The sequence below is a fragment of the Staphylococcus caprae genome, from assembly GCF_003966625.1.
Taxonomy (GTDB): domain Bacteria; phylum Bacillota; class Bacilli; order Staphylococcales; family Staphylococcaceae; genus Staphylococcus; species Staphylococcus caprae.
In genome coordinates, this window is sequence record NZ_AP018587.1 from 1,326,444 (window position 1) to 1,441,786 (window position 115,343).

Sequence of the window (115,343 nt, forward strand, 5' to 3'; positions counted from 1 at the left end):
TAGGTTTATCTAATACGTTATTAATTACTGAAGCTGAAGCAGTTGGTTTAAAAGTGGCTTCAGAAGTTTTCGCAGATAGACGTTACGAAGATGACGGACAACTTGTAAGTCGAAAAGAGCCAGATGCAACGATTAGTAATACAGATGAAGCACTACAACAAGTATTAAAAATGGTAACCGAAAACAAAGTCATTAGTAAAAATGGCAAAGAGATAGACTTAAAAGCAGATACCATTTGTGTACACGGTGATGGCGAACACGCACTAGAGTTTGTAACTCAAATTAGAAAAAAATTAACGAAAGAAGGCATTGATATTCAATCCTTATAGGGGGTACCAGCGATGGGAGAAAATTTAAAACAAAGTACTAAGCAAGACACGAATCAGACAAAAAAAGAATTCAAATTTAATAAAAGTCATAGACGTTTATTATACGGTTCAGTATTTTTAATGGCCACTTCAGCAATCGGCCCTGCTTTCCTTACCCAAACAGCCGTATTTACTGCAGAATTTTATGCGAGTTTCGCATTTGCAATTTTAATTTCAATATTAATTGATATAGGGGCTCAAATTAATATTTGGCGCGTACTTGTAGTTACTGGGTTACGCGGACAGGAAGTTTCAAATAAAGTTGTTCCAGGTCTAGGAACCATTATTTCCATTTTAATTGCATTTGGTGGATTAGCATTTAATATAGGTAATATTGCAGGTGCAGGTCTAGGTCTAAACGCAATGTTTGGCTTGGATATCAAATGGGGCGCAGCGATTACTGCTATTTTCTCAATTTTAATTTTTATAAGTAAAAGTGGTCAAAAGATTATGGACGTTGTATCTATGATTTTAGGGGTCGTGATGATTTTAGTCGTTGCGTATGTTATGGTTGTTTCTAACCCTCCGTATGGTGATGCATTAGTTCATACTTTTGCTCCAGAACATCCTATTAAATTAATTTTACCAATTATTACTTTAGTAGGTGGAACTGTAGGTGGTTATATAACATTTGCAGGTGCACACAGACTACTCGATTCAGGCATGAAAGGGAAAGAATTTTTACCATTCGTCAATCGTTCTGCTATTGCTGGAATTTTGACAACTGGTATTATGAGAACTTTACTTTTCTTAGCAGTGTTAGGTGTAGTCGTGACTGGTGTGACATTAAGTTCAGATAATCCACCAGCATCAGTATTTGAACATGCAATAGGACCAATTGGTAAGAATATTTTCGGTGTAGTTATTTTTGCTGCCGCAATGTCTTCAGTGATTGGTTCAGCGTACACAAGTGCAACATTTTTAAAGACACTACATAAGTCTTTATTCAATAAAAATAATTTAATTGTAATTGTATTTATCGTCATTTCAACATTGATTTTCTTATTTATCGGTAAGCCTGTTAGCTTATTAATTATTGCAGGCGCAATTAACGGTTGGATTTTACCAATTACTTTAGGTGCCATTTTAATCGCAAGTCGTAAGAAATCAATCGTTGGTGATTATAAACATCCAACTTGGATGCTTGTGTTTGGTATCGTTGCAGTTATCGTAACAATTATTACAGGAATTTTTTCACTACAAGATTTAGCTAGCCTTTGGAAAGGTTAATAATATACATACTTCACATCTTTATGGTGTGGAGTATTTTTTTATGAATAATGAAGAGACTGGGAACTTTATATTTTATGCACTGGGAAACCGATTAACGGCGTCCCAAAAGCAGGATTTTCGGCAGTAACACTCACAATTCGACAAAATTTGAGAAACAATTTTGCTCATCGTTCGGTTCTGCTCAAATCCTAAACACTTTTATCCCTACATCCTATTTGAGAAATGATTTATCTCTATCGTGATGACTTTTAAAATGTGATAAAATACCAATGCTAGGACTTTATAAAAGAGGTGTAAAAAGAAATGATAGGTATTATCGGAGCAATGGAAGAAGAAGTGACAATTCTTAAAGATAAAATTGTTGACTTAAGTGAAATTAACGTCGCTCATGTAAAATTTTATACAGGAACGCTTAACAATAAAGACATAGTATTAACTCAAAGTGGGATTGGCAAAGTAAATGCTTCTATCTCTACTACTTTATTAATAGAAAAATTTAATCCAGACCTTATCATAAATACTGGATCGGCCGGTGCATTAGACGAAAGCTTATCGGTAGGAGATGTACTTGTAAGTGATACGGTAACCTATCATGATGCAGACGCAACTGCATTCGGCTATGATTATGGACAAATTCCTCAAATGCCTAAGCATTACGAATCTAGTACTAAGTTATTAGATAAGACGATATCCATACTTAAACAACAAGATTTAAATGGCAAAGTAGGTTTAATTGTTAGTGGTGATAGTTTTATCGGAAGTGTTGAACAACGCCGTAAAATTAAATCTCAATTTCCAAAAGCAATGGCAGTTGAGATGGAAGCTACTGCCATCGCTCAAACATGTTATCAATTTAAAGTGCCATTTATTGTGACACGAGCAGTATCAGATTTAGCTAATGGAGAAGCAGAAATCTCTTTTGAAGAATTCTTAGGAAAAGCTGCAGTTTCATCTAGTGAAACTGTTGAATTATTAGTTAAATCATTATAAAAAGTAAAGGTGAAAATATAAAATGGGAATTGTTAAAAATTTATTTATGCCCAATGCATATGTACAATCTGTGTTTGAAATAGATATTGAGAAATTAGCTAGTAATGGAGTCAAAGGTATTATAACTGATTTGGATAACACACTTGTGGGTTGGGATGTCAAAGAACCCACCGAAAGAATTAAAGAATGGTTTGCAAAAGCTCGAAAATTAGGTATCACTGTAACGATTGTTTCAAATAATAATGAAGAACGTGTATCTAGTTTTTCTAAAGATTTAGAAGTAGATTTCATTTTCAAGGCGCGAAAACCTATGGGCAAAGCATTTAAAAAAGCCATCAAACAAATGAATATTCAAGCAAAAGAGACAGTAGTCATAGGAGATCAAATGTTGACTGATGTTTTTGGTGGTAATCGTAATGGACTTTATACTATCATGGTCGTTCCAGTTAAACGAACAGATGGATTTATAACGAAATTCAATCGTCTCATCGAAAGACGTTTGTTGAATCATTTCAGAAAAAAAGGTTATATCAAATGGGAGGAAAATTGATTGAGTGAAACACTAAAATGTATTGGTTGTGGTGCACCGCTACAATCTGAAGATAAAAACGCACCAGGATATGTACCTGAACATAATATGTTTCGTGAAGATGTCATTTGCCAAAGATGCTTTAGGTTAAAGAATTACAACGAAGTGCAAGACGTTGGAATGGATAGTGAAGACTTCTTAAATTTATTAACAGGATTGTCAGATCAAAAAGGTATCGTTGTTAATGTCGTCGATGTATTTGATTTCGAGGGATCATTCATTAACGCGATTAAGCGAATTGTTGGAAATAAAAAAATTATTTTAGCAGCAAACAAACTTGATCTTCTTCCTAAACAAATTAATAAACGTCGTGTGAAAGAATGGTTGAAGAAATCTGCTCGAAAGTATGGCCTTGAAGCCGAAGATGTAGTGCTCATCTCTGCAGACAAAGGTTGGGGCATCGAAGAATTATTACAATCGATTAATCAATATAGAAACAATGAAGATGTCTATATAGTAGGAACAACGAATGTAGGTAAATCAACCTTAATTAATAAATTGATCGAAATAAGTGTTGGTGAAAAGGACGTCGTAACAACTTCACGTTTCCCAGGTACAACATTAGATATGATTGATATTCCACTAGATGAAACAACATTTATGTATGATACACCAGGAATTATTCAAGAACATCAAATGAAACATTATGTTTCTGAAAAAGAATTAAAAACCATTATGCCTAAAAAGGAAATTAAACAACGTGTGTATCAATTAAATGAAGGTCAAACACTATTCTTTGGTGGTTTAGCGAGAATTGATTATGTTTCTGGAGGTAAAAGACCTTTAATATGTTTCTTCTCTAATGATTTAAATATTCATAGAACTAAAACCGAAAAGGCAAATGAGCTTTGGAAATCACAATTAGGTTCAGTTTTAACGCCACCGCATAACGCTGAGAACTTTGATTTAAATAATGTAAAGGCCGTTAGACTTGAAACAGGAAAAGCAAAACGTGACGTTATGATTTCAGGATTAGGTTTCATTACAATTGATGAAGGTGCAAAAGTGATTGTACGCGTCCCTAAAAATGTTGATGTAATATTAAGAAATTCTATTTTATAAAAGGAGTGAGAAGAATGAAATTTGCTGTAATTGGACATCCTATATCTCATTCTTTATCTCCTGTAATGCATAATGCTAACTTTTCTAAGTTAGGATTAGATTACACTTATGAAGCATTAGATATACCTATTGAAGATTTTCATTTGATTAAAGAAATCATTACAGAAAAAGGGCTCAATGGATTTAATATCACAATTCCACATAAAGAACGAATCCTACCATATTTGGATGAAATAGATGAACAATCCAAAACTGTTGGAGCCGTTAACACTGTTTTAATCAAAGACGGTAAATGGATAGGGTACAATACTGATGGCATAGGTTATGTCACAGGTTTAAGACAAGTATATGATGATTTAGAAAGTGCTTATATATTGATATTAGGCGCAGGCGGAGCAAGTAAGGGTATTGCAAATGAATTAGTAAAATTTGTGAATCCTAAATTAACTGTTGCTAATCGTACTATGTCACGTTTTAACGATTGGAACCTTGATATTAATGCAATTTCCTTAGAGGACGCAGAAAGCTATTTAGATGCATTTGATATTATTATTAATACAACACCTGCGGGTATGGTTGAAAATAAAGAAAGTGTTTTAAATTTGAAAAATCTAAATACAAATGCACTTGTTAGTGATATTGTCTATATTCCATATAAGACTCCTATTTTAGAAGAAGCTGAAAATAAAGGCAATCCTATATATAATGGTTTAGATATGTTCGTATATCAAGGTGCTGAAAGTTTTAAAATATGGACGAATCAAATGCCTGATATCCAAACGATGAAACAGACAGTTCTAGATAAATTGAAAGGAGATAGATCATGTTAACTGGAAAACAGAAAAGATATTTACGTAGTTTAGCGCATAATACAGATCCAACTTTCCAAATAGGAAAAGGTGGAATTAATGAAAATATGATTAATCAAATTGATGAAACGTTAGAGAATAGAGAACTCATTAAAATTCATGTGCTTCAAAATAATTTTGACGATAAAAATGAATTAGCTAGAGCGCTAAGTGAAGCGACTAAAAGTGAATTAGTACAAGTAATCGGGTCAATGATTGTACTGTATAGAGAATCTGAAGAAAATAAAGAAATTACGTTACCTTAATGGCTAAAATTGTGTTGTACGGCGGTCAATTTAACCCGATTCATACCGCTCATATGGTAGTAGCTAGTGAGATATATCATCAATTGCAGCCAGATGCGTTCTACTTTTTACCGAGCTATATGGCACCTTTGAAAGAACATGATGATTTTCTAGATTCATCCTATCGAATGAAAATGATTGAGCTTGTAATAGAAGATTTAGGCTTTGGTAATATTTGTACGGCTGAGTTAGAAAGAAAAGGCCAAAGTTACACATATGATACTTTAGCAGAATTAAAGCAATCACAGCCTAATGATGAATTCTACTTTGTCATTGGTACAGACCAATATGAGCAATTAGATCAGTGGTATAATATTGAAAAGTTAAAGAAAATGATTACCTTTGTGATTGTAAATCGTGATAAGGCATATCAAGAAGTAGAAAATGGTATGATATCAATTAAAATTCCCCGTATAGATATAAGTTCATCTATGGTACGAAATCGTATTAAAAATAAGCAAACGATACAAGTTTTAGTCCCTAAAAAGGTAGAAAAGTATATACAGGAGGAAGGATTTTATGGATATAAATGAAGCTAAAGCACTCGTTAAAGATAAGCTACCAGAAAAGCGCTATAATCATTCTTTAAGAGTAGCAGAAACAGCAGTGAAATTAGCAGAGATTTATGACGGTGATAAAGAGAAAGCTGAATTGGCTGGTGTACTGCATGATTATTGCAAATATGATGATTTAAGTAAAATGTATCAGATTGTTAGACAATGCGAGTTAGAGAGTGATTTACTTAGTTACGGAAATGAAATCCTCCATGGTCCAGTGTGTGCTGCAATAATGGAACATGACTATCATATCAAGGACGAAGAAGTCTTATTAGCTATTAAATATCACACAACTGGTCGTCAACAAATGACTAAAACTGAGAAGTTAATTTTTATTGCAGATTATATTGAACCCGGCAGAAAGACCCCCGGAGTTGAAGAAATTAGAGATATGGCATACAATCAAGGTAGCTTAGATAAAACAATTTATGAAATTTCTAAGCGTACAGTTTTATTTTTAATTGGTAAAGATATTACGGTATATGGCACTACGATTGCATGCTTGAATTATTATAATTATAGTGACGAAAGAATAAAGGATGATTAAATGAGTTCAGAAGAATTATTAAATATTGCTGTCGAAGCGACAGAAAACAAAAAAGCTGAAGATGTAATTTCTCTTAACATGCAAGGTATCAGTGATATGACTGACTACTTTGTTGTGTGTCATGGTAATAATGAACGTCAAGTTCAATCTATTGCTAGAGCTGTTAAAGAAGCTGTTCATGAGCAAAATATTGATGTAAAGCGTATGGAAGGATATAACGATGCAAGATGGGTACTTATTGATTTAGCCAATGTTGTAGTTCATATTTTCCACAAAGACGAAAGAAATTATTACAATATCGAGAAATTATATCAAGATGCTCCAGTTGAATCATATGGTCAGGCTGTCTTTTAAAGATGTCTCAGTATGAAGATATGAGTTTGGTATATGACCAACTCACACAGGACCAACCGTATGATGAATGGTTCAATATTGTTGAATCCTTTTCAAAGCAACAAATTAATGAAATTCTAGATTTAGGTTGTGGCACCGGTAGTTTAACACATCGATTAGTCACATTAGGACATATAACTGGAATGGATTTAAGTATTGATATGTTGACGATTGCTAACGAGAAATCTAACAATGTTAGATGGTTAGAAGGAGATATGACAGATTTTAATTTGAACCAAAAGTTTAATGTTATTACAATATTTTGTGATTCACTGAATTATTTATCTACAATTGATGATGTCAGAAATACATTCAAATCAGTATACCAGCATTTAACTAATGATGGTGTGTTTCTTTTTGATGTGCATACGGTTCACAAGATGAATACATTGTTTAATAATCAAAGCTATATTGATGAAACTGATGATGTTTTCTTAGGATGGGAAGCTATTCGTGGTGATGAACCATTGAGTGTTTATCATGAAATGTCATTCTTTATTCTTGAGAAAGATGGTAGTTATCGACGTTTCGATGAATCGCATTACCAAAGAACCTATGAAGAAGAAACTTATAAATCACTATTAAAAGAGATAGGTTTTACAAAAATTGAAACTTTCACAGATTTCAATCTAGAGAAACATGAAGAAGATGCTGATCGATTATTTTTCGTTGTTAAAAAATAAATATTAACATTAAGAAGTAAAATCACTCGTTCGTACGTTGATAAGTATGAAGGAGTGATTTTTTGTTTAATATAGATAAAAAGTATATCGACTTTATTTTAAGATGGAAAAGATATTTTATATTAGGGGTTGTCGGAATCATTATCGCGATTCTTACTTTGACTAACAAAGATGAATCTCATAATGAGAATAATGAAATGAATGAGTTTCCAAAAGATCATCATCTAGATTCAAATGAGATTAAAAACAATCAATCTCATACTAAAGCTAATACAAATAATAAGAATATGAGTAATAAAGAAAACAGTATGGAAAAAGTTTATGTTGATATTAAAGGGGCTGTCGAGCATCCTAATGTATATCAAATGCTATCGACTGAACGAGTCATTGACGCTTTGAATAAGGCAAAACTTTCTAAAAATGCAGACGTTTCCCAAATTAATCTATCAGAAAAATTAATAGACCAAAAGTTAATATATGTGCCCACAAAAGGAGAGCCACCTCATACTATTAGAAATAATAATTCTCCAATAACTTCGAATCAAAATAGTGAAAATAAACAAGTCAATCTTAATAATGCGACTGAATCAGAACTTAAAGGAGTCCCAGGTATTGGACCAACAAAAGCTAAAGAAATTATAAACTATCGAGAACAAAACGGTAGATTTGATAAAATAGATGATTTAAAAAAGATTAAAGGGTTTGGCGAGAAAACGTTCGAAAAATTAAAAGAATACTTTACTATTTAGCTTTGATTCATTATTGCATTTATTGCCTTAAATGATTAAGCTATAAATATTAATTGTTTTTCTACATAAGGAGGCAACTACACATGGAAAGAATTAAATGGGAAGAATATTTTATGGCTCAAAGTCATTTATTAGCTTTGAGATCAACATGTCAAAGACTCTCTGTTGGAGCTACAATTGTCAAAGATAATAGAATTATTGCTGGTGGTTACAACGGATCAGTAGCAGGGGAAGTTCATTGCATTGATGAAGGTTGCCTTATTGAAGATGGTCATTGTATTAGAACAATACATGCAGAAATGAATGCACTACTACAATGCGCTAAACAAGGTGTTTCAACAGAAGGCGCTACAATTTACGTGACTCATTTCCCTTGTTTAAATTGCACAAAGTCAATTATACAAGCTGGCATTAAGACGATATATTATGCAGAAGATTATCACAATCATGACTACGCTATTAAACTACTTCAACAATCAGGTATTGAATATAAAAGAATACCATTCTCTCCAGAATACGTAGCACAATACCTTACGCAAGGTTAATCAATGATATACATAGCACTTTCATTTTTAGTAGGGATACTTTGGATGAATTTCAAAGTTATCTCTACCTCACTATTTCTATTGGCGTTCATACTTGCGACGATTAAGAACTTCAAACTCCCTCTTATTATATTAATGTTTGCTTCTTCCATACTTTCATATTTTATTATTTATTCTTATACTCAAAAGGAAACCAAATCGCAAAATTATCTTAGAAACCATCCTATGGTTCGAAATGACGTAACTTTTAAATCATTAGAAAATAAACAAAAGTATACTACTGGCTATCTTATATATAAGAATGAAAACTATAAATTTTTCTTTAAGACTAAAATGTCTAAAACTTACGCATCTTTAAAAAATAAGACGTGCTACATAAAAGGGGATTTTAAATTTGATAATGAGCATCCTTCTATAACGATTTCATCTATCAACTTGAATTCTTGTAAAACTAATGGTCATTTTCAATGGATTTATAATCATCAAGAATACATTTCGAATAAGATATACCATTCAGGAGTGAAATATCCTAATAGAATCCTTGCATTAATTACTGGCAATACGACATTAATCAATCCAGATTATAAGGAAAAAGTAAAAGAGATAGGAATATATCATTTATTAGCTATAAGCGGCACACATATAGCCACAATTATTTTAATTATCCATCAATCTCTCGTAAGATTTAATACACCTTTATTAGTCATAAAGATCTTAACCATATGCGTATTAGTTATTTACGCTATTTATACTGATTTTGTTCCTAGCGCTGTGAGAGCAATATCAATAGCTATTTTAGTAATATTACTCCCCAAATCTCTTAGAAAATCTTCTCTCAATTTACTTTCATTAATTTTTATAATTATGTACATTGTTTATCCAGGGTATATTTATAACATAGGTTTTCAATTTTCATTTTTAATTTGCTTCTTCATTCTAATGGCTCAACCATTTCTTAAAAATTTAACACCTATAAAAAGTCTCTTAGCAATAACATGTATAGCACAATTTGGTTCTATCATAATTAGCGTCTATCATTTTAATCAATTTCAGTGGATTGGTTTCCTATCGAACTTACTTTTTGTTCCATTTTATAGCTTCTTACTTTTTCCATCTATTATCTTATTTTTCATCACGAGTCATTTAATTTCTCATTTCGAAATCATGAATCGCTATATGGCATTTTTGTATAATGTTCATGATCTACTACTAAATTTATTCTATAAACTGTCCCATTATAAATGGTATATCCCTGATTTAAGTGAAAAGCAATTACTGCTATTCATATTATCAATATTTATCGTTTACTATTTATTCGTACATCAAAAGGTATTTATTTCCTTATCAGTATTTATAATCATATTATCTCTACTCACATTTACTAATAAACCAAGTTATGCTGAATTAACTCTGTTTGATGTCGGACAAGGTGATAGTATACTTTTCAAAACTGGAAACAATAAAACGATTATGATAGATACTGGAGGTAAAGGAGATGAAAACAAATCTAAAAGTATTAGTCATCATAATATAGCTAAGTTTAAAATTCTTCCGAGTCTTAAAAGAAAAGGAATTTCTACGATTGATTATCTAATCTTAACGCATCCACATGCAGATCATATGGGAGAATTACCATATCTATTTGAACACTTAAAAATTAAAAACATTATATTGAATAGTGATGGTTTTCCAAATGATTTATTAAAATATATTATAAAGGAAGGCAAGATGAAGAATATTAAAATACATGAGGTTAAAAATATTTCTCAAATTAATTTTGAAGTAACTAAATTAAAATTTTTCAATACATTTATACCCGCCAGTTCAGATAAAAATGAACAATCCATTATCATACTCATCCAATACCGTAATAAAAATATTCTATTAATGGGGGATGCGACTAAGAACAATGAATCAATTCTTTTACAAAATTACAAATTGCCAAAAATAGATATATTAAAAGTAGGACATCACGGTAGTAGAACAAGCAGTTCTGAAGAATTTGTTAAAAACATACAACCCAAAATAAGTTTAATTTCAAGTGGCAAGCATAATAAATATCATCTTCCCAATGATGATGTTATATCTCGTTTAAAAGAGAATGGAAGCGAAGTTTATGATACACAGGATAATGGGGAACTAAGTATTAATTTAGATGACATAAAAACGAAGATTCAACGTATATATCAACGTCAATCAACTAATGCTAGAGAAGTAACGCAATAAAATGATATAATTTACAGGTATGAGAAATAGAGGAAGGGTGTACTTATGAGCGATAATATTGTGGCTATATACGGTGAAGTGCCTGAACTTGTCGAGAAGAAAAGTTCTGAAATAGTCAATCAATATCTTGGACAAGACAAAGATGATTTCAACTTTGTGAAATTTAATATGTATGAAAACGACTTGACGCCTATAATAGAAGAAACATTAACGATGCCCTTTTTCTCAGATAAAAAGGCTATTGTAGTAAAAAATGCCTATGTGTTTACTGGCGAAAAAGTAACTAAAGAACTCAATCATAGTGCTGAACAACTCATGGAGTTTATTGAAAAGTATGATGGCGAAAACTTAATTATCTTTGAAGTTTATCAAAATAAATTAGATGAACGTAAAAAACTAACGAAATCGCTTAAAAAATATGCTCAATTAAAAAAAGTAGAACAGATGTCTGAAGAAGAAATAAAAAAATGGATTCAGCGCAAATTAAATGAGAATTATAAAGATATAAAACAAGATGCATTAAATCTCTTTATTGAGCTCACTGGCATTAATTTTAATATTGTCTCTCAAGAACTTGAAAAATTAATGCTCTTCTTAGGGGATAGACCTACAATAAATAAAGATGATGTCAATCAAATTATTAATAGAAGCTTAGAACAAAATGTGTTTTTATTAACTGAATTTATTCAAAAAGGCAGAAAAAATAAAGCAGTACAGTTAGTGAATGATTTAATAACAATGAAAGAAGAACCTATTAAACTTTTAGCATTAATAACAAGCAACTACAGATTGTATTATCAATGTAAAATATTGGGTCAAAAGGGATACAGTGGTCAGCAAATAGCTAAAACAGTTAATGCGCATCCTTATAGGGTGAAATTAGCTTTAAATCAAGCTCGGAATTATCAATTAAATGATTTATTAAATATTATTGATTCATGTGCAGAAACTGATTATAAATTAAAATCTTCATACATGGATAAGCAGCTTATTTTAGAACTATTTATCTTGTCTCTTTAAAATAAAAAAGATCAAGCTCAGCGCTTGATCTTTTTAATAAGTAGAATTATTTATTAGCTGTCATAAGTTTTGATTTAATACGATCAGCTTTGTTTGAGTGGATTAAGTTGCTTTGAGCAGCTTTATCAACTTGTTTAATCGCAAAATTTAATAATTCATTTTTGTTTTCAGCATCAGTTGAGATAGCTGTTTTCGCGCGTTTAACTGCTGTACGCATAGCATTCTTTTTAGAGATATTACGTGCTTCAGCTGTTTCAGTTGTTCTCACACGTTTAACTGCAGATTTAATGTTTGGCATTTCTGTCACCTCCTAAAAGTGAACTTAACTTATCAAAATTTATTTGATTACAACAAGAAATATTTTATCAAATGTCTAATCTTTGTGCAATCATTTATTTATCAGTATTGTGAATATAGTTTAAAGTCTTTAACTATTGGAAAGTGACCATTAACTCTATATAATTAAAATTGTTAGAACTCAAATGATACTGGAATAAAGGGGTTTATTCTGGATAGAAACCATTGTAATGACATAGAATGAAGTTTTCTTAGGAATAATGAAAATGTTATTAATGTCTCAACCTCAATAACTTCCTTTAAGTTCATTTGCATTTAAACTTTAAAAACGTTATCATATCAAAGATGTATACATAAATCGGGTTATTTTTATGAAAGTGAGTAGGATAAGATGGATAAGCAAGAACGCTATAATAGAAGAGAAAATATAAGAAATTTCTCTATCATCGCACATATTGACCACGGGAAATCGACATTAGCTGATAGAATCTTAGAAAATACTAAATCAGTCGAAACACGCGAAATGCAAGATCAATTACTTGATTCTATGGATTTAGAGAGAGAACGTGGAATAACAATTAAATTGAATGCTGTTCGTTTAAAATACGACGCTAAAGATGGTCAAACTTATACTTTCCATCTTATTGATACACCAGGACATGTAGATTTTACATATGAAGTGTCACGTTCTTTGGCAGCATGTGAAGGTGCTATTCTTGTCGTCGATGCGGCTCAAGGAATCGAAGCACAAACCTTAGCTAATGTTTATTTAGCGTTAGATAATGATTTAGAATTATTACCTGTGGTGAATAAAATTGATTTACCAGCAGCAGAACCTGAAAGAGTAAAACAAGAATTAGAAGATGTTATCGGCTTAGATCAAGACGATGTTGTTTTAGCTAGTGCCAAATCAAATATTGGTATTGAAGATATATTAGAAAAAATAGTCGAAGTCGTACCAGCTCCAGATGGAGATCCAGAAGCACCATTAAAAGCCCTCATATTTGATTCAGAGTATGATCCATATAGAGGCGTTATATCTTCTATCAGAATTATAGATGGTGTAGTCAAAGCTGGAGATAAAATTAAAATGATGGCGACTGGTAAAGAATTCGAAGTAACTGAAGTGGGTATCAATACACCTAAACAGTTACCTGTTGATGAATTAACAGTAGGTGATGTTGGTTATATTATCGCCAGCATTAAAAATGTAGATGATTCACGTGTTGGTGATACAATCACATTAGCTCATCGACCAGCTGACAAGCCACTTAAAGGCTATAAAAAGATGAATCCAATGGTTTATTGCGGATTATTCCCAATAGATAATAAAGATTATAATGATTTAAGAGAAGCATTGGAAAAACTTCAACTTAATGATGCATCATTAGAATTTGAACCTGAATCTTCACAAGCTCTTGGTTTTGGCTATAGAACTGGATTCTTAGGTATGTTACACATGGAAATTATTCAAGAAAGAATTGAAAGAGAATTCGGAATTGAATTAATTGCGACTGCACCATCAGTAATTTACCAATGTATTTTAAAAGACGGCTCAGAAGTTACTGTAGATAATCCAGCCCAAATGCCTGAAAGAGATAAAATCGAACATATTTACGAACCTTTCGTTAGAGCTACAATGATGGTTCCTAATGATTACGTCGGTGCTGTTATGGAATTATGTCAACGTAAACGTGGTCAATTTGTGAATATGGACTTTCTGGATGATATACGAGTAAATATTGTGTATGAAATTCCATTATCAGAAGTCGTATTTGATTTCTTTGATCAACTAAAATCTAATACTAAAGGATATGCTTCTTTCGATTATGAATTCATTGAGAATAAAGAAAGTAACTTAGTTAAGATGGATATTCTACTTAATGGTGATAAAGTTGATGCGTTAAGTTTCATAGTTCATAGAGACTTTGCTTATGAAAGAGGTAAAGCACTCGTAGAAAAATTAAAAACACTTATCCCAAGACAGCAATTCGAAGTACCAGTGCAAGCAGCCATCGGTCAAAAAATTATTGCTCGTACAAATATTAAATCGATGGGTAAAAATGTCTTATCAAAATGTTATGGTGGCGATATTAGCCGTAAACGTAAATTACTAGAAAAACAAAAAGCCGGTAAAGCTAAAATGAAAGCTGTAGGTAATGTTGAAATTCCTCAAGATGCTTTCTTAGCAGTGCTTAAAATGGATGATGAATAAAACTTTAATTCAAAGGTTGAGACATAAACACATGAGTCTCAGCCTTTAAAACGTATTGAAAGTGCCTAAAAATGAGATAATCGAATAAACCCGATTTTTCTTTTATCCACTAGTTCAGCACTAATCATCCTTGCCGAAGCGGAGCGATGAAATCATTTTAACTACAAGATTTCGCTTCCGCTCTTTTTTATGTTCAGTATTGGGGGGATAATTTTGACAGTTACAAGCGCATATATTCATATTCCTTTCTGTGTACGAATTTGTACTTATTGTGATTTCAATAAGTATTTTATAGATAAACAGCCAGTAGATGAATACTTAGATGCTCTTATTAAAGAAATGCAGGTTAATAATAATAGACAACTTCAAACGATGTATGTAGGCGGAGGAACGCCTACTGCTTTAAATTTAACGCAACTTGAAAAATTACTTAAAGCGATTAATAATACGTTTACGATAAGTGGCGAATATTCATTTGAAGCTAATCCAGATGAGTTAACTTATGAAAAGGTAGCACTCTTAAAAAGGTATGGCGTCAATAGAATTTCAATGGGTGTGCAAACATTTAAACCAGAATTATTAGAAATACTTGGCAGAACTCATAAAACAGAAGACATATACAAAGCTGTTGATAATGCACGCAAAGTTGGAATTGAATCAATTAGTCTTGATTTGATGTACCACCTACCACAACAAACTTTGGATGATTTCAAACAAAGTTTGGAATTGGCTCTAAAGATGGATATTGATCATATATCTAGTTATGGACTTATACTAGAACCTAAAACTCAATTTTATAATATGTATAGAAAGGGACATCTTAAACTTCCAAATGAAGATTTAGGTGCTGAAATGTACCAATATTTAATGCAAAGATTAGAACAATCAAATCTAAAGCAGTATGAGATATCCAATTTTGGAAAAATAGGACACGAATCCACTCATAATAAAGTTTATTGGCTAAATGAGGAATATTATGGATTTGGTGCAGGTGCAAGTGGTTACGTAGACGGGGTAAGATATACCAACTTAAATCCTGTTCGTCATTATATTGATGCTATTAATAAAAATGAACAACCTATACTTACTCAAACAGAACCAACTTTTGAAGAAAAAATGGAAGAAGAAATGTTTCTTGGTTTAAGAATGAACCAAGGCGTTAATACTGAAAGATTTAAATACAAATTCGGATTACCGATTGAAAGTGTTTTTGGTCAAACAATTGAAAATTTATTAGGAAGAAATCTATTACAAAAACAACAACAAAACATTTCATTAACTGAACGTGGTAAAGTGATTGGTAATGAGGTTTTCGAGGCATTTTTACTTAACCTCTAAAAATTTCGATATTTTAATGCTTTAACATTGACTTACTTTGACCTTTTTGATAAATTATAATTAGCACTTGAGATAAAAGAGTGCTAATGAGGTGAAAACATGATTACAAATAGACAATTAAGCATCCTTAATGCAATTGTTGAAGATTATGTTGATTTTGGACAACCGATTGGTTCTAAAACTTTAATTCATCGACATAATTTAGATGTTAGTCCTGCTACCATTAGAAATGAAATGAAACAACTTGAAGATATGAACTTCATTGAGAAGACACATACCTCTTCAGGTAGGACACCATCCGAATTAGGTTTTAGATATTATGTCAATCGTTTATTAGAACAAACATCTCATCAAAATCAAAACAAAATTCAACGTTTAAATCAGTTATTGATTGAGAATCATTATGATATTTCTACCGCATTGACTTATTTTGCAAATGAATTATCAATGCAATCTCAATATGCAACGTTGGTTGTACGTCCAAATCACAATCAAGATATTATTAGTAATATTCATTTGATTCAAGCTAACAATCATTTGGTTATTTTAATTATGGTATTTTCATCAGGTCATGTTGAGAACATTCATGTTGTAACTCATGTAGAACTGAATCGTCTTAACTTAAATAAAATAGCTAACTTTTTGACTACACATTTTAATGAGAATCATAAAAATTTATCTCGTGATATTCATATGGTTGTAAATTCAGATGAAGAGAAAAAGTTAGTAAGCGAAATGATTGATTTGATGGAACAACATATTAATAATCAAAGTAATAGCATTTATATGGGAGGAAAGGTTAAACTTATTGATGCGTTGAATGAAACAAACGTGTCATCTATACAACCAATTCTTCAATATATCGAATCAAATCGAATCACTGAATTATTAGATGAAATATCAACATCTCAAATCAATGTTCGTATTGGCAAAGAAATTGATGGAAGTTTAAGTGATATTTCTATCGTGACAAGTCAGTATCATTTTGACGAGTCACTAAAAGGTCAAATTGCGGTCATAGGACCAACTGCTATGCATTATCAAAATGTAATTCAATTACTTAACCAAATATGGTAGTAATGAGAGTTGTATTGGAGGTCAGACAATGACAGAAAAAGATCATACAGTGAATCAAACTGAGGAAGAAGTTAATTCAAAAGAAAGCGAAGATAATCAAACTTTTGAAAATAACGAGGAATCAGTAGATCACACTGATAAGAATGAAGTTAAAGATAATCAATTGCAAGATGATTCTGAAGAAACAGATCAACAAGAAGATGTTGATCCAAAAGATGAAAAAATTCAAGAATTAGAAAAATTAGCAAATGATAATGAAGAAAAATATTTAAGATTATATGCTGAATTCGAAAATTATAAGCGTCGAATTCAAAATGAAAATCAAATTAATAAAACTTATCAAGCTCAAGGTGTTTTAACTGATATTCTTCCGTCAATAGATAATATTGAACGCGCACTTCAAATTGAAGGTGATGATGAATCTTTTAAATCACTTCAAAAAGGTGTGCAAATGGTACACGAAAGTTTACTAAGAGCTTTAAAAGATAATGGTCTTGAAGAAATTCAAGCCGAAGGGCAAGAATTTGATCCTAATTTACATCAAGCAGTGGTTCAAGATGATAATCCTGATTTCAAATCAGGTGAAGTCACTCAAGAATTACAAAAAGGATATAAACTTAAGGATCGTGTATTAAGACCATCAATGGTTAAAGTAAATCAATAAGTTGATTGAAAAAACATTGTAAATTTAAAACATATTAAATTGGAGGAATTTTATTATGAGTAAAGTAATCGGAATCGACTTAGGTACTACAAACTCTTGTGTTGCTGTATTAGAAGGCGACGAACCAAAAGTAATTCAAAATCCAGAAGGTGCACGTACAACTCCTTCAGTAGTTGCGTTTAAAAATGGAGAAACTCAAGTAGGTGAAGTTGCTAAACGTCAAGCAATTACAAATCCTAACACTGTTCAATCTATTAAACGTCATATGGGTACAGATTATAAAGTAGATATCGAAGGTAAATCATATACACCTCAAGAAATCTCAGCTATGATTTTACAAAACTTAAAAAGTACTGCAGAAAGCTATTTAGGTGATACTGTAGATAAAGCAGTTATCACAGTGCCAGCTTACTTTAACGACGCTGAACGTCAAGCTACTAAAGATGCTGGTAAAATTGCAGGTTTAGAAGTGGAACGTATTATTAATGAACCAACAGCTGCTGCATTAGCTTATGGTTTAGACAAAACTGATAAAGATCAAAAAGTTCTTGTATTCGACTTAGGTGGCGGTACTTTTGACGTATCTATCCTTGAATTAGGCGATGGCGTATTCGAAGTACTATCTACTGCAGGAGATAACAAACTTGGTGGTGACGACTTTGACCAAGTTATCATTGACTATTTAGTTTCTGAATTCAAAAAAGAAAATGGCGTAGATTTATCTCAAGACAAAATGGCATTACAAAGATTAAAAGATGCTGCTGAAAAAGCTAAAAAAGATTTATCTGGCGTATCTCAAACTCAAATTTCACTACCATTCATCTCAGCTGGTGAAAGTGGTCCATTACACTTAGAAATGAGCCTAAGCCGTTCTAAATTTGAAGAATTAGCAGATTCATTAATCAGAAAAACAATGGAACCAACTCGTCAAGCATTAAAAGATGCTGGTCTATCAACTTCAGAAATCGATGAAGTAATCCTTGTTGGTGGTTCAACTCGTATTCCAGCTGTACAAGAAGCAGTTAAAAAAGAAGTAGGAAAAGATCCTCATAAAGGTGTGAACCCAGATGAAGTAGTAGCAATGGGTGCAGCTATCCAAGGCGGCGTTATCACTGGTGATGTTAAAGACGTAGTATTATTAGACGTTACACCATTATCACTTGGTATCGAAATTATGGGTGGACGTATGAATACGTTAATCGAACGTAATACTACTATTCCAACATCTAAATCACAAGTTTATTCAACAGCTGCAGATAATCAACCAGCAGTTGATATCCACGTATTACAAGGTGAACGTCCAATGGCATCTGACAACAAAACATTAGGTCGTTTCCAATTAACTGATATTCCACCAGCTCCACGTGGTGTACCTCAAATCGAAGTAACATTCGATATCGATAAAAACGGTATTGTTAATGTAACCGCTAAAGATTTAGGTACAAACAAAGAACAAAATATCACTATCCAATCAAGCTCAGCTTTATCTGATGAAGAAATTGACCGTATGGTGAAAGACGCTGAAGAAAATGCTGAAGCAGATAAAAAACGTCGTGAAGAAGTTGACTTACGCAATGAAGCTGATAGCTTAGTATTCCAAGTTGAAAAAACTATCAGCGATTTAGGCGACAATATTGGCGAAGATGATAAGAAAAATGCTGAAGAGAAAAAAGATGCACTTAAATCTGCGCTTGAAGGCGAAGATATCGAAGACATCAAATCTAAAAAAGAAGAACTTGAAAAAGTTGTTCAAGAGTTATCAGCTAAAGTATACGAGCAAGCGCAACAAGCACAACAACAGGCTCAAGGAGAACAAGGTTCTCAAGATAGCACTGTAGAAGATGCTGATTTCAAAGAAGTTAAAGACGACGAAGATAAAAAATAATTCTGAGATGAGTTAGTAAATGAATTTAATTCATAACTAAGCCAAAAAAGTCAAAGTCAATTGAACATTGGCTTTGGCTTTTTATTTGGATAGTTAGAGTGAATTAGATAAACTAATCTTGTTAAACGTATAAAAGGAGAGATAGTTGTGGCCAAAAGAGACTATTATGAGGTCTTAGGCGTAAGTAAAAGCGCTTCTAAGGACGAAATCAAAAAAGCTTACCGTAAATTATCCAAAAAATATCATCCTGACATCAATAAAGAAGAAGGCGCAGATGAAAAATTTAAAGAAATCTCCGAAGCTTATGAAGTCTTAAGTGATGATAATAAACGTGCAAACTATGACCAATTTGGTCACGAAGGCCCTCAAGGTGGATTTGGCAGTCAAGGCTTCGGCGGTGCAGACTTTGGCGGATTTAGCGGAGGTGGATTCGAAGATATCTTCAGTTCATTCTTCGGTGGTGGTTCAAGACAAAGAGATCCAAATGCACCTCGTAAAGGTGATGATTTACAATATACAATGACCGTTACGTTCGAAGAGGCCGTGTTTGGTACTAAAAAAGAAATATCTATACGTAAAGACGTTACATGTCATACATGTGATGGTGAAGGTGCTAAACCAGGTACAAGCAAGAAAACTTGTAGTTACTGTAACGGCGCAGGACACGTATCTGTGGAACAAAATACTATCCTAGGTAGAGTGCGCACAGAACAAGTTTGTCCTAAATGTGAAGGTAGTGGACAAGAATTTGAAGAACCATGTCCTACATGTCATGGTAAAGGAACTGAAAATAAAACAGTTAAATTAGAAGTAACTGTACCTGAAGGTGTGGATACAGAACAACAAATTCGATTAGCTGGAGAAGGTTCACCTGGAATTAACGGTGGTCCTCATGGTGATTTATATGTTGTGTTTAGAGTTCAACCTTCTGATACGTTTGAACGTGATGGAGACGACATATACTATAATTTAAACGTAAGTTTCCCTCAAGCTGCTTTAGGCGACGAAATCAAAATACCTACATTAAAAAGTAATGTTGTTCTTACAATCCCTTCAGGAACACAAACAGGCAAACAATTCCGTCTTAAAGATAAAGGTATTAAAAACGTTCATGGCTATGGTCACGGTGACTTATTTGTAAATATTAAAGTAGTTACTCCAACTAAAATGAATGACAGACAAAAAGAAATCATGAAAGAATTTGCTGAAATTAATGGTGAAGAAGTGAATGAACAGCCATCTAATTTTAAAGATAGAGCAAAACGATTCTTCAAAGGAGAATAAGTAATGAATTGGACGGAACTCTCAATTGTAGTCAATCACGAAGTAGAATATGATGTAACAGACATACTTGAAAGTCATGGTTCTAATGGCGTTGTGATAGAAGACTCCAAAGATTTAGTGAATCAACCTGCTGATAAATTTGGAGAAATTTATGAATTAAACCCTGATGACTATCCTGATCAAGGCGTCAGATTAAAAGCGTATTTCAATGAACTCACTTTTGATGACACGCTTAGAACTAATATTAAAAACGCAGTTCTGAATCTTCCAGAATTAGATAAAAATATAGTTACGTTTTCGGAAAAAGAAATCGCTGAAGTAGATTGGGCTAATGAATGGAAGAACTATTTTCATCCATTTAAAGCTTCAGAACGATTTACAATAGTTCCAAGTTGGGAAACATATGAAAAAGAAAGTAATAATGAATTATGTATTGAACTAGATCCAGGCATGGCGTTTGGTACTGGAGATCATCCTACGACAAGCATGTGTCTGAAAGCCATTGAAAAATATGTCAAGCCTACAGATTCTGTGATAGATGTTGGAACAGGCTCTGGAATATTAAGTATCGCAAGTCATTTAATTGGTGTAAAACGAATTAAAGCATTAGATATTGATGAAATGGCTGTAAATGTTGCAAAAGAAAATTTCAAGAAGAATCACTGTGAAAACGCAATTGAAGCAGTTCCAGGTAATTTATTACAAGATGAAGATAAAAAATTTAACATTGTTATAGCAAATATTCTTGCTCACATTATTGAAGAAATGATTGAAGATGCTTATAATACTTTAGTTGAAGAAGGTTATTTCATAACTTCTGGTATTATAGAAGAAAAATATGAAGAAATAGAATCTCAAATGAAGCGTGTTGGCTTTAATATCATTTCTGTTGAACATGACAACGGTTGGGTATGTATAGTTGGTCAGAAAGTGAGTGATTAATTTGCAAAGGTATTTTATTAATCAAAACGCTGATGAAAATCAGCGTTTTTTTATTGAAGATAGGGAAGATGTACATCACATTACTCATGTAATGCGTTATAAAGAAGGTAATCATATCATTATTACCTTTTCAGATAAAAAGGTGTATAAATGCGAAATTATCTCTATCAACGACAATAATATCGAACTACGATTAGATGAAAAACAAGATATTAATACTGAATTACCTCAGCATATTACTATTTGTAGCGGTTTGATTAAAGCAGATAAATATGAATGGATGATCCAGAAAGCTACTGAAATGGGTGCAAGCGAGTTTATCGCCGTGGGAATGGATCGCTCAGTCGTAAAATTAAATGAATCTAAAGTAGCTAAAAAAATAGATAGATGGCAAAAGATTATTAAAGAAGCAGCCGAACAAAGTTATAGATTAACTATTCCCAATATCTATTTTAAGTCGAATTTAAAAGCAATTTATGATATGATAAATCATTATGACTACGTTCTAATTGCATACGAAGAACAAGCGAAGCATGGAGATTTAAGTCATTTTAAACATATTTTAAAACAATTTGAATCACAAGATCGTGTTTTAATGATATTTGGGCCTGAAGGTGGACTATCAGATAAAGAAGTGTCGTTATTCCAAGAGCATAGTACACTTGTTGGTTTAGGCCCACGCATTTTACGGGCAGAAACTGCGCCTCTATATGCTTTAAGTGCAGTTAGTTTTGAAAAAGAATTATTGGGGTGAAGACTATGTCAACAGTTGCATTTCATACATTAGGTTGTAAAGTAAACCACTATGAAACTGAAGCAATTTGGCAATTATTTAAAGAAGCAGATTATGATAGAGTAGATTTTGAAACAAATGCGGATGTATTTGTAATCAATACTTGTACAGTAACCAATACTGGTGATAAGAAAAGTAGACAAATTATTCGTCGTGCAATTAGACAAAATCCAGAAGCTGTTGTCTGTGTGACAGGTTGTTACGCACAAACTTCTTCAGCTGAAATTATGGAAATTCCTGGCGTTGATGTCGTTGTAGGAACACAAGACCGTCATAAATTACTTGATTATATAGATCAATTTCAACAAGAAAGACAACCTATCAATGGTGTAGGTAATATTATGAAGAACCGTACATACGAAGAACTTGAAGTTCCTTATTTTACAGATAGAACTAGAGCTTCATTAAAGATTCAAGAAGGATGCAATAATTTCTGTACGTTCTGTATTATTCCATGGGCTCGTGGTTTAATGCGCTCAAGAGATCCTGAAAAGGTTGTCGAACAAGCTTCACAACTTGTGAACTCAGGCTACAAAGAAATTGTCTTAACAGGTATTCACACTGGCGGATATGGTCAAGATTTAAAAAACTATAATCTCGCTCAATTATTAAGAGATTTAGACGAAATTGATGGCCTAGAACGAATTCGTATTTCATCTATTGAAGCAAGTCAATTAACTGATGAAGTGATAGAAGTCATTGGAAATTCAAATAAAGTAGTAAGACATTTACACGTACCGTTACAATCAGGTTCTGACAGTGTATTAAAACGTATGAGACGTAAATATACGATGGAACACTTTTCAGAAAGATTAACTGAATTACACAAGGCTTTACCAGATTTAGCTGTTACTAGTGATGTAATTGTAGGTTTCCCTGGTGAGACTGAAGAAGAATTCCAAGAAACTTACGACTTCATCGTCAAACATCAATTTTCTGAATTACACGTATTCCCTTATTCTCCGAGAATTGGTACGCCCGCAGCTCGAATGGATGACCAAATTGATGAAGGAATTAAAAATGAACGCGTGCATAAATTAATTACACTTAGCAATCAACTTGCTAAAGAGTATGCCTCTAAATTTGAAAATGAGGTTCTTGAAGTGATACCAGAAGAACAAGGGGAAAAACCTAACACATTAGTTGGATATGCAGATAATTATATGAAAGTTCAATTTGAAGGTGACGAATCATTAATTGGACAAATTGTTAAAGTAAAAATACTTAAAGCAGATTATCCACTAAATGACGGTAAAGCTATCCGCGTGGTTGAACATGCAACGAATAAATCAGAAGAAGAAGTACTTGTCTAAATATTTAAAAAATGTAAATTTTACTAATTGACCACCAATTTGAGTTATATTATACTAATAGTTGCATAGTTTTTACTGTGCATCGACTATAAAGTTCCGTTGATATTTGGAGGGAGGGAAATACAGATGTCTAAAACAGTAGTACGTAAAAACGAATCACTAGAAGATGCTTTACGTAGATTTAAACGTTCAGTATCAAAAAGTGGAACAATTCAAGAAGTACGTAAACGTGAATTTTACGAAAAACCAAGCGTTAAACGTAAAAAGAAATCAGAAGCTGCACGTAAACGTAAATTCAAATAATTAATAGCTCTGTTGACTCCCTCAACACGAATGTTAATTATAAATATCGCCCTAGTTTTTATAACTAGGGTTTTTTTATAAACTTTTTTCCTATTTCGATGTTACTTTTTATAAAACTCTTCAATAGACAGCTCCCAATTCTTATACTTTTTATTTTTCAGAAAATTAATCAAATATTATTAAACTACTTCAAATTAAATTACTTTTCTACAATTTACCAATTTATATATTAGTGAAATGCTATATAATGTGGGCGTTTTCATGTATAATCATAATGAGGGTGAGGTGAAATAGTGAATTACTCCAATCTAATACATACGTTGCTTTTAACGAAACTTACTAGTGGAAATAATTGGGTTGATCATATTGCGCATTTGATAACTCAACCTTTCGTTTCGCTAATACTTACATGTATTATCTTCCTAGGTTTTCTATACCAATTATATTCAAAACGTATTAATATCATAGGAATCATTGCTTCATTAGCATTATTATTACTATTTTTAGGATTCCTTATTAATGGGGATGTCAACGTATTATCTGTACTCTTATTTACAATAGGCGTAATACTAGTTATTATAGAGCTGTTTATTATTGGTGCAGTCATTGGCATTATTGGTATGACACTTATTACATTAAGTATTATTATGCTAGGTGATAATATTATACTCATGCTTGGTAATGTTGTGGTTGCATTAATATTATCAATTATAGAGTGGGTGTTATTAGTGAAAATCTTCAAAAGAAAAATTCCATTTCTAGATAAAGTAATCTTAAAAGATTCAACAAATTCTGAGGCTGGTTATCGTTCACATGAAGACCGCTCTCATCTCGTGGGTAAAACCGCTCGAACAGTTACCGATCTTAGACCTGCAGGAATTATCACTTGTGACGATGAAAGAATAGATGCTGTATCAGATGGCACGTTTATTTTACGTAATAGACAAGTAAAAATTCTTGAGGTAGAAGGTACACGTGTAGTTGTTAGAGAAATAGAATAATATTAAGGAGCGATTCAATGTTTGGTATTGGTTTTATAATCATTGCTGTAATTATCGTAGTTGCATTATTAATCCTATTTTCATTTGTACCAGTAGGATTATGGATTTCTGCATTAGCAGCTGGTGTTCATGTTGGTATTGGCACACTTGTAGGTATGCGACTAAGAAGAGTATCACCAAGAAAGGTCATAGCGCCTTTAATTAAAGCACATAAAGCAGGCTTAAAGTTAACTACAAATCAATTAGAATCACATTATTTAGCTGGTGGTAACGTTGATAGAGTAGTAGATGCAAATATTGCAGCACAACGAGCAGATATAGATTTACCATTTGAACGTGGTGCCGCTATCGATTTAGCAGGTCGTGACGTGCTTGAAGCTGTTCAAATGTCTGTTAATCCTAAAGTGATTGAAACACCATTTATCGCAGGTGTGGCAATGAATGGTATCGAAGTTAAAGCTAAAGCCCGTATCACGGTACGTGCTAACATTGCTAGATTAGTCGGTGGTGCTGGTGAAGAAACAATTATCGCCCGTGTTGGTGAAGGTATCGTTTCTACTATTGGTTCAAGTGAACATCATACTGAAGTTCTTGAAAATCCGGACAACATCTCTAAAACTGTATTAAGTAAAGGGTTAGACTCTGGAACTGCATTTGAAATATTATCTATCGATATTGCAGATGTTGATATTAGTAAAAATATTGGTGCTGATTTACAAACTGAACAAGCACTTGCAGATAAGAATATCGCACAGGCTAAAGCCGAAGAACGTCGTGCTATGGCTGTAGCATCTGAACAAGAAATGAAAGCTAGAGTACAAGAAATGAGAGCTAAAGTTGTTGAAGCAGAATCAGAAGTACCATTAGCTATGGCTGAAGCATTAAGATCAGGTAATATCGGAGTTAAAGATTATTATAATCTGAAGAATATCGAAGCAGATACTGGCATGAGAAATGCGATTAACAAACGTACTGATCAAAATGATGATGAATCACCAGAACAATAATATAATGAGGTGATTAGATGAGTATCGGTATTATAATATTTATAATATCAATAATTGTTACAGCCATTAGTGCGATTCGTGATAAGAGTCACGAAGACAGACAAAATCAGAGACCACCTCAAAAATCACAAGGCGAACAACAACCTAAAAAGGGTGGTTTCTTTGAAGAATTTGAGAAAACTTTTAAAGAACTTAATGATGAATTAAATGGTGAAACTGAAAAGAAACAGCGTAAAGACTTTGAAGAAACACTTCCTCCTATAAATAAAGATTTAGATGAGGAAGAAGATAGACCATATAAAGAAACAACCACGTCGTCACAAACTCATACACATCCTAAACCAGATCCCACACCATATAACAATGAGAACAACAGTCCTCAACCTGTTGCCACAACATCAAGAGACGAAAGTGCTGAAAAACTAAGAAAAGAACTTGAAGCTAGTTTAACTGAGGATTTAAAAAACGTTCGTAGTGAGATTGATAGAGAAAAAGAAAAGCAACTAGAAATGATTGAGAAAAAAGCGAGAGATATTATTAAAGATAAATATTTATCAGAAAGAACAAAACGTTATCGCTTAAAACAGCTACTGAATTCTCAAAATGTTGAACGAAGTATGTCTCATTCAGCTTTCAAATTTGACAACGATGAGGTCATCAACGGTTTAATATGGTCAGAAATTCTAAGTAAACCGAAACAACTTTAAATGACGCATTTAATTTAATAACATCATTATTTAATTATAAGTTAAAACTACGAGAGTAAGATTTGTATTCAATTTTTCCAAATGAGTACAGTTTTACTCTCTTTTTAGTTTGTCTAAATTGTAGGAGTTTAGTAAAATTTTTAATGAGATAGATGTTATATCAAACGTTATAAATTTCAACTTTGATTTAAAGCATAATCACATTAATTAGTAGAACAAGCGTGATATAATGAATATGGAATTCAACACATTTAAATATATTACGTAATCAATAATATTAACTATCGTAACTTGAAAAGGAGCGCGTTTATGCCAGGAATAATTCAAATTGACGACATTAATCAATCACAAGCTTTAATGGGGAATAATGATGAGCATCTTAAAACTATTGAAGACAACTTTGATGTCGTCATACATGCTAGAGGACAAGAAATTGCCGTTAAAGGTGAAAAGTTAGAGCATGTAGAAAAAGCAGAATTAGTTCTTACCAATTTATTAAAAGTTATAGAATTGGGAAATACAATTACACTTAAAGATGTAGAAGCTGCTATTAAAATGGCAGATAATAACACGATTCAGCACCTTTTAGATTTATACGATGAAGAAATTACAAAAGATGCATTCGGTAAAACGATTCGTGCCAAAACAATGGGTCAACGAATGTATATCAATGCTATGAAAAGAAATGACTTAGTATTTGGTATAGGACCAGCAGGTACCGGTAAGACATTTTTAGCAGTTGTTTACGCTGCCAAGCAATTACGTAAAGGTACCGTTAAACGTATCGTTCTAACAAGACCAGCAGTTGAAGCTGGAGAATCTCTTGGTTTCCTACCAGGTGATTTAAAAGAAAAAGTAGATCCTTATTTACGTCCGCTTTATGATGGATTAAATACTGTATTAGGAAGAGAACAAACAGAAAGATTTATAGAAAGAGGAATTATTGAAATTGCGCCACTTGCTTACATGAGAGGAAGAACGCTTGATGATGCGTTTGTCATCTTAGATGAAGCACAAAATACAACGCACGCTCAAATGAAAATGTTCTTAACACGTTTAGGTTTCGGTTCTAAAATGGTTGTTACTGGGGATCAAACTCAAATTGACTTACCTAAAGGCGTGAAGAGTGGCTTGAAAGAAGCAATTAAAAAACTGTACGGTGTCAATGGTATAAGTATTATGAAATTAGACCAAAGTGACGTAGTGAGACATCCGCTAGTAAGTAAAATTATTGATCGTTACGAAGGAGTTGATTAAATGTTTACTATAGATTTTAGCGACCACACTGATTTAGTCAAAGATGAATGGTATGAACAAATTGATTCTTTATTAACCTTTGCTAAAAAACAGGAAAATATAGAAAGTGACGCAGAACTATCAGTTACCTTCGTAGATAAAGATGAAATTCAAAACATCAATAAAGTCTATAGAGATAAAGATAAAGTGACTGATGTCATTTCATTTGCTTTAGAAGAAGATGAACCTGATATAGATATGAATGACTTAGAAATTCCACGCGTACTTGGAGACATAATTATTTGCACTGATGTTGCGCAAGAACAAGCAGAAAGTTATGGCCATTCTTTTGAACGTGAATTAGGATTTTTAGCGTTACATGGATTCTTACATTTATTAGGGTATGATCATATGACAGAAGATGACGAAAAAGAAATGTTTGGTCGACAAGATGCAATTCTAAATTCTTACGGATTGACTAGAGACTAGTAATGAGACGTTTCAAATATGCTTACGATGGTTTTACAGCCATTTTAAAAAAAGACCAAAATTTCTTACTCCATATATTAGCTGGAATTATTGCTATCATAATGGGATTTATATTTCATATTAATCGTTCAGAGTGGATGTTTGTATTACTTGCTATTGCTTTAGTATTGAGTTTAGAAGCCATTAACACTTCAATCGAGTTTGTGGTCGATTTAGTTACTACTGAATATCATGAATATGCTAAACATGCCAAAGATATCGCAGCGTTTAGTGTAGTAATTGTATCCGTTTTAGCCATGTGTATTGGATTAATCGTTTTCGTACCACATATTTTAAGTTTATTTTAGGGGGAAAATAAATGAGCTATCAATCGCATTATTTTAAAGAAGTTAGGGAGGCACAAAATAATGCATATGCGCCTTATAGTCATTTTAAAGTTGGGGCTTATTTAAGAACCAAAGATGGACGCACGTTTCACGGTGCAAATGTCGAGAATGCGGCATACTCCTTAGGCATTTGTGCAGAACGTTCTAGCTTAGTCGCAGCTATTTCAGAAGGTTATAGACCTGGAGATTTCGAATCTATTACAGTGACGGTTGACGCAGATCAACCATCCTCTCCTTGTGGTGCTTGTAGACAAGTATTGAAAGAACTTTGCGATGACGATATGCCAGTATATATGACTAATCACAAAGGCGAAATGATAGAATCGACTGTAAGCGAACTATTACCATTAGGATTTTCAAGAAAGGATTTAAATTAATGACAGAAGAACATAAATCAGGATTTGTTTCAATCATTGGTAGACCTAATGTTGGTAAATCTACCTTTGTAAATAGAGTGATAGGACATAAAATTGCAATCATGTCTGATAAAGCTCAAACTACGCGCAATAAAATTCAGGGTGTGATGACAAGAGATGATGCTCAAATTATCTTTATAGACACACCTGGTATTCACAAACCAAAACATAAACTTGGTGACTATATGATGAGAGTGGCTAAAAATACACTTTCCGAAATTGATGCCATTATGTTCATGGTCAATGTAAATGAAGATATTGGCCGTGGTGATGAATATATCATGGAAATGTTAAAGAATGTTAAAACACCCATCTTTTTAGTATTAAATAAAATAGACCTTGTGCATCCAGATGCTTTAATGCCAAAGATTGAACAATACAAAGAATACATGGACTTTACAGATATTATTCCAATTTCAGCACTTGAAGGGTTAAATGTTGATCACTTTATCGATGTGCTAAAATCGTATCTACCTGAAGGACCAAAATATTATCCAGATGACCAAATTTCTGATCATCCAGAACAGTTTGTAGTGAGTGAAATTATTCGTGAAAAGATTTTACATTTAACAAGCGAAGAGATTCCGCACGCAATTGGCGTTAATGTTGATCGAATGATAAAAGAAGACGAAGACAGAGTCAGAATCGAAGCGACAATATATGTTGAGCGTGATTCTCAAAAAGGTATTGTCATTGGTAAAGGCGGTAAAAAACTTAAAGAAGTTGGAAAACGTGCACGACACGATATAGAAATGTTACTTGGTTCTAAAGTTTATTTAGAATTATGGGTTAAAGTGCAACGTGATTGGAGAAATAAAGTAAACTTTATCCGCCAGATTGGTTATATTGAAGATCAAGATTGATCATTAGAGAGTCGGTGAATGTATCATGTTAATGAAACAAAAGGGCATCATTATTAAATCGGTTGATTATGGTGAGTCTGATAAAATCATTACAATTTTAAATGAGTATGGTGCGAAAATACCTTTAATGGCTCGACGTGCGAAAAAAGTTAAATCTGGTTTACAAGCTCATACACAAATGTTTGTGTATGGCTTATTTATTTATAATAAATGGCGTGGTATGGGAACTTTAAATTCTGTCGATGTCATTAACCAGCACTATGAATTACAATTAGATTTGTATGAAAGTAGTTATGCTTCTTTATGTGCAGAAACAATTGAAAGATCAATGGAAGAAAATGAGGTATCTAAATATAATTACGAGCTTCTTCATTTTGTACTTACGAAAATAAGCGAAGGCACGTCAGCTCAGTTGATGTCTATCGTAGTTCTATTGAAATGTATGGCAAAATTTGGTTTTACTGCCTCTTTTAATCGTTGCGTCATAACAGGTAATGATGACCAATCCAAATTAATGGGCTATAGTTTCAAATTTGATGGAGCTATTTCTCAAGAAGTAGCATATCAAGACCCACACGCCTTGAAATTAACAAATCGCTCGCTTTATCTATTAGATATACTGCAAAAATTACCTATCAATAAGATGAATTCTCTGAGTATTCATCAAGAAATTTTAGACGAAATGTCAGAACTCATTATTATGCTTTACAGAGAATATGCCGGCATGTTTTTTAAAAGCCAGAAGTTAATTAACCAACTTAAAAGACTAGAAAACAATCCACACTAAACCGTTTTATTTAGAAAAGCGGCACAGTGTGGATTTTTCATGCTTAAAAAACTCTCTTATCTGCAACACAAAAGATGTGCTCGATAAGAGAGTAAATACAAAGAATGATTTATCTTTGAAATATTATTTAATTCTAAAATTTAATTTTTTCAGCTAAGAATGTTTCTAATTCTGAAATTGGCATACGTACTTGTTCCATTGAATCTCTATCACGTACAGTGACTTGATTATCTTCTAGTGAATCGAAATCAAATGTAATACAATATGGCGTACCAATTTCATCTTGACGACGATAACGTTTACCAATTGATTGTGATTCATCGAAATCAATAGAGAAGTTTTGGCTCAATTGTTCGAATATTTTAATTGCTTCACTTGATAATTTCTTACTTAAAGGTAATACTGCAGCTTTATATGGTGCTAAAGCAGGGTGGAAGTGCATAACCGTACGTGCATCTTTACTTCCTTCAACACCTTCTTCTTCATATGCATCACATAAGAAAGCTAATGTTACACGATCCGCACCTAATGAAGGCTCGATACAATATGGAACATATTTCTCGTTTGTTTCTGGATCATGATATTTGAAGTCTTCGCCTGAATGTTCACTATGTTTTTGTAAGTCGAAGTCCGTACGACTTGCGATACCCCATAGTTCTCCCCAACCAAATGGGAATCTGTATTCAATATCAGTTGTCGCATTAGAGTAGTGAGATAATTCATCTTCATCATGGTCTCTTAAACGCATATTTTCTTCATTAATATTTAAATCTTTTAACCATTGACTTGCAAATGTTTTCCAGAAGTTTTGCCATTCAATTTCTTCACCAGGTTTACAGAAGAATTCAAGTTCCATTTGTTCGAATTCTCTTGTTCTGAAAATGAAGTTACCAGGTGTAATCTCATTACGGAATGATTTACCAATTTGGCCAATACCAAAAGGCAATTTCTTACGCATTGAACGTTGAACATTTTTATAGTTAACGAAGATACCCTGTGCTGTCTCAGGACGTAAGAATAATTCATTTGTAGAATCTTCAGTAACACCTTGGAATGTTTTGAACATTAAGTTGAATTGACGAATATCAGTCCAATTCGCTGTACCACTTACTGGACAAACAATTCCTTCATCATCAATGATTTTCTTCATTTCATCAAAACTTAATCCATCAGCAATGAAATTTTCGTCGCCTTTTTCTTTTTGCATGTAATCTTCAATTAATTTATCTGCACGATAACGAATTTTACTGTCTTTATTATCAATCATCGGATCATTAAAGTTACCTAAGTGACCTGATGCCTCCCAAGTTTTAGGATTCATTAAGATAGCAGCGTCAATACCCACATTATAAGGTGATTGAGTAATAAATTTTTGCCACCATGCTTTTTTAATATTATTTTTAAGTTCCACACCTAGAGGACCGTAATCCCAAGTATTTGATAAACCACCATAGATGTCACTTCCTGGGAAGACAAAACCTCTATGTTTCGCTAGTTGAACAATTGTTTCCATATCTTTTACCATAAAAACTCTCCTTACACATAAAAACGCCCCAAGACAATATACATATCAAATATGTCATATTATCTTGGGACGAGTTTAAAAGTATTTTTAGTCATTTGTACATGATATACAAATGTTTACTTACATTTAACCCGCGGTTCCACCCAAATTAGTGTAGACACTCGCTTTTATTTCATTCATTTAGTCATGCGCCAATTTATCAATGTTAAGCTCACACCATCCTTAACTCGCTTCAACATTATTCTAATTGAAAGATTTTTTAATAGCAAGTATTTCTATGTATTTGTAGCAATTTATAATAAAAGTTATAATAAGAAGTATTCAAGAGGGGTGAGGACCTATAGAACTTAGTAAAAGACAGGAACAAATTATTGATATCGTCAAAACCAAAGGACCTATCACGGGTGAACAGATTGCTGAAAAGCTCAATCTCACTCGCGCTACTTTACGTCCTGACTTAGCAATACTGACAATGTCAGGTTTTATTGAAGCAAGACCTAGAGTCGGTTATTACTATTCGGGCAAATCTAAAAATAAAATTATTAATGAACAACTAAGACAATACGTGGTTAAAGATTATATGTCTCAACCTGTAATTTTAAAAGAGGAAATGTCTGTTTATGATGCAATTTGTACAATCTTTTTAGAAGATGCAGGTACATTATTTATCACAAATAAAGACAATGATTTCATTGGCGTTTGTTCAAGAAAGGATTTACTCAGGGCATCAATGATTGGCGAAGATATACATACAATGCCGATAAGCGTAAATATGACTCGAATGCCTCATATTACATTTCTTGAAGAAAGCGAGCTCGTCATTTATGCTGCCAATCAAATGATTGAAAAAGAAATTGACGCACTCCCCATTGTTAGAAAAAAAGACAATGACAAATATGAAGTCACTGGTCGAATTTCTAAAACAACGATAACTAAATTATTCGTATCATTATTTAAAGAATAGGTGGTAAATACATGGATAATATAAAGATAATTGTAGCCTCAGATTCGATAGGAGAAACAGCAGAATTAGTTGCTAGAGCAGGTGTTTCCCAGTTTAATCCTAAACAATGTAAACATGAATTCCTTCGCTATCCTTACATTGAATCTTTTGAGAATGTTGATGAGGTGATTCAAGTTGCGCGTGATACAGGCGCTATCATTGTTTACACATTAGTTAAACCAGAAATAAAGAAATATATGCTTGCCAAAGTAGAAGAATTTTCTTTGAAATCAGTTGATATCATGGGACCATTAATGGATTTATTATCAGAGTCAATTGATGAAACGCCTTATTACGAACCAGGTATCGTACATCGACTAGATGACGCTTACTTTAAGAAGATTGACGCAATTGAGTTTGCAGTTAAATATGATGACGGTAAAGATCCTAAAGGTTTACCTAAGGCAGATATTGTACTGTTAGGTATTTCAAGAACTTCTAAAACACCGCTATCTCAATATTTGGCACATAAAAGTTATAAAGTGATGAACATTCCAATTGTTCCTGAAGTCACACCTCCAGATGCGTTATTTGAAATAGATACATCTAAATGTATTGCTTTAAAAATTAGTGAAGAAAAGCTTAATCGTATCCGTAAAGAAAGATTAAAACAACTAGGTTTAGGAGATACTGCTAGATATGCGACAGAAGCACGTATTCAAGAAGAATTAGATTACTTTGATGAGCTCGTTTCTAAAGTAGGTTGCCCTGTGATTGATGTCACAGATAAAGCTATTGAAGAAACAGCAAATGATATTATATATTTAATTGAAGAAAGTAAATCGAAATGATTTCATTTTCCTAGTAAAAAAGATATAATGATATGACTAATACTTAATAGGTGATTCCCTTTGCGTATAGATCAATCGGTCATTAATGAAATTAAAGATAAGACAGACATTTTAGATTTAGTAAGTGAATATGTAAAACTTGAAAAAAGAGGGCGCAATTACATTGGTTTGTGTCCTTTTCATGATGAAAAGACACCTTCTTTCACAGTTTCTGAGGATAAACAAATATGTCATTGCTTCGGTTGTAAAAAGGGTGGCAATGTTTTCCAATTTACGCAAGAAATTAAAGATATACCATTTGTAGAAGCAGTTAAAGAGTTGGGTGAACGTGTCAATATACAAGTTGATATTGGCAACACACAACAGAATCAAGAATCTCAAATGGCCTCAGATGATCTGAAAATGATTGAGATGCATGAGCTTATTCAAGAATATTACCATTATGCTCTAATGAAGACTGTAGAAGGCGAAGAAGCATTAAATTATTTAAGAGAACGTGGGTTTACTGATGAATTAATTAAAGAAAGAGAGATTGGGTTCGCTCCAGATAACTCACACTTTTGTCATGACTTTCTAGAGAAAAAGGGTTATGATATAGAACTTGCTTATGAAGCTGGTTTGTTATCTCGTAACGAAGAGAATTTCAGTTATTATGATAGATTCAGAAATAGAATCATGTTCCCTTTAAAAAATGCCCAAGGACGAATTGTTGGTTATTCAGGAAGAACATATACTGGACAAGAACCTAAATATTTAAATAGTCCAGAAACGCCTATCTTTCAAAAACGAAGACTCTTATATAATTTAGATAAAGCCCGTAAATCAATACGAAAAAATGATGAAATTATTCTACTCGAAGGATTTATGGATGTTATTAAGTCAGATTATGCCGGTTTAAAACAAGTTGTAGCAAGCATGGGGACACAATTGTCTCAAGAACATGTTACATTTCTTAAGAAATTAACACATAATATCACATTAATGTTTGATGGAGATTTCGCCGGTAAAGAGGCTACTTTGAAAACTGGACAAACGCTTTTACAACAAGGTTTAAATGTGTATGTCGTTCAATTACCTTCTGGAATGGATCCAGATGAATATATTGGAAAATATGGTAATGACACATTTTTAAATTTTGTTCAAAAAGATAAAAAATCATTCGTTTTATTTAAAGTTCAAACACATCAAGATGAAATCAATAATAATGACTTAGCTTACGAAAGATATTTTAAAGAAACGACGAATGACATTTCACTTGTCCAATCAACAATACTTCGAAATAAACTCATACACGATGTGGCTGACATTTTCAAAATAAATCCAGAAACCATTCAACATGAAGTAGGCGTAAATGCAACGCCACAAGCACCACCAGCGGATTACGGTACTTATGGTCCTTCATCACAGGCACATACTCAATTATTTAATCGTTTATCGAAGCATGAGAAAGCAGAAAGGGCACTGCTTAAACATTTTATGAAAGATAAAGATACATTCTTAAATTACTATCAAAAGATTAGTAGTGATGACTTTACAAATAAATATTTTAAGAGTATATTTAATATTTTGCATGACTATTTTTCAGAACAAGATTATTATAGTATAAGTGACGTAATGCAATATATTGAATCTAATGATTTAAGAGAGGCTTTCATTGAACTAGAACAATATAATCTTAATGATGAACCTTATGAAAATGAAATAGAGGACTACATTCACATTATTAATAGCAATAGTGGCGAAGAGTCAATTGAAGCATTGAATCATAAATTAAGAGAAGCATCTCGTATAGGTGATGTAGAATTGCAAAAATACTATTTACAACTTATCGTAAATAAGAATAAAAGTAGAATGTAAATATAGTGAAATTGAAAAGCGTAATAATATAAAAGCGATACAATAATGAAAACATTCACACATTCTAAACAATGGTTACTAATAAGGTTGAGTGGGTAGTAAAACTATGTCACAATTTTTAAATGTATGATTGATTTTTAATTAAAATCTTGATGAAGTGCCTATATAAAATATTAAAATGGCTTAATTGAAAGTGATTAATTCAATATTTACAATATACAAATCATATTTAATTGATATAATATATAGTTATTGAAAGATTATCAGTATTTATTAAAATCGGGAGGCCTTTTCATGTCTGATAACCAAGTGAAAATTAAAAAACAAACAATTGATCCGACTTTAACATTAGAAGATGTTAAAAAACAATTAATTGATAAGGGTAAAAAAGAAGGTCATTTAAGCCATGAAGAAATTGCTGAAAAACTACAGAATTTCGAAATGGATTCTGATCAAATGGATGATTTCTTCGATCAACTTAATGATAATGATATTACTCTTGTTAATGAAAAAGATAGCTCCGATACAGATGAAAAATTAAACCCCAATGATTTAAGTGCCCCTCCTGGTGTCAAAATTAATGACCCAGTCCGTATGTACCTTAAAGAGATTGGTAGAGTCAATCTGTTAAGTGCTCAAGAAGAAATTGAATTAGCTAAGAAAATTGAACAAGGTGATGAAATCGCAAAATCACGATTAGCTGAAGCCAACCTACGTCTAGTTGTTAGTATTGCTAAAAGATATGTAGGTAGAGGTATGTTATTCCTAGATTTAATCCAAGAGGGTAACATGGGCTTAATTAAAGCTGTTGAAAAATTCGACTTTAGTAAAGGGTTTAAATTTTCAACATATGCAACTTGGTGGATTAGACAGGCAATTACAAGAGCGATTGCTGACCAAGCACGTACAATCCGTATTCCTGTCCATATGGTTGAAACGATTAATAAATTAATACGTGTTCAACGTCAATTATTACAAGATTTAGGTCGTGACCCTGCACCAGAAGAAATTGGTGAAGAAATGGATTTACCACCTGAAAAAGTACGTGAAATCTTAAAAATTGCGCAAGAACCAGTTTCTCTTGAAACACCTATTGGCGAAGAAGATGACAGCCACTTAGGAGATTTCATTGAAGACCAAGAAGCACAAAGTCCTTCAGACCATGCCGCATATGAATTATTAAAAGAACAACTTGAAGATGTGCTTGATACGTTAACTGATAGAGAAGAAAACGTGTTGCGTTTAAGATTTGGCTTAGACGATGGACGTACAAGAACACTTGAAGAGGTTGGTAAGGTATTTGGTGTTACACGTGAACGTATTCGTCAAATTGAAGCTAAAGCTTTAAGAAAACTAAGACATCCTAGTCGTAGTAAGAGACTTAAAGATTTCATGGATTAAAATAATAAAGTTGGGCAAGTGTCTATGAATGAATAAACATCGTTTTCTACCTCGCCCAATCGAATCATCACACTTGAAAGGGTGGGATAATGAATTCAATTTTCAGTATACTGAATTCAATCCCACTCTTTTTTAATACATATGAGGAGTTTAAACATGATTAATTTAAATCAACGATTATTGCGTGTGTGCTCATTTTTAAAGCAAGGAACACTAGCTGATATTGGTTCAGATCACGCTTATTTACCTATCTATGCAATACAAAACAAGATATGTACAAGTGCAATTGCTGGTGAGGTCATTAAAGGACCGTATAAGGCTGCGGTGAATAATGTCGCTGAAAATGACTTAAATGAATCAATCGACGTCCGCTTAGGTGACGGTTTAGCCGTTATCAATCATGCTGATAACATTGATAATATAACGATTTGCGGCATGGGTGGACCTCTTATTGCTTCAATTTTAAAAGAAGGGCAAGAAAAATTAACATATCATCCAAGGCTTATCTTACAAAGTAATATTCAAACACAAGTCTTGAGAAATGTCTTAACGTCACTGAATTATGAAATTATAGATGAGGTCATTCTTGAGGAAAAAGGGCATATTTATGAAATTGTAGTAGCAGAATTTAATCAATCTTTGAAACCACTCTCTATAAAAGAATCAAAATTCGGCCCATATTTATTAAAGGAAAAGAATGATTATTTCTATAAAAAGTGGAATAGAGAACTCGAAGCACTCTATCATATTAAGTCACAATTGAATTCATCAACACATCATGAGAGACTTAAAGAAATTGAAAGTGAAATTAATCTCATACAAGAGGTGTTAGATAATGAAATTGAGTAAACTCATATCTATTTTAGATACACATGTACCATTTTCCACAGCGGAATCATGGGATAATGTCGGATTACTAATCGGCGATGAAAACCAACAAGTCAATGGTATATTAACCGCCTTAGATTGTACTGAAGACGTCGTCAATCAAGCGATAGACAAAAATATAAATACCATCATTGCACATCATCCACTTATCTTCAAAGGGATTAAAAATATCGTTCAAACTGGTTACGGCAAGATTATACGCAAACTAATTCAAAACGATATTAACCTTATCGCAATGCATACAAATTTAGATGTAAATCCAAATGGCGTAAATAAGATGCTAGCAGACACGCTTGGTTTAAATAATATTAAACTAATTAACCAACAAAATACGACGTATTATAAGGTTCAAACTTTTATCCCTAAAGAAAATGTCGAAAACTTTAAAGACCAACTCAATCAACTCGGCTTAGCTAAAGAAGGAAACTATGAATACTGTTTCTTTGAAAGCGCAGGAAAGGGACAATTTAAACCTGTTGGAGAAGCCAATCCTTATCTCGGTCAACTCGATAGTATAGAATATGTAGATGAGATTAAACTCGAATTTATGATTTCTGAAAATGAAAAACAAATCACCGAACAGGCAATTATAAATTATCATCCTTATGAAACGCCCGTATATGATTTTATTAAACTGCAGAAACGAAGCGATTATGGTTTAGGTATCATAGGTGAACTTCCACATACGATGACTTTAGATGAGTTTTCTAGTTACACTAAAGAGCAATTAAATATTAATAGTTTAAGATATACGGGTCATCCTGATGCAGTCATTAACAAAGTTGCCATGATAGGCGGTTCAGGAATTGGTTTTGAATATGAAGCGCAAAAATTGGGTGCTGATGTATTTGTAACTGGAGATATTAAACATCACGACGCATTAGATGCTAAAATACAAGGTGTTAATTTATTAGATATTAACCACTATAGCGAATTTGTAATGAAGCAAGGCTTAAAATCGTTGCTAGAAGACTGGCTATTTGAGTATAAAGATGAGTTACCTATCGAAGCCTCAGATATTAACACCGATCCATTCACTTATAAATAATATATTGCTTATTAGACTTTAAAGGAGGCCATATCATGGCAAAACATCCATTTGAGCATTTTAATTTAGACGAAAGTTTAATTAAAGCGGTTCAAGACCTTAATTTTGAAAAACCTACAGAAATACAAAATAGAATAATCCCTAGAATATTGAAAGGTACTAACTTGATTGGTCAATCACAAACAGGTACAGGAAAGTCACATTCTTTCTTATTACCTTTAATGCAAAAGATTGATGTAGATGTTCAAGAACCACAAGCCATTGTCGTTGCACCAACACGAGAACTCGCTCAACAATTATTTCAAGCGGCTAGTCATCTGAGTCAATTCAAACAAGATGTAAGTGTTAAATTGTTTATCGGCGGTACTGATATCGAAAAAGATAAACAACGTTGTAATAGACAACCCCAATTAATTATTGGTACACCTACACGTATTAATGATCTTGCACAAGGCGGATATCTTCATGCGCACCTTGCCAGCAATTTAATTGTGGACGAAGCTGACTTAATGATTGATTTAGGTTTAATTGAAGATGTAGATTATATCGCAGCAAGATTAGATGACGAGGCTCACATTGCAGTATTTAGTGCAACTATTCCTAAATCATTGCAACCATTTTTAAATAAATATTTAAGTCAACCTGAATTCGTTGAGGTTGATAGTAAGTCTCAAAATAAGAAAAACATTGAATTTTATCTTATACCTACAAAAGGTACTGCCAAAATCGATAAAACGTTAAGTCTTATCGATATGTTAAATCCGTATTTATGTATCATTTTCTGTAATAGTAGAGAAAATGCAAACGAACTTGCAAATTCTTTAAATAATGAAGGTATTAAAGTTGGTATGATTCACGGGGGCTTAACACCTAGAGAACGTAAACAACAAATGAAGCGTATTAGAAACTTAGACTTCCAATACGTGATTGCAAGTGATCTTGCTTCAAGAGGTATCGATATCGAAGGCGTGAGTCACGTAATTAACTTTGATGTACCAAATGATATTGATTTCTTTACACATCGTGTAGGACGAACAGGACGGGGTAATTATAAAGGAGTAGCAATTACGCTTTATAGTCCTGATGAAGAGCATAATATTTCATTAATCGAAGATAAAGGCTATCATTTTGAAAATGTAGACATTAAAAATGGCGAACTAAAACCGATTAAAGCACATGATACAAGACGAACAAGACAACGCAAAGATGACCATCTAACAAACGAAGTTAAACATAAAGTTCGAAGTAAATCGAAAAGAAAAGTTAAACCAGGTTATAAGAAAAAGTTTAAGCAAGAAGTAGAAAAAATGAAACGTCAAGAGAGAAAACTTTATAGTAAAAGACAAAATAGACAAAAACGTAAAAATAATAAAGGATAGGTGAATGACATGTTATTAGGTTCTCATGTTTCAATGAGTGGTAAAAAGATGTTACAAGGCTCTGCGGAAGAAGCCCATAAATTCGGTGAATCTACATTTATGATATATACTGGAGCTCCTCAGAATACGAGAAGAAAAAGCATCGAAGATTTAAATATAGAAAAAGGACATGAGGCCATGAAAGAATATGGTTTATCTAATATTATTGTTCATGCACCCTATATTATTAACATCGCTAATACGACGAAACCTGAAGTATTCAACTTAGGTGTAGATTTTTTACAGAATGAAATTGAACGTACGCAAGCGATTGGTGCAAAAGATATTGTACTACATCCTGGCTCTCATGTAGGCGCTGGTGCAGACGTAGGTATTAAAAAGATTATCGAAGGTCTTAATGAAGTCTTAACACACGATAATGATGTGCGAATTGCACTTGAGACAATGGCCGGTAAAGGCTCAGAAGTAGGTCGCTCATTCGAGGAAATCGCTCAAATAATTGATGGCGTGACACATAATGATCGTTTATCAATTTGTTTTGACACATGCCATACACATGATGCTGGTTATAATGTCAAAGAAGACTTCGATGGTGTATTGAATGAATTTGATAAAATCATAGGCGTAGACCGTATTAAAGTTGTACATGTGAATGACAGTAAAAATGAAATAGGCGCACATAAAGACCGTCATGAAAATATTGGCTTTGGTCATATTGGCTTCGACGCTTTAAACTATGTTGTCCACCATGATGCATTTAAAGATATTCCTAAAATTTTAGAAACACCTTATGTTGGTGAAGATAAGAAAAATAAAAAACCACCTTATAAATTTGAAATCGAAATGTTAAAAGCACAAAAATTTGATTCAGATCTTAAAAATAAAATTTTAAATCAATAAATAGCTTTTTCCTAATACAGGAAACACCCGACGGAGCGAGATAATGAAATCATACCATTTGATAAATGATTTCAATCTCGCTTCTTTTATTTAGTCGTAAACATTACTATTTACATAACATTTGCAAAGCTGTATAGTTATATGCGAGGTGAAAACATGACGACGCCAGTTTTCGAATTACGAAATATAGATTATTATTTCGACAATAAGCATGTATTAGAAAATATAAATATTAAAATTAACAAAGGAGAATTTCTTGCCATCGTTGGTCCAAATGGTGCTGGAAAGTCAACTTTACTTAAAATCATTTTAGGGCTGTTACCTTTACAAAAAGGAGAAATATTTGTTGAGGGTCATTTGTATAAAGGCAACAAATCATCTTTAAAAATTAGTTATGTTTCCCAAAAAGCAACAGCATTTAATGCAGGTTTTCCAGCAAGTGTAAAAGAAGTTGTATTAAGTGGTTTAACTAAGACAAAGAAACTTTTCCAGAAATTTAATAAAAGTGATAATAAAAAAGTGGAAGATGTATTAAAACGATTAAACATTTCTCACTTAATCAATAAAAATATTGCCGAATTATCAGGAGGCCAACAGCAACGTGTATTAATTGCTAGGGCACTGATTTCAAATCCGAGTGTATTAGTTTTAGACGAGCCAACCAATGGTATTGATGCGAAACATGTGAACGAGTTTTACGAAACATTAGATAGGCTCAAAAAAGAAGGTATCACGATTATTCTGGTGACACATGATATTGGAGTAGTTGCAGATACAGCTACGGAGGTTGCATGTCTGAACAAACATCTTCATTTTCATGGCACAACAGAAGATTTTAAATCATTAGATGAAGTAGAAATATCTAAAATCTATGGTCATCCAATTCAATTCGTTGATCATCAACATAACAGAGCGTGTTGCAATAACGATGAGGAAAAAAGCTCATGAAATTAAATATTAAGGAGTGTAACTTGTGATAGACGCGTTATTAAATTTTGATTTTATGAGGTACTCTCTGATTAGCGGCATTTTAATAGGGTTTATCGCACCTTTAATAGGTGCTTTTATAGTTGTAAGAAGGTTATCACTTATAGCTGATGCTCTCAGTCATGTCACTTTAGGGGGTATTTCATTTGGAATGTTTATACTCACAGTAATACCAGCTTTGTCTCTCATTAACCCAATGTGGTTCGGGATACTTTTTGCGGTTATTGGAGCACTTTTAATTGAAAAGTTAAGAACATCGTTTTCAAATTATCAAGAAATAGCGATTCCTATTATAATGAGTGCCGGTATTGCGCTAAGTGCGATCTTTATTTCATTAGCAGATGGTTTCAATCAAGAGATAGTGGGACTTCTATTTGGCTCTATTAGTGCTGTTAATTTAAGTGATTTAACTACAATAATCGTTATTACAATCATCGTCGTGCTATTTATTACATTATTTTATAAAGAGTTGTTCATACTATCATTTGATGAAGAATATAGTAAGGTTATTGGTATACCTAAATGGATTCAATTCTTATTTATTATTATTGTAGCTATGGTGATTTCAGCTTCAATGAGAGTTGTAGGGATATTGTTAGTAAGTGCATTGATTACACTTCCGATTGCCATCTCTATGCGTTTAACTAAAGGGTTTAAACAGCTCATTGCACTCAGTGTTGTCCTTGGTGAATCAGCAGTCATATTAGGTTTAGTTTTAGCATTTTATATGAACATTTCACCTGGTGGTGTTATTGTAGTATTATTAGTAATTATGCTGATGATAACAATGATTTACCAAAAGTTAAAAGTTAAGTTCAAAAAGGGAGCAATTTCAAATGAATACAAATGATGCTATTAAAATTTTAAAAGATAATGGACTTAAATATACAGATAAGCGTAAAGATATGTTGGATATATTTGTAGAAGAAGACAAATATCTAAATGCCAAACATATTCAACAAAAAATGGATAAAGACTATCCAGGCATTTCTTTCGATACAGTTTATCGAAACCTCCACCTATTTAAAGATTTAGGTATTATCGAAAGTACTGAATTAGAAGGTGAAATGAAATTTAGAATTGCTTGTACCAATCACCACCATCATCACTTTATTTGTGAACAGTGTGGAGACACAAAGGTGATAGACTTTTGTCCAATTGAGCAAATCAAACAATTTTTACCTAACGTTGCGATACACACACATAAATTAGAAGTTTATGGTGTATGCGAAACATGTCAACGTAAAGCATAATTTCTAACCATCAACTATTTAAGTTGATGGTTTTATTTTTAAAAGATTACATCATCAAAACATAGGCCGATAGTCTGAATTATTAATAAAAGATTAATTTTTAAGTATTTCTATGTTTAAATTTCACAGATTTGAGATATATTAAAGATGTAATAAAAATAATTGGTAGTTAGAATTGAATGTGTTGTAAGCATATTCATTGTTGCTATAAAAGCTACTTGTTATGATTATTGTACAGACAATTTAGGAGGATGATTATTTATGGCTTTTGAATTACCAAAATTACCTTATGCATATGATGCATTAGAACCACACATCGATAAACAAACTATGGAGATTCATCACGACAAACACCATAACACATATGTAACTAAATTAAACTCAGCAGTTGAAGGAACAGATTTAGAAGCTAAATCAATCGAAGAAATTGTTGCAAATTTAGATAGCGTACCTTCTGATATTCAAACAGCAGTACGTAACAATGGTGGCGGTCACTTAAACCACTCATTATTCTGGGAATTATTATCACCTAATTCTGAAGAAAAAGGTGAAGTTGTAGACAAAATCAAAGAACAATGGGGCTCTTTAGATGAATTCAAAAAAGAATTCGCTGACAAAGCAGCAGCTCGTTTCGGTTCAGGTTGGGCTTGGTTAGTAGTAAACAACGGTCAATTAGAAATCGTAACTACACCAAACCAAGATAACCCATTAACTGAAGGTAAAACACCAATCTTAGGTTTAGATGTTTGGGAACACGCTTATTACCTTAAATATCAAAACAAACGTCCAGATTATATCAGTGCATTCTGGAATGTTGTTAACTGGGAAAAAGTTGACGAATTATATAAAGCAGCAAAATAATTTTGCTACAAGATTGACGGTCTCAATTGAGAGACCGTTATTTTTTTGTCAAAATGATAGAAAAATAATCTAATATCATATATCATTTGTATGAGACACGTTGAATAGAGGTAGGTTGTTTTGCTGAAAAGATTAAAAGAAAAATCAAATGATGAAAAAACCAGAAACACCATGAACAAGAGGATTAATTTTGTATTTGGATTTATAGTATTAATCTTCGCAATTCTAGTGTTACGGTTAGGTTATTTGCAAATAGCACAAGGATCACATTACAAACAATTAATTAAGAACGATGAAAACATAACAGTTAACGAATCAGTACCAAGAGGGCGCATTTTAGATAGAAATGGTAAAGTCCTTGTTGATAATGCTTCAAAGATGTCAATTACATATACACGAAACAGAAAGACAACACAACAAGAAATGCTTGATACAGCTAAAAAATTATCTGGTCTCATTAAGATGGACACGGATAAAATTACAGAGCGCGACAAAAAAGATTTCTGGGTTCAAATCCATCCGGAACAAGCAAAACGTTTAATGAAAAAAGAGCAGTCATTATTAGAGAATGGTAGCATTACTCAAGAACAATATGACAATCAACAAAGAGATAAAATTGGTAAAAAACAATTAGATGAATTAAGTAAAAAAGATTTACAAATTCTAGCTATTTATCGTGAGATGAATGCTGGTTCTACGTTAGATCCTCAAACCATTAAAAATGATGGGGTAACTGAAAAAGAATACGCTGCTGTATCTCAACAACTTTCAAAGTTACCTGGAGTAAACACATCTATGGACTGGGATAGAAAATATCCATACGGAGATACTTTAAGAGGTATATTCGGAGGCGTTTCAACTTCTTCAGAAGGTATTCCAAAAGAATTGACAGAACAATATCTTTCTAAAGGCTATTCAAGAAACGACAGAGTAGGTAAATCTTATTTAGAATATCAATATGAAGATGTTCTTAAAGGCACTAAAAAACAAATGAAATATACTACGGATAAATCTGGTAAAGTCATCAACTCTGAAGTCGTCAACCCAGGAAAAAGGGGTCATGATTTACAATTAACCATTGATATTGACTTACAGAAGAAAGTTGAATCTCTATTGGAAAAAGAAATTTCCACGTTGAGAAGTCAAGGCGCCAAAGATATGGATAATGCGCTCATAGTAGTACAAAATCCTAAAAACGGTGACATTCTTGCGATAGCTGGTAAGCAAATTGACAAGCAAGGTAAACTTAAAGACTTTGATATTGGAAACTTCACTGCACAATATGCAGTTGGTTCATCTGTCAAAGGTGGCACGCTATTAGCTGGTTACCAAAATCATGCCATTAAAGTAGGAGAAACAATGGTCGATGAACCATTACACTTCCAAGGCGGTCTAACTAAACGATCTTACTTTAACAAAGATGGTCGAGTGACAATTAATGATAAGCAAGCACTTATGCATTCTTCTAACGTCTTTATGTTTAAGACAGCATTAAAATTAGCAGGTGACCCTTATTATTCTGGTATGCCATTACCTAATGACATTGCAACGGCAGGTCAAAAGTTACGAAAAGGACTAAATCAAGTTGGTCTCGGAGTTAAAACAGGTGTAGATTTACCAAATGAAACACCAGGTCAAATCGAACCACTAACAAATAATCCTGGTAACTACTTAGATTTATCTATCGGACAATATGATACGTATACACCATTGCAGTTGTCACAATACGTTTCAACAATTGCAAATAATGGTTATAGAATCCAACCGCACATAGGTTTAGCGATTCACGAATCAACGAATAAGGATGAATTAGGTCCTTTAAAACGTAAAATTAAAGGCAATGTTCTTAATAGAGTGAATAACTCTGAAAATGAAATCAAAGAAGTTCAAGATGGATTCAAAATGGCGTTTAATGAAAAAGATGGTACAGGATATGCCAGCTTTAGAAATACTGTCGTACCATCAGCAGGTAAAACGGGTACAGCTGAGGTATTCCAAAATGGTGAACCAAGAGTTAACTCTACTTATATTGGTTACGCACCTATTAATGATCCAAAACTTTCATTCTCAATCGTCTATACCAATCAACCCGTCCCACCACCTTGGTTAAATGGTGGAGATTTAGGAAGAGACGTTATTAACTATTACTTTAGGGATAGAGAGAAAAAAGATAACAACGATTCCAATAAATCATCGCAAACTAAAAGCGATCAACAAAATAATGATTCAGACTCAGATAGTAATTCTGACGATGATGAGGAATAAGTTTATACGTAATATCAAAAAATTATTCTTTGCAATTACATTTGTAATTGGTATAATGATAAGGTCGTATTTAGAAAAGGTAAGGAGGAATAATCATGCGCGTAAACGTTACATTAGCTTGTACTGAATGTGGAGATAGAAACTATATCTCAACTAAAAACAAACGAAACAATCCTGAACGTATTGAAATGAAAAAATACTGTGCACGTGATAATAAACAAACTTTACACCGTGAAACTAAATAATTAATTTAGCTAACTACCCACAAAATCTTCATTTTGTGGGTAGTTTTTATATACTCGAATACATAGCAACTTAATGACATCATTATGGATAAACGTTATAATATGAATTGAACAAAGTGGGTGAAAATGTTGGGTAAAAAACATATACGTCAAGCAACAATTGAAAAACTAAAAAGTTTTAACAAAGATAAAAAAGCTGTTGCAGACCTATGGTTAGCAAATGAGTTATTTAATACGAAAGCTTATCAAGATGCTGAAAGCATAGGATTTGTTTTATCGATGACTCACGAGGTCGATACCTATCAAATAATCGAAACGGCTATTAAACAAAATAAAAAAGTTTACGTTCCAGAAACAAATTATAAAGAGGGATTGATGACTTTTAAACGTCTATTATCTCTAAATGAAATCGAAAAAGATGATAAAGGTATTTATCATTCTATTTCAGATTCTGAACTTACTAACTATATGGATTTATTAGTAGTACCTGGTGTAGCTTTTGAAAAAAGTGGATATCGAATTGGCTATGGTGGGGGCTATTACGATAAATTTTTAAACCAATACAAAACGCAAACTGTTAGCTTGCTATATGATTTTCAACTTACTACATTTGACAAAGAATCATTCGATCAACCTGTAGATCAATTAATTATTTATAACAATGATGTAGTGGAGGAATAAATGAATATTGAGAAACTTTATTGGAAGACCTTATATTACTGGATTAGATATCTAAACTACGATGTAATAAGTCGAGATAAAGATGATGCAGAAATTTGGTTGGTACATAAACGCAAACAATCAGTAGTTATTTTTAGAAAAGATGTAAGTACGACTCAAGAAGTTAGATTTGATAAATCTAGGATTCTAGACCATCAAGATGATTTAGCGCAAAAGATTGGGTTTAAACCAAGTTCTTACAATTTTTATTACTTTACTGATAGGGAATTTTCTGAAGAAAAAATAAGCGAAAATGATCCTATAAAACTCAACTTCTTTATAATCAAAAATGAAGAAGATATAAAACAAATCACTCCAAATTTCGTCATCCATAAAATGCTTATCAATAACAATGATAAAAAGACTTATTCTCACTATAGACGAAAAGTATTAACAAATAATCCTTTAGATAAACACATGCATAGATTCACACCTGCAACTTACCTTTTGATTATTATAAATGTTGTTATCTGGCTATGTATGATTTTATATCTTAATAGATTTTCTGATGTTAAATTATTAGATGTTGGTGGACTTGTACATTTTAATGTCGTTCATGGAGAATGGTATCGTTTAATCACTTCCATGTTTTTACATTTTAATTTTGAACATATTTTAATGAATATGCTTTCTCTATTTATTTTTGGGAAAATTGTTGAATCCATTGTGGGTTCATGGAGAATGTTAATCATTTACTTTATTTCAGGGTTGTTTGGTAATTTTGTATCACTTTCTTTTAACACATCAACAATTTCCGTTGGTGCTAGTGGTGCAATTTTTGGATTAATTGGAGCTATTTTTGCAATAATGTATTTAAGTAAAACCTTCGATAAAAAAGTTATTGGTCAATTACTCATTGCATTGGTTATCCTAGTTGGTCTGTCGCTTTTCATGTCTAATATCAATATTATGGCTCATTTAGGCGGCTTTATCGGTGGATTATTAATCACACTGATTGGATATTATTTTAAAAATAATCGTCAGTTGTTTTGGATATTTTTAATAATTTTATTAACTATTTTTGTTGCTTTGCAAATTAGGATATTTACGATTAAAGAAGATAATATTTATGACAAACTCATAAAAGATCAAATGTTAGCTGGCAACTATAGCGAAGCTAAAAGTGTGGTTACTCAAACTTTAAATAAAAAATATGCTGACGATGAAACATATTATTTAAGCGGACTAATCACAGCGACTGAAAGTTCACAATCAGAAGCGATAGCAGAATGGGAAAGAGGTTTAAAAAGTTATCCCAATTCAGGCATACTCAATTATGAATTAGCAATAGCTAATCGCTCTCTTAGTGATAATAAGAAAGCATTAAAATATGTGAAAAAGGCAGTAAAAAGCGACCCTAGTAATACTAACTACAAAAACTTACAAAAAGAGTTGAGTGAATCTAGTGACTCGAAAGATAAATAATTTTTATGATGTTTTACAGTTACTTAAGAAATATGGTTTCATCATTTATTTTAAAGATCCTGAGGATATGCATGAAATGATGTTACAAGAAATAAAGTCTTTATATAACTATCAGTTATTATCTAAAGATGAATATCTAAAATGTATTTTGATAATTAATCAGAGAAGGAATGAACATAAATGACAAATATTATTTTAGCGGCCGACATCGGTGGTACTACTTGTAAATTGGGAATTTTCGATACACAACTAGAACAATTACATAAATGGTCAATTCATACAGATACTAGCGATCATACTGGTGAATTATTATTAAAAAACATTTATGATTCTTTTGTTCAAAAAGTACAAGAGTTTAATTTCAATTTTGAAGATGTTCAGGGTGTAGGAATTGGTGTACCTGGACCTGTTAACTTTGAAACCGGTGTTGTAAATGGTGCTGTAAATTTACATTGGCCTGGAAATGTAAATGTGAGAGAGGTTTTCCAAAAATATGTAGACTGCCCCGTTTATGTGGATAATGATGCAAATGTTGCCGCTTTAGGTGAAAAGCATAAAGGTGCCGGCGAGGGTGCTGATGATGTTGTTGCAATTACTTTAGGAACTGGTCTTGGTGGTGGTATCATATCTAATGGAGAGATTGTTCACGGTCATAATGGATCAGGCGCTGAAATCGGTCATATGAGAGCAGACTTCGATCAACGCTTTAAATGTAATTGTGGAAAATCGGGATGTATTGAAACAGTAGCTTCTGCAACTGGTGTCGTTAATTTAGTGAATTTCTATTATCCTAAACTTACTTTTAAATCATCAATTTTACAATTAATTAAGGATAATAATGTTACTGCTAAAGCTGTTTTTGATGCCGCTAAAGCAGGAGATCAATTCTGTATATTTATCACTGAAAAGGTAGCTAATTACATTGGTTATTTATGCAGTATTATTAGTGTTACAAGCAATCCTAAATACATTGTCTTAGGTGGTGGCATGTCTACTGCAGGACCGATTTTAATTGAAAATATCAAAACAGAATATAACAATCTAACATTTACTCCAGCTCAATTTGAAACCGAAATCGTTCAAGCAAAACTCGGAAATGATGCAGGTATCACTGGAGCTGCGGGGTTAATTAAGACTTATGTTCTAGATAAAGAAGGTGTAAAATAATGGCAATCGTAGACGTTGTAGTTATTCCAGTCGGCACAGAAGGACCAAGTGTAAGTAAATACATCGCAGAAATACAAACTAAACTGAAAGAATTTAAAGAACAAGGTAAAATTGATTATCAACTTACACCAATGAACACGCTTATAGAAGGTGACTTAAAAGATTTATTCGAAGTCATTCAAGCAATTCATGAATTACCTTTTGATAAAGGTTTAGACAGAGTTTGTACGAATATACGTATCGACGACCGTCGTGATAAATCTAGAAAAATGAATGATAAACTTAAATCTGTTCAAAAACATTTAGATAATAGTGGTGAATAAATAATGAGAATTTCCAATTTAACTCTTGGTTTAGTGGATACAAATACGTATTTCATTGAAAATGATGATAGCGTTATTTTAATAGATCCTTCAAGTGAAAGTGATAAAATTATTAAAAAATTAAACCAGATAAATAAACCTTTAAAGGCTGTGCTACTTACACATGCACATTATGATCATATCGGTGCATTGGACGATATAGTTACAAAATATGATGTACCTGTATATATGCATGAAGACGAGTTTGATTTTTTACAGGATCCGGAGAAAAACGGTGCTTCTAAATTCAAACAATATGGTATGCCACAAGTAGTTAGCAATGCGAAACCTTTAAGTATTAATGAAGGGCCTGCCGAAATTAAAGGTTTTAAATTTAATGTATTGCACACACCAGGACATTCACCAGGAAGTTTATCATATGTGTTTGATGAATTTGCTGTAGTAGGCGACACTTTATTTAATAATGGTATTGGACGCACAGATCTTTATAAAGGAGATTACGAAACTTTAGTCGACTCTATTAAAGATAAATTATTTGAATTAGAAGGCGACCTCCCATTATTCCCAGGTCATGGTCCTTATACTACAGTGGATGACGAACAATTAAATCCATTTTTAAATGGATAAATCAATAAAGTAATTTTTACACCTCCTACGTTGTTATATGTAGGAGGTGTTTTTATGAAAATGTTATTTCAAGAAATTGTAAATCATGCCATCAATAACAATGTCAGTGATATTCATTTTATTCCAAGTGAGCATCATACACTCATCAAACTTAGAATCAACGATCAATTGATTAATTATGATACGTTAGCTCATCCTATCTATAGTAAATTACTTATCTATATGAAGTTTAAATCAGGATTAGATGTCTCTAGCCAACAAGTTGCTCAAAGCGGAAGATATATTTATAAATTAAAGAATATATATTATCTTAGGATTTCTACGCTTCCGCTATCATTAGGAAATGAAAGTTGTGTCATCAGAATCGTTCCTCAATATTTTCAACAAAAAAGAGAGTCTTACGAATTCAATGATTTTAAACACTTAATGAATAAAAAACAAGGATTGTTGCTATTCAGTGGACCCACAGGTTCAGGAAAGAGTACATTGATGTATCAAATGGTCATGCATGCACATAAAAATCTGAATTTAAATGTTATTTCTATTGAAGACCCGGTTGAGCAATTACTAGATGGTATCACTCAAATATCAGTTAACGAAAAAGCAGGTATTAATTATGCTAATTCATTTAAAGCTATATTAAGATGTGATCCTGATGTCATTTTAATAGGAGAAATTAGAGATGCATACGTAGCAAAGTGCGTCATTCAAGCTAGTTTAAGTGGTCACTTAGTATTAACTACATTACATGCAAATGATTGTAAAGGAGCCTTACTCAGACTGCTAGAGATGGGAGCAACTGTACAAGAGTTATGTCAATCTATTAGTTTAATATCTAATCAAAGGTTAATTACAACGACTGCAAAGTCACGACAATTAGTATGTGAAGTGATGCACCAAAATCAAGTCAATTATTTCTTTGAACATAACCACGCATTACCTAAGACTTTCACAAATTTGTCCACACATCTAAGTAATATGTCTAAGGAAGGTATTATCTGTGAAGAGATTGTCGACAAATATATTTAAATTTAAAAAGCGAAAAAATCTTACCGAGCCTCAGTTAATTGAATTACTTCAACGACTTAATCAATTATTACAAAATGGCTTTACTTTATTTGAAAGTTTCAGCTTTCTAAATTTACACTTCCCTTATAAAAATAAAACGATAGGTCAAAATATCATTGAATCATTACAAACAGGCGCAACATGTTATGAAATTTTAAAAATAATAGGCTATCCTGAAATTATTCTTAATCAAATTAAATTCGCAGAACAATATGGAAAACTTGAGAATGTGATAACAGATTCAATTGATTATATGAAGAGGAATTATAAAGCTAAAAAAGCACTCATTAAAACCATACAATATCCCATAGTATTAATTAGCATCTTCCTAGTGATGCTTATCGTTTTGAATATGACAGTTATTCCACAGTTCCAACAATTATATTCTACGATGAATGTAGAATTATCTACCTTTCAAAATATACTTACTTTTATCATAACGAAACTTCCAAATTTTTTATTTCTATTTCTAATGTTATCAATGATCATTTACTTTTCATTCATCACACTTTTAAATAAATTACCCATTGATAAAAAAATAGATTACATCCTCAAAATTCCAATTTTAAACTCTTATTACAAAATATATAGAACTTATCAATTTTCCAATGAACTTTCATTATTCTATAAAAACGGTGTTAGTCTTCAAAGCATCGTCTTTATCTATCAAAATGAACAAAACAACGAATTCTTTAAATACTTGGGAAGTCAATTATTAGAAGGAGCTGATAACGGAAGAACACTTCCGCTTATATTAAAAAATTTAAAGTGCTTTAAAAATGATTTAATAAAATTTATCGAGCAAGGAGAAAAAAGTGGAAAGTTAGATATAGAGCTTAAATTATATAGTCAAATGCTATTGCAACATTTTGAAGATAAAGTCATAAAACAAACAAAATTGATCCAACCAGTTATTTTCTTTATTTTAGGCTTGTTTATTGTGTCTTTATATCTCGTCATCATGCTACCTATGTTTGAACTTATGCAAACGATTAAGTAAAGGAGAAGTCATTATGAACTTATTAAAAAAATTTAAAAAATCCAAAGCTTTTACACTTATTGAAATGTTACTAGTACTTTTAATTATCAGTTTATTACTGATTTTAATAATCCCTAATATTGCTAAGCAAACAGCACATATACAATCTACTGGTTGCGATGCACAAGTTAAAATGGTAAATAGTCAAATTGAAGCATATGCATTGAAACATAATCGTAACCCGAGTAACATACAAGAATTAATTTCCGACGGTTTCATTAAAGAAGGACAGAAAAATTGCAAATCAGGGCAAACAATTAGTATAGCTAACGGTGAAGCAGTTGCGAATTAGTAAAATAAACGCCTTCACACTTATAGAAATGATTTTTATATTATTTATTATAAGTATATTAACAGTCACGACTTTATGGTCTAGAAGCCTTATCAACTTACAAATAGTTAATGAAGAATACGAAATTAAACACTTCATTACAAAACTTAATTATTTTAAATCTAAAGCAATAAGTTCAAATCGTTCTATCGCTTTAGTATTTACTAATAATTCTAATATCATTCGGGTTGTCGAAGAAAAAGGCAACAAATATAAGTTTAATATTCCACACGGCAAAATAGTAAATATAGCGAAAATTAAAACCTTAAATTTTAATAAAGATGGTAACATAAACCATTTTGGCTCACTTATTATTACCATGAATCAACATACTTACAAAATAATTTTACACATTGAAAAGGGACGTATAAGATATGTTCAAATTTAAACTTAAAGCATCTTTATTACTAGATGGTTTACTTGCCTTTTTTATTATAGGAATTATCACACTCATTTTTGTGCCATCGCTTTCCTCATTTAATCAAACTTATCAACTCAATTTAAAAACCTTAGAAATTAAAAGAATCATACTCACTAGCATTTCTCATTTCAACGAAAATCAACTCAAACAAGGAATCGTGATAGAACAATATGAAATTCAATTATCTCATGACAAAATTTGTGGTAAAGATAAAGAATTTAAGATCGAAACTTGTGTCTCACTATAAAACACCTGCTTTTACTTTTATCGAATTACTCTTTACCTTGTCTTTAGTACTTCTTAGCTTTTCATTATTACCAACTCTCATACATCTTACTTCCCATTATCTGAATTTAGCGCAAGACAATGACGATATAGAGTTTGAATTCTTTTCTCGAGATATATTGAAAGAAGCGCAACAATATAACAATCATATTAGCATTGAAGATTCATCGAAATTAATTATTCGAGGTAAGGAAGAAGAGATTAGATATATATTTAACCACAATAAAATTTATAAAAACATTAACCATAAAGGAAACATTACGCTATTGAATAATGTCGTTTCTAGCAAAATCATAAAAACGAACAATAAAACAATAAAAATAGAATTAAAGATAGGGGATACGAACAATAAGAAAGACAAAACCATCATTTTATAAACAAAAAGCGTTCATTAGCTTATATTTAATAGTAATTTTTTCATTTTATTTATCAATTATATCTTTTTATATGACTCAATATGGTTTAAAATTAAAGACAATACATAACTTAGATATTTACTACAATAAAGTTATCGTTAATAAGTTAAAAAAGGCAGATTAAAATTGATGAAGAATAAAGTACCTATTATATTCATTGGCTTTATGGGCACTGGTAAAACAACTATTGGACAATATCTCTCTGAATTACAAAATTTAAGTTATGTTGATTTAGATCAATACATTGAATTAAATGAAGAGAAATCAATTCCAGATATTTTCAATGACAAAGGCGAGCATGAATTTCGCAAATTAGAATTTAAGTATTTAAAAGAGTGTCTAGATATTTTTGATATTATCTCAACAGGTGGAGGTATAATTGAGAATAGCGACTCATTAGCACTACTTAAAATGCAAAGACATGTTATCTGGCTAGATTGTAATATCGACGTTATTTATCGTCGCATTGTGAGTGATCCACATAGACCAAACGCCAAAAACAAGACGCTTGAACAACTAAATGCCTTGTATTTATCAAGGATTTCAAGATATAATGAAATCGCATTCATCAAGGTGAATAGTGGACTTACAGTTTCAGAGATTTATGAGGAAATTATAGAAAAATTATCTAGCGATTGATCAGTATTAGAGAGAATAAAGTAAAATATAATGTAATATTCTAGTTAATGTTTTTAGAATATTGTTAAAATTTAACTTTATCGCCGAAGGTGCAAGTTATATCAAATTATATAACGAAACTCTCAGGCAAAAGGATAATACTGTAACGCGTTCCTGGATGGATTATTTAAACAGGGTAGCTTTTAAGCTATTCTGTTTTTTTAAATATTTATAGGAGGTTTTCAAATGACTGAAGAATTAAAAAAGACGCCTTTGTATCAAAATTATATAGATAGCGGTGCAAAAATAGTTGAATTTGGTGGATGGGCGATGCCTGTTCAATTTTCAAGTATTAAAGAAGAGCATAATGCTGTTAGATATGAAATAGGTTTATTTGATGTAAGCCACATGGGCGAAATAGAAATATCTGGTAATGAAGCCTTTCAATTTGTTCAATATATCTTATCAAACGATGCGAACAACCTTACAGATAATAAAGCAATGTATACTGCTTTATGTAATGAAGAAGGTGGCATCATTGATGATTTAGTTACATATAAATTAGCAGATGATCGATTTTTATTAATTGTTAATGCAGCAAATACTGACAAAGATTTTAATTGGATCTCTAAACAGAGTGAAAATTTTGATGTTAAGGTTAATAATACTTCTGATGAATATGGTCAACTTGCTATACAAGGACCTAAAGCAAGAGACCTTGTTAACGAAAATGTAGATATCGATGTTAGCGATATGAAAATGTTTGAGTTTAAACAAAATGTCGATTTATTTGGTAAAAAGGTAATTCTTTCTCAATCAGGCTATACAGGCGAGGATGGTTTTGAAATTTACTGTAAATCTGAAGACACAGTGGATATATGGAATCAATTACTCAAACATAATGTAGTTCCATGTGGATTAGGTGCTCGTGATACATTACGTCTTGAAGCAGGTTTACCATTACATGGTCAAGATTTAACTGAATCTATTACACCTTATGAGGGTGGAATTGCATTTGCAGCGAAACCACTTATCGAAGACAACTTTATAGGTAAATCAGTACTAAAAGACCAAAAGGAAAATGGTTCTACTAAACGAACTGTTGGACTAGAATTACTCGACAAAGGTATTGCGAGAACGGGTTATGAGGTACTAAACCTTGAGGGTAATCAAATCGGAGTAGTAACTTCAGGTACTCAATCTCCTTCATCAGATAAATCAATTGCTTTGGCTATTATCGATAGAGATGCATTTGAAATGGGAAAAGAAGTGCTTGTTCAAGTTCGTAAACGACAAGTTAAAGCTAAAATTGTGAAGAAAAATCAAATTACTAAATAAACAGAGGGGTGTAAATAGTGAGTCATCGTTATATACCTTTAACAGATCAAGACAAGCAAGAAATGCTAGATACTATTGGAGCAAAATCAATTTCAGAATTATTTGGTGATGTCCCAGCCGATATTTTATTAGATAGAAATTTAAATATTGAAAAAGGTGAAGCAGAAACAAGTTTAGTTAGAAGACTTAACCTTCTTGCGAACAGAAATATCACAAAGGAAACACATGCATCATTCTTAGGCGCTGGTGTTTATGATCATTACACTCCCGCTGTTGTAGATGCGATGATTTCTAGATCAGAGTTTTATACTGCTTATACACCATACCAACCAGAAATTTCTCAAGGTGAGTTACAAGCTATTTTTGAATTTCAAACTTTAATTTGTGAATTAACAGAAATGGATGTTGCAAACTCCTCAATGTATGATGGTATGACAAGTTTTGCGGAAGCTTGTATTTTAGCATTCAGCCATACTAAAAAGAACAAAGTCGTTGTTTCAAAGGGATTACATTATCAAGCATTACAAGTCCTCCATACTTATGCTAAAACACGTAAAGAATTTGAAGTGGTTGAAATCGACCTAGATGGAACAATTACAGACTTAGAAAAGTTAGAACAAGCTGTTGATGATGATACAGCTGCTGTAGCCGTTCAATACCCAAATTTCTACGGCTCAATTGAAGATCTTGAAAAAATAAACAACTTTATTAAAGATAAGAAAGCATTATTCATCGTATACGCCAATCCACTCGCTTTAGGCTTATTAACACCTCCCGGAGCTTTTGGCGCTGACATCGTCGTAGGGGATACACAACCTTTCGGTATTCCTACACAATTTGGTGGTCCACATTGTGGTTATTTTGCTACAACTAAAAAATTGATGCGTAAAGTACCTGGTCGTTTAGTAGGACAAACTAAAGATGAAGAAGGCAATCGTGGCTTTGTATTGACGTTACAAGCTAGAGAACAACATATTAGAAGAGATAAAGCTACTTCAAATATTTGTTCTAACCAAGCATTAAATGCTTTAGCTTCTTCTATTGCAATGTCAGCATTAGGTAAACAAGGTATCTATGACATAGCAGTTCAAAATTTAAAACATGCAAATTACGCAAAAAATCAATTTAAAGCTCAAGGATTTGAAGTTTTAGATGGTAATTCATTTAATGAATTTGTAGTTAAATTTGACGAACCAATCAAAGAAGTAAATTTAAAATTAGCGGATGAAGGTTATATCGGTGGCTTTGATTTAAGTGAAGTATCAGGTGATTTCAAGAATCATATGCTTGTAGCCGTAACCGAATTAAGAACCAAAGATGAAATTGATACATTCGTTCAGAAAGCTGGTGAATTAAATGGTTAGAAAATCAAGCCCACTTATCTTTGAAAGATCTAAAAAAGGAAGATATGCATATTCATTACCCCAAAGTGATATTGAGGACATTTCAATTTCTTCTGTTTTAGATGATAAATTTGTTCGAAAAGAGAAAGCTGAGTTTCCAGAAGTTGCAGAACTCGATTTAGTTCGTCATTACACTGAACTTTCAAATAAAAACTTTGGTGTTGATACAGGTTTTTATCCTCTAGGATCGTGTACAATGAAATACAATCCTAAAGTAAATGAAAAGGTTGCTAGAATACCCGGATTTAGCGAATCCCATCCACTTCAAGAAGAGGAACATATCCAAGGTTCTTTAGAAATTATTTATAGTTTGCAAGAAGAATTAAAAGAAATCACTGGAATGGATGAAGTAACGCTACAACCAGCTGCTGGTGCACACGGTGAATGGACAGCTTTAATGATTTTCAAAGCGTATCATGAAAACAATGGTCAAGGCCACAGAGACGAGGTCATCGTACCAGACTCTGCACACGGTACAAACCCAGCTTCAGCATCTTTTGCTGGATTTAAATCAGTAACAGTTAAATCAAACGAACGTGGCGAGGTTGACATTGAAGATTTAAAACGAGTGGTTAATGACAACACTGCTGCGATTATGTTAACCAATCCAAATACTTTGGGTATTTTCGAGAAAAATATTATGGAGATTAGAGAAATCGTTCATGAAGCTGGTGGATTACTTTACTACGATGGCGCGAACTTAAACGCAATTATGGATAAAGTTCGACCTGGCGACATGGGATTTGATGCAGTTCACTTAAACCTACACAAAACGTTTACCGGACCTCATGGCGGTGGCGGACCTGGTTCTGGACCAGTTGGGGTTGTTAAAGAACTAGCCAGTTACTTACCTAAACCAATGGTTATCAAAGATGGAGATTTTTATAAATATGATAATGATATTCAAAATTCCATCGGTAGAGTGAAACCATTCTATGGTAACTTTGGTATTTATTTAAGAGCTTATACTTATATTAGAACAATGGGCGCAGAAGGACTCAAAGAAGTTTCAGAAGCTGCAGTACTCAATGCAAATTATATTAAAGCACGTTTGAAAGACCATTTTGAAATTCCTTATGAACAATATTGCAAACATGAATTCGTGTTAAGTGGAAACAAACAAAAACAATATGGTGTACGTACTTTAGATATGGCTAAAAGGTTACTAGACTTTGGCGTACATCCACCAACAATCTATTTCCCACTCAATGTTGAAGAAGGCATGATGATTGAACCGACAGAAACAGAATCTAAAGAGACATTAGATCACTTTGTAGATGCACTTATTCAAATTTCTGAGGAAGCCAAAGAAAACCCAGATATAGTACTGGAAGCACCACATACTACTATCATTGATAGATTAGATGAAACTACAGCAGCACGTAAACCAATTCTTAAATTTGAAGAATTAAAAGAAGAAAAGACTATCGAACACTAAATAAATAGGGGAAGCGTTGCCCCTAAAAAGTTAAAGCCAATAAATGAATTTTTAAATCAAGTTCATTTATTGGCTTCTTCTATAATCAAATACTGGATTTTTCTCTTATCTTAAAGTATCACTTAATCCAAGTTCACAACGAACTTTGTATATTCAAATAGATATAAAGATACCCTCGAAAATGATGACATTGTCATATCATCTTCGAGGGTAAATTTTAATTCACGGATAAATGTTATCGTAAAATTATTTTTTCGATTTAATTTTACCTGTCCATTTTTTATATCCGCCTTTTAGCATATAGATATCTTTAAATCCATTTTTTCTTAATATACGAGCGGCACGATAACTTGCAATTCCATTTGCATCACATAAATAAACAGGTTGGTCTTTTCTTAATCCTTGATAACGTTGTTTAAAAATTGTGATTGGAATGTTTCGTGCACCATTAATATGTCCATAATCATAATCCACTTTTTCCCTAACATCTATTACTTGAGCTTTTCTCAAGCCTTTGTGGAATTCATTTTGGTCTAATTCTTTTACAGCTCGTTTATTAAAAATCTGTTGGACGACCATATATGCAATGATAATCACTATGATTCCAATTGCAATGTACAAAGAGATACTCATCTTGCATCCTCCCTAATTAACCGATATTATAATTATAAGACTGTTAGGGCAATTTATCAAAATATTTTTACGTGTGAGTTTATGTTTTAATCATATAATCTTAATATACATAGATATACTTAATGGTTTAGATTGCAAACATTTTGTAAGGGGTTTTTTTATGACTGAAACTTGGAATTTTATCAATACAGGTAGCCAAGATCCATATTACAATATGGCTATGGATGAAGCACTGCTTAATTTTGTTTCAAGAGGAGAAATTGATCCTGTAATACGATTTTATACATGGGATCCTGCAACACTTTCAATAGGCTATTTCCAAAGACTACAAAAAGAAATAGATATTGAAAAAGTTAAAGAAAAAGGATTTGGTTTAGTTCGACGTCAAACTGGGGGTAGAGGCGTTTTACATGACAAAGAATTAACTTATAGCGTTATTGTACCTGAATCTCACCCAAATATGCCTTCAACTATAACTGAAGCTTATCGTGTAATTTCTCAGGGTTTGCTTGAAGGATTCAAAAATTTAGGTTTTGAAACTTATTTTGCTGTACCTCGTTCAAAAGAAGAACGTGAAAAATTAAAACAACCAAGAAGTTCCGTTTGTTTTGATGCACCAAGTTGGTATGAATTAGTTGTAGAAGGTAGAAAAATTGCTGGAAGTGCTCAAACAAGACAAAAAGGGGTTATCTTGCAACACGGGTCTATTTTACAAGATATTGATATAGACGAGTTATTTGATATGTTTATTTTTAAAAATGACCGATTAAAAGCAAAAATGAAAGAGGCTTTTGTAGAAAAAGCGGTAGCCATCAATGACATATCAGAAAAGCACATCACTTTAGAAGAGATGGAACAAGCATTTGAAGAAGGGTTCAAGACTGGGTTAAATATTGATTTCAAACCGTTAAAACTCTCTGACCAACAAATGGCTGAAGTCAAAGAATTAGAAGAAAAGTATCGTTCTGACGAATGGATGTATCGAAAATAAAATTATAATAATAAAAAAGCATTGAAGTTGATTGTTCTACATGTATTTCACCCTCAAATTTACTTTGAAAAGGGAACATGGAATTAACTTCAATGCTTTTATATACTAATGTTTCTTGTTTCTTCGTTTATATTTTCTTGCAGCTCTTTTATATTTTCTTTGGTCTTCTGTTAAAAAGAAGAAGTAATATATAAGATAAATGATTAACGCTATCACTGCAAAACTGATTAAAGTTTTAACAATAGAAAATAGAAATTCATCTAAATTCATGATTAAACCAAAAGCAGCTATTGCTAAAACGATATAAAAAATGATATGACGCATTTAAAAACTCCTATTAACTTATATTGGAACTTACAGTCGCAAGTTTTTGCTGACCTTTTTTAATTTGTTTACTATCTTTAGATTGATAGCCATTTCGGATTTTATCCATAGCACTAGATAAATCTTTATCAAATTTACTGATTTCTTTTCTTTTTTGTTTATCTTCTTCAGATTTTGAATCACTATCTATAGAACTTTTATATTTAGAATATGCTTCATCAATTTCATTTGAAATTTTATCTAACTTATCCTGTACATCTTTCTTACCTTTATTCTTGGAAACGTCAGACTCAACATTTCTATAATCACCAATCGCATTAGCGATTTTATCATAATAATCAGAAGATGCTTTTAAATTTTTTATTTTTAATTTATTAGAGGACGTTTTTTTACTATTTTCTTTATCTTGTTGTAATCCAGCAATTTTTGATTTTTGGTTACTTATATCTTCATTAAGTTGCTGTATATCTAACTTAAGTTGGTGGTTATTATCTCGTAATTTAGTGGTTTTATCCTCTAAGGGTGCCAAATTTTGGCTCCCACAACCCGCTAACAAACAAGATGCTCCAAGCACTAATATAAACTTTTTCATTGTATTCTCCCTAAACCAAAAACTATTATTCTCATTATTAATTATGCTATCATTTTAATGTATAAAATAAAAATGTACAAACGTTAACATAGGAGTGATATAAATGAATAAATTGGAACAAGTTCATGAAATCTTAAATCATAAACGTTTGGATGCAATGATTGTTTTGTCTGATTTCAACAGAAGATATCTTTCAGGATTCACTGGTACAAGTGGTGGGTTAATTATCACGCATAATAAGAATTATCTGGTTACTGATTTTAGATATATTGAACAGGCGACTAAACAAGCTCCAGAATTTGAAATAATCAATCGCCAAAATGGTTTAATCACAGAAATTAAACATATATTAGAACAAGCACAATTATCTAATATTGGATTTGAAGGCCATCATATTAGTTATGATACATATGTTGAATTAAATAAAGGGATGATTACCTTAATTAGTATTTCTGATTCTATCGATAAAATTAGAGAAGTTAAAAGTGAAGAGGAAATTAAACTGATACAAAAAGCTGCAGAAATTGTAGACAAAACGTATGACTATATTTTAACTGTAGTAAAAGTGGGTATGAGCGAAAGAGAAATCAAGGCATTGCTTGAAAGTAAAATGTTAGAATTAGGTGCAGATGGACCATCTTTTGATACAATAGTAGCATCAGGATATAGAGGTGCCTTACCACACGGTGTTGCAAGTGATAAACTTATCGAAAAAGGCGATATGATTACATTAGATTTCGGAGCATACTATAGAGGTTATTGCTCTGATATTACACGAACGTTTGCGGTAGGAGAACCTGATCCTAAGATGAAAGAGATTTACAACATCGTGTTGTCATCACAAATTAAAGCGATTAATGAAATTCGCCCTGGAATGACTGTTCAAGAAGCCGATGCATTATCAAGAGATTACATCGACGCACATGGGTTTGGTCAAGAATTTGGTCATTCATTAGGGCATGGCATTGGTTTAGATATTCACGAAGGACCATTATTATCTAAAAATAGCACAGGCGAGTTACAAGTCAATAACTGTGTTACAATTGAACCCGGTATTTATGTCGATGGTCTTGGTGGCGTTAGAATTGAAGATGACATTTTAATTACGGAAAATGGCTGTGATGTCTTTACTAAATGCACAAAAGACCTTATTATTTTAGAGTAAGCGCGTATAATTGAGGAGGAGACTGAATGATTTCAGTAAATGATTTTAAAACAGGCTTAACAATTTCTGTAGATAATGGAATTTGGAAAGTAATTGATTTCCAACACGTAAAACCAGGAAAAGGTTCAGCATTTGTTCGTTCAAAATTACGTAATTTAAGAACAGGTGCAATCCAAGAAAAAACATTTAGAGCTGGCGAAAAAGTTGAACAAGCGATGATTGAAAATCGTCGTATGCAATACTTATACGCTGATGGCGATAATCATATTTTCATGGACAATGAAACATTCGATCAAATCGAATTACCTGGCGACTACTTAAAAGATGAATTAAACTATTTAAAAGCAAATATGGAAGTTCAAGTTCAATCATATGAAAGTGAAATCATTGGAGTTGAACTACCTAAGACAGTTGAACTAGAAGTAACTGAAACAGAACCAGGTATCAAAGGTGATACAGCTACAGGTGCAACTAAATCTGCAACTGTGGAAACTGGCTATACTTTAAATGTACCTTTATTCGTTAATGAAGGTGATATTTTAGTAATTAATACTGGTGACGGAAGTTACATTTCAAGAGGATAACTTTTAATACTTTATAATTTTCCAACCCCTAAAGGCTGCATCCATAGATGTAGTATACTTTAGGGGTTTCTTTTGTGATGTATATTCATTCAATTTTAACGTTGTAAAATAGTATAATATATGTATAATATTACATAATAATACATAAAGGGGTTTAAATATGCACATATCTATTGTTGGTATTACAGGTTATTCAGGTTTAGAACTATTACGCTTAGCACTCAATCATCCACGTATCACTGTTGCTTCGATACATGCTACTAAAGAGATTGGTAAATCAATCTCTGATATCTTTCCACATTTAAAAGGGATATGTGACTTAAAAATAGAACCGTTTAATAGTAGTTATATTATGAATCAATCTGAGATAGTATTTTTCGCTACACCAAGTGGCGTTGCTAAAAATTTGTCACGAGATTTCGTAGAAGCAAATTTTCCTGTCATTGATTTATCAGGGGACCATCGTTTAAGTCCTGATCTATATGAAAATTGGTATCATAAAACACCTGTCGACAAAGACATTCAGACTCAATTTGTTTATGGTTTAGCAGAATTTACTGACTTAAATCATCAAAAGTTCATTGCAAATCCTGGATGTTATGCGACTACAACTGAACTGGCTTTAATTCCTTTAATAAAAAACCGCCTAATTGATATCGATTCTATTATTGTGGATGCAAAGAGTGGATTGTCTGGAGCAGGAAAAGCATTATCGAACATCTCACATTATGTAAATGTTAATAATAATTACACTACATATAAGTTAAATGCGCACCAACACATCCCAGAGATTATTCAAGCGTTAAAAATTTTTAATCCAAATATACAGAATATTCAGTTTTCTACATCTTTATTACCACTTAACCGAGGCATTGTCGCAACAATTTATTGTCGACTTAATAGAGACTCCAACCTTGAAGATGTTAGAAATGCTTATTTAAAAATATACGAAGACAAACCTTTCGTAAGAATTAAAGAATCAATTCCAGAATTACATGATGTTGTTGGTTCCAATTATACAGATATTGGCTTTCAATATAACAAACACACACAAGTACTCACAATTGTTTCTGTTATTGATAATTTAATAAAAGGCGCAGCAGGTCAAGCTCTACAAAATTTAAATTTAATGTACGGCTTTAATGAAACAGAAGGTCTTGAATCTTCTCCATTTTATCTATAGTTAGGTGGTATGAAATATGAAAGTGATTGAAGGTAATATTGCTAGTCCATTAGGTTTCTCAGCCGACGGACTTCATGCAGGATTTAAAAGAAAGAAATTAGATTTTGGATGGATAGTATCAGAAGTCCCTGCCAATGTTGCGGGTGTTTTTACAACTAATAAAGTCATCGCAGCACCTCTTATTTTAACTCAATCTTGTATTGAAAATGAAGGTCAAATGCAAGCAATTGTCGTTAACTCTGGAATAGCTAATTCTTGTACTGGTGAACAGGGACTACGAGATGCTCAAACAATGCAACAATGGGCTGCTGAAAAACTACATATTAAAAAAGAATACGTCGGTGTAGCTTCTACAGGTGTCATCGGTGAAATGATGCCAATGAATATTCTTGAAAATGGTTTTTCAAAACTGGTTATCAACGGTAATGCTGATGATTTCGCAAAATCAATATTAACTACTGATAAAGATACAAAAACGTGTGTTGTTACAGAAACATTTGATAAAGATATCGTGACGACGGCAGGTGTTGCAAAAGGTTCTGGAATGATACACCCAAACATGGCTACAATGCTAGCATTCATTACTTGTGACGCAAACATATCTACCCAAACACTTCAACAAGCGCTTAGCGAAATCGTACAGATCACATTTAATCAAATTACTGTAGATGGAGATACCTCAACAAATGATATGGTCATTGTCATGTCAAACGGATGTACAAATAATAAAGAAATTTTACCTAACACATCTGACTATACTAAGTTTAAAGCTATGCTTTTTCATGTTATGCAAGATTTAGCAAAAAAGATTGCAAAAGATGGGGAAGGCGCAACCAAATTAATAGAAGTCAATGTCACAGGTGCACAAAATTCTGAATCAGCACGTATGATAGCTAAATGTATCGTAGGGTCGAGCTTAGTTAAGACTGCTATTTTTGGCGAAGATCCTAATTGGGGAAGAATTATTGCTGCAGCAGGATACGCAGACACAACTTTCAATCCTAATCAAATAGATATTGCAATAGGAAACATTACCGTGCTTTCTAAATCTACTCCAATCCATTTCGACAAAGAAGAAATGCAAGATATCATGAGTAAGGATGAAGTCACTATACATATGAACCTCAATGGTGGTCAATGCGAGGGAAAAGCTTGGGGATGCGACTTGTCATATGATTATGTAAAAATTAATGCATTATATACAACATAGGAGGGCAACATGAAGAATATTATAGTCATAAAAATTGGAGGTATAGCTACTGAAAATTTGAACTCGGAGTTTATAGAACAAATTGTAAAATGGCATGAACAAAATAAGCAAATGATTATAGTTCATGGAGGAGGTTTAGTGATTAGCCAAACCCTTCAAGAACATAATCATACAACTCATAAAATAAATGGCATTAGAATTACTCCTAAAGAAGACTTACCTTTGATTTATCACGCTTTAGTGGATAAAGTAGGCAAACATCTTATCCATCAATTGAAAATGACCAACTTAAATATCGTTCAATGTACAGATATTTTAAAAGACTTAGTCAAAGCCCAATTTCTGAATAAAGATTTGTATGGATATGTTGGAAAAGTAAAAGAAATTAACATTGATATCCTCAAAACAATCACCTCTCACAATGCAATTCCAGTGTTAGCAAGTTTAGGCGTCAACGACAATGATGAATGGTTAAATATTAACGCCGATTATTTGGCAACTTCATTAGCAATAACTTTGAAAGCTAAACAACTCATCTTAATGACTGATGTACCTGGAGTAATTGAAAATAATTCCGTCATAGATACGTTAACAATCCATCAAGCAAAAGATAAAATTCGAGATAATATTATTAAAGGTGGCATGATACCGAAAGTAGAAAGTGCTATCCATACTGTCCAATCAGGTGTAGCACGGGTGATGATTAGTAACAACTTGAAATCAGGTACGATAATCAGAGGTGATATAAAATGAGCTATCTATTTAAAAATTACTTGCGTGCAAATATAGAATTTATTAAAGCAAATGGCAATGAGTTAATCGATCAAACTGGTCGTTCATATATTGATTTCTCATCAGGAATTGGCGTAACCAATTTAGGATTTAACGAAGATGTAAAAAAAGCCGTAGAACAACAATTACAACTCATTTGGCATTCGCCAAATATTTACAAAAGTCAGCTACAAGAAAAAGTTGCTGAAAAATTAATTAGAACTGATGACTATGTGGCATTCTTTTGTAATAGTGGAACTGAAGCGAACGAAGCAGCGATTAAGCTTGCTCGAAAAGCGACTGGCAAAACGGAAATCATTGCTTTTCATCAATCTTTTCATGGACGTACATATGGATCAATGTCAGCTACTGGTCAAGATGCGATTAAATTAAATTTTGAACCTGTCGTCCCAGGATTTAAATTTGCTGAATTCAACAATTTCTCTTCATTTAAATCTTTAGTCACGAAGGATACAGCAGCAGTAATGCTCGAACTTATTCAGGGGGAATCTGGTGTAATGCCTGCAAACAAAACCTTCATTCAACAATTGGTAGAATTTTGTAACCAACATCACATACTAGTAATTATAGATGAAATTCAAACAGGTATAGGCAGAACTGGAAAGTTATTTGCGTATGAGCACTATGATATAATTCCTGATATCATCACTTTAGCTAAAGGTTTAGGTAATGGCATACCTGTAGGTGCACTACTCGGTAAAAGAAATATTAGTGGTGCGTTTGGTTATGGTAGCCATGGTACAACTTTTGGTGGCAATAGACTAGCAATGGCGGCAGCACTTAAAACGCTAGAAATTGTTAATGATTCAAATTTTCTAGAAAGTGTTTATCATAAAGGTCAATATTTATTAAATTGTTTAAATAAAGCTTTCATCGATCATCCACGTGTAACTGATATTCGTGGAAAAGGATTAATGATAGGGATAGAAACGACATGCAATATTAACGAAATAGTTTCTAAAGCAAGAACAAAAGGTTTAATTGTTTTAACTGCCGGCACAAATGTAATCCGTCTTTTACCACCTTTAACAATTACAAATGAACAAATTGAAGAGGGCGCTTCAATTCTTAAGGAAAGTTTTAATGAACTGGACTTAGAATAATAACTATGAGTTATGCAATAAATAAGAAATTGCCCAATTATACCTTAAGACTGAAGAAATCATGCGCATTGTTGTAATATTTATAATTTAATGCGTAAATGCTTCAGTCTTTTAATTTTGGTTATCCTTTTCCAAAATAATAAGTTATTATGCTAGTTATCCATGTCTCATCGTATGAACATGCTTGAATTGAGTGATTTACTCAAGTAAAATAGACGGGTAGAAGAAAACAAACCTAAGGAGTCAGTACGAAATGAACTTTAAAGAAATAAAAGAATTAATTGAAATTCTTGATCAATCTAACTTAACAGAAATAAATATTGAGGATAATAAAGGTAGCGTAGTAAATCTTAAAAAAGAAAAGGAAACTGAAATTATTACGCCACAAGTCGCTCAACAACCAGCTCAACAAATTGCTCAACCACAAGCGGCACCACAACCTCAAGTGTCAGCTGATGCAGGGAATGATACACAAGAATCAGCTAGTGATAATTACGAAACAATCAATGCACCGATGGTAGGTACATTCTATAAATCACCATCACCAGAAGAAGATGCTTATGTTCAAGTAGGGGACAAAGTTTCAAATGATTCAACTGTATGTATTTTAGAAGCAATGAAATTATTCAATGAAATTCAAGCTGAAACATCAGGTGAAATCGTAGAAATTTTAGTAGAAGACGGACAAATGGTAGAGTATGGCCAGCCGTTATTTAAGGTGAAATAATGAATAAGATTTTAATTGCTAATCGTGGTGAAATTGCTGTTAGAATTATTCGAGCAGCTCACGATTTAGGTATTCAAACAGTAGCGATATATTCTGAAGGAGATAAAGACGCATTACATACTCAAATTGCTGATGAAGCTTATTGCGTCGGACCTACTTTATCTAAAGATTCTTATTTGAATATACCTAATATCTTATCTATAGCAACTTCTACTGGCTGTGATGGTATCCATCCTGGTTATGGCTTTTTAGCTGAAAATGGAGACTTTGCAGAATTATGCGAAGCGTGTCAACTTAAATTTATAGGACCTAGTTATCAATCTATTCAAAAAATGGGAATTAAAGATGTAGCTAAAGCAGAAATGATTAAAGCGAACGTTCCTGTTGTTCCAGGAAGTGAAGGACTTATTCAAAGTATAGATGATGCTAAGAAAGTCGCTAAAAAAATTGGATATCCTGTAATCATTAAAGCAACTGCAGGTGGCGGCGGTAAAGGGATTCGCGTGGCACGTGATGAAAAAGAACTTGAAACTGGCTACCGTATGACCCAACAAGAAGCTGAAACTGCTTTCGGTAATGGTGGTTTATATCTTGAGAAATTCATTGAAAACTTTAGACATATAGAAATACAAATTATTGGAGATAGTTATGGTAACGTCATTCACTTAGGGGAACGTGATTGTACAATACAACGTAGAATGCAAAAATTAGTTGAAGAAGCACCTTCTCCAATTCTTAGCGAAGAAAAACGACAAGAGATGGGTAATGCTGCTGTAAGAGCTGCAAAAGCTGTCAATTATGAAAATGCTGGTACAATCGAATTTATTTATGACCTTGATGATGATAAATTCTATTTCATGGAAATGAATACACGTATTCAAGTAGAACATCCAGTTACTGAAATGGTTACGGGTGTGGATTTAGTTAAGTTACAATTAAAAGTAGCTATGGGTGAAGCTTTACCATTTAAACAAGAAGAAATTACTATTAATGGTCATGCAATAGAATTTCGTATCAATGCTGAAAATCCATATAAAGACTTTATGCCTTCACCTGGTAAAATCACTCAGTATCTAGCACCAGGCGGTTTCGGAGTAAGAATCGAATCAGCATGTTATACTAATTACACAATACCACCGTATTATGACTCCATGGTAGCTAAACTCATCGTACACGAACCTACGAGAGATGAAGCAATTATGACTGGTGTTCGAGCTTTAAGTGAATATTTAGTACTAGGGATAGATACAACTATTCCATTCCATTTAAGACTTTTAAATAATGACATATTTAGAAGTGGCGAATTTAACACTAAATTCTTAGAGAAATATAATATTATGAGTGATAATCAATCATAGGAGGTTATAGAATGGTCAATGTAGCAGATTATTCTCAATCTAATCTAGGAAAAATTGAAATTGCACCCGAAGTATTATCTGTTATCGCAAGTATTGCGACATCAGAGGTTGATGGAATTACAGGCCATTTTGCTGAATTAAAAAAGACAAATTTAGAAAAAATTAGTCGCAAGAACCTCTATAGAGATGTAAAAATTGAAGCTAAAGATGATGGTATTTATATAGATGTATACTGTGCACTCAAACATGGCGTGAATATATCTAAAACGGCAAAGAAAATTCAAGCTTCAATTTTCAATTCAATAACGACTATGACAGCAATTGAACCAAATCAAATTAACATTCATATTACACAAATCGTTGTGGAAAAATAAATAAATTTTAATGCGGAAGTGGGTCGAAAATATAACATAGGAGAATTAATTTTGTTATCCCACATCCAACGGCAAGGATGGCTAGAATTGAGTGCAGCTCGCTTTAAGCACACTTTCAATTCAGACATATCCGCCACAATATAAATAAGGCTGAGATAATAAATGATGTCCCAGCCTTATTAATTATATTAATACGTTTGAAGGAGTAAAATATGAGTCGTAAAGAATCTAGAATTCAAGCTTTTCAAACTTTATTTCAATTAGAAATGAAAGATACAGATTTAACAATTACTGAAGCAATTAATTTCATTAAAGATGACCATCCAGAATTAGATTTTGATTTTATTCATTGGTTGGTTACAGGTGTTAAAGACCATGAATCTGTTTTAGATGAAAAAATTAAACCACATTTAAAAGATTGGTCTATTGAACGTCTACTTAAATCCGATCGCATTATTCTTAGAATGGCGACTTTTGAAATGCTACATAGTGACACACCGGAAAAAGTGATTATCAACGAAGCTGTAGAACTAACTAAACAATTTAGCGACGATGATCACTACAAATTTATCAATGGTGTTTTAAGTAATATAAATTAATTAAAATGAGTGATATTTATGACTGAATATTTAAGTGTTTCTACTCTAACTAAATACATCAAATATAAATTTGATCAAGATCCTCATTTACAATCTGTTCTATTAAAAGGAGAACTTTCAAATTTCAAGAAACATTCAAGTGGCCATTTATACTTTAATGTTAAAGATAAAGAGTCTGTGATTAGTGCAATGATGTTCAAAGGAAATGCTTCTAAATTAGGTTTCGAACCCAAAGAGGGGGACGAAGTACTATTGGAAGCTCGAGTCTCTGTTTACGAGAGAAGAGGTAACTATCAAATTTATGTGAATAAAATGCAACTTGATGGAATAGGAAACTTATACCAAAAGTTAGAAGAACTCAAAAAGAAACTTGCTAAAGAGGGATATTTTGATAATAATATCAAAAAACCTATACCAAAGTTTCCTAAGAAAATAGCTGTACTCACTGCAAGTACTGGTGCTGCAATTAGAGATATTCATTCTACAATTAACAGTAGATATCCCTTAGTGGAACAAATTCAAATTAGTACCTTAGTACAAGGAACTCAGGCTAAAGAAGATATCATCGAAAAAATTCAATATGCCGACTCTCTAAATGTAGATACCATTATTGTTGGTCGTGGCGGTGGTTCAATTGAAGATTTATGGAATTTCAATGAAGAAGAGGTTGTTAAAGCAATCTATCAATGCGCAACACCAATCATTTCAGCAGTAGGACATGAAACTGACTTTACTTTAAGTGATTTTGTGGCAGATGTCAGAGCGGCAACACCAACTCAAGCCGCCGTTATCGCAACACCAGATCAATATGAATTAATGCAACAAATTAAGCAGTATCAATTCTCGTTGACGCGATTTATCAAACAATACATTGAGCAACAAAAGAAACAGTTAAGTCATTTATCATCCTATTATAAATTTAAACAACCTTCTTTATTGTATGATCAACAGATTCAAAAACGTGATGATTTGGAAAAGCAACTGAAACAAATCACACTCACAAACATTGAAAGACAACACCAGCATCTTAAGTTATTAAGACAAAGTTTTAATTTAAAAATACTCAGCCAACATATTAACCAGGATAAACAAAATATTTCACAACTTCGTTCTCGAATGTCTCAAAAAATAAACAATGATTTATCCAAAATGAAAGCAGATTTAAAAAATAAAATTGAAAATCTTAATAATTTAAGTCCTACCAATACAATGTTACGTGGTTATGCAATTGTGAATAAAGATGATAAGGTTGTTACAAGCACACATGATATATCAGAAAATGATTCAATTTCTTTAACAATGAAAGATGGAAATGTCGACGCAATTGTCAAGAAAGTAAGGTGTAATGATGAGTAAAGAAAAGCAAAGTTTTGAAGAAATGATGCAAGAATTAGAAAGCATTGTTCAAAAACTAGATAATGAAACTGTCTCTTTAGAAGAGTCACTAGATTTATATCAACGAGGAATGAAATTATCAACTGCTTGTGATTCAACTTTAAAAGATGCTGAAAAGAAAGTGAATAAATTAATGCAAGAAGAAGCTGAGGATCAAGAAAATGAAGAAGCCGACAATGAATAATTTAATTGAACAAATTAATACTAAATTAAATCAGTCAATTCAAAATTCATCATTAAACACTGATTTAGAAGAAAGCATGATGTACTCTCTTCAAGCAGGCGGCAAAAGAATTAGACCCGTTTTATTATTATTAACACTTAATATGTTAAAAGGTGACTATGATAAAGGGGTACAAAGTGCCTTAGCACTTGAAATGATTCATACTTACTCCTTAATTCACGATGATTTACCTGCAATGGATGACGATGACTATCGCCGCGGTAAACTAACCAATCACAAAGTATACGGTGAATGGAAAGCAATATTAGCTGGAGACGCACTTCTAACAAAAGCTTTTGAATTGGTTTCTAACGATGAATTAATTGAAGATAAAGTTAAAGTCAAATTAGTACAAAGGTTATCTAAGGCAAGTGGTCATCTAGGCATGGTAGGCGGTCAAACTCTAGACATGCAAAGTGAAAATAAAACGGTTGATTTAACTACTTTAGAAGCGATCCATAAAGCTAAGACTGGCGCATTACTTACTTTTGCAGTAATGGCTGCAGTTGATATCGCTCAAGTCGATCAAGAGACATCTGATCACTTAGAAAAATTTAGTCAACATTTAGGGCTGATGTTCCAAATCAAAGATGATTTATTAGATGTTTATGGTGATGAAGAAAAACTTGGAAAAGCTGTTGGAAGCGACGAAACGAATCATAAAAGCACTTATGTTTCATTGTTAGGAAAAGAAGGCGCAGAAGATAAATTAGATTATCATATGAAACAAGCATTATATTGTCTAGATTGTTTACCATCACAATTTGACACTGCTCAATTAAAGGAAATTGTAGATTTATTTTATAATAGAGATCATTAAGATTAATGAACGATTGATGAAAAATTGCATCAATCGTTTTTCTTTTTATCCTAACTTTATACGCATATACAAAAAATATTCATAAATTAATTTTTATACAAACGGCTGGACTTTACTTTTAAAAAGTTTAAATTTTACAATAAATACTGTTATCATGCCAAAGAAAAAATATAATAAAGTAATAGATAAATAGTGTTTAGTAGTAGTTATGAGATGCATGTGTTAAAATCATTGTATAAATATTCGTAACTAGAGGTGTTTATTGTGCCAAAAAAATCGGTTAGACATATAAAAATTAGAGAGATTATTTCAAACGAACAAATAGAGACACAAGATGAATTGGTAAAACGATTAAATGAGTATGATTTAAACGTGACACAAGCGACAGTTTCAAGAGATATTAAAGAATTACAATTAATCAAAGTTCCAGCACCATCAGGTCAATATGTATACAGTTTACCTAATGATAGAAAATATCATCCATTGGAGAAACTTGGAAGATACCTTATGGACTCCTTTGTTAATATTGAAGGAACTGGAAACTTACTTGTACTTAAAACACTTCCAGGTAACGCACAATCAATTGGAGCAATTTTAGACCAAATTGATTGGGAAGAAGTACTTGGTACGATTTGCGGCGACGATACATGTTTACTCATCTGCCGTGATGAAGAAGCTAGTGAAGAGATTAAAACACGAATTTTCAATTTATTATAAGGATGCGATGAATTTATGTTACAAACCTTATCAATAAAGCAATTTGCGATTATAGATGAACTTGAAATTCATTTTTCAGATGGATTAACCGTATTAAGTGGTGAAACTGGATCAGGTAAATCCATTATTATTGATGCAATAGGACAATTAATCGGTATGCGTGCATCTTCAGATTATGTGCGTCACGGAGAAAAGAAAGCCGTTATTGAAGGTATATTTGATATAGATGAAAGTAAAGATGCCATTTCAATTCTTGAAAATTTATCTATAGATGTGGATGAAGATTTTCTTCTAGTAAAAAGAGAGATATTTAGTTCAGGTAAAAGTATTTGTCGTATCAATAATCAAACTGTAACGCTTCAAGATTTGAGAAAGGTAATGCAAGAACTATTAGATATACACGGCCAACACGAAACGCAATCTTTGCTTAAACAGAAGTATCATCTTAAATTGTTGGATGATTATGCTGAAGATCAATATTCTAATTTGTTACATCAATATCAGGATGTTTTTTCAAAATATAAAGATAAAAGAAAAGAATTAGAAGAGTTGGAATCGGCAGACCAAGCATTATTACAACGACTTGACCTAATGAAATTTCAATTTGAAGAGCTTACTGAAGCTTCACTTAAAGAAGACGAAGTTGAACAACTCGAAACCGATATAAAACGCATTCAAAACTCTGAAAAGTTAAGTTTAGCTCTAAATAGTGCACATCAAGTACTTACTGACGAAAATGCAATTCCAGATCGATTATATGAATTGAGTAACCACTTACAATCGATTAATGATATTGTTCCAAAGAAATATGAAAAATTAAAAGAAGACGTCGATCAATTTTACTATATTCTTGAAGATGCAAAGCACGAAATTTACGACGAAATGGCTAACACTGAATTTGATGAACAAATACTTAACGACCTTGAATCTAGGATGAATCTTTTAAACAACCTTAAACGTAAGTATGGAAAAGATATATCTGAACTCATTGCATATCAAGGTAAATTAGAAGAGGAAATTAATAAAATTGAAAATTACGAACAAAGCACATCACAACTTAGAGAAGAAATCAGTCAACTTTATAAAGAAGTATTTGAAGTAGGCAAAGAACTTTCTAAAGAACGGAGACGTGTTGCAAGAGAATTACGCGACCATATTGTTTCAGAAATTCAAAATTTACAAATGAAAGATGCTAATTTAGAAATTTCATTCAAACCACTTGATGAACCTAATCAAGAAGGTATAGAATTTGTAGAATTTTTAATTAGTCCGAATAAAGGAGAACCTTTAAAAAGCTTGAATAAAATTGCTTCAGGTGGCGAATTATCTAGAATTATGCTTGCACTAAAAAGTATTTTTGTTAAATCACGCGGACAAACAGCGATACTATTTGATGAAGTCGATTCAGGCGTTTCTGGACAAGCGGCACAAAAAATGGCAGAAAAAATGAGAGATATTGCCGAATATATACAAGTCATTTGCATTTCTCACTTACCACAAGTTGCTTCAATGAGTGATCATCATCTTTTAATCAGTAAAGCTTCTAATGACGATAGAACAACAACCCAAGTTAAAGAACTATTAGAAGATGATAGAATTGACGAAGTCGCACGTATGATTTCAGGCGCTAGCGTCACTGAATTAACTAGAGAAAATGCTAAGGAAATGATTGCCCAAAATCATCAATCCTAAATGTAGAAAGTTCTCAAATTTTAATTTTGAACACATTATCCTAAAACAATTGTCATTAAAGATATTCAAAAATTTCATTATTTTTAAATGTATTAACAATGCAAATTGATGTAGAATAGGAAAGTATTATTTTTTATTAGCACCTTGATAGTTACATTTTATTAAATTTGTAAACGTATCAATGTCTAAATGAGCAAATCTATTAGGGGACTAAAATGCACTGATGAGCAATTGTTCTTGCATATTTAGTCTTCTAAGTATTTAAGGAGTAAGACCATGTCAGAAAAACAATATGATTTAGTCGTCCTTGGTGGAGGCACTGCCGGATACGTTGCGGCTATTAGAGCCTCACAATTAGGTAAAAATGTTGCAATCGTTGAAAAATCTTTATTAGGTGGCACATGTTTGCATAAAGGCTGTATACCTACTAAATCGTTATTAAAATCTGCTGAAGTACACCATACAATTAAGAATGCCACATCATTCGGTATTGATGTAAATGATTTTAATATTAATTTTGAAAACATTTTAAAACGTAAAGATGCCATTGTAAGTCAAATGTATCAAGGTGTTAATCAATTAATGCAACACCATCATATTGACGTTTATAACGGCACAGGAAGAATACTTGGAACATCAATTTTTTCTCCTCAGAGTGGAACAATCTCTGTAGAATATGACGATGGCGATTCTGACTTAATACCAAATCAGTTTGTACTTATCGCTACAGGTTCCACGCCTAAGTCGTTACCTTTTATTGATTTTGATCATGAACGTATTCTATCTAGTGATGATATTTTAGCATTACAAGAACTACCTGAACATTTAGCTATTATAGGCGGGGGAGTCATCGGTTTAGAATTTGCATCTCTTTTAAATGATTTAGGAACAAAAGTAACAGTGTTTGAAGCAAACGAACGTATATTGCCAACTGAAAGTAAGCAAATCGCATCCACATTGAAGAACGAATTAACACAACGTGGCGTGACATTCCATGAAGATGTTCAACTCGATGAAAATAGTATTCAAAAAGACGATGATGGTGTTACAATTCATTTTGGAGATAATCAAATCCATGTAGAGAAAGTTTTAATATCTATAGGGCGACAACCCAATACACACGATATTGGCTTAAATAACACTAAAATTAAAACAAACGAAGCAGGTCATATCCTTACAAATGAATTTCAACAAACGGAAGATAAACATATCTATGCTGCTGGCGATTGCATAGGTAAACTTCAACTTGCGCACGTTGGCTCTAAAGAAGGTATGGCAGCAGTAGAGCACATGTTTGAAGGGTCACCTATACCTGTTGATTATGACCTGGTACCAAAATGTGTATATACGTATCCAGAAGTTGCCTCTATAGGTAAGAATTTAGAACAAGCTAAAGCTCAAAATATTAAAGCACGTGCTTATAAAATACCATTCAAAGCTATTGGTAAAGCAATGATAGACGATATTGGCGAGCAAAAAGGCTTTTGTGAAATGATTATTAATCAAGAAACAGATGAAATTATTGGTCTTAATATGATTGGACCTCATGTAACAGAATTAATTAATGAAGTTTCATTGTTACAGTTTATGAATGGCTCTTCTTTAGAACTTGGTTTAACCACACATGCACATCCTTCTTTATCAGAAGTATTAATGGAACTAGGTCTAAAAGTAGAAGATAGAGCGATTCACGTATAGTAGGAGGAAAAAAGATGATTGATTATAAGTCTGTAGGCCTTACAGAAGAAGACCTCAAGAATATGTATAAATGGATGGACTTAGGAAGAAAAGTAGACGAAAGATTATGGCTACTGAATCGCGCAGGCAAAATCCCCTTTGTAGTTAGCGGCCAAGGTCAAGAAGCAACTCAAATAGGCATGGCATACGCCATGAAAGAAGGAGACATTTCTTCACCATATTATCGAGATTTAGCGTTTGTTACATACATGGGTATTACGCCATTAGATACAATGCTCTCTGCATTTGGCAAACGAGATGATATCAACTCTGGTGGTAAACAAATGCCTTCTCATTTTAGTCATAGAGAAAAAGGAATCCTATCGCAAAGTTCACCAGTCGCAACACAAATTCCTCATTCTGTCGGTGCAGCACTAGCGTTAAAAATGGATAAAAAACAAAACATCGCTACTGCTACAGTAGGGGAAGGAAGTTCAAACCAAGGCGATTTCCATGAAGGACTTAACTTTGCTGGTGTACATGATTTACCTTTTATTTGCGTGATTATTAATAATAAATATGCCATTTCTGTGCCAGATTCTCTTCAATATGCAGCAGAAAATTTATCTGATCGTGCATTAGGATATGGTATGCACGGAGAACATGTCGATGGCAATGATCCTATTGCCGTTTATAAAGCAATGAAAGAAGCTAGAGAACGTGCGTTAAATGGTGAAGGTGCAACTTTAATAGAAGCTGTTACCTCTCGTATGACACCACACTCTTCAGATGACGATGATAAATATCGTACTCAAGAAGAACGCGATTCGTTAAAAGAAGGCGATTGCAATCTTAAATTCAAAGCGTATCTACTCGAAAATAACATTATCGATGAACAATGGTTATCTGAGTTAGAACAAGAACATAAAGATATCATTAATAAAGCAACTAAGACTGCTGAAGAAGCGCCATATCCTTCAACTGAAGAAGCATATGCATATGTCTATGAAGAAGGAGTGCAAGACAATGACTAAATTATCTTATTTAGAAGCCATTCGACAAGCTCATGACTTAGCTCTCGAAAAAGATAAAAACACATTTATTCTTGGAGAAGATGTTGGTAAAAAAGGTGGCGTTTTCGGCGTAACACAAGGTTTACAAAGTAAATATGGAATTGAACGCGTGATTGATACACCACTCGCAGAATCTAACATTATTGGAACTGCTATAGGTGCTGCGATGATAGGTAAACGTCCTATTGCTGAAATTCAATTTGCTGATTTTATTTTACCGGCAACGAACCAAATTATTAGTGAAGCCGCTAAAATGAGATATCGTTCTAATAATGATTGGGGTTGTCCTATTACAATAAGAGCACCATTTGGTGGTGGCGTGCACGGTGGATTATATCACTCACAAAGTATTGAAAGCATTTTTGCTTCTACGCCTGGTTTAACAATTGTTATTCCTTCTTCACCATATGATGCTAAAGGCCTTTTATTATCATCGATTGAATCTAATGATCCAGTATTATATTTTGAACATAAAAAAGCATACAGATTCTTAAAAGAAGAAGTTCCTGAAGCATATTACACAGTGCCACTAGGTAAGGCCGATGTTAAAAGACAAGGTGATGACATAACAGTATTCTGTTATGGTTTAATGGTTAACTACTGTTTACAAGCGGCTGATATTTTAGCAGAAGATGGTATTAATGTGGAAGTAGTAGACTTAAGAACCGTCTATCCACTTGATAAAGAAACGATTATTGAACGCGCAAGTAAAACAGGTAAAGTCCTTTTAGTAACAGAAGATAATCTAGAAGGTAGTGTAATGTCAGAAGTCTCAGCAATCATTGCTGAACATTGTCTATTTGATTTGGATGCGCCAATCATGAGATTAGCGGCACCTGACGTTCCATCTATGCCATTTTCACCTGTCCTCGAAAATGAAATTATGATGAGTCCTGAAAAAATACAAGATAAAATGCGAGAATTAGCGGAATTCTAAGGAGGGTGTCAATTGGAAATTAAAATGCCTAAATTAGGTGAAAGTGTACATGAGGGTACTATTGAACAGTGGTTGGTTTCTGTTGGAGATGAAGTAGGCGAGTATGAGCCACTTTGTGAAGTTATTACTGACAAAGTGACTGCCGAAGTTCCATCTACAGTATCAGGCGTTGTAACTGAACTCATTGTAAATGAAGGCGAAACGGTGAATGTTGATGCTGTCATTTGTAAAATTGATACCGGTGAAGAAAAAGACGAATCTGAATTAAGTCAAACCGATGAAACTCAACCTGAAAATGATGGCGCACGTAACGAGGCGACACAAAGAAAGCAATCAAGTGATAATAAAGATCAAAAAGAAGAATCTTCTGTGAAACCGAAAAATAATGGTCGTTTCTCACCCGTTGTATTTAAGTTAGCATCTGAACACAATATCGATTTAACTCAAGTACAAGGTACTGGGTTCGAAGGACGTGTAACTAAAAAAGATATTCAACATGCCATTGAACATCCTGAAACAGTTAGCCGCTCAAACGAAACTGAAACTAACAACGAAGAGAAAAATAGCAGTACTCAATTTTCAAATGAAACAACGCATCAATCACAAAGTCAAAACAATCAAAGCCCAACATATAATCAAGGTAGTACAATTCCAGTTAAAGGCGTACGTAAAGCTATCGCTCAAAATATGGTGACAAGTGTGACTGAGATACCACACGGTTGGATGATGATTGAAGCAGATGCTACAAATTTAGTTAAAACAAGAAACCATCACAAAAATGCATTCAAGCAAAATGAAGGTTATAATTTAACATTCTTCGCTTTCTTCGTTAAAGCAGTTGCAGATGCATTGAAAGCACATCCGTTACTCAATAGTACATGGCAAGGCGAAGAAATCGTTATTCATAAAGATATAAATATATCCATCGCGGTTGCAGATAAAGACAAGTTATATGTTCCAGTCATCAAACACGCTGATGAAAAATCTATCAAAGGCATTGCACGTGAAATCAATGATTTAGCTAACAAAGCACGTCATGGACAGCTTACGCAAAAAGATATGGAAGGCGGTACATTTACTGTCAATAATACAGGTTCGTTTGGTTCTGTATCTTCTATGGGTATTATTAACCACCCTCAAGCTGCGATATTACAAGTTGAGTCTGTGGTTAAAAAGCCCGTTGTCATCGATGATATGATTGCAATTCGAAATATGGTTAACTTGTGTATTTCAATAGATCATCGAATCCTAGATGGACTACAAACTGGCCAATTTATGAACCATATTAAAAAACGTATTGAACAATACTCAATTGAAAACACTAATATTTATTAAGTAATTGGCTATAATGATAAATATTTAATCTCAAATTGGGAGGTTTCTCCCAAAATACTAGTTCTAAGAGAACAAGACACAAACGTTTAGGATTTAGGTGAAATCGAACTCGTTATGTCTAAGCCTCTTAGAACTTTTTTATGTTTATATACATACTTCGTTCAACTTTTAATCATCATATACGTGATGACATTACCTTGATTTAATATCAGTTTCATACACACTAAAGAAATTCATCAATCAAGCTTGTTGAACAATGCACTTTTAATTAGTAGAATAAAAGAAGTTAAAATTAACAATGGAATGAAAGGTGACCTAATATGGATTTAAATTTTGATTTATATATGAACGGGGTTGTAGAACAAGCACGTAACGAAATTGAAAATGCTGGTTACGAACAATTAACAACTGCTGATGAAGTAGATAATGTATTAAAACAAGATGGCACATCATTAGTCATGGTTAACTCAGTTTGTGGTTGTGCTGGTGGTATTGCACGTCCAGCTGCGACACATGCTTTACATTATGATAAATTACCGGACCGCTTAGTAACAGTTTTCGCTGGTCAAGATAAAGAAGCGACACAACAAGCAAGAGATTATTTCGAAGGTTATGCACCATCAAGCCCTTCTTTCGCTTTAGTTAAAGACGGTAAAATCACAGAAATGATCGAACGTCACCAAATCGAAGGTCATGATGTTATGGATGTTATCAATCAACTGCAAGGCTTATTCGATAAATATTGTGAAGAAAGATAAGAGGCAAGTAACCCATGTTAAAGTTAAATCCTTATAAGATTGGATTTAGAACTCTTAAAACCGCTGTGGGTATGACGCTCGGCGTCATCATTTGTAAACTTCTAGGACTAGACAACTATGCTTCAAGTGCGATTTTAGTTGTGCTTTGCATCAAACATACTAAAATGCATTCTGTTCAAGCTATTATTTCACGTATAGTCTCATGTTTATTAATTTTGTTTTTAGGCGCTGCTATATTTAGTTTATTAGGTCAACATGCATTAGTATTAGGACTCATTGTACTGTTATTTATACCTTTAACAGTTGTGCTTAACGCGCAAGAAGGTGTGATAACGAGTTGCGTTATCTTACTGCATGTATTTAATGCTAAAGCAATTAATGGCCACCTCATTATTAATGAAATATTGTTATTAACAGTAGGATTAGGTATTGCGTTCATTATGAACCTTATGATGCCTAGTTTAGATAAAAAATTAAAACGATATAAAAACGATATCGAACATCAAATCACAGATGTATTTACGATATTTAGTAACGCTTGTTCTATACGTAAAGATCAATTAGATATAAAATTTGAAGCTTTATTATTTAATATTAAAAAGGCGAAGTCATTAGCTTTTAGGGATGTTAAAAATCATTTTGTTAGAAATGAAAACTCTTATTATCACTATTTTGATATGAGAGAAGAGCAAGTTGAGTTATTAAAAAGAATGACCCATCTTATCGAAAGCATATCGACTGATGATCCTATACTTGGTAAAATATCTCAATTAATGACAGAGATTGGTAGCAACGTTAATAGTAACGATTATACAGCTTTGCGACTCCATTCGCTTTATGAGATTCGACTATCCCTCGACGAATTACCACTACCAACTACACACGAAGCATTAAATTCACGTGCTAATATTATTCAAATCTTGAATGAACTGGAAGAGTATTTGAATATTAAATCTCAGTTTGGTTCTTTAAAATTGCATAGTGAAATATAAATTAAACCGTTACATTAAACTTTATCATTGAGTCTAATGTAACGGTTTTCTCGTTAATTCATTATTGGTGCTAAACTTGTCAATAATAAGGCTAAAACGACTGCAACGAGCATGACAACAATAATGATACGTAAAACTTTGTTATTCAATTCTAAATTCCTCCACATATGGTCAAATCGCTTCTAAACATCAAACGCGATTCAAAATACGCTATTATAAAGTAACCATAAATGATTTATTTCTAAAAAGCAATCAATTTATTTTTGATAAACTTTAAAGTCAGTTAAAATAAGTTTATATACGAAAGGGGATTTTGCATTCATGATTAACAAAGAACGTATACTTAACACATTTCTAGAATTAGTGAAAATTGATTCAGAAACAGGCAATGAACAAACGGTTCAACCTATCTTAAAAGATAAATTTGAAAGTTTAGGCTTACAAGTCAAAGAGGATCATGCTTCAAGTATAGAAGGTTTAGGAGCTAATAATTTAATATGTACATTACCAAGTAACATTTCAGATAAGAAAGTTCCGAAACTTTATTTTACGAGTCATATGGATACAGTCGTACCGGGAATAAATATCAAGCCTCAAGTTAAAGATGATGGTTACATTTATTCTGATGGGACGACAGTACTAGGCGCTGATGATAAAGCTGGATTAGCTGCATTAATTGAAACGATTGAACAAATTAAAGAACGAGATTTACCTCATGGTCAAATTCAATTTGTCATCACTGTAGGTGAAGAGTCAGGATTAGTTGGAGCTAAAGCGTTAGATACTCAATTATTAGATGCCGACTTTGGTTATGCAGTCGATGCAAGCAAGGATGTGGGAACAACTGTAGTTGGCGCTCCTACACAAATGAAGATTTACACAACCATTAAAGGTAAAACCGCGCACGCAAGTACGCCAACCAAAGGTGTTAGTGCGATTAATATTGCAGCTAAAGCTATTAGCAGAATGAAATTAGGTCAAATCGATAAGTTAACTACAGCTAATATAGGGAAATTCCATGGTGGTTCGGCTACAAATATCGTTGCGGACGAAGTCATTCTTGAAGCTGAAGCACGTTCTCATAATGATGAAAGTATTCACACACAAGTCCAACATATGAAAGAAACCTTTGAGGCGACAGCTAAAGAATTCGGTGGAGAAGCACATGTTGAAATCGAAACGAGCTATCCAGGATTTAAAGTTGAAGATGATGAGGATGTAACAAAATACGCTAGAGCAAGTGCCGTTGCTTTAGGTCTTAAAGGGGACACTTGCATTGCTGGCGGTGGCTCTGATGGTAATATTATGAATAGATATGGTATTCCATCCGTCATTTTAGGTGTAGGTTATGAAAATATCCACACAACATCTGAAAGAATTTCAACGAATGATTTATATATGCTAGCTAGTCAAATCTTAAAAATCATTGAACTTGTTACTGAGTAATACGGTCTTTTAGTAATTGTTAAGAGACGTTTTATGTTACAATATTATTGAAAATTTTGAACAAGAGAGGTAAGTAATATGACACAACAAATAGGAGTAGTAGGTTTAGCTGTAATGGGTAAAAACCTTGCTTGGAACATCGAATCACGTGGATATAGTGTTTCAGTTTATAACCGTTCAAGACAAAAAACGGATGAGATGGTTGAAGAATCACAAGGTAAACAAATCCATCCAACATACTCTTTAGAAGAATTTGTTAATTCTTTAGAAAAGCCCCGTAAAATCTTATTAATGGTTAAAGCTGGTCCTGCTACCGATGCAACAATTGATGGCTTATTACCTTTATTGGACGATGATGATATTTTAATCGATGGTGGTAACACTAATTATCAAGATACAATTCGACGCAATAAAGCTTTAGCTGAAAGTGGCGTGAATTTCATCGGAATGGGAGTATCCGGTGGTGAAGTAGGTGCATTAACTGGACCTTCATTAATGCCTGGCGGACAAGAAGATGCTTACCATAAAGTAAGTGATATCCTAGACGCTATTGCAGCTAAAGCTAAGGATGGCGCATCATGTGTCACATACATTGGACCAAACGGTGCAGGTCACTACGTTAAAATGGTACACAATGGTATTGAATATGCTGATATGCAATTAATTGCAGAAAGTTATGCAATGATGAAAGACTTATTAGGCATGTCACATGAAGAAATTTCTAAAACATTTAAAGAATGGAATGCTGGCGAGCTAGAAAGTTATCTTATCGAAATCACTGGCGATATCTTTACCAAGTTAGACGAAGATAAAGAAGCACTAGTGGAGAAAATTCTTGATACTGCTGGTCAAAAAGGTACTGGAAAATGGACTTCAATTAATGCACTAGAATTAGGTATTCCATTAACAATTATTACTGAATCAGTATTTGCACGTTTCATTTCTTCAATTAAAGAAGAACGAGTAAATGCGTCAAAATCTTTAAATGGACCTAAAGCTTCATTTGATGGTAATAAAGAAGAATTTTTAGAAAAAATCCGCAAAGCTTTATATATGAGTAAAATTTGTTCTTACGCGCAAGGTTTTGCTCAAATGCGTAAAGCGAGTGAAGATCATGAATGGAACCTTAAACTTGGTGAATTAGCAATGATTTGGAGAGAAGGTTGTATCATCCGCGCTCAATTCTTACAAAAAATTAAAGACGCTTATGATAACAACTCAGAGTTACAAAACTTATTATTAGACCCTTACTTCAAAAACATTGTGACTGAATATCAAGATGCTTTACGTGATGTAGTTGCAACAGGTGTGAAAAACGGTGTTCCGACACCTGGTTTCTCAGCAAGCATTAATTACTATGATAGTTATCGTTCAGAAGACTTACCTGCAAACTTAATTCAAGCACAACGTGATTACTTCGGAGCTCACACTTACGAACGTAAAGATCGTGAAGGTGTATTCCATACTCAATGGGTTGAAGAATAATTAATATAATTGATTCAATAACTAGCCTTACTCATTTAATGTTGAGTGAGGCTACTTTTTTTAGCGATTTAACGCAAACGTTTGCATTGATATCGGAAAGGAATTATCATAATAAATGTAAACGCTTTCTATTTTAAAAAAGAGGTGATTTCTCACGGTAACAATTAAAGATGTCGCACGGGTTGCACAAGTATCTCCATCAACGGTTTCCAGAGTCATTCAGAACCATCCAAGCATTAGCGACAAAACTATTGCACACGTTAAAGCAATCATGTCTGATTTAGGTTATATCCCAAATTTAACAGCACGTTCGCTCATTACTAAAAAGACAAAAACAATTGGTATTATTTTAAAAAGTGCTTCTAAAGATGTTCGACAAAATCCTTTTTATAGTGATGTATTGCATGGAATTACACAACGATGTAACGAAGAAGGATATGCTATCAAAAGTACGATATCGACTTCAGAAGAAAGTCTTTTTCAAGAAGTACAAGGGATGATACATACGCATGCTGTAGATGGATTTATTTTACTTTTTTCTAAAAGTAATAATGTAATTAAACAATTATTAATCGATGAAGACGTTCCGTTTGTGGTTATTGGTAAACCATTAGATGAAAAAGACCAATTTATCATACATATTGATAATGATAATGAAAAAGCAGGTCATGATTTATGTAGTTATCTATATCATAAAGGCCATCGTCACATTATTTTCATCAATGAATCAGGTCAATATGCTGTGACAGATGACAGGTCTACCGGTTTCCGCGATGAAGCGCGTCAAAGAGGTATAACTCACGAAATTTTAGAAACTGAAAATAATAGAGATAGTATACAAACTCTATTGCAAACATACTTTATGAATGAAGAACTTTCAGTTAGACCAACAGCAATCATATCGTCTGATGGCGTCATTCACCATACAGTGTTAAGTGTATTATATAACTTAAATATTCAAATACCTGCTGATGTATGTACTGCAACATTCAATGATTCTCTATTAACAGAAATGGGAAGTCCTCCGCAAACAACTGTGAATATTCATCCCGTTGAACTTGGAAACAAATCAGGAGAGAAAATTATACAATTATTAAATCAACGTGAAGTATCTAAAGATAACTTATGGATTCCAACTACAATTATTGAACGCGAATCTACAAATAACATGAAGGAGTGATACAAGTGAATAAACAATGGTGGAAAGAAGCAGTCGCATATCAAGTTTATCCGAGAAGTTTTAATGATAGTAATGATGATGGTATTGGGGACTTACCAGGTGTGATTGAGAAATTAGATTATCTTAAAGATTTAGGTATAGATGTTATATGGTTAAGCCCGATGTACAAATCGCCTAACGATGATAATGGTTATGATATAAGTGATTATAAAGCGATTATGGATGAATTCGGAACAATGGAAGATTTCGATGAGCTATTATCGAAGACACATGAACGTGGTATGAAATTAATTTTAGATTTAGTTGTAAATCATACTTCCGATGAACATCCTTGGTTTATCGAATCTAAATCAAGTAAAGATAGTCCTAAACGAGATTGGTACATTTGGGAAGACCCAAAGGATGATGGCACAGAACCTAATAATTGGGAAAGCATTTTCAATGGATCAACTTGGGAATACGATAGCCATACAGGTCAATATTACTTCCACTTATTTAGTAAAAAGCAACCCGATCTAAATTGGAATAACCCTGATGTGCGTAATGCAGTCTTTGAAATGATGAACTGGTGGTTTGAAAAAGGTATTGACGGTTTCCGTGTCGATGCAATCACTCATATTAAGAAAACATTTGAAGCAGGTGACTTGCCTGTCCCAGAAGGTAAAACGTATGCACCAGCCTTTGATGTAGATATGAATCAACCAGGTATTCAAGACTGGCTACAAGAAATGAAAGACAAATCTCTAAGTCAATACGATATTATGACAGTAGGTGAAGCGAACGGTGTAAATCCTGATAATGCTGAAGAATGGGTAGGAGAACATAAAGGTAAATTTAATATGATTTTCCAATTTGAGCATTTAGGATTGTGGAGTACTGGCGACACGCAATTTGATGTGAAGTCGTATAAAGACGTATTAAATCGTTGGCAGAAACGTTTAGAAGGCATGGGATGGAATGCCTTATTTATTGAGAATCATGACCAGCCTCGACGCGTGTCTACTTGGGGAGATGACCAACAATTTTGGTATGAATCTGCAACGAGTCATGCTGTCACATATTTTTTACAACAAGGAACACCGTTTATCTATCAAGGCCAAGAAATTGGTATGACAAATTATCCATTCGAAAGTATAGAAACGTTCAATGATGTTGCAGTTAAAAATGAATATCAAATTGTTAAAGAACAGGGTGGAGATGTGAATCAACTCTTAGATAAGTATAAAATGGAAAATCGAGATAATTCTAGAACGCCTATGCAATGGAACGATTCAATGAATGGCGGTTTTACAAAGGGTACACCTTGGTTCCCTGTGAATCCAAATTATAAAACAATTAATGTCGAAAAAGAGAGTAAAGATCCACATTCTGTACTTAATTTCTATAAAGCTTTAATCCAATTGAAGAAATCTGATGACATTTATACTTATGGGCAGTTTGATTTAGTCGATGAAGAGAATCCTAACATTTTCGCATATACACGCACGTTAAATAATCAAACTATACTTGTCGTTGGTAATTTAACCGATCAAGTCAGTCAACTTAACGTTCCTTATCATTTGGAAAATGACAGCCAAGTGAAGTTACACAACTATATCAATCACGCTATCAACTTTAATCAAATACAACCGTACGAGGCCTTTGTTGCGGAAGTATAAAATATCAGTAAGCATAAGTATGGGCAAAATCATACGCAGATCCCCGTACAACAACAAATCGCTTCCACAAGTATCAACACATTCACGCAACAAGCTGAATAAACCATACCATATTCCTCAACATAAAAAAGGAGTGGAGCAACGAAATTATATTCGTTGCTCCACTCTCTAACTTTTGTCATTTTCAAATTTAGTCTAGTTCTTCTAAATCATAAACTTCTTGTTTAATAGGCAACCACAATTGAATCTTAGTGAACGGGTCATTAAATGAAATATCAAGTGGATACACCTCAACATACAAACTGTTCCGCTCATACGGTAACGTGAGTTGCAAACTTGATTCAATATAATACCACGCTTCATTCGTAGCGTAATCAATTTCACCTTGTAAATTAAATGTTGCATAATGTCTGCCTGGTAGAAATCTACTCTCTAAATGTGCTGGATAACGTTCACTTGGTACGCCTACAAATATCTCCAATCCTTCATCAAGAGGACAACTAACAACAAATAATTCATATGGACTTACATCGTTGTATCTTCTAAGTTCTTTAATATGACCTTCAACGAGTAAATCCTCTAAGAAATCCGGTACATTGAAAGGGTTTGATAAATGCTTTGTAGGAATAAACCTTGAATACCCAACTAGAGAAATATCCTCAGTTTCTTGAAGTCTATATGTATATGGTGCTCTCTCTGTCGTTGATAATTTAATATATAATCTCTCTTGAAATTTAAGCTCATCTTTTTTTGTTGAAGCTTGGATAGGTGAAATCCCATGAAAATCACTAAAATCATTCGCAAAGTCATTTGAATTCGCATAGCGATATTTTTTAGCTACATCCATTAAACGACTTGCGCCATGTATCACATCTGTAGCAGCTATCGTCATTCTCCGAGCACGTGCGTATTCCTCTGGTGATTGACCGACAATCATTTTGAAAGATTGATCCAAATGATACGGCGAAAGACCAACGTAATCACTAAGTTCTTGCAAATTAAACGGCTCTAATAGACGATCTTCAATATATACGATTGCCTGTTGTATTTGCTTGATAACGTCCAAAACTTTCACTCCAATTACTTTCAATCATAATCATTATTGTACATTATTTTTAACTAAGATACACCTTAAAGCTATAGTATTTTTAAAAATAAAAAAGTGAACGACAAAGGTCTATAAAGTTGAAGTGGCAAAGTAGTTATCAACCAACCATTCGAATTAGACCTATCATCATTCACAATATTGTTAATATGACATAATCATTATCATTAAAAAATAATTACACCACTGAAATACTTATATTCAATACACTTTAATGAATATCGTCCCACCAGTGATTACCATCACGACTTAATAATAAATCACTTTCTAATGGACCGTTCGTACCTGATTCGTAGTTAGGGAAGCAAGGTTCGACCATTGTCCATTCGTCTTGAATAGCATCTACAAATTTCCATGTAGATTTTAATTCTTCCCAATGCGTAAAGTTTGTCGCATCACCTTTAAGGCAATCAAAGAGTAAATTCTCATATGCATCTACTGTGTTCATTTTATCTTGTGCACTCATCGCATAGGAAAGTTGCACAGGTTCAGTATCAATACCTTGAATATTTTTCTTCGCATTTAAATGTAATGACACACCCTCGTTAGGCTGAATATTAATCACAAGTAGGTTAGAATCTAATAATTTATCTGTTTCATAGTATAAATTCATTGGTACTTCTTTAAACTCAACAACGACTTGAATGGTTTTAGATTTCATACGTTTTCCCGTTCTAATATAAAAAGGAACACCAGCCCATCTAAAGTTATCGATTGTGAGCTTACCTGATACAAATGTTGGTGTATTAGAATCTTCAGCTACACGATCTTCTTCACGATATGGTTTCACTTCTTTACCTTCAATGATTCCTTTATCATATTGACCGCGCACAAAATTCTTTCTTACTTCTTCAGGTTTTAATTGACGTAATGATTTAAGAACTTTAACTTTTTCTGCTCGGATATCTTCACTATTTAAACTAATAGGGGCTTCCATTGCTAATAAAGCAACCATTTGTAACATATGGTTTTGCACCATATCTTTTAATGCACCACTAGATTCATAGTATCCTCCACGGTCTTCAACACCTAGAACTTCTGAAGATGTGACTTGGATATTTGAAATGTATTTATTATTCCATAACGGTTCAAACATCGCATTTGCAAAGCGAAGAACTTCAATGTTTTGTACCATATCTTTACCTAAATAATGATCGATACGATAAATTTCTTCCTCTTTAAATGAACGTCTAATTTGATTATTAAGTGATTCTGCAGATTTTAAATCACTACCGAAAGGCTTTTCAATGACTAAACGTTTGAAACCAGTCGTATTCGTTAGACCTGACGACTTTAAGAAATCAGAAATAACACCAAAGAATTGTGGTGCCATCGCTAAATAGAACAGGCGATTGCCTTGTAATCCAAATTCAGAATCTAATTGATTGCTAAATTTTAATAATGAATCATAGCTTTCCTCATCACTGACATCTGTTTTGTGGTAAAACACATGATTCATAAATTCATCAATTCTATTCGTATCTTCGACGTGCTTTTGAATTGATGATTTAACTTGATTGCGGAACTCATCATTTGAATAATCGCGACGACCTATACCGATAATCGCAATGTGCTCATCTAAATTGTCTTGTTGAAATAAATGAAATATAGAAGGGAATAACTTTCTGTGACTAAGGTCACCAGTGGCACCGAATATTGTTATTAAACAAGGGATGTGTTTACTTTTAGTACTCAAGATTAAAACCTCAATTCTTAAATAGATATATGATGAATGATGATTTACTCACCGATTTTACGATAGTATTTATGCTTTTATTTTTAATAAATATATCATCTTACTAGATTATTATATTATATGATAACCGTCACTTGTGGTCATCAAATTTGCTTGAAATTAAGCACAATTTATTTTTTTGAAAATGAACACACAAATCACTTCACATCATGAAACGAGAAACCAATAATCAAAGATAGAGGTTGGGACATAATCAATTGTCTCAACCTTCTTTAACATATTGGCAGTAGATGTCTGAATTGAAAGTGCGCTTATATCAAGCTTCTTTCAATCCTAGCCATCCTTGCCGGCGGGGCCCCAACATAGAGAATTTCTTTTTAAGAAATTCTACAAACAATGCAAGTTGGGAGAGGGACAACGAAAATAATTTTGATAAATTATATTTCTGTCTCACTCCCTCATACCTTAACAATACAAATTAAATCTCCGAAATAGCAAGCATAAGGAACTAATAATTCAATAAAACGTATGAATAGAGATGATCCAACAAATAAATGACAGTTAAAAAATAATCACAACATATGATAGAATATATGAAGAAGAGGAGGATCATGCATGGAAGTTACATTTTTCGGTACGAGTGCAGGGCTACCGACTAAAGAGAGAAATACACAATCCATCGCTTTAAACTTAGAACCATATTCAAATTCAGTATGGTTATTTGATGTGGGCGAAGGAACGCAACACCAAATCTTACATCATTCTATTAAGTTAGGAAAGGTAGACCATATCTTTATCACTCATATGCATGGCGATCATATATTTGGTCTTCCTGGATTATTAACAAGTCGTTCTTTCCAAGGTGGGGAGAATAAACCGCTAACTTTAATCGGACCTAAAGGAATTCAAAATTACATAGAAACTTCTTTAAAATTATCCGAATCACATCTCAATTATCCAATTACTTACATCGAAATAAATCAACAATTTACATATCATCATGAAGGGTTTACGGTTAAAGCCGAATTGCTTAATCATGGTATCACGTCATACGGTTATCGTATTGAAGCACCCACAACACCAGGTACCATTGATGTGGAAGCATTAAAAGCGATAGGATTAAATCCTGGACCTAAATATCAAGAAGTTAAGGTTCAAGATACCTTCGAACATAACGGTTTAATGTATCAATCATCAGATTTCAAAGGTGCAGCGAAACCAGGTCCTGTCGTAGCAATATTCGGTGACACGAAACCTTGCGACAATGAATATATCTTAGCTCAAGATGCTGATGTCATGATTCATGAATCAACTTACATTGAAGGTGAAAAGACACTCGCCAACAACTATCACCACAGTCATATAGATGATGTATTCGACTTAATCAAGAATGCGAATGTAAGAAAAAGTTTAATCACACACATTAGTAATCGTTATAACATTGAAGAAGTTGAATCTATTTATGAAGCATTAAATAATCAATCAGATGTACCAAATTTTTACTTTGTTAAAGATTTTGATACTTATAAAATATAAAACAAACGCTTTTCTCATCAAACCTTTATAATAGAGAGAAAAGCGTTTTTTTAATTTATTCTGATTCTTTTTTAGATAATTCAACACTACGATTTACGGCTGCTCCTAAACAATCTTCAAACATAGATACAATATCATATTGAGATAGGGCATCTAATCCTGCTTGTGTCGTACCACCTTTAGATGTGATATTCTTTCTTAATTGTTCCATGCTTAAATCAGAACGTTCAATCATCTTACTTGTACCGATAATTAAATTACGTATTGATTCCTCAACTTGATCTCTTTCTAAACCTAATTCAGTACCCGCTTTAACATATTGTTCAAAAACGTGATATAAGAATGCTGGACCGCTTCCTGTAATCGCTGTTACTTGATGTAAATGGTCTTCAGAAACTTCAATCACAGAACCAAATGCGTTAACCAATTCATTCACTTCGTCTTTTGATTTAGGACCAAAGTTGTTAGAGAAACTAATACCTGTAACTGAATGACCAACTTGTGCATTCGTATTCGGCATAATACGTGCTAAAGGATTATTAGTATTCAACTGTTCTCTAATATAGTCAATAGAAAGTCCTGCCATAATTGAAATAAAGCGATTGTCTTCTGTAATGTCATCTTTAATTCTTTCCGCTAAAGCTTCAAAATCATGAGGTTTTGTTCCTAAAAATACATAATCCGCATCTTTTAACAATTCTGCATCATCATAGCTGTAATTGACACCTAATCGTTCTGCAAAATCTTTTAAAGCTTGTTCATTTGATTTATTCGTTAAATAAATATCGTCAGCACCTAAATTACTTGAATTAATAATTCCAGTAAAAATAGCTTGTGCCATATTACCTGCGCCATAAAATACAAGTTTCATTTTAACCACATCACCTTCGTCATTTTTGATTATTGTTTTATCTTGCCTTAATATTATAAGTACATATTAACACATATCTTAATCAAGTAATATCTCACGTTCAAGCCCTGATATTACTTGATTTTTCTAATAAAAATTAGCGCAATAAACATGAATTAAACATTTAAAAAGGACGATGAAAATGATTGGTAAACATTACATAGTTACAGGTGGTACGAGCGGGTTAGGATTAGACATAGTTAAACAACTTCTAAAAAGAGGCGCACATGTAACTGTTCTAGCTAGAAATATAGAAAAGTTTAATCAAATTGATTTTCAAAATGATCAGAAGCATGTCAAAGGCATTCAATGCAATTTACAACATAGGGAAGACATTTCGCAATTAGAAGATAAAATCAACACGCCTGTCGACGGACTCATCTACAGTTCTGGATTAGGCTACTTCAAATCCATCGATAACTATACTGCAGAGGAAATGATTGAAACGTATGATGTCAATCTGATTGGTTTTAATTTGTTATACAAAGTTTTACGACCTCAATTTGTTCAACATGCACATATTATCGGAATATCCAGTCAAGCTGCGTTTGTAACACAAGCGAATGCGGCACATTACGGCGCATCTAAAGCAGCATTCAATGCCGTGTTAAATGCTTTACGCATTGAAGAGCCGCAATTTCATATCATGAGTGTCAATCCTGGTCCAATTGATACACCTTTCCATGAAAAGGCAGATCCGACACTTTCATTTTTTAACAAATATAAGTACATCATGATTGATTCAGAACAACTGGCTACACGTATAGTGGAAGGCATATTAAAGAACAAAGCGGAAATTAACCAACCTTCATGGATGCATCAATTATTGAAATTCTATCAACTTGCACCACGAACACTTGAAAGGTTATTGCCTAAATTCTTCAAAACTAAAGCGTAGGCTCACATTCACCTTTCTTAAAATATAAAAAAGCGAAGACGTTCTTAAGTCATGTGCACACAAAAGTAATATTTTTAATTCTACTCAGTGTGTTCATACCGGAACATCTTCGCTTATTAATTTATTTTAAATGTTGCGTATATTCTATATTTTTCACGCGGTCGCGTGCTGATTTGATTTGGTCTAAACTCACATCTTTATTAAAATTACGCACATTTTCTTCTAATTGTTCAACACTGCTTGCGCCCACAATAATTGAACCAAGTGCATCGTGAGAAGTTAAATATTTGAAAGAAAGGGCACTTAAATTACTTTCAATTTCTTTAACAGATGCAATGACTTCACCTAACTCATCATGCGTATAATCAAATATACCATCTTGGAATTTCTGGTCTAATGCATTCACACTATTAGATGTCAATAAACCTTTAAATACAGGTCCACGTGCAAGTACTTTAACTTGCTTTTCATGAACATCATCTAAAAGACTTTCTGGTCGATTATCAATTAAATTAAATTGAGACATCAATGTTTCGATTTGGCTATGCTTTAAATAGTAATCTATGACATTAGGTCGGATAGAAGAAATTCCATACGCACGAATGATACCTTCTTGTTTTAATTCATCAAATGCACTAATTGTTTCATCTAATGGATCATCAATAGTACCACCATGTAATTGGTATAAATCGATATGATCTAAACCTAATCGTTGAAGTGAACCTTTAACACCTTCTTTAATATGTTTCTTAGAAGGATCCCATGTTATGTTTCCATCGTCAGTTAGTCGATTGCCGACTTTCGTACCGATAACGATGTCATCACGATTTTGATATTTCTTTAATGCTTTTCCTACAATTTCTTCATTGATACCTTGATCATACATATCCGCTGTATCAAAATACGTGATTCCATTTTCAATTGCGCTTTCAATGATAGGTTGTGCTTTTTTATAATCTGTACCTAGACTCATGCAACCTAATCCAAGTTCAGAAATTTCGATGCCACTTTTCAAAATATTTTTTTGCAAGTCCATTCTCCTTTCGATACACTTTAACTGACGCATTCAGTTTACCAATTAATAAATATAAATAAAAGGGACGTGTTTTAATATGAGATTAAATGAAAAAACGATTGATAGAACTGTAATATATAATGGGAAGATTATCGATTTAGAAGTACATGATGTTGAATTACCCGATGGCAGTACCTCTAAACGTGAGCTAGTGTATCACAACGGTGCAGTTGCAGTATGTGCAGTTACACCTGAAAATGAAGTGCTCCTAGTCAAACAATTTAGAAAGCCTGCAGAAAAGCCTTTACTCGAAATACCAGCTGGCAAACTTGAAAAAGGCGAAGAACGAGAAGAAGCAGCAAAACGCGAACTACAAGAAGAAACAGGTTACATTGCATCTGATCTTGAATTCGTTACAGATATGTATGGTTCTCCAGGATTTTCAAGCGAAAAATTATCAATCTATTTCACAGATCAACTCACTGAAGGAGAAATGAACTTAGACGAAGATGAATTTGTAGAACTACATAAAGTGTCTATTGAGAATGTGAAAGCGATGCTAGAAAACAAGGAACTCGAGGATGCTAAAACGATTATCGCCTTACAGCATCTATTATTAAATTATAATCATTCTAAATAAGTATCGTAATCTCTTGCTTTTTATTGAGAATATTGATATTTTATTTAGTGAATCATAGATTAAATTAAAATGATTATAATTCTTAGTAGAGGAGTGAGGCTTCCGTGGAAGAACGTTTAAATCGCGTGAAGCAACAATTACAGCAATCATCTTATAAATTAACTCCACAACGAGAGGCGACAGTTAGAGTATTAATTGAAAACGAGAAAGATCATCTTAGTGCTGAAGATGTCTATTTAAAAGTAAAAGATAAAGCACCTGAAATTGGTTTAGCTACTGTATATAGAACTTTAGAACTCTTAGCAGAACTTAAAGTAGTAGATAAAATCAATTTCGGCGATGGCGTGGCACGCTTCGATTTACGTAAAGAAGGGGCTAAACACTTCCATCACCATTTAGTTTGCATGGAATGTGGGAAAGTAGACGAAATCGATGAAGACCTTTTGCCTGAAGTTGAGAATCGTGTGGAGAATGAATTTGATTTCAAAATTTTAGATCACCGACTCACTTTCCATGGTGTTTGTTCAGATTGCCAAGCGAAAGGTAAAGGCTAAGACCTTTCATTTTCATAATAAGCAATGCGTATTTAATTAAGTTAGAAAGAAGCCACCGCTTCAATAGAGGTGCTGACATGAATACAATTATCGAAGAATATTTAAATTTCATCCAAATCGAAAAGGGTTTGAGCAGTAATACGATTGGTGCGTACCGTAGAGATTTAAACAAATATAAAACGTATCTCGAGGAACGAAAGATTACACATATTGATTTCGTAGATCGCCAAGTGATTCAAGAATGTTTAGGTCATTTAATCGATTTAGGTCAATCGTCGAAATCATTAGCACGTTTTATCTCAACAATAAGAAGCTTTCACCAATTTGCATTAAGAGAAAAGTATGCAGCGAAAGACCCTACAGTTCTTATTGAGACACCTAAATATGAGAAGAAACTTCCTGATGTGCTTGAAGTACAAGAAGTTTTAGATTTACTAGAAACACCTGATTTAACTAAGAATAATGGCTACCGTGATCGTACGATGTTAGAACTGTTATATGCGACAGGGATGCGAGTATCTGAAATTATTCAATTGGAAGTAGAAGACGTTAATCTAATGATGGGGTTCGTTAGAGTCTTCGGTAAAGGGAATAAAGAACGAATTGTTCCTTTAGGTGATGCTGTAATTGAATATTTAACAACTTATATTGAAACGGTTCGCCCTCAATTATTGAAACAAACAGTAACACACGTGTTATTTCTCAATATGCACGGTAAACCACTATCTCGTCAGGGTATTTGGAAAATGATTAAACAAAACGGTATCAAAGCCAATATTAATAAAACATTAACACCACATACATTACGACATTCGTTTGCTACGCATTTACTTGAAAATGGCGCAGATTTGAGAGCTGTACAAGAAATGTTAGGCCATTCCGATATTTCGACCACACAATTGTACACTCACGTCTCTAAATCACAAATTAGAAAAATGTATAATCAATTCCATCCAAGGGCATAGTCTTAATTTAAAAGACCAATAAACGTATTGATAACATCACATCATCAAACGTTTATTGGTCTTTTAAAGTATGATAAGGTTGTTGCAATTTTTTATGACGAATTTGTTTCGCTTCTTCCCGAGCTTGAATAACTTCTGAACGGTCTCTTTTTAAATGATGGTGAACAATATACGGCTCTGATATGACAAATGATGTAAATACATAATCCGGATACACCTTTTTGATATATTGATTAAAGGATGTCTCCAAAGGCAACTTGACTGGGACAAATGATTGATTTTCCCTTAAAGATGTTATTTGATGTCGAATTAATTTTTTATAATTGTGGATGTCGAGATGTAATTGTTCTGAATCTGCAGCATTGCTAATGACAGAAAGAGACTTTTCATAAGATTTCAAAGCACCTTTATGATTACCGCGTCGATAATGATAACAAGCTGTCGCAAAGAGGATTAAACTCACGACGGCGTCATTTTTAGAAAAAGAGGGGTACGCTTTCCAAACTTCTTCTAAAATATCATGACACAGAAAGTAATGTTGGTTCTTATGAAATTGATAATAAAAATGAATTAACGCATCTTCCATAATCATTCACCCATAATTTAAAAGTTATATGTATTCATGCTATAATATTTGTGTGAAATATGCACTTAAGATGCAACATGAGATAGAGGTAGATACGATGTATGAAGTAAAACTCGATGCATTTAATGGGCCGTTAGACTTGTTATTGCATTTGATTCAAAAATTTGAAATTGATATTTATGATATTCCTATGAAAGCTTTAACCGAACAATATATGCAATATGTACACGCGATGAATCAACTTGAAATTAATATTGCAAGTGAATATTTAGTCATGGCGTCTGAACTTTTAATGATTAAAAGTAAGTTATTACTGCCTCAAACAAGTGTAGAAGATGACATAGAAGAAGACCCGCGTGAAGATTTAGTAGGACGCTTAATCGAATATCAAAATTATAAGGAATATACAGAAATATTGAATGATATGAAAAATGAACGTGATTGTTATTACACTAAGTATCCTACTGATTTATCTCATTTAGAAACAGATGAATCTTGGGATCCTAATCAAACGATTGATTTAACAGAACTCATCGTTGCATACCAAAGAGTAAAAAATAGAGTTGAACTTAATACACCTAAATCGGTCGAGATAAAAAAAGAAACATTTACGATTCAACAAGCAACTGAACAAGTTACAAATCGTTTGAAAGAACATGAATCATTTAATTTCTTTAGTTTGTTCACGTTTCATGAACCTGTGGAACAAGTGGTCACACACTTTTTAGCCATTTTAGAAATGTCTAAATCTGGCATCGTTAATATTAATCAACAACATCAATTTGAAGACATCGATATCATTAGAGGAGTGAATTACAACATTGGATAACCAAGGAATATTAGAAGCATTACTTTATACTTCTGGTGACGAAGGATTAGACCAAAAACAATTAATGGAGATATTAGATGTAGATAAAAATGAACTTGAAAATTTAATTCAATCTTATCAATCTTCAGGTTTGGTTATCCAAAAATTCGGTACGACGTATGTTTTAACAACAAAAAAAGATGCTTCTTCATACATTGAACAATTAATCGAGCAAAAATCTAAAATGAAATTATCCCAAGCTGCAATGGAAACACTGTCCATTATCGCTTATAACCAACCACTTACACGTAGCGATATTGAAATGATTAGAGGTATTAATTCTGACGGTGCAGTCAAGACACTCATTGCAAGAGGATTAGTAGAAGCTAAAGATGTCGATCATTCTAGGAGTCATCATTTAATTACGACGGATTTATTCTTAAATGTTTTTGGAATAGAAAATCTTGAAGCATTACCAACTACTGAAGAGGATGATGAAGAAATGGACGAATTCTTCAGTAATTTAGTCAACCAAAAAGGAGATTCAAATGAGTAAAGAACAAGAGAGATTACAAAAGAGGATAGCGAATAGCGGGTATACGTCACGACGCAAAGCTGAAACACTCATCACTGAAGGAAAGGTTAGTGTTAACGGGCAAGTCGTTACTGAGTTAGGAACAAAGGTCTCTAATTCAGATACAGTAGAAGTTGAAGGTATAAAGATAGAACAAGAAGATAAAATGTATATTCTATTTTACAAACCTACACAAGTCATCACGAGCGTTTCAGACGATCGTGGTCGCACGGTTGTAACAGATTATTTTGATGATATTGAAACACGTATTTATCCAGTAGGTCGTTTAGATTATGATACGTCTGGAATTTTACTTTTAACTAACGATGGGGAATTCACAAATTTAATGACACATCCTCGTTATCACATCAAAAAGAAATATGTCGCTAAACTCAAAGGTTATTTAATGAGAGAAGAAGTGAAAGAACTAGAAAAAGGTATCCAGTTAGAAGATGGATTTACACAACCTGCTCAAGTTAAAATCAAAAAGCAAGATAAAGAAAAGAATACAACCTTAGTTGAAATTACAATTAGCGAAGGAAGAAATAGACAAGTGCGTCGCATGTTCGAGCATTTTGGTCATCAAGTGAATAAATTAACACGTATTCAATTCGGGCCTTTAGATTTGAAAGGTTTAAATGCTGGTGAAGGACGCGTCTTAACCCCACACGAAGTAAAAACGTTAAGACATTTAGCGGAAAATGGTAAATAAACACAAATAATATGTTTTTACCAATAAGTTTGAGATTTTTTTCACAAAGTTTTATCTATCAATCACTTAATCTGTTCAACCTATGCTATAATAACAAATGAATTTGAACAGCATGTGTAGGAGGTATAAAGTATTATGGCTAACGAAATTTTAATCGTTGATGATGAAGACAGAATCAGAAGATTACTTAAATTATATTTAGAAAGAGAATCTTTTGAAATCCATGAAGCAAGTAATGGGAAAGAGGCTTATGAGCTTGCGATGGAGAATAACTATGCGTGCATTCTTTTAGATTTAATGCTTCCAGAAATGGATGGTATAGAAGTTGCTTCTAAACTAAGAGAACATAAAGAAACGCCTATTATTATGCTTACGGCTAAAGGTGAAGAGACAAATCGCGTTGAAGGATTTGAATCTGGTGCTGACGACTACATTGTTAAACCATTTTCACCACGAGAAGTCGTATTAAGAGTAAAAGCTTTATTAAGACGTACACAGTCTGCAAACTCTGAACAAAGCGAACCACATGCACGAGACATTATCGAATTTAATCATTTAGTTATTGATAATGACGCACATAGAGTACTTGCAGACAACGAACAGGTGAATTTAACACCTAAAGAGTATGAATTATTAATTTATTTAGCTAAGACACCAAATAAAGTGTTTGATCGTGAACAATTACTTAAAGAGGTTTGGCATTATGAATTTTATGGCGACTTGCGAACAGTGGATACACATGTTAAGCGTTTGAGAGAAAAATTAAATCGTGTGTCTAACGATGCAGCTCAAATGATACAAACTGTTTGGGGCGTCGGTTATAAATTCGAGGTTAAAGCCAGTGATGAACCGACTAAATAGTGTAGTTATAAAACTGTGGTTAACTATTATTTTAATAGTGGCGACAGTTTTAATTTTATTAAGTGTATCCTTAATCACATTTATCCAATATTATTTCACGCAAGAAACTGAAAATTCTATCAAAGAAGATGCCAAAAGAATTAGTTCACTCGTAGAGAAATCAAAAAATAAATCTCTTGCCATTCAAAACAGTCAAAAGTTAATAGATGGGCCTGGTGGACTTATAATTATGAAAGATTTTAATGATAAGCCAGCATCATCGTATAATAATACTAAAATTCAAATGCTTAAAGAAATTAAGCATAACGATAATTTTAAAAAGGTCTTCCAAAAAGGTGAATTTGAAACTCAAAATGTCACTATAAAAAATCATGGTGATACTCAGTCTTATATTCTCCTAGGTTATCCGATGAAAGCTCAAAAAGACGCACACGGTAAACATAGTGGTGTATTTATCTATAAAGACTTAAAATCTATCGAAGATACGAATAATGCTATTACAATTATCATTTTAATTACAGCTATTATCTTTATTGCTGCAAGCACCATTTTCGCATTTTTCCTATCTAATAAAATTACGAAACCACTTCGCCAATTAAAAACACAGGCTCAAAAAGTTTCAGAAGGTGATTATAGCCATATCTCATCAGTCAAAACCAAAGATGAAATAGGTGATTTATCAAGAGCTTTTAATAATATGAATTATGAAATTCAAGAACATATCGAAGCATTATCATCTTCTAAAAATATTAGAGATAGCCTTATCAATTCCATGGTTGAAGGGGTACTAGGCATAAATGATCAACGTGATGTCATAATATCAAATAAAATGGCTGATGATATCATCCATAAAATTGATGACTTTTCAAAAGAATTAATCGAAAAACAAATCGAACAAACGTTTAAATCTGAAGGTACAGAATTCCAAGAAATAGAAATTAATACGAGATATTACGTCTTTATCACAAGTTATATTAATCGCATTCAACCTAATGGCAGAAACGGTATCGTGGTGATTATCCGAGACATGACAAATGAACATAACTTGGATCAAATGAAGAAAGACTTTATCGCAAATGTCTCTCATGAATTACGTACACCTATATCATTGTTACAAGGTTACACTGAATCCATTGTTGATGGTGTTGTAACTGAACCAGACGAAATACGAGATTCTCTTGCTGTCGTGTTAGATGAATCTAAGCGTTTAAATCGTCTTGTCAACGAGTTACTAAATGTTGCACGCATGGATGCAGAAGGTTTATCAGTAGAGAAAGAAGTTCAACCCATTGATGACCTTTTAAATAAAATGAAAGCCAAATACCGAATGCAAGCTGAAGATTTAGATCTCACAATGGAATTTAATTCAGGCAATGATAATCAGTTGTGGGATTATGATATGGACCGCATGGACCAAGTTCTAACTAATCTGATTGACAATGCATCTAGATATACGCAACCTGGTGATACCATTGCAGTAACTACTGCCAAAGATAATCGTTATAACATCTTATATATTAGTGACACTGGAACGGGTATTGCACCCGAACATTTACAACAAGTCTTTGACCGCTTCTACAAAGTTGACGCTTCCCGTAAACGCGGTAAACAAGGTACAGGTTTAGGACTCTTTATTTGTAAAATGATTATCGAAGAACATGGTGGTAAAATTGAAGTTGAAAGTGAACTAGGTAAAGGCACGACATTTATTATTAAATTGCCTCAACCACACATTAAAAATAACTAAGCAGAGTCGTTGAGTTTATAGATTTTATCGTGTAATATAAATTTTAAATAAAATCATTATAAATATTCATCTTCGGGGTAGGGTGTAATTCCCAACCGGCAGTAATTTAAGCCTGCGACGAAGTGAAGTAAGAAACATATATTTTATTTCACTTCTTGATTCAGTGAAAATCTGAAGCCGACAGTATAGTCTGGATGGGAGAAGATGGAGGTTTTTTGTTGTGCAAATTTCCTCCTTTTCTGTGCAAGATGAATGGAAGGAGAAAATTGAATATGCAACAAAATAAACGTTTAATTACCATTAGTATGTTAAGTGCGGTTGCGTTTGTGTTAACTTTCATTAAGTTTCCAATACCTTTCTTACCACCGTATTTAACATTAGATTTTAGTGATGTTCCAACATTACTTGCTACATTCATTTTAGGACCGCTCGCAGGTGTAATCGTGGCTCTCATTAAAAACATCTTAAATTTTCTATTTAACATGAGTGACCCAGTAGGTCCAGTAGCGAATTTCTTAGCAGGGGTAAGTTTCTTGTTATCTGCTTACTATGTTTATGTGAGAAAACGTAGATCACGTTCATTAATAAATGGATTAATTGTTGGTACCATTGTGATGACAATTGTATTAAGTATCCTCAATTATTTCGTGTTACTTCCTTTATATGGAATGATCTTCAATTTAGGTGACGTTGTGAAAAACGTCAAAATTGTGATTGTTTCTGGAGTGATTCCATTTAATATTATCAAAGGTATCGTCATTTCAGTTATCTTTGTTTTACTATATAGACGTCTTAAAAATATTTTAAAATAAAACACATACTCTCTATGCTAAGTTAAATCAACGTTTCTTAGTTTAGAGAGCATTCTTTATATACATATATTGATTACATCATAAGTAAGATAATAGATAAAATTTTTAATTAACTAAAAAAGCTCGAATCCTTAAACAAAATTAAGAATCCGAGCATATCTATTATTCAAATTTAAGCGCGTCACCATCAAATGGTTCGTCTTCAATTTTAATTGAGTCTGTTGGACAACCTTCTAATGCGTCTTCCATATCTTCGTACAACTCTTCTGGCACTTCTGCAGTACCTTGGTTATCATCAAGGATTACGAAAGCAATACCTTCGTCGTCGTAATCATAAATATCTGGAGCTGCTGCACCACATGCACCACATGCGATACATGTATCCATATCAACGATTGTATATTTAGCCATTTTCATTCGCCTCCTTTGATAAAAATGCTACACTAGTATTGCTAATACAATTGTAGACATCGACATTTTTCATTTCAATATATTCGTTTTATAGAGTGAGGTTTTAATTTGAACCATATATTATTTTATGCCATTAATCATGCATATAACTACAAAACAAATAAAAGCATTTATAATATTTTAATAGGCAAGAAGTCTCATCAAACGTTTTTTGATGCTTCGAGCCAACAACTTTTGTCATTATATCATAGTTTACCCAATTTAAAATATCCTACTTTTGAGCGATTTATACTCCAAATGGATGATTTTGAAAGTAAATTTACAATTAAAACAAATTCTCGTTATACATATGATAGTTTAATTCAAACATTTAGTTGTATACAACTGCTTATTCAAACTTTATCACATACACGTAAACAATCTTTTAAATTTATACCCGCAGTTCAAAACACTTTTATTCAACAAAAAGTTAAACAACTATATAGTCACATTAAGACAAATCATTTAGAAGAAGATTTGATCAAAGAAATTTACTTACTTTTCGAGACAATTCAAAAGAAGCACAACACGAATTATCTTCATTATTATTTACAAGGTTACGATGAACCTATGTATACAAGACAACAAATTAGTCTAATCGAAGAGATGAAGCAATCTGAACTATTTGAAATTGAAATGGTTCAACTTATTGATTTAATAGAAGAAATTGAACATGAGTTAAGATATCCAATACTGTCCCAAACTCTGATCTTACCACCATTGTTAAATCAAACCTACTTAAGTTATCAAAAACTGCGTTCTGGAATGACTATGAAAGAGATTGCTGAACGTCAAAATGTTAAAATTAATACAGTCGAAGACCACGTATTAGAAATTTTCATCAAAGGTTACCAAAAAGATTATTCTACTTATATAGAAGAAACGAGACTCAAACAGTTTGTGTCGTATTATAATAATCATAAAGGATTAAGATTAAGAGAATATAAGAACAAATTTGAAGATTTGACTTATTTTCAAATTAAATTAGTGATTGTAGGTATTGAGCGAGGCGATTTAAATGCTAGAGGATAAACTGAAAGACTGGTTTGGATTTAAAACTTTCAAGCCCGGCCAAAAAGATATTATACAAAGCGTCTTAGAAGGCAAGCATACATTAGGCATACTTCCAACTGGCAGTGGGAAAAGTTTATGTTATCAATTCCCAACATATCTTATCGAAAAGCCAACGCTAGTCATCTCACCACTTATTTCACTGATGGATGATCAAGTGATGCAAATGAAGTTAAACGGTGAATCGCAAGTTGCCTATATACATTCTGGAATGGACGAAGTTGAAAAAAGAAATAATATCAAACGGCTTCCACAAAGTCGCTTTATATATTTGAGTCCAGAATACATTTTACAACCACAAAACTTTAAATTAATTTCCCGTATTGATTTTGGTCTTATTGTGTTAGATGAAGCACATTGCTTATCGGAATGGGGATATGATTTTAGACCTCATTATGCTTTAATTGGTCAGATTATCTCACATTTTAAGCATGCTCGTGTGCTTGCATTAACTGCAACTGCACCACCTCATCTAGATGAGGATTTAACTCAAATACTTAATGTGAAACTTAACGTGATTAAGACAAGTATGAGTCGCGAGAATATTTCTTTACAACATAGAAATTTTAATGATGATGATGAGAAAATAGAATGGCTTATTCCATTTTTAAATTATTCGGGCCCTACAATTATCTACATATCTTCTAAGAAAAAATGTTTAGAACTCGCAAATTTAATATATGATGCAGGATTTTTAACAGGGATTTATCACGGAGATTTAAGTTATCAAGAACGACAGACCGTACAACAACAGTTTTTAAACAATGACATACCCGTTATCGTCGCAACAAGTGCATTTGGAATGGGCATTAATAAAAAAGATATACGCACCGTGATTCATTTCCATCTTTCTTCAAGTCCATCAAACTATTTACAAGAAATTGGTCGTGCTGGACGAGATGGTAAATTGAGTCAGGCCATAAGTTTATATCAACCTGATGATCGCTTTTTATTAGAAACTTTATTGTTTACAGATATGATTACTGATGAAGATATTTCAATGTTTGAATTAGGTGATTTCTTACCTCCTGATAAGAAAGAAATCTTGGAAACGTTGTATCGACAATTTTCTGTGAGTGAGCTTAGAAGTATTTTCAAAAAGTCATACCAACGTAAACGTTTAGGCTATATGCGTATGCTTGGATATAAAGATATAGACCAATGTCGTCGCAACTATTTACTGGAATTCTTTAATGAACATCCAGACAAACCAAATCAATGTTGTGATAATGATACCGATTTGAAGGAAATTAAAAATTTTAATCGTAAAAAAGTGAAAAGAAAAATGACTTATGAAGAAAAACTCAAAAATTTGTTTGAACCCTAGCTATCACTTTACTTAAAGAAATTTATCAAGCTATAATTAATGTGTAATACCAATATAAATGTGTTAAATAATTTTAAAATTCATACATATTCACGTGATGACGTGGGTATAGAAATTGTAACGTTAATAATTTCATAAAACAAAGAAAGGATGATGCTTGTGTCTAACAATAATTTTAAAGATGATTTTGAAAAAAATCGTCAATCTATTGATCCAGAAGAACACAATAATCGTACAAATGAAGAACAACAAGATGAAACAAAAGAAAATGTAGAGGATAAATCAAATCAACAATTTCCTCCAAGAAACGCGCAACGTCGTAAAAGACGCAGAGATGTTGCAACAAATCATAACAAACATGAAGATGATAATAACGAACACTCACAAAATAGCAATAATTCATTAGATGACCGTTATGATGAAACTTCATTACATAATGGTGAAAATGATAATTACGACACAGCATCTCGTTCTAATGATAATGGTGCGCACGCAAACCGTTCTAGTAACGATAAGCAAAACGAACAAGGCGCTCAAGATGATAGACTTGTTAGTGGTAAAGATGCAACGATTGCTGGAGGTGCTGCTGGAGCAGGAGCTACTGGAAAGGCTTCAAAAGAGGCTAACAAAAAATCTGGAGCTCGTCCTGGCCCGAAAGTAAATGAAGGCCATAATAATGACCTTACAGACGATCATGAACGTCGTTCTAATAATCATCACGAAAGCAACGATGAAAACGCTGTGCATGATTCAAAAGAGGATAACCATTCTTCTAATAAAGGCAAAAAAGCTGCAGCAACTGGCGCAGGAGTAGCTGGCGCTGCAGGCGTGGCTGGTGCAGCTAAACATCATCATGATAAAAAAGAAGAAAATCATTCTGATAGAAATACGAGCCGTGAACAGCATCATGACAACGAAAATGACCGTTATAGAAATGATGAAACGACCCATGATAATCATGAACATGATAAAAAGTCTGGCAAAGGTAAGAAAACTGCCGCTGTAGGTGCTGGGGCTGCAGGTGCTGCCGGAGCTGCTGGTTTAGCGAAGCATGAACATGATAAACACAAAAATGGTGACAAACGTGGTGATCATAGACAACACGATGATAGAAACCAACATAGAGATGAACAACGTCGTCAACATCATCACGAAGATAATCATGATGGTAAGAAAAAAGGTGGATTAATGAAAATATTATTACCACTTATCGCCGCTGTACTTATCCTTGGTGCCATTGCTATCTTTGGCGGTATGGCATTAAATAACCATAATGATAGTAAAAATGATGATAACAAAGTTTCTGATCAAAGTAAGAAAGATTCAGACAAGAAAGATAATGACAAAGATAAAGCAGCTAGTGACAAAGATAAAGACAAAAATAAAGATAAATCATCTTCAGATAACAATTCATCAAGCTCAAATAGTAATGCATCTGGATCAGATGAAAATGGTAATAACTCAAATAGCGATAACCAAAACGGCACAACTAATAACCAAAACCAAGGTACTCAAAACCAAAACAATCAACAAAACAATGGTAATGCAGCACAAGGGAATAATGGCCAACAAAATAAACAAGGTCAACAATCACACACTGTAAATGGACAAGAAAATCTATATCGTATCGCAATCCAATATTATGGTAGTGGTACTCAAGAAAATGTTGACAAAATTAAACGTGCAAATGGATTAAACAGTAATAACATCCATAACGGCCAAACATTAGTTATTCCTCAATAAAACGATTTTAATCGATAATGATTAACGTCCTCTTAGTTCACGCTGAGAGGGCGTTTTTTATATTGCATGAAATTTTCCTGATTTTATACAATTCATGCTTAGCTAAATTAAGTAATAACTGATATAATGATTTGGTGATTAAAGGAGGGCAAATCATGCAAAGAGTTGAAAGCATTATTATTGGTGGTGGCCCATGTGGTTTAAGTGCTGCGATTGAGCAAAAGAAAAAAGGTATCGAAACGTTAGTTATTGAAAAAGGGAACGTTGTAGAATCAATCTACAATTATCCAACACATCAAACTTTCTTTTCATCAAGTGACAAATTAAGCATTGGTGATATTCCATTTATTGTTGAAGAAAGTAAACCAAGACGTAATCAAGCACTCGTTTATTACAGAGAAGTAGTGAAACATCATCAATTAAATATCCATCCATTCGAGGAAGTTTTAACAGTTAAAAAGATTGATAACAAATTTACAATCACTACGACAAAAGATGTCTATGAATGTAAATTTTTAACAGTTGCAACAGGTTATTATGGTCAACATAATACTTTAGAAGTTGAAGGTGCCGAATTACCAAAAGTATTCCATTACTTTAAAGAAGCACATCCTTACTTCAACCAAAATGTTGTAATCATTGGTGGTAAAAATTCTGCTGTAAATGCTGCACTAGAATTAGAAAAAGCAGGCGCAAATGTGACAGTCATTTATCGTGGAGAAAGATATCCCAAGGCAATTAAACCTTGGATATTACCAAATTTCGAGTCATTAGTTACTCATGAAAAGATTACAATGGAATTTAACGCGAACGTGACTCAGATTACTGAAGATACAGTCACTTATGAAAAGGATGGCCGTACAATTGAAATCGATAACGATTACGTATTTGCAATGATAGGTTATCATCCTGATTATGAATTCTTAAAATCAATCGGAATTGAAATCAATACGAACGAATACGGTACAGCACCAGTTTACAATCGTGAGACGTATGAAACGAATGTAGAAAACTGTTATATTGCAGGTGTGATTGCTGCAGGAAATGATGCAAATACTATTTTCATTGAAAACGGTAAGTATCATGGTGGAATCATTACTCAAAGTATTCTTAGTAAGAAACAAACACCTCTAGAAACTTAAGTTAAATCATTTACACATATCAATTCGTATATTAATCCATTTAGGTATAACAAATCCCTCAGAAAGTTTTAATATTTTCTGAGGGATCATTTTTATTTATTCCATACATTTTATTATTATAGTTGCCATGATTTTTCGTAATTATACAAATTAGAATTTATTCTTCAAAGTATGCTTTAAGTTTCTGATGATTCATATCTTGACTTAAACCAACTAATAATTTAAGTCGTGCTTTAGGTCCGTTTAATCCATTTGAAAAGATGACTCCCTTTTCAAATAAATCAAAACCGCCACCTTCATAAGCATATACTGGGCTAACAATACCATTAAATGATCTTGAAACAAGTACAATCGGGATGCCCTTATCAAGACAATGCTGAAGTCCAGATAAACATGTCGCAGGGAGATTTCCTTGTCCGAGTGCTTCAATAACTAAACCATCTATTTCTTGATTAGCATAGAAATCTAATAAGTCACTTTCCATTCCCATATAGGCTTTGATAAGTGGCACTTTAAGTTGATGATTAATTGATTTAAAGGAAGTTTGTCGATATGGATGATTATGAAATTGCACTCGGTCTTTTGTTAATACACCAAGCGGACCATGATTAGGACTTTGGAATGTATTAATATTTGAAGTATGCGTTTTCGTTACATTTCGCGCTGTATGAATTTCATCATTAAAGACGACCATGACTCCTTTTCCTAAAGCAGCATCTGAAGAGGCAACTCTAATTGCTGAAATAAAATTATATAAACCATCTGACCCAATTTCATTAGACGATCTCATTGCACCGGTAATAACTACAGGCTCATCAATATCTAATAATAGGTCTAATAAAAAGGCCGTTTCCTCGAGTGTATCCGTCCCATGAGTAACAACATAGCCATCATAATCATTATTATTCACGCATTGAATAATCGTTTCTCTAAGTCGTGTGACATTCTTTGTCGTCATGTGAGGAGAAGGCACATTGAGTAAATGTGTTTCTTCAACTTCAGCATATTGATTAATAATATCTTGATGTTGGGAAATAGGATTTTCCTCGTTGGTAACAACTTTGTTTGTAGCATCTTGTGACATACTAATTGTACCGCCAGTATGTATAACAAGGAGTCTTTTCATAATCTTTCCTCCTATTAATTTTTTACTTTTTTATGATAAAATAAGATTTACAAAACAACAAGGAAGGTTAATTAATAATGAGTTCAATCAATATTGCATTAGATGGACCAGCAGCTGCAGGTAAGAGCACAATTGCGAAACAAGTTGCCAGTCGTCTAACTATGATATATGTTGATACAGGAGCAATGTATCGTGCCATTACATATAAATATTTACAAAATGGCAAACCTGAAAATTTCGATGAATTAATTCAAAATACTGAATTAGAATTAACTTATGATAAAGAAAAAGGTCAAAGAATAATTTTAGACGGTCAAGATGTGACAGACTACTTAAGAGAGAATGACGTCACAAATCATGTTTCTTACGTTGCTTCAAAAGAACCTGTACGTTCGTTTGCAGTTAAAATTCAAAAAGATTTAGCTGCTAAAAAAGGAATAGTGATGGACGGCAGGGATATTGGTACTGTCGTGTTACCAAACGCCGAACTCAAAGTTTATATGATTGCATCAGTTGAAGAACGTGCTGAACGCCGTCAAAAGGAAAATGAGTTACGTGGTATTGATTCTAATTTAGAACAACTTAAACAAGAAATTGAAGATCGCGACCATTATGATATGAATCGCGAAATTTCTCCGCTGAAGAAAGCAGACGATGCAATTACTTTAGATACAACCGGGAAATCAATTGAAGAAGTTACAAACGAAATTTTAGAAATGGTTGAAAACTTAAAATAAATTTAAAGCTTAAAGACTATGATAGTGTATCTTATTGGTACGTCATCATAGTCTTTTTAAGCATATCGGTTTAATTAAGTATTAATATTATATATAATTAACTTGGAAAATAAGATTTGCATCTGTGATTAGTTACTAACTATATTTTTTCAAAATTATAATTTAACATATCTTAATAAGTGATGGTCATTCAAACTATATAGTCGAGTAAAATTACGTGTTTAAAAATGATGCATTTCAATTCGTTAATAAACTATATCAATTTTAGGTAATGAACCAAATGTTGACAGAAGCAATTTTAAGATAAAGTAAACCATGTTAAGATTGCCCGTTTGAAAGTAGAATTTCTTGACAATTCTGTCAGTTTATAAGATGTTATAATTATGTAGTGTTTAAGGAGGCAAACAAGATGACTGAAGAATTCAATGAATCAATGATTAATGACATTAAAGAGGGTGACAAAGTCACTGGTGAAGTTCAACAAGTTGAAGATAAACAAGTTGTTGTGCACATTAATGGAGGTAAGTTTAACGGTATCATCCCAATTAGCCAACTTTCTACTCACCACATCGAGAGCCCAAGTGAAGTAGTGAAAGTCGGCGATGAAGTTGAAGCTTACGTCACTAAAATTGAGTTCGATGAAGAAAATGACTCAGGTGCATACATTTTATCTAAAAGACAACTTGAAACTGAAAAATCATATGAATACTTACAAGAAAAACTTGATAATGATGAAGTGATTGAAGCTGAAGTTACTGAAGTAGTTAAAGGCGGCTTAGTCGTAGATGTTGGTCAAAGAGGATTCGTACCAGCTTCACTAATTTCAACTGATTTCATTGAAGATTTCTCTGTATTTGATGGACAAACAATCCGCATTAAAGTGGAAGAATTAGATCCTGAGAACAATAGAGTCATTTTAAGCCGTAAAGCTGTAGAACAAGCTGAAAACGATGTTAAAAAAGCATCGCTATTAGATTCACTTAGCGAAGGCGATGTGATTGATGGTAAAGTGGCTCGCCTAACTAACTTCGGTGCTTTCATTGATATTGGTGGTGTGGATGGTTTAGTTCACGTATCCGAATTATCTCATGAACATGTTCAATCACCAGAAGAAGTGGTATCAGTTGGTGACGAAGTAAAAGTTAAAGTTAAATCTGTTGAGAAAGATTCTGAACGTATTTCATTATCTATTAAAGATACTTTACCAACACCTTTTGAAAATATTAAAGGTAAATTCCACGAAGATGACGTGATTGAAGGTACTGTAGTACGTCTAGCTAACTTTGGTGCATTTGTAGAGATTGCACCTGCAGTACAAGGCTTAGTTCACATTTCTGAAATCGATCATAAACATATCGGTTCACCAAGTGAAAAATTAGAACCAGGTCAACAAGTAAATGTTAAAATTTTAGGTATTGATGAAGAAAATGAACGAATTTCATTATCTATCAAAGCAACATTACCTAAAGAAGATGTGATTGAAAGTGATGAATCCACAACTCAATCTTATCTAGACAACGATAACGATGAAGACAATCCAACTTTAGGTGATGTTTTCGGAGATAAATTTAAAGACCTTAAATTCTAATAGTAATAATTAAATTTCTTGTATATTGTATGTTACAAACTCCAATTAAGTCTTAGAACAATGAATGCGTTCTTTGAACATTAATTGGGGTTTTATTTTTTAAAATTTAAAAACAACAATATACATACTCACATATCATCAATGCGACTTACTCCAGTTTTGAATACGCGCATTCATGTGATAAAATTATAGAGATTAAGAAAGAGAGGAAGTTACCTTATGACTAAACCTATAGTGGCAATTGTGGGTAAACCTAACGTTGGGAAATCTACAATTTTTAATAGAGTGGTCGGTGAGCGTGTATCAATTGTTGAAGATACTCCAGGCGTAACACGAGACCGAATTTACTCGTCAGGTGAATGGTTAACTCATGAATTTAATATCATCGATACAGGTGGTATTGAAATTGGAGATGCACCTTTCCAAACACAAATACGTGCACAAGCAGAAATCGCGATTGATGAAGCGGATGTTATCATTTTTATGGTAAACGTAAGGGAAGGTCTGACTCAAAGTGATGAAATGGTTGCACAAATGTTGTATAAATCTAAGAAACCTGTAGTTCTAGCAGTGAATAAAGTCGACAATCCAGAAATGCGAAATGATATTTATGATTTCTATTCATTAGGTTTCGGAGATCCGTATCCCATTTCAGGCTCACACGGCCTAGGCCTTGGGGATTTATTAGATGCTGTGGTGGAGAACTTTGGCGAAGAAACTGAAGATCCATATGACGAAGATACAATTAGATTGTCTATTATTGGTAGACCTAATGTGGGAAAATCTAGTCTAGTTAATGCAATTTTAGGTGAAGAACGTGTTATCGTTTCTAATGTTGCAGGTACGACGAGAGATGCAGTCGATACAGAATATACATATGAAGATCAGGATTATGTATTAATTGATACTGCCGGTATGCGTAAGAAAGGTAAAGTTTATGAATCCACTGAAAAGTACTCCGTTTTACGCGCATTAAAAGCAATCGAACGATCAAATGTAGTCCTCGTTGTTATAGATGCTGAACAAGGGATTATCGAACAAGACAAACGTGTAGCAGGATATGCACACGAAGAAGGTAAAGCTATCGTCATTGTTGTAAATAAATGGGATACAGTTGAAAAAGATAGTAAAACGATGAAGAAGTTTACTGAAGACGTTAGAAATGAATTTCAATTCTTAGATTATGCTCAAATTGCATTCGTTTCTGCTAAAGAGAGCTTACGTTTGAGAACACTTTTCCCATATATCAAGGAAGCAAGTGAAAATCATAAGAAACGTGTACAAAGCTCAACACTTAACGAAGTGGTAACCGATGCAATCTCAATGAATCCAACACCTACTGATAAAGGTAGAAGATTAAATGTATTTTACACGACGCAAGTTGCGATCGAACCTCCAACATTTGTTGTGTTCGTCAACGATGTAGAATTAATGCACTTCTCTTACAAACGTTACTTAGAGAACCAAATTAGAGATGCATTTGGATTTGAAGGAACACCAATCCATATTATTCCTAGAAAAAGAAATTAATCAACAAAGGGGATTTAAAGATGACAAAGATTACAGTATTTGGTATG

122 protein-coding genes and 2 riboswitches (2 of these 124 cut by a window edge) are annotated in these 115,343 nt (G+C 32.9%); of the genes, 109 read left to right on the forward strand and 13 right to left on the reverse strand.

Annotated elements, in window-relative coordinates:
* The 15 genes from pxpA to holA all read left to right on the forward strand — a co-directional run.
* On the forward strand, window positions 1-329 hold the end of the coding sequence (pxpA, locus tag JMUB898_RS06395) for a 5-oxoprolinase subunit PxpA (protein ID WP_002443202.1). The gene continues 424 nt to the left of window position 1, outside the view; the window shows 329 of its 753 coding nt (coding positions 425-753); its start codon lies beyond the left edge, outside the window; its stop codon occupies window positions 327-329.
* A gap of 12 nt (window positions 330-341) precedes the next feature.
* Window positions 342-1,598: an NRAMP family divalent metal transporter gene (locus JMUB898_RS06400; RefSeq protein ID WP_002443200.1), complete on the forward strand. Its 1,257-nt coding sequence runs from the start codon at window positions 342-344 to the stop codon at window positions 1,596-1,598.
* A 306-nt stretch (window positions 1,599-1,904) separates the two neighbouring features.
* Window positions 1,905-2,591: a 5'-methylthioadenosine/S-adenosylhomocysteine nucleosidase gene (gene mtnN, locus JMUB898_RS06405; RefSeq protein ID WP_002443198.1), complete on the forward strand. Its 687-nt coding sequence runs from the start codon at window positions 1,905-1,907 to the stop codon at window positions 2,589-2,591.
* Window positions 2,592-2,613: 22 nt separating this feature from the next.
* A complete protein-coding gene (locus JMUB898_RS06410) occupies window positions 2,614-3,141 on the forward strand; it encodes a YqeG family HAD IIIA-type phosphatase (RefSeq protein ID WP_044466731.1) in 528 nt (175 codons plus the stop codon).
* Window positions 3,142-4,242 (forward strand): ribosome biogenesis GTPase YqeH, encoded by a 1,101-nt coding sequence (yqeH, locus tag JMUB898_RS06415; protein WP_126501953.1) that lies wholly within the window; start codon window positions 3,142-3,144, stop codon window positions 4,240-4,242.
* 14 nt (window positions 4,243-4,256) lie between these two features.
* Entirely contained in the window at window positions 4,257-5,072 is an 816-nt protein-coding gene (gene aroE, locus JMUB898_RS06420; RefSeq protein WP_126501954.1) for a shikimate dehydrogenase, read from the forward strand.
* Window positions 5,066-5,356, forward strand: a complete 291-nt coding sequence (gene yhbY, locus JMUB898_RS06425) for a ribosome assembly RNA-binding protein YhbY (RefSeq protein ID WP_002443189.1) — start codon at window positions 5,066-5,068, stop codon at window positions 5,354-5,356. Before aroE ends, yhbY begins: the two co-directional genes overlap by 7 nt.
* The gene (locus JMUB898_RS06430) at window positions 5,356-5,928 is read left to right on the forward strand and encodes a nicotinate-nucleotide adenylyltransferase (RefSeq protein ID WP_002443187.1); all 573 of its coding nucleotides are present in this window, start codon (window positions 5,356-5,358) and stop codon (window positions 5,926-5,928) included. The genes yhbY and JMUB898_RS06430 overlap by 1 nt, the downstream gene beginning before the upstream one ends.
* Complete coding sequence (gene yqeK, locus JMUB898_RS06435) at window positions 5,915-6,499, forward strand: bis(5'-nucleosyl)-tetraphosphatase (symmetrical) YqeK (protein ID WP_002443185.1); 585 nt, start codon at window positions 5,915-5,917, stop codon at window positions 6,497-6,499. The genes JMUB898_RS06430 and yqeK overlap by 14 nt, the downstream gene beginning before the upstream one ends.
* Window positions 6,500-6,853 (forward strand): ribosome silencing factor, encoded by a 354-nt coding sequence (rsfS, locus tag JMUB898_RS06440; RefSeq protein ID WP_002443183.1) that lies wholly within the window; start codon window positions 6,500-6,502, stop codon window positions 6,851-6,853.
* A 2-nt stretch (window positions 6,854-6,855) separates the two neighbouring features.
* Window positions 6,856-7,575, forward strand: coding sequence for a class I SAM-dependent DNA methyltransferase (locus JMUB898_RS06445; protein WP_002443181.1), 720 nt, complete (start codon window positions 6,856-6,858; stop codon window positions 7,573-7,575).
* Window positions 7,576-7,637: 62 nt separating this feature from the next.
* Window positions 7,638-8,324, forward strand: a complete 687-nt coding sequence (locus tag JMUB898_RS06450; RefSeq protein WP_002443179.1) for a helix-hairpin-helix domain-containing protein — start codon at window positions 7,638-7,640, stop codon at window positions 8,322-8,324.
* Window positions 8,325-8,407: 83 nt separating this feature from the next.
* Window positions 8,408-8,869, forward strand: a complete 462-nt coding sequence (locus tag JMUB898_RS06455) for a ComE operon protein 2 (RefSeq protein ID WP_002443177.1) — start codon at window positions 8,408-8,410, stop codon at window positions 8,867-8,869.
* Between the two features lie 3 nt (window positions 8,870-8,872).
* A complete protein-coding gene (locus JMUB898_RS06460) occupies window positions 8,873-11,095 on the forward strand; it encodes a DNA internalization-related competence protein ComEC/Rec2 (protein ID WP_002443175.1) in 2,223 nt (740 codons plus the stop codon).
* 45 nt (window positions 11,096-11,140) lie between these two features.
* Window positions 11,141-12,115 (forward strand): DNA polymerase III subunit delta, encoded by a 975-nt coding sequence (holA, locus tag JMUB898_RS06465; RefSeq protein WP_002443173.1) that lies wholly within the window; start codon window positions 11,141-11,143, stop codon window positions 12,113-12,115.
* Between the two features lie 46 nt (window positions 12,116-12,161).
* On the opposite strand, the gene rpsT is transcribed toward holA, so the two are convergent.
* Window positions 12,162-12,413, reverse strand: a complete 252-nt coding sequence (gene rpsT / locus JMUB898_RS06470; protein WP_002443172.1) for a 30S ribosomal protein S20 — start codon at window positions 12,411-12,413, stop codon at window positions 12,162-12,164.
* A 390-nt stretch (window positions 12,414-12,803) separates the two neighbouring features.
* Here rpsT and lepA point away from each other — a divergent pair, with 390 nt between their 5' ends.
* The 19 genes from lepA (at window position 12,804) to recO (ending at window position 31,118) form a co-directional block, all read left to right on the forward strand.
* Window positions 12,804-14,627, forward strand: coding sequence for a translation elongation factor 4 (gene lepA, locus JMUB898_RS06475; RefSeq protein ID WP_002443170.1), 1,824 nt, complete (start codon window positions 12,804-12,806; stop codon window positions 14,625-14,627).
* A gap of 213 nt (window positions 14,628-14,840) precedes the next feature.
* Window positions 14,841-15,965: a radical SAM family heme chaperone HemW gene (gene hemW, locus JMUB898_RS06480; RefSeq protein ID WP_037541483.1), complete on the forward strand. Its 1,125-nt coding sequence runs from the start codon at window positions 14,841-14,843 to the stop codon at window positions 15,963-15,965.
* 99 nt (window positions 15,966-16,064) lie between these two features.
* Window positions 16,065-17,042, forward strand: a complete 978-nt coding sequence (gene hrcA / locus JMUB898_RS06485; protein ID WP_002443165.1) for a heat-inducible transcriptional repressor HrcA — start codon at window positions 16,065-16,067, stop codon at window positions 17,040-17,042.
* Between the two features lie 28 nt (window positions 17,043-17,070).
* Window positions 17,071-17,706, forward strand: a complete 636-nt coding sequence (gene grpE / locus JMUB898_RS06490) for a nucleotide exchange factor GrpE (RefSeq protein WP_002443163.1) — start codon at window positions 17,071-17,073, stop codon at window positions 17,704-17,706.
* Between the two features lie 55 nt (window positions 17,707-17,761).
* Window positions 17,762-19,591: a molecular chaperone DnaK gene (gene dnaK, locus JMUB898_RS06495; protein WP_002443161.1), complete on the forward strand. Its 1,830-nt coding sequence runs from the start codon at window positions 17,762-17,764 to the stop codon at window positions 19,589-19,591.
* 147 nt (window positions 19,592-19,738) lie between these two features.
* Window positions 19,739-20,875, forward strand: coding sequence for a molecular chaperone DnaJ (gene dnaJ, locus JMUB898_RS06500; protein ID WP_002443159.1), 1,137 nt, complete (start codon window positions 19,739-19,741; stop codon window positions 20,873-20,875).
* Window positions 20,876-20,878: 3 nt separating this feature from the next.
* On the forward strand, window positions 20,879-21,817 hold the full coding sequence (gene prmA / locus JMUB898_RS06505; RefSeq protein ID WP_002443157.1) for a 50S ribosomal protein L11 methyltransferase: 939 nt from the start codon (window positions 20,879-20,881) through the stop codon (window positions 21,815-21,817).
* 1 nt (window position 21,818) lies between these two features.
* Complete coding sequence (locus tag JMUB898_RS06510; protein ID WP_044466729.1) at window positions 21,819-22,571, forward strand: 16S rRNA (uracil(1498)-N(3))-methyltransferase; 753 nt, start codon at window positions 21,819-21,821, stop codon at window positions 22,569-22,571.
* 5 nt (window positions 22,572-22,576) lie between these two features.
* The gene (gene mtaB / locus JMUB898_RS06515) at window positions 22,577-23,923 is read left to right on the forward strand and encodes a tRNA (N(6)-L-threonylcarbamoyladenosine(37)-C(2))-methylthiotransferase MtaB (protein ID WP_037541481.1); all 1,347 of its coding nucleotides are present in this window, start codon (window positions 22,577-22,579) and stop codon (window positions 23,921-23,923) included.
* A 126-nt stretch (window positions 23,924-24,049) separates the two neighbouring features.
* Entirely contained in the window at window positions 24,050-24,226 is a 177-nt protein-coding gene (gene rpsU / locus JMUB898_RS06520) for a 30S ribosomal protein S21 (RefSeq protein ID WP_000048060.1), read from the forward strand.
* Window positions 24,227-24,546: 320 nt separating this feature from the next.
* Complete coding sequence (locus JMUB898_RS06525; RefSeq protein WP_241159034.1) at window positions 24,547-25,227, forward strand: NfeD family protein; 681 nt, start codon at window positions 24,547-24,549, stop codon at window positions 25,225-25,227.
* 17 nt (window positions 25,228-25,244) lie between these two features.
* Window positions 25,245-26,234, forward strand: coding sequence for a flotillin-like protein FloA (gene floA, locus JMUB898_RS06530; RefSeq protein WP_002443149.1), 990 nt, complete (start codon window positions 25,245-25,247; stop codon window positions 26,232-26,234).
* Between the two features lie 17 nt (window positions 26,235-26,251).
* Window positions 26,252-26,941 carry a hypothetical protein gene (locus JMUB898_RS06535; RefSeq protein WP_002443148.1) on the forward strand — a complete coding sequence of 230 codons (690 nt, stop codon included), beginning with the start codon at window positions 26,252-26,254 and terminating at the stop codon, window positions 26,939-26,941.
* 309 nt (window positions 26,942-27,250) lie between these two features.
* Window positions 27,251-28,198: a PhoH family protein gene (locus JMUB898_RS06540; protein WP_002443146.1), complete on the forward strand. Its 948-nt coding sequence runs from the start codon at window positions 27,251-27,253 to the stop codon at window positions 28,196-28,198.
* Window positions 28,199-28,666 carry an rRNA maturation RNase YbeY gene (ybeY, locus tag JMUB898_RS06545; RefSeq protein ID WP_002443144.1) on the forward strand — a complete coding sequence of 156 codons (468 nt, stop codon included), beginning with the start codon at window positions 28,199-28,201 and terminating at the stop codon, window positions 28,664-28,666. It abuts the gene before it with no gap.
* A 2-nt stretch (window positions 28,667-28,668) separates the two neighbouring features.
* Window positions 28,669-29,013 (forward strand): diacylglycerol kinase family protein, encoded by a 345-nt coding sequence (locus JMUB898_RS06550; RefSeq protein ID WP_002443141.1) that lies wholly within the window; start codon window positions 28,669-28,671, stop codon window positions 29,011-29,013.
* Between the two features lie 11 nt (window positions 29,014-29,024).
* Window positions 29,025-29,429 (forward strand): cytidine deaminase, encoded by a 405-nt coding sequence (gene cdd, locus JMUB898_RS06555; protein WP_002443139.1) that lies wholly within the window; start codon window positions 29,025-29,027, stop codon window positions 29,427-29,429.
* Window positions 29,429-30,331 carry a GTPase Era gene (era, locus tag JMUB898_RS06560; protein WP_002443137.1) on the forward strand — a complete coding sequence of 301 codons (903 nt, stop codon included), beginning with the start codon at window positions 29,429-29,431 and terminating at the stop codon, window positions 30,329-30,331. The genes cdd and era overlap by 1 nt, the downstream gene beginning before the upstream one ends.
* 31 nt (window positions 30,332-30,362) lie before the next feature.
* Entirely contained in the window at window positions 30,363-31,118 is a 756-nt protein-coding gene (gene recO, locus JMUB898_RS06565; protein WP_161792489.1) for a DNA repair protein RecO, read from the forward strand.
* 133 nt (window positions 31,119-31,251) lie between these two features.
* Here recO and JMUB898_RS06570 read toward each other — a convergent pair whose 3' ends face one another.
* Window positions 31,252-32,643: a glycine--tRNA ligase gene (locus JMUB898_RS06570; protein ID WP_002443132.1), complete on the reverse strand. Its 1,392-nt coding sequence runs from the start codon at window positions 32,641-32,643 to the stop codon at window positions 31,252-31,254.
* A gap of 340 nt (window positions 32,644-32,983) precedes the next feature.
* Between JMUB898_RS06570 and JMUB898_RS06575 the strand changes: the two genes are divergently transcribed.
* From JMUB898_RS06575 to gcvPB, 30 genes are all read left to right on the forward strand, one after another.
* On the forward strand, window positions 32,984-33,607 hold the full coding sequence (locus JMUB898_RS06575) for a transcriptional regulator CcpN (protein ID WP_080981459.1): 624 nt from the start codon (window positions 32,984-32,986) through the stop codon (window positions 33,605-33,607).
* A gap of 11 nt (window positions 33,608-33,618) precedes the next feature.
* Window positions 33,619-34,437, forward strand: coding sequence for a pyruvate, water dikinase regulatory protein (locus tag JMUB898_RS06580; protein ID WP_002443128.1), 819 nt, complete (start codon window positions 33,619-33,621; stop codon window positions 34,435-34,437).
* A gap of 60 nt (window positions 34,438-34,497) precedes the next feature.
* Window positions 34,498-36,294 carry a DNA primase gene (gene dnaG / locus JMUB898_RS06585; RefSeq protein WP_002443126.1) on the forward strand — a complete coding sequence of 599 codons (1,797 nt, stop codon included), beginning with the start codon at window positions 34,498-34,500 and terminating at the stop codon, window positions 36,292-36,294.
* A 294-nt stretch (window positions 36,295-36,588) separates the two neighbouring features.
* On the forward strand, window positions 36,589-37,695 hold the full coding sequence (gene rpoD, locus JMUB898_RS06590) for an RNA polymerase sigma factor RpoD (protein WP_002443124.1): 1,107 nt from the start codon (window positions 36,589-36,591) through the stop codon (window positions 37,693-37,695).
* Window positions 37,696-37,851: 156 nt separating this feature from the next.
* Complete coding sequence (locus JMUB898_RS06595; protein WP_002443122.1) at window positions 37,852-38,544, forward strand: tRNA (adenine(22)-N(1))-methyltransferase; 693 nt, start codon at window positions 37,852-37,854, stop codon at window positions 38,542-38,544.
* A complete protein-coding gene (locus tag JMUB898_RS06600; protein ID WP_002443119.1) occupies window positions 38,531-39,631 on the forward strand; it encodes a Nif3-like dinuclear metal center hexameric protein in 1,101 nt (366 codons plus the stop codon). The genes JMUB898_RS06595 and JMUB898_RS06600 overlap by 14 nt, the downstream gene beginning before the upstream one ends.
* 35 nt (window positions 39,632-39,666) lie before the next feature.
* A complete protein-coding gene (locus tag JMUB898_RS06605) occupies window positions 39,667-41,010 on the forward strand; it encodes a DEAD/DEAH box helicase (protein WP_002443117.1) in 1,344 nt (447 codons plus the stop codon).
* 9 nt (window positions 41,011-41,019) lie between these two features.
* Window positions 41,020-41,910, forward strand: coding sequence for a deoxyribonuclease IV (locus JMUB898_RS06610; protein ID WP_037541480.1), 891 nt, complete (start codon window positions 41,020-41,022; stop codon window positions 41,908-41,910).
* A 141-nt stretch (window positions 41,911-42,051) separates the two neighbouring features.
* On the forward strand, window positions 42,052-42,858 hold the full coding sequence (locus JMUB898_RS06615) for a metal ABC transporter ATP-binding protein (protein WP_002443112.1): 807 nt from the start codon (window positions 42,052-42,054) through the stop codon (window positions 42,856-42,858).
* A gap of 25 nt (window positions 42,859-42,883) precedes the next feature.
* Window positions 42,884-43,747 (forward strand): metal ABC transporter permease, encoded by an 864-nt coding sequence (locus tag JMUB898_RS06620; RefSeq protein ID WP_002443110.1) that lies wholly within the window; start codon window positions 42,884-42,886, stop codon window positions 43,745-43,747.
* A complete protein-coding gene (locus tag JMUB898_RS06625) occupies window positions 43,734-44,150 on the forward strand; it encodes a Fur family transcriptional regulator (protein WP_002443108.1) in 417 nt (138 codons plus the stop codon). Before JMUB898_RS06620 ends, JMUB898_RS06625 begins: the two co-directional genes overlap by 14 nt.
* A gap of 261 nt (window positions 44,151-44,411) precedes the next feature.
* Complete coding sequence (locus tag JMUB898_RS06630) at window positions 44,412-45,011, forward strand: superoxide dismutase (protein WP_002433778.1); 600 nt, start codon at window positions 44,412-44,414, stop codon at window positions 45,009-45,011.
* Between the two features lie 120 nt (window positions 45,012-45,131).
* Complete coding sequence (locus JMUB898_RS06635) at window positions 45,132-47,276, forward strand: peptidoglycan D,D-transpeptidase FtsI family protein (RefSeq protein WP_044466728.1); 2,145 nt, start codon at window positions 45,132-45,134, stop codon at window positions 47,274-47,276.
* Window positions 47,277-47,371: 95 nt separating this feature from the next.
* Window positions 47,372-47,521 (forward strand): 50S ribosomal protein L33, encoded by a 150-nt coding sequence (rpmG, locus tag JMUB898_RS06640; RefSeq protein ID WP_002433802.1) that lies wholly within the window; start codon window positions 47,372-47,374, stop codon window positions 47,519-47,521.
* 129 nt (window positions 47,522-47,650) lie between these two features.
* On the forward strand, window positions 47,651-48,202 hold the full coding sequence (locus JMUB898_RS06645; protein WP_037541560.1) for a 5-formyltetrahydrofolate cyclo-ligase: 552 nt from the start codon (window positions 47,651-47,653) through the stop codon (window positions 48,200-48,202).
* Window positions 48,203-49,666, forward strand: a complete 1,464-nt coding sequence (locus tag JMUB898_RS06650) for a rhomboid family protein (RefSeq protein WP_044466727.1) — start codon at window positions 48,203-48,205, stop codon at window positions 49,664-49,666.
* A complete protein-coding gene (locus tag JMUB898_RS06655) occupies window positions 49,647-49,850 on the forward strand; it encodes a YqgQ family protein (protein WP_002443096.1) in 204 nt (67 codons plus the stop codon). The genes JMUB898_RS06650 and JMUB898_RS06655 overlap by 20 nt, the downstream gene beginning before the upstream one ends.
* Window positions 49,847-50,833, forward strand: a complete 987-nt coding sequence (locus JMUB898_RS06660; RefSeq protein WP_002443095.1) for an ROK family glucokinase — start codon at window positions 49,847-49,849, stop codon at window positions 50,831-50,833. The genes JMUB898_RS06655 and JMUB898_RS06660 overlap by 4 nt, the downstream gene beginning before the upstream one ends.
* Window positions 50,833-51,156, forward strand: a complete 324-nt coding sequence (locus JMUB898_RS06665) for an MTH1187 family thiamine-binding protein (protein WP_002443093.1) — start codon at window positions 50,833-50,835, stop codon at window positions 51,154-51,156. Before JMUB898_RS06660 ends, JMUB898_RS06665 begins: the two co-directional genes overlap by 1 nt.
* Window positions 51,157-51,159: 3 nt before the next feature.
* Window positions 51,160-51,783 carry an MBL fold metallo-hydrolase gene (locus tag JMUB898_RS06670; RefSeq protein ID WP_002443090.1) on the forward strand — a complete coding sequence of 208 codons (624 nt, stop codon included), beginning with the start codon at window positions 51,160-51,162 and terminating at the stop codon, window positions 51,781-51,783.
* Between the two features lie 54 nt (window positions 51,784-51,837).
* On the forward strand, window positions 51,838-52,812 hold the full coding sequence (comGA, locus tag JMUB898_RS06675; protein ID WP_002443088.1) for a competence type IV pilus ATPase ComGA: 975 nt from the start codon (window positions 51,838-51,840) through the stop codon (window positions 52,810-52,812).
* A complete protein-coding gene (gene comGB / locus JMUB898_RS06680; RefSeq protein WP_049402080.1) occupies window positions 52,784-53,851 on the forward strand; it encodes a competence type IV pilus assembly protein ComGB in 1,068 nt (355 codons plus the stop codon). Before comGA ends, comGB begins: the two co-directional genes overlap by 29 nt.
* Window positions 53,852-53,864: 13 nt before the next feature.
* Window positions 53,865-54,182, forward strand: coding sequence for a competence type IV pilus major pilin ComGC (gene comGC, locus JMUB898_RS06685; RefSeq protein ID WP_002443081.1), 318 nt, complete (start codon window positions 53,865-53,867; stop codon window positions 54,180-54,182).
* A gap of 28 nt (window positions 54,183-54,210) precedes the next feature.
* The gene (comGD, locus tag JMUB898_RS12775) at window positions 54,211-54,609 is read left to right on the forward strand and encodes a competence type IV pilus minor pilin ComGD (RefSeq protein ID WP_002443080.1); all 399 of its coding nucleotides are present in this window, start codon (window positions 54,211-54,213) and stop codon (window positions 54,607-54,609) included.
* Window positions 54,596-54,889: a hypothetical protein gene (locus tag JMUB898_RS06695; RefSeq protein WP_002443078.1), complete on the forward strand. Its 294-nt coding sequence runs from the start codon at window positions 54,596-54,598 to the stop codon at window positions 54,887-54,889. Before comGD ends, JMUB898_RS06695 begins: the two co-directional genes overlap by 14 nt.
* Window positions 54,876-55,304, forward strand: coding sequence for a competence type IV pilus minor pilin ComGF (locus tag JMUB898_RS06700; protein WP_232018998.1), 429 nt, complete (start codon window positions 54,876-54,878; stop codon window positions 55,302-55,304). The genes JMUB898_RS06695 and JMUB898_RS06700 overlap by 14 nt, the downstream gene beginning before the upstream one ends.
* A 168-nt stretch (window positions 55,305-55,472) precedes the next feature.
* Window positions 55,473-55,982, forward strand: coding sequence for a shikimate kinase (locus tag JMUB898_RS06710; protein ID WP_002443074.1), 510 nt, complete (start codon window positions 55,473-55,475; stop codon window positions 55,980-55,982).
* A riboswitch (glycine riboswitch) is annotated at window positions 55,979-56,130 on the forward strand. Its footprint overlaps the gene before it by 4 nt.
* A gap of 77 nt (window positions 56,131-56,207) precedes the next feature.
* Entirely contained in the window at window positions 56,208-57,299 is a 1,092-nt protein-coding gene (gene gcvT, locus JMUB898_RS06715) for a glycine cleavage system aminomethyltransferase GcvT (RefSeq protein WP_002443072.1), read from the forward strand.
* Between the two features lie 17 nt (window positions 57,300-57,316).
* Window positions 57,317-58,663: an aminomethyl-transferring glycine dehydrogenase subunit GcvPA gene (gene gcvPA / locus JMUB898_RS06720; protein WP_002443070.1), complete on the forward strand. Its 1,347-nt coding sequence runs from the start codon at window positions 57,317-57,319 to the stop codon at window positions 58,661-58,663.
* Complete coding sequence (gene gcvPB / locus JMUB898_RS06725; RefSeq protein WP_002443068.1) at window positions 58,656-60,140, forward strand: aminomethyl-transferring glycine dehydrogenase subunit GcvPB; 1,485 nt, start codon at window positions 58,656-58,658, stop codon at window positions 60,138-60,140. The genes gcvPA and gcvPB overlap by 8 nt, the downstream gene beginning before the upstream one ends.
* Before the next feature lie 246 nt (window positions 60,141-60,386).
* On the opposite strand, the gene JMUB898_RS06730 is transcribed toward gcvPB, so the two are convergent.
* A complete protein-coding gene (locus tag JMUB898_RS06730) occupies window positions 60,387-60,773 on the reverse strand; it encodes a rhodanese-like domain-containing protein (protein WP_002443066.1) in 387 nt (128 codons plus the stop codon).
* Window positions 60,774-60,933: 160 nt separating this feature from the next.
* Here JMUB898_RS06730 and JMUB898_RS06735 point away from each other — a divergent pair, with 160 nt between their 5' ends.
* A complete protein-coding gene (locus JMUB898_RS06735; protein ID WP_002443064.1) occupies window positions 60,934-61,764 on the forward strand; it encodes a lipoate--protein ligase family protein in 831 nt (276 codons plus the stop codon).
* Window positions 61,765-61,869: 105 nt separating this feature from the next.
* Here the strand turns inward: JMUB898_RS06735 and JMUB898_RS06740 are convergent, their stop codons facing one another.
* Together JMUB898_RS06740 and JMUB898_RS06745 are read right to left on the reverse strand one after the other, a co-directional pair.
* Window positions 61,870-62,088 (reverse strand): SA1362 family protein, encoded by a 219-nt coding sequence (locus JMUB898_RS06740; protein ID WP_002443063.1) that lies wholly within the window; start codon window positions 62,086-62,088, stop codon window positions 61,870-61,872.
* Between the two features lie 13 nt (window positions 62,089-62,101).
* Window positions 62,102-62,680, reverse strand: a complete 579-nt coding sequence (locus JMUB898_RS06745) for a hypothetical protein (protein WP_049402082.1) — start codon at window positions 62,678-62,680, stop codon at window positions 62,102-62,104.
* Window positions 62,681-62,783: 103 nt separating this feature from the next.
* On the opposite strand from JMUB898_RS06745, the gene JMUB898_RS06750 reads away from it, so the two are divergent.
* From JMUB898_RS06750 to JMUB898_RS06850, 21 genes are all read left to right on the forward strand, one after another.
* Complete coding sequence (locus tag JMUB898_RS06750; protein ID WP_044466725.1) at window positions 62,784-63,845, forward strand: M24 family metallopeptidase; 1,062 nt, start codon at window positions 62,784-62,786, stop codon at window positions 63,843-63,845.
* A gap of 26 nt (window positions 63,846-63,871) precedes the next feature.
* Window positions 63,872-64,429, forward strand: a complete 558-nt coding sequence (efp, locus tag JMUB898_RS06755; RefSeq protein WP_002443060.1) for an elongation factor P — start codon at window positions 63,872-63,874, stop codon at window positions 64,427-64,429.
* Window positions 64,430-64,589: 160 nt separating this feature from the next.
* Window positions 64,590-65,612: an N-acetyl-gamma-glutamyl-phosphate reductase gene (argC, locus tag JMUB898_RS06760; protein ID WP_044466724.1), complete on the forward strand. Its 1,023-nt coding sequence runs from the start codon at window positions 64,590-64,592 to the stop codon at window positions 65,610-65,612.
* A gap of 16 nt (window positions 65,613-65,628) precedes the next feature.
* Window positions 65,629-66,822, forward strand: a complete 1,194-nt coding sequence (gene argJ / locus JMUB898_RS06765) for a bifunctional glutamate N-acetyltransferase/amino-acid acetyltransferase ArgJ (RefSeq protein WP_002443058.1) — start codon at window positions 65,629-65,631, stop codon at window positions 66,820-66,822.
* 9 nt (window positions 66,823-66,831) lie between these two features.
* The gene (argB, locus tag JMUB898_RS06770) at window positions 66,832-67,575 is read left to right on the forward strand and encodes an acetylglutamate kinase (RefSeq protein WP_002443057.1); all 744 of its coding nucleotides are present in this window, start codon (window positions 66,832-66,834) and stop codon (window positions 67,573-67,575) included.
* On the forward strand, window positions 67,572-68,717 hold the full coding sequence (locus JMUB898_RS06775; protein ID WP_126501957.1) for an acetylornithine transaminase: 1,146 nt from the start codon (window positions 67,572-67,574) through the stop codon (window positions 68,715-68,717). Before argB ends, JMUB898_RS06775 begins: the two co-directional genes overlap by 4 nt.
* 253 nt (window positions 68,718-68,970) lie before the next feature.
* Window positions 68,971-69,444, forward strand: a complete 474-nt coding sequence (accB, locus tag JMUB898_RS06780; RefSeq protein ID WP_002443055.1) for an acetyl-CoA carboxylase biotin carboxyl carrier protein — start codon at window positions 68,971-68,973, stop codon at window positions 69,442-69,444.
* Window positions 69,444-70,802, forward strand: a complete 1,359-nt coding sequence (gene accC / locus JMUB898_RS06785) for an acetyl-CoA carboxylase biotin carboxylase subunit (protein ID WP_044466723.1) — start codon at window positions 69,444-69,446, stop codon at window positions 70,800-70,802. Before accB ends, accC begins: the two co-directional genes overlap by 1 nt.
* Before the next feature lie 11 nt (window positions 70,803-70,813).
* Window positions 70,814-71,176, forward strand: a complete 363-nt coding sequence (locus JMUB898_RS06790) for an Asp23/Gls24 family envelope stress response protein (RefSeq protein ID WP_002443053.1) — start codon at window positions 70,814-70,816, stop codon at window positions 71,174-71,176.
* A 212-nt stretch (window positions 71,177-71,388) separates the two neighbouring features.
* On the forward strand, window positions 71,389-71,775 hold the full coding sequence (gene nusB, locus JMUB898_RS06795) for a transcription antitermination factor NusB (protein WP_002443052.1): 387 nt from the start codon (window positions 71,389-71,391) through the stop codon (window positions 71,773-71,775).
* Between the two features lie 18 nt (window positions 71,776-71,793).
* On the forward strand, window positions 71,794-73,131 hold the full coding sequence (gene xseA / locus JMUB898_RS06800; RefSeq protein ID WP_002443051.1) for an exodeoxyribonuclease VII large subunit: 1,338 nt from the start codon (window positions 71,794-71,796) through the stop codon (window positions 73,129-73,131).
* A complete protein-coding gene (locus tag JMUB898_RS06805) occupies window positions 73,124-73,354 on the forward strand; it encodes an exodeoxyribonuclease VII small subunit (protein WP_037541476.1) in 231 nt (76 codons plus the stop codon). Before xseA ends, JMUB898_RS06805 begins: the two co-directional genes overlap by 8 nt.
* Window positions 73,332-74,213 carry a polyprenyl synthetase family protein gene (locus JMUB898_RS06810; protein ID WP_037541474.1) on the forward strand — a complete coding sequence of 294 codons (882 nt, stop codon included), beginning with the start codon at window positions 73,332-73,334 and terminating at the stop codon, window positions 74,211-74,213. The genes JMUB898_RS06805 and JMUB898_RS06810 overlap by 23 nt, the downstream gene beginning before the upstream one ends.
* Before the next feature lie 264 nt (window positions 74,214-74,477).
* The gene (ahrC, locus tag JMUB898_RS06815; protein WP_037541473.1) at window positions 74,478-74,930 is read left to right on the forward strand and encodes a transcriptional regulator AhrC/ArgR; all 453 of its coding nucleotides are present in this window, start codon (window positions 74,478-74,480) and stop codon (window positions 74,928-74,930) included.
* Window positions 74,931-74,945: 15 nt separating this feature from the next.
* On the forward strand, window positions 74,946-76,622 hold the full coding sequence (recN, locus tag JMUB898_RS06820) for a DNA repair protein RecN (protein ID WP_002443041.1): 1,677 nt from the start codon (window positions 74,946-74,948) through the stop codon (window positions 76,620-76,622).
* Between the two features lie 276 nt (window positions 76,623-76,898).
* Window positions 76,899-78,320, forward strand: coding sequence for a dihydrolipoyl dehydrogenase (gene lpdA, locus JMUB898_RS06825; RefSeq protein WP_002443039.1), 1,422 nt, complete (start codon window positions 76,899-76,901; stop codon window positions 78,318-78,320).
* A 14-nt stretch (window positions 78,321-78,334) separates the two neighbouring features.
* Window positions 78,335-79,333, forward strand: coding sequence for a thiamine pyrophosphate-dependent dehydrogenase E1 component subunit alpha (locus JMUB898_RS06830; RefSeq protein ID WP_002443037.1), 999 nt, complete (start codon window positions 78,335-78,337; stop codon window positions 79,331-79,333).
* Window positions 79,326-80,309, forward strand: a complete 984-nt coding sequence (locus JMUB898_RS06835) for an alpha-ketoacid dehydrogenase subunit beta (RefSeq protein WP_002443035.1) — start codon at window positions 79,326-79,328, stop codon at window positions 80,307-80,309. Before JMUB898_RS06830 ends, JMUB898_RS06835 begins: the two co-directional genes overlap by 8 nt.
* Before the next feature lie 12 nt (window positions 80,310-80,321).
* The gene (locus JMUB898_RS06840) at window positions 80,322-81,644 is read left to right on the forward strand and encodes a dihydrolipoamide acetyltransferase family protein (protein WP_002443033.1); all 1,323 of its coding nucleotides are present in this window, start codon (window positions 80,322-80,324) and stop codon (window positions 81,642-81,644) included.
* 320 nt (window positions 81,645-81,964) lie between these two features.
* Window positions 81,965-82,402: a bacilliredoxin BrxB gene (gene brxB / locus JMUB898_RS06845; RefSeq protein ID WP_002443031.1), complete on the forward strand. Its 438-nt coding sequence runs from the start codon at window positions 81,965-81,967 to the stop codon at window positions 82,400-82,402.
* Window positions 82,403-82,416: 14 nt separating this feature from the next.
* Window positions 82,417-83,394 carry an aromatic acid exporter family protein gene (locus JMUB898_RS06850; protein ID WP_002443028.1) on the forward strand — a complete coding sequence of 326 codons (978 nt, stop codon included), beginning with the start codon at window positions 82,417-82,419 and terminating at the stop codon, window positions 83,392-83,394.
* 53 nt (window positions 83,395-83,447) lie between these two features.
* On the opposite strand, the gene prli42 is transcribed toward JMUB898_RS06850, so the two are convergent.
* Window positions 83,448-83,543: a stressosome-associated protein Prli42 gene (gene prli42 / locus JMUB898_RS12650; protein ID WP_152333550.1), complete on the reverse strand. Its 96-nt coding sequence runs from the start codon at window positions 83,541-83,543 to the stop codon at window positions 83,448-83,450.
* A 172-nt stretch (window positions 83,544-83,715) separates the two neighbouring features.
* On the opposite strand from prli42, the gene JMUB898_RS06855 reads away from it, so the two are divergent.
* The 4 genes from JMUB898_RS06855 to JMUB898_RS06870 all read left to right on the forward strand — a co-directional run bounded on the left by JMUB898_RS06855 (window position 83,716) and on the right by JMUB898_RS06870 (window position 89,163).
* Window positions 83,716-84,840, forward strand: a complete 1,125-nt coding sequence (locus tag JMUB898_RS06855) for a M20/M25/M40 family metallo-hydrolase (protein ID WP_044466722.1) — start codon at window positions 83,716-83,718, stop codon at window positions 84,838-84,840.
* A 78-nt stretch (window positions 84,841-84,918) separates the two neighbouring features.
* Window positions 84,919-86,325 (forward strand): NADP-dependent phosphogluconate dehydrogenase, encoded by a 1,407-nt coding sequence (gene gndA, locus JMUB898_RS06860; protein WP_002443023.1) that lies wholly within the window; start codon window positions 84,919-84,921, stop codon window positions 86,323-86,325.
* 163 nt (window positions 86,326-86,488) lie between these two features.
* Window positions 86,489-87,505, forward strand: a complete 1,017-nt coding sequence (locus JMUB898_RS06865) for a LacI family DNA-binding transcriptional regulator (RefSeq protein WP_065427764.1) — start codon at window positions 86,489-86,491, stop codon at window positions 87,503-87,505.
* A gap of 5 nt (window positions 87,506-87,510) precedes the next feature.
* The gene (locus JMUB898_RS06870; RefSeq protein ID WP_037541472.1) at window positions 87,511-89,163 is read left to right on the forward strand and encodes a glycoside hydrolase family 13 protein; all 1,653 of its coding nucleotides are present in this window, start codon (window positions 87,511-87,513) and stop codon (window positions 89,161-89,163) included.
* Between the two features lie 190 nt (window positions 89,164-89,353).
* Here the strand turns inward: JMUB898_RS06870 and JMUB898_RS06875 are convergent, their stop codons facing one another.
* Both JMUB898_RS06875 and zwf read right to left on the reverse strand, forming a co-directional pair.
* Entirely contained in the window at window positions 89,354-90,229 is an 876-nt protein-coding gene (locus JMUB898_RS06875; RefSeq protein ID WP_037541470.1) for an AraC family transcriptional regulator, read from the reverse strand.
* Window positions 90,230-90,479: 250 nt separating this feature from the next.
* Window positions 90,480-91,964, reverse strand: coding sequence for a glucose-6-phosphate dehydrogenase (gene zwf / locus JMUB898_RS06880; protein WP_002443014.1), 1,485 nt, complete (start codon window positions 91,962-91,964; stop codon window positions 90,480-90,482).
* A gap of 615 nt (window positions 91,965-92,579) precedes the next feature.
* Between zwf and rnz the strand changes: the two genes are divergently transcribed.
* A complete protein-coding gene (gene rnz, locus JMUB898_RS06885; protein WP_002443013.1) occupies window positions 92,580-93,500 on the forward strand; it encodes a ribonuclease Z in 921 nt (306 codons plus the stop codon).
* Window positions 93,501-93,555: 55 nt separating this feature from the next.
* Here the strand turns inward: rnz and proC are convergent, their stop codons facing one another.
* On the reverse strand, window positions 93,556-94,371 hold the full coding sequence (proC, locus tag JMUB898_RS06890; RefSeq protein ID WP_002443011.1) for a pyrroline-5-carboxylate reductase: 816 nt from the start codon (window positions 94,369-94,371) through the stop codon (window positions 93,556-93,558).
* A gap of 181 nt (window positions 94,372-94,552) precedes the next feature.
* Between proC and JMUB898_RS06895 the strand changes: the two genes are divergently transcribed.
* Window positions 94,553-95,308, forward strand: coding sequence for an SDR family NAD(P)-dependent oxidoreductase (locus JMUB898_RS06895; protein WP_037541469.1), 756 nt, complete (start codon window positions 94,553-94,555; stop codon window positions 95,306-95,308).
* Between the two features lie 121 nt (window positions 95,309-95,429).
* Here the strand turns inward: JMUB898_RS06895 and JMUB898_RS06900 are convergent, their stop codons facing one another.
* Entirely contained in the window at window positions 95,430-96,338 is a 909-nt protein-coding gene (locus tag JMUB898_RS06900) for an aldo/keto reductase (protein WP_037541468.1), read from the reverse strand.
* Between the two features lie 82 nt (window positions 96,339-96,420).
* Between JMUB898_RS06900 and JMUB898_RS06905 the strand changes: the two genes are divergently transcribed.
* From JMUB898_RS06905 to xerD, 3 genes are all read left to right on the forward strand, one after another.
* On the forward strand, window positions 96,421-96,963 hold the full coding sequence (locus JMUB898_RS06905; protein WP_002443005.1) for an NUDIX domain-containing protein: 543 nt from the start codon (window positions 96,421-96,423) through the stop codon (window positions 96,961-96,963).
* A gap of 104 nt (window positions 96,964-97,067) precedes the next feature.
* Window positions 97,068-97,517, forward strand: coding sequence for a ferric iron uptake transcriptional regulator (fur, locus tag JMUB898_RS06910; protein WP_002443003.1), 450 nt, complete (start codon window positions 97,068-97,070; stop codon window positions 97,515-97,517).
* Between the two features lie 77 nt (window positions 97,518-97,594).
* Window positions 97,595-98,482 carry a site-specific tyrosine recombinase XerD gene (xerD, locus tag JMUB898_RS06915; RefSeq protein ID WP_002443002.1) on the forward strand — a complete coding sequence of 296 codons (888 nt, stop codon included), beginning with the start codon at window positions 97,595-97,597 and terminating at the stop codon, window positions 98,480-98,482.
* Between the two features lie 52 nt (window positions 98,483-98,534).
* Here the strand turns inward: xerD and JMUB898_RS06920 are convergent, their stop codons facing one another.
* Window positions 98,535-99,068 carry a DUF309 domain-containing protein gene (locus JMUB898_RS06920; RefSeq protein WP_037541466.1) on the reverse strand — a complete coding sequence of 178 codons (534 nt, stop codon included), beginning with the start codon at window positions 99,066-99,068 and terminating at the stop codon, window positions 98,535-98,537.
* Between the two features lie 97 nt (window positions 99,069-99,165).
* On the opposite strand from JMUB898_RS06920, the gene JMUB898_RS06925 reads away from it, so the two are divergent.
* From JMUB898_RS06925 to JMUB898_RS06950, 6 genes are all read left to right on the forward strand, one after another.
* Window positions 99,166-99,897, forward strand: a complete 732-nt coding sequence (locus JMUB898_RS06925; RefSeq protein WP_037541465.1) for a segregation and condensation protein A — start codon at window positions 99,166-99,168, stop codon at window positions 99,895-99,897.
* Window positions 99,890-100,432, forward strand: a complete 543-nt coding sequence (gene scpB / locus JMUB898_RS06930) for an SMC-Scp complex subunit ScpB (RefSeq protein ID WP_002442997.1) — start codon at window positions 99,890-99,892, stop codon at window positions 100,430-100,432. Before JMUB898_RS06925 ends, scpB begins: the two co-directional genes overlap by 8 nt.
* Window positions 100,425-101,162: a pseudouridine synthase gene (locus JMUB898_RS06935; RefSeq protein WP_002442995.1), complete on the forward strand. Its 738-nt coding sequence runs from the start codon at window positions 100,425-100,427 to the stop codon at window positions 101,160-101,162. Before scpB ends, JMUB898_RS06935 begins: the two co-directional genes overlap by 8 nt.
* Window positions 101,163-101,297: 135 nt before the next feature.
* On the forward strand, window positions 101,298-102,023 hold the full coding sequence (locus tag JMUB898_RS06940; RefSeq protein ID WP_002442993.1) for a response regulator transcription factor: 726 nt from the start codon (window positions 101,298-101,300) through the stop codon (window positions 102,021-102,023).
* Window positions 102,007-103,770, forward strand: coding sequence for an ATP-binding protein (locus JMUB898_RS06945; RefSeq protein ID WP_002442991.1), 1,764 nt, complete (start codon window positions 102,007-102,009; stop codon window positions 103,768-103,770). Before JMUB898_RS06940 ends, JMUB898_RS06945 begins: the two co-directional genes overlap by 17 nt.
* Window positions 103,771-103,834: 64 nt before the next feature.
* A riboswitch (FMN riboswitch) is annotated at window positions 103,835-103,980 on the forward strand.
* 62 nt (window positions 103,981-104,042) lie between these two features.
* Window positions 104,043-104,582 (forward strand): ECF transporter S component, encoded by a 540-nt coding sequence (locus JMUB898_RS06950; protein WP_037541463.1) that lies wholly within the window; start codon window positions 104,043-104,045, stop codon window positions 104,580-104,582.
* Window positions 104,583-104,744: 162 nt separating this feature from the next.
* Here JMUB898_RS06950 and JMUB898_RS06955 read toward each other — a convergent pair whose 3' ends face one another.
* Complete coding sequence (locus tag JMUB898_RS06955; RefSeq protein WP_002433578.1) at window positions 104,745-104,993, reverse strand: ferredoxin; 249 nt, start codon at window positions 104,991-104,993, stop codon at window positions 104,745-104,747.
* A 108-nt stretch (window positions 104,994-105,101) separates the two neighbouring features.
* Between JMUB898_RS06955 and JMUB898_RS06960 the strand changes: the two genes are divergently transcribed.
* The 4 genes from JMUB898_RS06960 (at window position 105,102) to ypdA (ending at window position 110,315) form a co-directional block, all read left to right on the forward strand.
* The gene (locus tag JMUB898_RS06960) at window positions 105,102-106,064 is read left to right on the forward strand and encodes a YpbB family protein (RefSeq protein WP_037541461.1); all 963 of its coding nucleotides are present in this window, start codon (window positions 105,102-105,104) and stop codon (window positions 106,062-106,064) included.
* A complete protein-coding gene (locus JMUB898_RS06965) occupies window positions 106,051-107,430 on the forward strand; it encodes a RecQ family ATP-dependent DNA helicase (RefSeq protein ID WP_002442984.1) in 1,380 nt (459 codons plus the stop codon). Before JMUB898_RS06960 ends, JMUB898_RS06965 begins: the two co-directional genes overlap by 14 nt.
* A 159-nt stretch (window positions 107,431-107,589) precedes the next feature.
* Window positions 107,590-109,173 (forward strand): elastin-binding protein EbpS, encoded by a 1,584-nt coding sequence (ebpS, locus tag JMUB898_RS06970; protein WP_037541460.1) that lies wholly within the window; start codon window positions 107,590-107,592, stop codon window positions 109,171-109,173.
* Between the two features lie 155 nt (window positions 109,174-109,328).
* Window positions 109,329-110,315 (forward strand): bacillithiol disulfide reductase YpdA, encoded by a 987-nt coding sequence (gene ypdA, locus JMUB898_RS06975; protein WP_126514789.1) that lies wholly within the window; start codon window positions 109,329-109,331, stop codon window positions 110,313-110,315.
* A 157-nt stretch (window positions 110,316-110,472) separates the two neighbouring features.
* Here ypdA and JMUB898_RS06980 read toward each other — a convergent pair whose 3' ends face one another.
* Window positions 110,473-111,441 (reverse strand): asparaginase, encoded by a 969-nt coding sequence (locus tag JMUB898_RS06980; protein ID WP_002442978.1) that lies wholly within the window; start codon window positions 111,439-111,441, stop codon window positions 110,473-110,475.
* A 77-nt stretch (window positions 111,442-111,518) separates the two neighbouring features.
* Here JMUB898_RS06980 and cmk point away from each other — a divergent pair, with 77 nt between their 5' ends.
* The 4 genes from cmk to JMUB898_RS07000 form a co-directional block, all read left to right on the forward strand.
* Window positions 111,519-112,178: a (d)CMP kinase gene (gene cmk / locus JMUB898_RS06985; protein WP_002442977.1), complete on the forward strand. Its 660-nt coding sequence runs from the start codon at window positions 111,519-111,521 to the stop codon at window positions 112,176-112,178.
* 409 nt (window positions 112,179-112,587) lie between these two features.
* Window positions 112,588-113,766: a 30S ribosomal protein S1 gene (gene rpsA / locus JMUB898_RS06990; protein ID WP_037541457.1), complete on the forward strand. Its 1,179-nt coding sequence runs from the start codon at window positions 112,588-112,590 to the stop codon at window positions 113,764-113,766.
* A gap of 219 nt (window positions 113,767-113,985) precedes the next feature.
* Window positions 113,986-115,296: a ribosome biogenesis GTPase Der gene (gene der, locus JMUB898_RS06995; RefSeq protein WP_002442974.1), complete on the forward strand. Its 1,311-nt coding sequence runs from the start codon at window positions 113,986-113,988 to the stop codon at window positions 115,294-115,296.
* Window positions 115,297-115,316: 20 nt separating this feature from the next.
* A protein-coding gene (locus JMUB898_RS07000; RefSeq protein WP_002442972.1) for an NAD(P)H-dependent glycerol-3-phosphate dehydrogenase crosses the window boundary here: on the forward strand, window positions 115,317-115,343 show its beginning. The gene runs 972 nt beyond the window's last position; 27 of the gene's 999 nt are visible here — the first part of the coding sequence; it begins with the start codon at window positions 115,317-115,319; the stop codon falls past the right edge of the window.

Coding starts and splice junctions, on each gene's coding strand:
- yqeK (WP_002443185.1), top strand. CDS start 5,915: ATGGATATAAATGAAGCTAAAGCACTCGTTAAAGATAAGCTACCAGAA.
- rnz (WP_002443013.1), top strand. CDS start 92,580: ATGGAAGTTACATTTTTCGGTACGAGTGCAGGGCTACCGACTAAAGAG.
- argJ (WP_002443058.1), top strand. CDS start 65,629: ATGAAAGTGATTGAAGGTAATATTGCTAGTCCATTAGGTTTCTCAGCC.
- JMUB898_RS06750 (WP_044466725.1), top strand. CDS start 62,784: ATGAATAAATTGGAACAAGTTCATGAAATCTTAAATCATAAACGTTTG.
- JMUB898_RS06400 (WP_002443200.1), top strand. CDS start 342: ATGGGAGAAAATTTAAAACAAAGTACTAAGCAAGACACGAATCAGACA.
- ypdA (WP_126514789.1), top strand. CDS start 109,329: ATGCAAAGAGTTGAAAGCATTATTATTGGTGGTGGCCCATGTGGTTTA.
- JMUB898_RS06625 (WP_002443108.1), top strand. CDS start 43,734: ATGAATACAAATGATGCTATTAAAATTTTAAAAGATAATGGACTTAAA.
- mtaB (WP_037541481.1), top strand. CDS start 22,577: ATGTCAACAGTTGCATTTCATACATTAGGTTGTAAAGTAAACCACTAT.
- cdd (WP_002443139.1), top strand. CDS start 29,025: ATGAGCTATCAATCGCATTATTTTAAAGAAGTTAGGGAGGCACAAAAT.
- era (WP_002443137.1), top strand. CDS start 29,429: ATGACAGAAGAACATAAATCAGGATTTGTTTCAATCATTGGTAGACCT.
- JMUB898_RS06630 (WP_002433778.1), top strand. CDS start 44,412: ATGGCTTTTGAATTACCAAAATTACCTTATGCATATGATGCATTAGAA.
- JMUB898_RS06920 (WP_037541466.1), bottom strand. CDS start 99,068: ATGGAAGATGCGTTAATTCATTTTTATTATCAATTTCATAAGAACCAA.
- JMUB898_RS06600 (WP_002443119.1), top strand. CDS start 38,531: ATGAAATTGAGTAAACTCATATCTATTTTAGATACACATGTACCATTT.
- JMUB898_RS06570 (WP_002443132.1), bottom strand. CDS start 32,643: ATGGTAAAAGATATGGAAACAATTGTTCAACTAGCGAAACATAGAGGT.
- JMUB898_RS06950 (WP_037541463.1), top strand. CDS start 104,043: ATGCAACAAAATAAACGTTTAATTACCATTAGTATGTTAAGTGCGGTT.
- rsfS (WP_002443183.1), top strand. CDS start 6,500: ATGAGTTCAGAAGAATTATTAAATATTGCTGTCGAAGCGACAGAAAAC.
- efp (WP_002443060.1), top strand. CDS start 63,872: ATGATTTCAGTAAATGATTTTAAAACAGGCTTAACAATTTCTGTAGAT.
- xerD (WP_002443002.1), top strand. CDS start 97,595: ATGAATACAATTATCGAAGAATATTTAAATTTCATCCAAATCGAAAAG.
- hrcA (WP_002443165.1), top strand. CDS start 16,065: ATGATTACAAATAGACAATTAAGCATCCTTAATGCAATTGTTGAAGAT.
- JMUB898_RS06835 (WP_002443035.1), top strand. CDS start 79,326: ATGACTAAATTATCTTATTTAGAAGCCATTCGACAAGCTCATGACTTA.
- JMUB898_RS06710 (WP_002443074.1), top strand. CDS start 55,473: ATGAAGAATAAAGTACCTATTATATTCATTGGCTTTATGGGCACTGGT.
- gcvT (WP_002443072.1), top strand. CDS start 56,208: ATGACTGAAGAATTAAAAAAGACGCCTTTGTATCAAAATTATATAGAT.
- recN (WP_002443041.1), top strand. CDS start 74,946: ATGTTACAAACCTTATCAATAAAGCAATTTGCGATTATAGATGAACTT.
- gcvPB (WP_002443068.1), top strand. CDS start 58,656: ATGGTTAGAAAATCAAGCCCACTTATCTTTGAAAGATCTAAAAAAGGA.
- holA (WP_002443173.1), top strand. CDS start 11,141: ATGAGCGATAATATTGTGGCTATATACGGTGAAGTGCCTGAACTTGTC.
- comGA (WP_002443088.1), top strand. CDS start 51,838: ATGAAAATGTTATTTCAAGAAATTGTAAATCATGCCATCAATAACAAT.
- JMUB898_RS06740 (WP_002443063.1), bottom strand. CDS start 62,088: ATGCGTCATATCATTTTTTATATCGTTTTAGCAATAGCTGCTTTTGGT.
- rpsT (WP_002443172.1), bottom strand. CDS start 12,413: ATGCCAAACATTAAATCTGCAGTTAAACGTGTGAGAACAACTGAAACA.
- cmk (WP_002442977.1), top strand. CDS start 111,519: ATGAGTTCAATCAATATTGCATTAGATGGACCAGCAGCTGCAGGTAAG.
- brxB (WP_002443031.1), top strand. CDS start 81,965: ATGGATTTAAATTTTGATTTATATATGAACGGGGTTGTAGAACAAGCA.
- JMUB898_RS06730 (WP_002443066.1), bottom strand. CDS start 60,773: ATGAGTATCTCTTTGTACATTGCAATTGGAATCATAGTGATTATCATT.
- JMUB898_RS06615 (WP_002443112.1), top strand. CDS start 42,052: ATGCGAGGTGAAAACATGACGACGCCAGTTTTCGAATTACGAAATATA.
- comGD (WP_002443080.1), top strand. CDS start 54,211: ATGATTTTTATATTATTTATTATAAGTATATTAACAGTCACGACTTTA.
- mtnN (WP_002443198.1), top strand. CDS start 1,905: ATGATAGGTATTATCGGAGCAATGGAAGAAGAAGTGACAATTCTTAAA.
- JMUB898_RS06940 (WP_002442993.1), top strand. CDS start 101,298: ATGGCTAACGAAATTTTAATCGTTGATGATGAAGACAGAATCAGAAGA.
- JMUB898_RS06660 (WP_002443095.1), top strand. CDS start 49,847: ATGACAAATATTATTTTAGCGGCCGACATCGGTGGTACTACTTGTAAA.
- JMUB898_RS06670 (WP_002443090.1), top strand. CDS start 51,160: ATGAGAATTTCCAATTTAACTCTTGGTTTAGTGGATACAAATACGTAT.
- JMUB898_RS06540 (WP_002443146.1), top strand. CDS start 27,251: ATGCCAGGAATAATTCAAATTGACGACATTAATCAATCACAAGCTTTA.
- JMUB898_RS06605 (WP_002443117.1), top strand. CDS start 39,667: ATGGCAAAACATCCATTTGAGCATTTTAATTTAGACGAAAGTTTAATT.
- JMUB898_RS06790 (WP_002443053.1), top strand. CDS start 70,814: ATGGTCAATGTAGCAGATTATTCTCAATCTAATCTAGGAAAAATTGAA.
- argB (WP_002443057.1), top strand. CDS start 66,832: ATGAAGAATATTATAGTCATAAAAATTGGAGGTATAGCTACTGAAAAT.
- accC (WP_044466723.1), top strand. CDS start 69,444: ATGAATAAGATTTTAATTGCTAATCGTGGTGAAATTGCTGTTAGAATT.
- JMUB898_RS06925 (WP_037541465.1), top strand. CDS start 99,166: ATGTATGAAGTAAAACTCGATGCATTTAATGGGCCGTTAGACTTGTTA.
- proC (WP_002443011.1), bottom strand. CDS start 94,371: ATGAAACTTGTATTTTATGGCGCAGGTAATATGGCACAAGCTATTTTT.
- JMUB898_RS06775 (WP_126501957.1), top strand. CDS start 67,572: ATGAGCTATCTATTTAAAAATTACTTGCGTGCAAATATAGAATTTATT.
- rpsU (WP_000048060.1), top strand. CDS start 24,050: ATGTCTAAAACAGTAGTACGTAAAAACGAATCACTAGAAGATGCTTTA.
- xseA (WP_002443051.1), top strand. CDS start 71,794: ATGACTGAATATTTAAGTGTTTCTACTCTAACTAAATACATCAAATAT.
- JMUB898_RS06580 (WP_002443128.1), top strand. CDS start 33,619: ATGGATAATATAAAGATAATTGTAGCCTCAGATTCGATAGGAGAAACA.
- JMUB898_RS06830 (WP_002443037.1), top strand. CDS start 78,335: ATGATTGATTATAAGTCTGTAGGCCTTACAGAAGAAGACCTCAAGAAT.
- JMUB898_RS06810 (WP_037541474.1), top strand. CDS start 73,332: ATGAAGAAGCCGACAATGAATAATTTAATTGAACAAATTAATACTAAA.
- JMUB898_RS06460 (WP_002443175.1), top strand. CDS start 8,873: ATGATATACATAGCACTTTCATTTTTAGTAGGGATACTTTGGATGAAT.
- aroE (WP_126501954.1), top strand. CDS start 4,257: ATGAAATTTGCTGTAATTGGACATCCTATATCTCATTCTTTATCTCCT.
- grpE (WP_002443163.1), top strand. CDS start 17,071: ATGACAGAAAAAGATCATACAGTGAATCAAACTGAGGAAGAAGTTAAT.
- JMUB898_RS06935 (WP_002442995.1), top strand. CDS start 100,425: ATGAGTAAAGAACAAGAGAGATTACAAAAGAGGATAGCGAATAGCGGG.
- JMUB898_RS06535 (WP_002443148.1), top strand. CDS start 26,252: ATGAGTATCGGTATTATAATATTTATAATATCAATAATTGTTACAGCC.
- prmA (WP_002443157.1), top strand. CDS start 20,879: ATGAATTGGACGGAACTCTCAATTGTAGTCAATCACGAAGTAGAATAT.
- JMUB898_RS06445 (WP_002443181.1), top strand. CDS start 6,856: ATGTCTCAGTATGAAGATATGAGTTTGGTATATGACCAACTCACACAG.
- comGC (WP_002443081.1), top strand. CDS start 53,865: ATGAACTTATTAAAAAAATTTAAAAAATCCAAAGCTTTTACACTTATT.
- JMUB898_RS06610 (WP_037541480.1), top strand. CDS start 41,020: ATGTTATTAGGTTCTCATGTTTCAATGAGTGGTAAAAAGATGTTACAA.
- rpsA (WP_037541457.1), top strand. CDS start 112,588: ATGACTGAAGAATTCAATGAATCAATGATTAATGACATTAAAGAGGGT.
- JMUB898_RS06455 (WP_002443177.1), top strand. CDS start 8,408: ATGGAAAGAATTAAATGGGAAGAATATTTTATGGCTCAAAGTCATTTA.
- JMUB898_RS06595 (WP_002443122.1), top strand. CDS start 37,852: ATGATTAATTTAAATCAACGATTATTGCGTGTGTGCTCATTTTTAAAG.
- JMUB898_RS06650 (WP_044466727.1), top strand. CDS start 48,203: ATGAATATTGAGAAACTTTATTGGAAGACCTTATATTACTGGATTAGA.
- accB (WP_002443055.1), top strand. CDS start 68,971: ATGAACTTTAAAGAAATAAAAGAATTAATTGAAATTCTTGATCAATCT.
- JMUB898_RS06550 (WP_002443141.1), top strand. CDS start 28,669: ATGAGACGTTTCAAATATGCTTACGATGGTTTTACAGCCATTTTAAAA.
- recO (WP_161792489.1), top strand. CDS start 30,363: ATGAAACAAAAGGGCATCATTATTAAATCGGTTGATTATGGTGAGTCT.
- JMUB898_RS06695 (WP_002443078.1), top strand. CDS start 54,596: ATGTTCAAATTTAAACTTAAAGCATCTTTATTACTAGATGGTTTACTT.
- JMUB898_RS06850 (WP_002443028.1), top strand. CDS start 82,417: ATGTTAAAGTTAAATCCTTATAAGATTGGATTTAGAACTCTTAAAACC.
- nusB (WP_002443052.1), top strand. CDS start 71,389: ATGAGTCGTAAAGAATCTAGAATTCAAGCTTTTCAAACTTTATTTCAA.
- JMUB898_RS06665 (WP_002443093.1), top strand. CDS start 50,833: ATGGCAATCGTAGACGTTGTAGTTATTCCAGTCGGCACAGAAGGACCA.
- JMUB898_RS06965 (WP_002442984.1), top strand. CDS start 106,051: ATGCTAGAGGATAAACTGAAAGACTGGTTTGGATTTAAAACTTTCAAG.
- JMUB898_RS06945 (WP_002442991.1), top strand. CDS start 102,007: ATGAACCGACTAAATAGTGTAGTTATAAAACTGTGGTTAACTATTATT.
- lepA (WP_002443170.1), top strand. CDS start 12,804: ATGGATAAGCAAGAACGCTATAATAGAAGAGAAAATATAAGAAATTTC.
- JMUB898_RS06735 (WP_002443064.1), top strand. CDS start 60,934: ATGACTGAAACTTGGAATTTTATCAATACAGGTAGCCAAGATCCATAT.
- JMUB898_RS06745 (WP_049402082.1), bottom strand. CDS start 62,680: ATGAAAAAGTTTATATTAGTGCTTGGAGCATCTTGTTTGTTAGCGGGT.
- gndA (WP_002443023.1), top strand. CDS start 84,919: ATGACACAACAAATAGGAGTAGTAGGTTTAGCTGTAATGGGTAAAAAC.
- JMUB898_RS06855 (WP_044466722.1), top strand. CDS start 83,716: ATGATTAACAAAGAACGTATACTTAACACATTTCTAGAATTAGTGAAA.
- JMUB898_RS06955 (WP_002433578.1), bottom strand. CDS start 104,993: ATGGCTAAATATACAATCGTTGATATGGATACATGTATCGCATGTGGT.
- JMUB898_RS06895 (WP_037541469.1), top strand. CDS start 94,553: ATGATTGGTAAACATTACATAGTTACAGGTGGTACGAGCGGGTTAGGA.
- JMUB898_RS06410 (WP_044466731.1), top strand. CDS start 2,614: ATGGGAATTGTTAAAAATTTATTTATGCCCAATGCATATGTACAATCT.
- ybeY (WP_002443144.1), top strand. CDS start 28,199: ATGTTTACTATAGATTTTAGCGACCACACTGATTTAGTCAAAGATGAA.
- der (WP_002442974.1), top strand. CDS start 113,986: ATGACTAAACCTATAGTGGCAATTGTGGGTAAACCTAACGTTGGGAAA.
- JMUB898_RS06905 (WP_002443005.1), top strand. CDS start 96,421: ATGAGATTAAATGAAAAAACGATTGATAGAACTGTAATATATAATGGG.
- JMUB898_RS06430 (WP_002443187.1), top strand. CDS start 5,356: ATGGCTAAAATTGTGTTGTACGGCGGTCAATTTAACCCGATTCATACC.
- dnaK (WP_002443161.1), top strand. CDS start 17,762: ATGAGTAAAGTAATCGGAATCGACTTAGGTACTACAAACTCTTGTGTT.
- lpdA (WP_002443039.1), top strand. CDS start 76,899: ATGTCAGAAAAACAATATGATTTAGTCGTCCTTGGTGGAGGCACTGCC.
- floA (WP_002443149.1), top strand. CDS start 25,245: ATGTTTGGTATTGGTTTTATAATCATTGCTGTAATTATCGTAGTTGCA.
- rpoD (WP_002443124.1), top strand. CDS start 36,589: ATGTCTGATAACCAAGTGAAAATTAAAAAACAAACAATTGATCCGACT.
- argC (WP_044466724.1), top strand. CDS start 64,590: ATGCACATATCTATTGTTGGTATTACAGGTTATTCAGGTTTAGAACTA.
- rpmG (WP_002433802.1), top strand. CDS start 47,372: ATGCGCGTAAACGTTACATTAGCTTGTACTGAATGTGGAGATAGAAAC.
- yhbY (WP_002443189.1), top strand. CDS start 5,066: ATGTTAACTGGAAAACAGAAAAGATATTTACGTAGTTTAGCGCATAAT.
- JMUB898_RS06805 (WP_037541476.1), top strand. CDS start 73,124: ATGAGTAAAGAAAAGCAAAGTTTTGAAGAAATGATGCAAGAATTAGAA.
- JMUB898_RS06980 (WP_002442978.1), bottom strand. CDS start 111,441: ATGAAAAGACTCCTTGTTATACATACTGGCGGTACAATTAGTATGTCA.